Consider the following 113450-nt stretch of genomic DNA (forward strand, 5'->3'; position numbering starts at 1 on the left):
GGCCGTCGAGGGCAACCGAGGCGGCGCCGACCTTGACCAGCTTGTCGGCCTCGCGCCCGTCCGGGTCGAGGCCCTTGGTGGCCTCCTGCACCGCCCCGGCCAGGGCGGTGACCCTGGGCTTCTCGAAGGTGGTGCGGATCTGGTAGCCGCCGAGGTCGAACTGGGCCGGGGAGATGTCGCTGTGGCTCTCCACGTAGCTCCGGGCGAGGTCCACCAGGTAGCCGACCTGTCCGCTCATCCCGGCCGCCTTGGGGGGCGTCCTCGGCTCCGGGAAGACGGTGTACTTGGCGCGCTCGGCGGCGGAGAGCTTTCCGGTGTCCACCATCCGGTCCAGGATCCAGGACCACCGGTCCTCGGCCCGCTGGTGGTTCTCGGGGCTCAGGGCCGGGTCGTACTGCCCGGCGCCCTTCAACAGGGCGGCCAGGAAGGCCCCTTCGCTGGGGTTCAGCTCCGAGACGTCCTTGCCGTAGTAGGCCGCCGCGGCGCGCTCGATGCCGTAACTGCCGCGCCCGAACCAGCTGGTGTTCAGGTAGCCGGCCAGGATGTCCTGCTTGCTCATCCGCTGGTCCAGCTTGATCGCGATGACCATCTCGCTGAGCTTGCGGGAGACGTCCTGGCGCTGGTTCAGGTAGATGTTCTTGACGTACTGCTGGGTGATGGTGGAGCCGCCCTGGGTGTCGCCCCCGGTGGCCATCGTGTAGACCGCGCGGCCGATGCCGGTGACGGAGATCCCCGGGTCGGAGTAGAAGGTCTCGTTCTCGGCCGACAGCACCGCCCAGCGCACCGACTCCGGCACCCGGTCCAGCGGCACCTCCTGCCGGTTGGTCTCGCCGCTCCGGGCCATCTCGGTGCCGTCCGCCCAGAAGTAGACGTTGTTCTGCTGAGTGGCGAAGGCGTTGAGGTCCTCCGGAACCTTGGTGGTGACGAAGAACCAGGCCGACAGCCCGCTCAGCGTCACCGTCAGCAACCCGGTCGTCAGCAGCAGCTGCCGCCAGGACGGCAGCCAGCGCCGGACCCCGCGCCGGCTGCCGCGCGGAGAGTCGATCCGCCGCAACGGACGCCATCGCCGTCGTCCGGCCTTCTGCTCCCCGGCGTCCGGGCCCCGCTGTTCCTCACCCTGCTCTTCCTCGCCCCGCTGTTCCCCGCCCTGCTGCTCCTCGGCGTCCCCACCCCGCTGTGCGCGCATCCGGTCTCCGATCTCCTGGGGCGACCCCCTCCACCCACCTAGACGCCGGACCGGGCGTCCTGTGGCCGCGCGAAACCGGTGTGATCATGCTCATAACGGGAAGGGGAACCGGATCGCGGGCCGCTCCAGGCCCGGGCACGGCGGCGTCCGACCTGCGGTCCGGCCCCGCACCCCCTGCGGCCTACCGCCACAATGGCGCCATGAGGTTGATCCACACCGTGCTCGGCGTGCTGCTGCTCCTGCTCGTCATCGGCAGCATCCTGCGCACCCTGGTCGTCCCGCGCGGCCTCTACTCGGCCCTGGTGTTCCGGCTCTGGTCGGGGCTGCGCACCGCCCTGCGGCTGTGGGCCGCGCCGTTCGGCACCTACCGCGCGCAGGACCGCGCGCTGACCTGGCTGGCGCCGCTGGTGCTGCTCGGCATGCTCGGGGTGTGGCTCAGCGGGATGCTGGTCGCCTACACCCTGCTGCTGCACGGCACCTCTGACCTCAGCTGGTCGGTGGCCATCCGGGAGGCCGGGTCCAGCCTGTTCACCCTCGGGTACGCGAGCGGCGAGCGGCTCCAGCTGTCCGCGATCGACTTCCTGGCCGCCGCCAGCGGCCCACTGGTGATCGCCCTGCAGATCGCCTACCTGCCCACCCTGTACGCCGCCTACCAGCGGCGCGAGACCGAGGTGACGCTGCTGCAGTCCCGGGCCGGCGAGCCCGCCTGGGGCCCCGAGCTGCTCGCCCGGCAGTCCCTGGTGGACACCGAGACCGCCCTCCCCCAGCTCTACCGGGACTGGGAGCGACTGGCCGCCGACATCGGCGAGAGCCACTCCAACTACCCGGTGCTGCTGGCCTTCCGCTCCCCGCAGCCCAACCGCAGCTGGGTGGTCGGCCTGATCGCGGTGATGGACGCCGCCGCCCTCCACCTCGCCCTCTGCCCGCGCTCGGCCCCGCCCGAGGCCCGGCTGGTGGTCCGGGCCGGCTTCACCGCGATGCGCGACATCGGCCGCGCGCTACGCATCGACTTCGACGCCGACCCGGACCCGGAGACCCCGATCCGCCTCACCTACGCCGAGTACCTGGGCGCCGTCGCGATGATCACCGCGGCCGGCTTCCCGCGCGAGCGCCCGGTCGAGGAGGCCTGGCGGCACTTCCGCGGCTGGCGGGTCAACTACGAGGCCCTGGCGTACGAATTGGCCCGCCGCAGCGACTCCGTCCCGGCCCTGTGGACCGGCCCGCGCGACTTCCGCGCCCCGGTCATCCCCCCGGCCCGCCCCACCGACCGCCGCCCGGAGGCCACCCGGCCCGGCCTACCGCCGGGCTGACCGCCACCCGCCGCCGTCGGGCATCTGGCGGACGGGCACGGGGCGGGCACCTCGGTGCCCGCCCCGCGACCTCCCTCGTGCTCAGACCTCGCGCTCGGGCCCCGGCGCTCACACGTCGCGCTCAGGCCTCGATCTCAGACCGGGAGCTCACACCGCCACCGGCCCGCCGCGCGCCAGCGAGTGCTCGGCCGCGGCCAGGATCTCCACCACCCGCAGCCCGAAGTCCGCCCCGCAGGGGTGCGGCTCGCCCGAGGCGGCGGAGGCCAGCAGGGCGTCCACCGCCCGGTGCAGGGCGACGGTCGGGCCCTCGCCGCGCTCGGGAAGCTGGACCACCCCGTGCTCGCCGCGCAGCTCCATCGCGACCCCGCCGCCGGCCCGCGGGGCGGTCAGGCTGAGGGCGAGGGTGCTGGAGGCACCGCCGGCGTGCCGCAGCACCAGGTGCACCGTGTCCTGCGGCCCGGCGACCGCCGTGACCTGGACGGCGTCGCCCAGCACCGGCAGCAGCACGGACAGCGCGTGCGGACCGACGTCCCACAGCGCGCCCTTGTCCCGGCGCCAGGGCGAGGCCGCGTACGGACTGGTGCTGCCCGGCGCGAACACCGAGCCGAGCCAGTCGGAGCGGCCGGTGAACCAGCCGCCGAGCCCGGCCTGCCGCTCGATCCACGGGATCTGCTCGCCGCCGAAGCGGACGGTGAAGAACACCACCGAGGCGACGCCGTGCTCACGGACGGCCCCGGCCACCGCCCGGGCCTCCGGCACGGTGAACGCGACCGGCTTGTCCAGCAGCAAGTGGCAGCCGGCCTCGGCGGCCCGCACCGCCAGCCCGGCCTGGACGGACGGCGGCAGCGCGACGGAGACTGCGTCGACCTCGGCCAGCAGCCGGTCGAGGTCGCCGTACCCGGGCACGCCGTGCGCGGCGCCGAGCGCCTCGGCCGCCTCCGCCCGGCGGCCCCAGACGCCGGTGAACTCCAGCCCGGGGTGCTCGGCCAGGACGGGTGCGTGCACCCGCTCCGCCCAGGTGCCGGTGCCCAGCAGTCCGATCCGCACGTCGTTTCTCCGTTCTTCCGGGGCGCGCCCGGCGGGATCCACCGGACGGGCCGGGGTGGGTCAGTCCTGGACGCGGGCCAGGGTGAAGCCGTCGTAGCCCTTGCTGCCGACGGTCTGCACGGACGTCGCGCTGACCCTCGGCTCGGCGGCGATCAGCTCGTGCAGGGCGCGGGTGCCCAGCACCGCCGGGTCGGTGGAGGTCGCGTCGGCAACCGCGCCGCCGCGCACCACGTTGTCGACGATGATCAGCGAACCCGGCCGGGTCAGCTGGAGCGCCCGGCGGAAGTACTCGGGGTTGCTCGGCTTGTCGGCGTCGATGAACACCAGGTCGAAGGGGAGCTCGCCCTGCTCGACCAGCGCCGCCAGCGAGTCGGCGGCCCGGCCGGTCCGCACCTCGGCGACCTTCTCCAGCCCGGCGCGGGCCAGGTTGCCGCGCGCCACGTCAGCGTGCGCGGGATCGATCTCCAGCGAGATCAGGGTGCCGTCCGCGGGGAGGGCCCGGGCCAGCCAGATGGTGCTGTAGCCGCCGAGGGTGCCGACCTCCAGGATCCGGCGCGCCCCCTGGGTCAGCGCCAGCAGGTGCAGCAGCTTGCCCTGGTTGGGGGCGACCGCGATGTTCGGCAGCCCGGCGGCGTCGGCGTCGGCCGTGGCGGCCTCCAGCACCGGGTCGTGCCCGACCAACTGGTCGGAGAAGTAGGCGTCCACCGCGTTCCAGGTCGCCTGCTGGTTCGGCTGGGTCATCGGGCCCTCCAGTGGTGCAAGATCGGCAGCTTTCGGCCGAATGCTACTCCGGGGGCCCGACGACGCCGGGGCGACTACCGGTTACGCTCCGTCACTCCGCGACGGTGGCGTTGGCGGCCGCGGCGGCCTTGGCCGCCTCCTCCGCCTCGATCTTCGCGTGGGTCTTGGCGGCCCGGCGCTTCATCACCCAGGCCGAGGTCGCGCCGATCACCACGGCCGCGGCCAGACCCGCCCAGGAGAACCGGGACAGCCACGGCTCGATGGCCTTGCCCACCTTGTAGACCAGCAGCGTGGTGCCGCCGGCCCAGACCACGCCGCCCAGCACGTTGGCGATCAGGAACTTCCAGTACGGCATCTTCAGCGCACCCGCCAGCGGACCGGCGAAGATGCGCAGCAGCGCGATGAAGCGGCCGAAGAAGACCGCCCACATGCCCCACTTCTGGAACGAGCGCTCGGCGGTGGCCAGGTGGGAGGGCCCGAAGTGCTTGGGGAACTTCCGCCCCAGCTTCTCGAAGAGCGGCTTGCCCCCCTTGCGGCCGATCGAGTAGCCGATCGAGTCGCCGATGATCGCGCCCGCGATCGCGCAGAGCGCGATCCCCCACGGGCTCACCGCCCCCTTGACGGCCATCAGGGACGCCGTGACCAGTGCGATCTCACCGGGCAGCGGGATGCCCAGGGACTCGATCCCGATGATCAGGCCGATCAGGGCGTACACCGCGGTCGGTGGGACGCTCTCGATCCAGGCGTCGATGTGCAAGGCCAGTACCTCCGTGGCAGGTCGGGGCGGGGCCGGCTCCCCGTGGAGCCGCACTCCCGTCCCGGCGGTCGTCCGATGGCGGCACCCGGGCCGCGCCCCGGGGCGCAGCCTAACGTGCCGGGCGGCCTGTCCCCCTGGCCGATCACCCGTCGTTACGACGTACGCTCCCGCGCCAATAGTTCCAGGCCGACCGGCCTTTCTTCAAGATTGGGTAAAGCGCAGGGCGACGACGGACGGCCGCTGCTTGATCCGCCGTCCGAGCGGCAGCAGCGCCCGCAGCAGGCCGCGCCCGCCCTCGGGGTAGACCTCGCGCACGTCGGTGACCGCCGGGTGCGCCTGCGCCAGTTTGCCGAACTCGTTCGCGTCCATGCCGAAGGGCATCGGGGGCGCCTGGTAGTGGCGGTCCCGCAGCGTGCCCCGGACGGCCCGGCGGGCGGCCCAGCGCGGGACGGCGTCGAGCACCATCTCACCGCCGGGGAAGCGTTCGGCGCAGGCGGCGATCAGCTCCCGGACCTCGGTCGGCCGCAGGTACATCAGCAGCCCCTCGGTGGTGATCAGCACCCCGCGGTCCGGGTCCGGGTCGACCTCGTCCGCCCAGCGCAGGTCGGTGGCGGAGCAGGCCAGGATGCGGCGCCGGTCGTCCGGGGGCAGCAGCCGCTCGCGCAGCCGGGCCGTCTCGGGCAGGTCCACCGACAGCCAGTCGGCCCGGCCGTTGTCCACCCGCCAGGCCTGGGTCTCCAGGCCGTCCCCGAGCCCGACCACCGTGGCGCGCGGGTGCCGGTCCAGGAAGTCCGCCACCTCGCGGTCGAAGCAACCCGCCCGCAGCGCCTGCAACTGGCTCACCAGCGGTGCCCGCCCGAACCGCTCGGCGAACGGGAAGTCGATCCGCTCCACCAGCTCGACCGCCACCGGGTCGTGCAGCACCGCGTCCGGCCGCCTCGCCTCCAGCGCCCGGTGCCACAGGGTCCACAGCGCCGTCTCCGGCACCTGCCCCAACTCCGGCCGTTCCCCGCCGCCGCTCATTCGCTCACTCCTTCGGACGTGCACCACGCTCGGGCATGAACCCGCCGATTCTGGCACCCGCGCCGCATCCCCTTCTCCGGCGACGCGCCGCCCGCCGCCAGTGCCGGCGTCAGTGCCGGCGTCAGTGCCGGCGTCAGTGCCGGCGTCAGTGGCGGCGTCAGTGGCGGCGTCAGTGGCGGAACACTCCAAGATCGACTCGTGATCGTTGTGCCCGGTGGTGGCCACAGCCCCGCCCGGCGCTGTCCCAGACTGGCAGCACGCGACGGCCCGGCCGGTCGCCGCGTCCGCACTCTTCAGCCGACCCAAGGACTGCCACCGTGAGCGAGCGCGTTCTCATCCCCCGCAACCGGGGGTTCCTCTTCCTCGATTCCCACCCGGCGGGCTGCGAGCGGCTGGTGGCCGACATGTGGCGGGACTGCCCGGACCCGGCCGAACTGCCGGACGGCGAAGGGCCGGTGGCCCTGATCATCGGCTCCTCGGCCGGGTACGGCCTGGCCGCGGCCGTCGCCGGGCTCAAGCGGGCCGGCATCCGCGGCGTGCTGGTCTGCTTCGAGAAGGCCCCCACCGGGCGCCGCACCGGCACGGCCGGCTGGTACCGCACCGCCGCCACCGCCGAACTCGCCCGCGCCGCCGGGCGGGACCTGGTCTTCCTCAACGGCGACGCGTTCTCCGACGCGATGAAGGACCAGGTCGCCGACCTGGTCGAGCGGCGGTTCGGCGGCCGGCTGGACCACCTGGTCTACTCGGTGGCCGCCCCCCGGCGCACCGACCCCGACACCGGCGCCACGTACGCGTCCGTCCTCAAGCCGATCGGCCGGACCAACCGCACCAGGACGCTGGTCTTCGACGACCAGGGCCGTCCCGAGGTGCGCGCGGTCGAGATCTCGCCGGCCGAGGGCGACGACATCGAGCAGACCGTGGCCGTGATGGGCGGGACGGACTGGGAGCGCTGGATCGACCACCTGGCGGGGCGAGGACTGCTCGGCGAGGGCTTCACCACCGCCGCGCTCTCGTACATCGGCTCCCCGCTGACGGCGGCGATCTACCGCCAGGGCACCATCGGCGCGGCCAAGGCCCACCTGGAGGCCACCGCCCGCACCCTGGACGAGCGGCTCGGCGAGACGCTGGGCGGGCGGGCCGTCACCTCCGTCAACGGCGCCGCCGTCACCCAGTCCTCGACCGCCGTCCCCGGCATCGCCCTGTACACCGGGCTGCTGCGCGGCGTCCTCGGCGCGGGCATGGTCCCGCCGGTGCACCAGCTCGCCGCCCTGTGGGACCAGCTCACCGGCGCCGCCCCGCTCGTCCTGGACGACGAGGGCCGGGTCCGCCTGGACGGCTGGGAACTCGCCGACGGCGTCCAGGCCGCCGTCGCCGAACGCTGGGCGGCCGCCACCACCGACACCGTGGCCGACCTCGCCGACCTCGGCTGGTTCCACGCGGAGGTCCAGCGCCTGTACGGCTTCGCCGTCCCGGGCGTCGACTACACCGCCCCGGTGGCCACCGACGTCCCCTGGCCCGGCCCCGCCTCCTGAGCCGCCCGGGCGTCAGCCGATGCTGAAGGCGCCGTCCGGCGGCGGCGGGGAGTCGGTGGCGTCCGCGTCGGTGACCGGGGCCGCCCGGCCGACCAGCGCGGCCAGTTCCTCGCCGTCGGTGAGCCGGGCCGGGAAGATGTCGCCCGCCAGCAGCCGGCTCAGCTCCGCCGCCGGCAGCGGCGCGGTGGAGCCGGCCAGCAGGATGTTGCCGTACCGGCGCCCGCGCAGCACCGGGGCCTCCGCCACCAGGCAGACGTACGGGAACACCGCCGCCACCGTGGCCGCCTGGGCCCGGGCGAAGGCCAGCGGCGGGCCGTCCGCCAGGTTGGCCGCGTAGCAGCCGCCCGGGCGCAGCGCGGCGGCGGCCAGCCGCAGGAACTCCACCGAGGTGAGGTGCGCGGGGGTGCGGGAGCCGTGGAACACGTCCGCGATCACCAGGTCCTGGGAGTCGGCCGGGGTGACGGCCAGCGCCGCCCTGGCGTCGCCCACGGTCGCGGTGATGTCCGCGCCGGGGCCCTGCCAGGGCAGTTGCCCGGCGACCAGGTCGAGCAGCGGCCCGTCCACCTCCACGACCCGCTGCCGCGAACCGGGCCGGGTCGCGGCCAGGTAGCGGGGCAGGGTGAGCGCGCCGCCGCCCAGGTGCAGCGCGTCCAGCGGACGGCCGGACGGGGCGAGGACGTCGGCCAGGTGGCCGAGTCGGCGGGTGTACTCGAACTCCAGGTGCGTCGGGTCGGCGAGGTCGACGTAGGACTGCGGGGTGCCGTCCAGGGTGAGCAGCCAGCCGCCGTCTCGGTCGATGTCCGGCATCAGCTTGGCGAAGCCGAGGTCGGTGCGCCGGCCGACCGGTACCGGCTCGTCCGGCCCCGGAAGCGGCTCGTCCGTCACGCGGGCTCCCCCACCGGGCGGACGTCCAGGTGGGCCGCGAGCCAGCGGTCCAGCTCGGCGAACACCTCGGTGCGGGCCTTCTCGCCGGACAGCACCAGGTCGTGCATCCCGCCCTCGATCCGGACCACCGTCACGTGCCGGCCCAGCCGGGGCCCCTGCGCGGCGATGTCGTCGGCGCGCAGCACCCCGTCCGCGTGGTGCAGGGCGTTGTGCCACTTGGTGGTGGAGACGGACCTGGTCGAGGCCATCAGCAGCACCGGCACGTCGATCCCCAGGCCGTGCCGCAGCCGCCGGTGCCCCTGGTGGATCGCGGCCAGCCAGCCCGCGTACAGCGGGAAGCCCTCGGCCGGCTTGAGCCTGAGGTCGAAGTCCCACTCGCCCTTGTGGTCCTTGTGCAGGCTGTGGGTGTAGTGCGGGTTGAGCGAGGAGGGCAGGATCCGGGTCGGCTTCGCCCGCCCGAGCGCCGTCACCACCGGCCCGCCGGCGGTGCGCACGGCCGCCCCGGCCGGCATCGACAGGAACGGACTGTTCAGGAACAGGCCGTCCACCAGCCCGCGCCCGGCCCGGCGCCCCGCCCACAGCGCGCCGACCAGCCCGCCGGTGGAGTGCCCGTTCAGCAGCAGCTGACGGTGGCCGTCCACCTCCCGGATGATCCGCACCGCCTCGTCGATCTCCTCGTCGTACTCGGCGAGGTCGCGGACGAAGTTCGGCGACTGGTGCGGGCGCAGCGAGCGGCCGTACTTGCGCAGGTCCAGGGCGTAGAAGGAGAACCCGAGCGCGGTGAAGTGGTCGGCCAGGTTGGTCTGGAAGAAGTAGTCGTTGTACCCGTGGACGTACAGCACCGCCCGCTCCGAGCCCGGCACCAGCCGCCGCACGAGCGTGGCGCAGACCGCCCCCTCGTCGTCGGGCCGCAGCGTCAGCTCGGCCGCCTCGTAGGGGGCACCCAGGATGTCTTCCCGAAACTCCATCTGCCGCTGCACCCGTTCCCTCTGCTCCGCCTGCCCCTGCTCGGCAGGTGTCCACCCGTTTCCGCCCCGACCATACCGGCCGGTAGGCCCGCCCCGCGCGGCGGCGGGGTTGCGCCGCCCTCCGAGGCCCGGCGACGGCCTCCGGCAGCGCCCCGCCCTCCTCGTCCGCGCGGTCGGCGGGCCCTCCTCGTCGCGGCGCCTCGCGTACCCCGCCGGGGTAGCCGTCCACGCCTCCCGACCGCCTCTCGTGCGCCTCCTGTGCGCCGGTGGTCGTGTGGAACGCTTCCCGGACAGAGACGGCGAGTTGGGGAGTTTGCATGCAGCACGGGCATATCGATCCATCCCTGTACCGTTCGGCCGCCGAGGCGATCGCGGCGCCGCCGGAGAAGCTGGCCTACGTGGCCGGGTTCGACCGGTCGGCCCGGCGGCCGGACGCCCTGCTCACCGTGGACACCGATCCGGCCTCGGCGAGCTACGGGAAGGTGCTGAACTTCGCCGAACTGCCGACACTTGGCGACGAGTTGCACCACTTCGGATGGAACGCCTGCTCCAGCGCCCTGGCACACGCCTGCCACGAGAACCCGGAGCGGCGGTTCCTGCTGCTGCCGGGGCTGCGGTCCTCCCGGCTGCACGTGATGGACACCCGGCCGGATCCGGTCCGCCCCCGGCTGGTGAAGACGGTCGAGGCCAAGGAGCTGGCGGCGAAGTCGGGCTACTCGCGGCCGCACACCCTGCACTGCGGGCCGGAGGGGGTCTTCCTGTCCTGCCTCGGCTCCGGCGACGGCGACGACGGGCCCGGCGGGGTGGCGCTGCTGGACCACACCACCTTCGAGGTGCTGCGCCCCTGGGAGACGGAGCGCGGGCCGCAGCACTTCGCGTACGACGTCTGGTGGCACCTCGGGACGGACGTCGGGGTGACCAGCGAGTGGGGCACCCCGTGGATGGTCGAGGACGGAGTGCTGCCGGAGCAGCTGCTCGCCCGCAAGTACGGACACGCGCTGCACTTCTGGGAGCTGGGCACCGGCCGGCACCTCCAGCGGGTCGACCTCGGGGACCAGTACCAGATGGTGCTGGAGCTGCGCCCCGCGCACGACCCGCAGGCGGAGTGGGGCTTCGCCGGGGCGGTGGTGAACGTGGAGAACCTCTCCTCCTCGGTCTGGCTCTGGTACCGGCAGGGGCCGGCGTTCACCGCCCGCAAGGTGATCGAGCTCCCTGCCGAACCGGCCGCCGTCGAGCGACTACCGCCCGCACTGCGGCCGTTCGGGGCCGTCCCGCCGCTGGTCACCGACATCAACCTGTCGGTGGACGACCGCTGGCTGTACGTCTCGGCCTGGGGCACCGGCGAGTTGTTCCAGTACGACGTCTCGGACCCGTTCCACCCCCGGCTGGCCTCCTCCGTCCGCCTGGGCGGGGTCGCCGCCCGGACACCGCACCCGGCCGAGCCGGGGCGGCCGCTGAGCGGGGCGCCGCAGATGGTGGAGATCAGCCGGGACGGACGGCGGCTCTACGTCACCAACTCCCTCTACGGCGCCTGGGACGACCAGTTCTACCCGGACGGCATCGAGCCCTGGCTGGTGAAGCTGGACGCCGACCCGGTGGCCGGCGGCCTGAGCATCGACGAGAGGTTCTTCCCGCACGGCGCGGATTTCCAGGGCCTGCGCGTCCACCAGACCCATCTGGCGGGCGGGGACGCCTCCTCGGACTCCTACTGCTACCGCTAGGGCCGGCCCGCGATGGCTAGCGGTGGACCACCCGGTCGAACCGCACCTGGTCCACCGGCAGCCCCAACGCCAGCAGTTGGGCACACACCGAGGCGACCATCCCGGCCGGCCCGCTGACGCAGGCCACGTGCCCGCGCCAGCCCCCGGCGCCCGCGACGACGTCGGCGAGCCGGCCGGCCGTGACCGGGGTCAGCGACAACCAGGTCTTGTGCAGGGAGAGTTCGGCGAGCGCCAGGTGCTGGTCCGCGGCGCCGTCGTAGCCTTCGCCACCGGGGCCGGGGACGGCTCCGGTGACCGGATCGGAGCCCGACGGCGTTGCGGGGGCGAGGAGTTGGCGCCGCAGTCTCATCGCATGGTGGCGGGCGATCAGACGGTCGTACTCGGCGGTGGCGGTGGCCTGGCTGCTGTTGTCCATGACCTGCCCAGTCAACCGCCGGGCCGATGGACGGGAGAAGGGTCGATGGCCCCGGGCGGCCCCGGGACCATCGACCCCCGGCGCCTGCGGCGGGGCGGCAACCAGGCAGCCCGGCAACCACGCAGCCCGGCTACCGGCTCTGCCCGGAAGCCGCCTGCCCGGCCTCCTCGGCGCCCTCCACCCGGCGCTCGGTGGCGTCCCAACTCGCCAGCAGCCGCAGGGACTCGGCGGAGGCGGAGCCCGGTTCGGCATGGTAGGCGACCAGCACCTGGTCGCTGTCCCCGGCCGGGCGGAGCGTCTCGTACTGGAGGCTGAGCGGACCGACCACCGGGTGCTGCAGCCGCTTGGTGCCGTGGCCCTTGTCCTGGATCCGGTAGGTGGCCCAGAGGCGCCGGAATTCCTCGCTCTTGACGGAGAGTTCGCCGACCAGCGAGGCGAGCCCCGGATCGTCCGGGTAGCGTCCGGCGTCCAGGCGCAGCAGGCCGACGACATCGCTGGCCTTGGTCTCCCACTCCTCGAAGAGCGCCCGGGCGGCGGGGTCGAGGAAGACGTGCCAGGCCATGTTGCGCTGCTCGGGCGGCATCACCGCGAAGTCACCGAGCAGGGCGGTGCCGAGCCGGTTCCAGCCGATGACGTCCAGCCGTCGGCCGAGCACGTACGCGGGCACGCCCTCCATGGAGTCCAGCAGCTGCTGCAGCGCGGGCCGCACCCGCTGCGGGCGGGCGCTCGCGGCGCGGCCGGGGCGGCGGCGGGCGGGTTCGGTGAGCCGGCCGAGGTGGTCGCGCTCGGCGGGGCCAAGACGCAGCACCCGGGCGATGGCGTCCAGGACGGCCGCGGAGACGTTCTCGCCGTGGCCCTGTTCGAGCCGGGTGTAGTAGGCGGTGCTGACTCCGGCGAGCTGGGCCAGCTCCTCGCGGCGCAGTCCGGGCACCCGCCGGCGGGTGGTGCCCTCCGGCAAGCCCACGTCCTCGGGCCGCAGCCGGGCACGGCGGGATCGGAGGAACTCGATGAGTTCGGTGCGCTGGTCCATTACTGCAGTATGCGGGCGGGGTGGGCGGCCCGGGGGCGGGCGAGGGTGATACTGCCGTGCGTAGGTTGGGCGGTCGTACGTCCCGTTTCCCTACGCCCGGGGCTCGTACGCTCCGCCTTCGTACGACGAGCCCGGATCTGGTTGGGCCAGCCGCCCCGCAGCAGCCTGGTGGGCATGACGAACGAGACGACGCAGAGCACCACGCAGACCACCGCCACCCGCACCGTCGCCGCCTACGCCGCCCAACGGCCCAAGGCCCCGCTGGCGAAGACCACCGTCACCACCCGGGCCGTCGGCGAGCACGACATCGTGATCGACGTCCACTACTCCGGCATCTGCCACTCCGACATCCACCAGGTCGGCGAGGACTGGGGCGACGGCATCTTCCCGATGGTCCCGGGCCACGAGATCGCGGGCGTGGTGAGCGAGGTCGGCCCGGCCGTCACCCGGTGGCGGGTCGGCGACCGGGTCGGGGTCGGCTGCTTCGTCGACTCCTGCCGCGAGTGCGACAACTGCCGGGCCGGGCTCCAGCAGTACTGCACCGGCGAGGGCGGCATGGTCTTCACCTACAACGCCACCGGCAAGGACGGCCGGCCGACCTACGGCGGCTACGCCGCGGAGCTGGTGGTCGACGAGGCGTACGCGCTGCGCATCCCGGACGCGCTGCCGCTGGACGCCGCCGCACCGCTGCTCTGCGCGGGCATCACGCTGTACTCGCCGCTGACGCACTGGGGCGCCGGCCCGGGCAAGAAGGTCGCGATCGTGGGCCTGGGCGGGCTCGGCCACATGGGCGTGCAGCTGGCCCACGCGATGGGCGCGGAGGTCACCGTGCTCAGCCAGTCGCCGCGCAAGCGCGAGGACGGCCTGCGGCTCGGCGCGGACCACTACCGGGCGACCTCCGACCCGGCGACCTTCGAGGAGCTGGCGGGCAGCTTCGACCTGATCGTCAACACGGTCTCCGCCGACCTCGATCTGACCGCCTACATCGGTCTGCTGCGCGTCGACGGCACCATGGTGCAGGTGGGCGTGCCGGAGAAGCCGGTGTCGCTGCACCCGTTCCCGCTGGCCATCGGGCGCCGCTCACTGGCCGGTTCGGCGATCGGCGGGCTGCCGGAGACCCAGGAGATGCTGGACTTCTGCGGCGAGCACGGCATCACCGCCGAGATCGAGCTGATCCGGGCCGACCAGATCAACGAGGCGTACCGGCGGGTGCTGGACGGCGACGTCCGGTTCCGGTTCGTGATCGACGCCTCGACCATCTGACGCCGACCCGCGGAACCTCCGACGGCAGGCAGGCGGAACGCCCCGCGCACCCGGTGCTCTCCCACCACCGGTTGCACGGGGCGTCGCCGGTGACTCCCGCGGACCCGCTGTCCTCGGCCCCTGCCCTCAGACTCCGGCCGTCTTGGCCCCGGCCCCGGCCCGGCGCTCGGCGCGCCGGTCCTCCCGCCGCTGCCGCCCACGGCGCAGCGGCTGGTCGGGCAGCCACCCGAAGGTCAGACAGGCGCCCACGATCCCGAGCAGCATCCCGATCAGGAAGCCGCCCAGGTTGGAGGTCACCCAGCTGCCCAGCGAGGCGAGCACGGCGAGGATGGAGTAGAACAGCCGCTGGGTCGGGTTGAACAGGATCAGCAGGCCGCACAGCACCATCACCGACGGCACCAGGTAGCCTGCCAGGCCGACCAGCGAGATGTGCAGCAGGAGGGGCAGCGGGGCCCACAGGGTGAACAGGATCTCGGCACCGCCGAGCGTCACCAGCAGCCCGCCCCAGAACGGCCGTTTGCCCCGCCAGTCGCGTTTGGCCGGTCCCGCGGGGCTCGCGGGCGCGGCGGTCGCGGCGGCTCCGTCGGGAGCGGCGGCGGGGCCGGCGACGGAGGCGGCCGCCGCGGCGGGGGCGGCGGCCGTCCCCTCGGCCGTCACCTCCTCGGTCCGCGCGGTGGCGCCCTCGCCGGTCCCGGCCTGCTCCGGTACGGACTCCGTCATGTTCAGCAGCCCTTGGAGCTGAAGCTCAGCCGCAGGTTGGGCAGTTTGAACCCGACGGCGGTGCTCGCGTAGTTGTGCTGGTTGAGGTGGGTCAGCGTGACGTGGTCGGCCTGCTGGCCGAAGACGCCCCGGCCACCCACCCCGACCGGGCCGGCCTTGGTGTAGGTGCTGGCGTCGCCGCCGATCTCGATGTTCTTGAACTCCGCGTCGCCGGACAGCAGATCGGAGTCCGTGGTGAGGTCGGAGGCGGCGACCGGGGTGCCCTGGTCGCCCGCGTGGATGACCAGGTTGACGCCGCCGAGGTCGACGCTCTGGCACAGGTTGGTGATCTCGGCGGTCTTGATCGCCGACACCGCCACCAGCACCTGACCGCCGGTGTGGCCCTGGTTGGGGCTGCCGGGGATCATGTGGTCGAGCGAGCCGAACTGGGCGAAGCCGTCGCCGTCGAGCTTGTCGGCGGTGATGGTGAACGGCATGCCGGAGATGGAGAACTGCGCGGCGAGCACGCCCTGGGCGGTGAGGGTCATCAGGATGCCCCCGACCGCGATGGCCGGTACGGCCATCAGGGCGGAACGCTTCATCCGGACCCGTCCTCTTCTGGTCCCGGTCGGCGTCTGCGGGGTTTCCGCCGCGGCGGCGGCTTCCTCGGACATGGCCATGTGTGCTCCCTGTGGATGGATTGGGTGTGCAGGCACTGGCACGTTGCCCTGGCGCGGACAGCGTTCCGCGCTCCGACCGGCCGTCCGCCCCTCGGCAGCGGGGCGGATCCGGGTCGGAGCGCGTGGAGTAACTGGGAAGCTACTGCCCGGTATTCGCCGGGTCAATACAGGTGCACGAAGGATCTTCACCAATCCTCGACCCGAGCCGCCGGGCCGCCTCGGCCGGCCCCAGGAACGGCGCGAGGCAGAACATGCTCAACACCGGTAGCAGTTCAGTCAGTTGATCACTGCACCCGGAGGAGATCCGGCGGTACACCGCACTGTAGACGCCGCCCACCACCGCGTCGGTCATGTCCTGCACCCCTACCCCGCACGGCAGTTGGGGCACCTCGGCGAAGAACGCGCGGAACCGGGTGAGGAGTTGGTCCCGCTCACGACGCCCGGCCGGGCCGACCGCCTCGATCTCGATCACCGCCATGGTCGCGAAGGACGGTGTCCCTGCGAGGAGTTGGAGCATCGCCCCGAGCGCCTTCCGGATCCCGGTGCACCAATCGGATTCGGCCGCGAAGACCGCCGCCATCCGCCGGAGCACCACGCCCGTCCCGTACCGGTACGCGGCCAGGAAGGCGTCCTCCTTGCCGCTGAACAGCTCGTAGAAGACCGGCCTGGTCACGCCCGCCGCGCGGCAGATGTCGCTCACCGTCGCGTGCCGGTAGCCGCGTTCGGCCACCGTCCGGACCAACGCGTCCAGCAGCCGCTCGCGCTGGGTCGCGGCGACCACTCCGGCGGGCAGCCGGCGCGGACCCGGCTTGATCGACCTGGCCGGATCCCGGCCGGTCCGGGCGCCTGGCAGCAGGACCACGTCGACACTCCGAAGGTGTTTGGTATCCATCACCAACTCCTGTGTCCTGTATTGACATTGACGGAACGCCGGGTTTACAACACTGCCAGGTTTCCAACCGGTCGTGCGCAGGCCAGCACCGGTGGATACCAGGGGCTCCGACGGCCCCGGGCGAGCCGCCCGGGCCACCGGACCAGGGCGGATCCGGGTCCGCGGCGGTGGCAGCCGCCCGTGCACCCGCACCACCGCACGTCCGCACGGCTCGCACCGTGCCACCGGGCACCGAACCGCACCCTCCGGCCCCGCCGGGTACCCAACTGCCGTACCGGCACCGCCGTACGGGCCCCTCGCACGATGTACCACGCACGACGTACCACGCACCACCACCATGCACCACACCGCTGCACTGTTACGCCGCAGCACCGTTACACCGCAGCACCGCAGCACGAACACCGCCGTACCGCACGAGCGGGCCCGTGGCGCCGGGCCCGCCCGCACCCACGGTCCGGCGGGGCTCCCGGTACGCCATGCACCGCCCCCGTCGTGCACGCCACCACACCGGCACACGGGGATTCCCCCACCCGTCCCTCCGGACGGAGAGAGGCGCCCTCATGCGCATCCGTCGCACCTTCGCAGCCGCATCCCTCGCCGCCGTCGCCCTCACCGGCGCCGCGGTCGCACCGGCCCAGGCCAGTGCCGCCGCCGTTCTGACCCAGGGCAGCGCGTCCGGCCCGGCCATCGCCGTCGGCGACACCCTGGTCGCCGACCTGGCCTCCGGCACCGCCGCCACCTTCACCGACGGCCCCGGCAGCACCAACGGGGTCAGCTGTGCCACCTCCTCGTTCTCCGCGACCGTGACGTCCAACCCGGCCGCCCCCGGCAGCGCGACCGAGCAGCTCAACAGCCAGTCCTTCGACTCCTGCACCTCCAGCGTCTTCGGCGTCATGAGCGTGCAGAGCGTCACCGCCACCAGCCTGCCGTACACCAACACCGTCACCTCGGGCTCCGGCACCAACGTCTCGCTCAACGGCACCAGTGCCGGCCCGGTGGGCATCACGGTGGTCCTCAACACCCTCCTGGGCACCGTGAACTGCGTCTACCAGAGCCCCAGCGGCATCACCGGTTCCACCTCGAACAGCAACAACAGCATCACCTTCTCCAACCAGGCCGCCAACCTGGTCTCCGGTCCGGGCCTGTGCTTCTCCACCGGCTACTTCAGCGCCAGCTACGGCCCGGTCACCGACACCTCGGCCGCCGGCAGCCCGGTCCTGTACGTCAACTGACGCCCCGGTCCGGCCGATCCACGCGAGCGGCGTACGGAGGGCGGCTGCCCTCCGTACGCCGCTCCACCGCGCCGGCCGATCCCCCGGGACAAGCAAGTGACCGGCCGGTAGGGTGGCGCCGCGCGGGCCCGGCGGAACGGGCCCGCGGGAGCGATCCCCGGGCCTCGGGCACGGGCACGGGCACGGGCACGGCGAACCGGAACGGGGCGGGGCAGATGGCCAGCGGCAGCAGCGGGAACGGCGACGGCACGGGATTCTTCACCTCGGTGGCGGACACCGCCGAACGGCTCGCCGCCACCGGCTACCTCGCCTCCACCGCCGTCGCCACCACCGTCTTCCTCGCCGACCGGCTCGGCAAGCCGCTGCTGGTCGAGGGCCCCGCCGGGGTCGGCAAGACCGAACTCGCCAAGGCCGTCGCCGAACTGGGCGCGGCCCGACTGGTGCGGTTGCAGTGCTACGAGGGCATCGACGAGGCCCGGGCGCTGTACGAGTGGAACCACGCCAAGCAGTTGCTGCGGATCACCGCCGGCCGCGACGAGGGCTGGGACCAGGCCCGCGGCGACATCTTCGGCGAGGAGTTCCTGCTCACCCGCCCGCTGCTCACCGCCATCCGCGGCGAGGAGCCCACCGTGCTGCTGATCGACGAGATGGACAAGGCCGACGTCGAGGTGGAGGCGCTGCTGCTGGAGGTGCTCAGCGACTTCCAGGTGACCGTCCCCGAGCTCGGCACCATCATCGCCAGCCGCCGCCCCTTCGTCCTGCTCACCTCCAACGCCACGCGGGAACTCTCCGAGGCGCTGCGCCGCCGCTGCCTCTTCCTGCACCTCGACTACCCGGACGCCGAGTTGGAGCGCCGCATCGTCCGGCTCAAGGTGCCCGGCCTGGACGACACCCTGGCCGCCTCACTGGTCCGGGTGGTCGGCGCGCTGCGCGCGATGGAACTGCGCAAGGCACCGTCCGTCGCCGAGACCATCGACTGGGCCCGTACCCTGCTGGCGCTCGGCTCGGACACCCTGACCGACGCGGTCGTCCAGGACACCCTCGGGGTGATCCTCAAGCACCAGGACGACATCCGGAAGGCCGCCCAGAAGCTCACCCTCGCGTGACCCCGGCCCCGGCGGCCACCGACACCGCCGCCCGACTCACCGGCCTGGTCCGCGCCCTGCGCGGGCACGGCCTGCGGATCGGCCCGTCCGAGACGGTGGACGCCGCCGCCGTGCTCGACGTCCTCGGCTTCACCGACCGCGAGCAGATGCGGGCCGGCCTGGCCGCCGCCCTACTGCGCTCGGACGGCCAGCGGGTCGTCTTCGATGCCGCCTTCGACCTGTTCTTCCCGCTCGGCGTCGGCACCCCCGAGGCCCTGCGAAGCTCCGCGCCGCCGCTGCCCGACGACCCCGAACCGCCGCGCTTCGGCCGCCCCGACCCACTGCGCGAACAGCTGCGCGAGCGCCTCGCCGCCGCCCTGGCCGCCGACGACCGGGCCGCCCAGGCCCGGCTGGCCGGCGAGGTGGTCGAGGCCTTCGGCCGGTACGGCACCGGCAGCACCCCCGGCTCGGACGGCTGGTCCGCCCACCAGGCGCTCGGCCGGCTCGCCCCCGAGACCCTGCTCGCCCGGATCCTCGCCGCCCTGCGGGACCAGGGCACGGACGGCCCCTCCGACCGCGACCTCGCCGACCGCGTCCTCACCGACGAGATCCGCCGCCGCATCCGGGACTTCCGCGCCCTGGTCACCGGCGAGGCCCGCCGCCGGGTCGCCGAACTGCGCGGCGCCGGACGGATCGCCGAGCGCGCCGTCGCCCCCACCGCCGACCGGGTCGACTTCCTGTACGCCGGCCGCGAGCAGCTCGCCGAACTGCGCCGCACCGTCCACCCGCTGGCCCGCAAACTCGCCACCCGGCTGGCCGCCCGCCGCCGCCGCGCCGCCCGCGGGCAGATCGACCTGCGCCGCACCCTGCGCCGTTCGCTCACCACCGGCGGGGTGCCGCTGCGCCCGGCGTACCGGCTGCGCCGCCCGGCCCGGCCCGAACTGGTGCTGCTGTGCGACGTGTCCGGCTCGGTGGCGGGCTTCGCCGACTTCACCATGCTGCTGGTCCAGGCGATGGGCGAACAGTTCAGCAAGGTGCGGGTGTTCGCCTTCGTCAACCGCACCGCCGAGGTCACCGACCTGCTGCGGCGCGGCCAGGACGACCCGGCCCGCCTCGCCGCCCGCATCCTCACCGAGGCCAAGGTGACGGGCTACCACGGCAACAGCGACTACGGCTCCGCCCTCGGCGAGTTCGCCGACCACCACCTGGACGCCGTCGGCCCCCGCACCTGCGTGCTCGTCCTCGGCGACGCCCGCAACAACCACCGCGACCCCAACACCGGAGCCCTGCGCCGGATCGCCGCCCGGGCTCGCCGGGTCTTCTGGCTCAACCCCGAACCCCCCGACCTCTGGACCACCGGCGACTCCGCCGCCCAGGCCTACGCCGACGTCGTCGACATGCACTCCTGCCGCAACGCCCGCCGCCTCGCCGAGCTGATCACCCGCCTGCTGCCGGTCTAGGGTCCGGCGGATCCTGCCGGGCGCCGGGCAGCCCGGAACCCGGGGGCGCCACAGCCGCCCCCGGGTACGACCTCCGGGGCGTCAGCGGACGCCGAGGTGGTCCGGCGCCGGGCGGGGCGCCGCGACCGGCGGGCGGTCGGTGGCCGACGGCGCCGCGACCGGGGTGGGCCGCAGGGGCCACCAGAGGGTGCGGCCGAGGAGGGCGGCCAGGGCCGGGACGGTGACCAGGGAGAGGACCAGCGCGGAGAGCAGGATGCCCAGGGTCAGCGAGAAGGCGACCTGCTCGCTGCCCGGGGTGGTGGCCAGCGTCGCGAAGGAGCCGGCCAGCACCAGGCCCGCGGTGGCGATGGCCGGAGTGGTGTGCCGGACGGCGCGGGCCACGGCGGTCCGGGCCGAGCCGGGGCGGTGCATCTCCTCCCGGATCCGGTCGGTGATCAGGATGTTGTAGTCGGTGCCGAGGGCGACCACGAACAGGAACAGCACCAGCGGGAGGGTGAAGGAGACGCCGGGCCGGTCCAGCCCGTGCTGGAACAGCAGGGTGGCGGCGCCGAGGGTGGCGGCGAACCCGAGGCCGACGGAGAGCAGCAGGGCGATCGGGGCGAGCAGGCTGCGCAGGAGCAGCAACAGGATCAGGGCGATCAGGGCGGCCGCGACCGGGAAGACCACGGTGAGGTCGCGGTCGACGGCGGTGGAGATGTCGGCGAAGACCGCCGCCGTGCCGCCGACGTGGCCGGTGGTCCCGGCCGGGGTGTGGGCGGCCACCGCGGCGCGGACCGGGCCGGAGGCCAGGTCGCGGGCGCGCTGGCTCTGCGGGTCGGCGTCGAGGTAGAGGTCGATCCGGGCGGCGCGGTGGTTGTCGGCGAGGACGGTCCGGCCGACCTGGCCGACGCCCTCGACCCCGGTCAGGACGCGGGCGAGGCCGTCGAAGCGGCCGGTGTCGAGGGTGCCGCCGTCCTGGGCGACGAGGTAGACGGTTGTCGGGTCGGAGACGCCGGCCGGCAGGGCTCGGGAGATCTCCGCGGCGGTGGCCGCGGCCGCCGTGGTGGTGTCGTCGGCCTGGCTGTAGTCCATCCGGAGCCCGACGCTGCCGGCGGCCAGCGCGCCGAGCAGGCCGACGGAGGCGAGCAGCAGTGCCAGCGGCCGGCGGGCGACGAGTTCACCGAAGCGGGCGGCGACGCCCGGGCGCGGCACCTGCCGCAGGCTGCGGGAGGGCCAGAAGATCCCGCGGCCGCAGGCGGCGAGCAGCGCGGGCATCAGGGTGAGGCTGCCCAGCAGCATGACCAGCACGGCGACGGCGATGGCCGGGCCGAGCGAGCGGAACTGGCCGAAGCTCGCGACGCCCAGGGTGGCGAAGGCGGCGACGATGGTCAGCGCGGCGGAGGTGATCGCGGTGCCGACCCGGCCGGCCACCTCGGCGGCGGCGGCCCGGGCGGGCTGCTCGGGCCGGGCGCGCAGTTGCTCGCGGAACCGGAAGAGCAGGAACAGCAGGTAGTCGACGCCGATCCCGAGCAGGACGACGGAGATCAGGCCGGGGGTGGAGGCGTCCAGCTTGAGGCCGGTGAGGGCGGCGGCCCCGGCCACCGCGCCGGCGGCGGCGCCGCCGATCACGGCGACCGCGAGCAGCGGCAGCAGGGCGGCCAGCACGCTGCGGAACACCAGCACGTTGAGCAGCACGATCAGCGCGGTGAGCAGGGCGCTGCCGAGCGTGGCGGCGCCGCGGTTGGCCTCGGTGGTGTCGGAGAGCTGGGCCAGGCCGCCGGTGAAGCCGGTGCGCATGCCGATCCCGGTGAACCGGGCGCGGGCCTCGTCCCGGAAGGCCCGGTAGACGCCCTGCACTCCCTCGTCCGAGGCGTTGCCGGTCAGTTCGACGGTGAGCAGTTCGAAGGTCCGGTCGGGTGCCACCGTGGCGGGGGCGATCCGGGGCGTCTGGGAGTGGTCGGTGACCAGGAAGGCCGGCTCGTCCTCCCGCCGGGGCATGGTGACCCGGTGTTCGGCGAGCCCGGCGGCGCCGGCCTCGATCTGCTGCTGGTCACCGGCGGTGAGCGCCTTGCCGTCGGTCCGGGCGACCAGCACGGTGACGGTGGTGGCGTCCGGCTTGACGCCGAACTCCTCCTCGGCGATCCGCAGCGCGGCGGCCGAGTCGTAGCTGCGGGGCAGGAACTCCCCGCTCTGGGACTGGGTCACCCGGGACATCAGCATCGGACTCAGGACGCTCAGCCCCATGCCCAGCACCGCCCACAGGGCGATGACCTTCCATGCGTGTCGGGTGGAGAATCCGGTCAGTGCGCGGATCACTGTTCCTCCGGTCGGTGGACGCGAACGTCGGCCTCTGCGCCGGCGGTTCCCGGCCCGGTCCAAGACCATCAGCCACGGGGGTGCCGGGGCGTCCGGGCAGCGGAGGATCCGCGCGGGGGCCCGCGCTCCCCCGCCAGGGCCGGGACCGGGACCGTGGTCCTGGTCCCTGGCCGCCCTCCTCGGCCTCGGGGACCACGTCCGGGCCGGCGGGCCGATGCCAGAATGGGGGCGTCAGCGCTGATCGGCCGGGAGGAACCAGATGAACGGGCGTCAGCGCCCCGGGGTGGACGAGGGTACCCGCAGGCCGTGGAGGGACCGGACGGCCGGTATGCCGTGGACCCGCGCGGACGCCCTGGTGGCCGTCGTTGCCTGCATCCTGGACCTGCTCGGCTACCTGCTCCTCGACCCGGTGAGCGACAGCCGCGTCCTGACCGTGCCGGGCTTCGCCCTCGTCGTGCTCTCCGCCCTGCCGCTGCTGGCCCGGCGCAGCCGCCCGGTGCCGGCGCTGGCCGTCGTCCTGGTGTTCCAGGCCGCGGCCGACCTGGCCGCCCCGGTCGGCCCGCACTTCGGCGCCGTGCTGATCGTCGCCCTGTACTCGGTCGCGGTGAGCCGCGGCGTCCCGGTCACGGTGGCCGCCATGGTGGTGACCGGGGTGACCACCACGCTGAGCCAGAGCCGCTTCGAGGTCCCGCTCTGGCAGGAGCTCCTCGCCGACCCCTTCTCCGCCGCCCTGGTGGGTTCGGCCGGCCTGGCGGTGGCCCGCTGGCGGCGCGAGGTGGCCGCCAACCGCCGGCTGCTGGCGGACCGCGCGGTGGCCGAGGAACGCCGCCGAATCGCCCGGGAGTTGCACGACATCGTGGCCCACCACATCACCACGATGCAGCTGATGGCGGGCGGCGCCCGCGCCAATCTCGGCAGTCCCGAGGTGGTCCGGGACGCCCTGGTCACCCTGGAGTCCTCGGGGCGGCTTGCGCTGCGCGAGATGCGGCAGCTGCTGAACGTGCTGCGGGCCGGGGACGAACCGGACGCCGCCCTGCCGCTGCCCCAGCCGGGGGCGGAGGAGCTGGACCGGCTGGTGGGCGAGTCCTGCCTGGCCGGGCTGCCGACCGAGTTGACCGTCGACGGGCCCCTGCGCCCGCTGCCGCCGACCCTCGGCCTGACGGTGTTCCGGATCGTCCAGGAGGGCCTCACCAACGCCCGCAAGTACGCCGGCCCCGCCCGGGCGTCCGTCCGGCTGGCGTACCACCCGGACAAGGTCACCGTCGAGGTGCGGGACGACGGCGGCGGCGCGCCTCCGCCGGAGGGCGGGCCGGGCGCGGGCCGGGCCGGGTACGGCCTGCTCGGCATGCGCGAGCGGGTCGCCCTGCACGGCGGCACCCTGGAGGCCGGCCCGCGGCCCGGCGGCGGCTTCGCCGTGACGGCCGAACTGCCGCTGACCACCGCCGAGGCGGCTGAGGCTGCCGTCCAGCACGGGCAGGCGGTCCGATGACCGGCCCGACCGACGCCACCCCCGCCACCGACACCCCCGGCGCCCACGCGATCAGGGTGCTCATCGTGGACGACCAGCCGCTGGTCCGCCGCGGCCTGTCCCTGATCCTCTCCCCCGACCCGTCCCTCGCGGTGGTCGGCGAGGCCGGGGACGGCGAGCAGGCCGTCGCCGCCGCCCTGCGGCTGCGCCCGGACGTCGTGGTGATGGACATCCGGATGCCCGTCCTGGACGGCGTCGGCGCGACGGCGGAGCTGGCCCGTCTCCTGCCCGGCTGCCGGGTGCTGGCGCTCAGCACCTTCGACATGGACGAGTACGTGGTGGCCGCGCTGCGCGCCGGTGCCCACGGGTTCCTTCCCAAGGACGTCTCCCCGGAGGAGCTGGGCTCGGCGATCCGTACCGTGCACGCCGGGGAGGCGGTGGTCGCCCCACGGCTGCTGACCCGGCTGATCTCGGCCTACGTCCGGGCGCCCGTCGCCGCCGACCCGCGGTCACCCTCCGCGGGCACCGGCACCGGCACCGGCACCGGCGAACTCACGCCCCGGGAGGTCGAGGTGTGGCGGCTGATCGCCACCGGTCTCGACAACGCGGCGATCTCACTGGCCCTGGAGATCAGCCAGTCCACCGTGAAGAACTACATCACCAGCATCTTCGGCAAGCTCGACGTCCGGGACCGCGCCCAGGCGGTGATCGCCGCCTACGAGTCCGGCCTGGTCACCGCCCGTACGAGCGGGTGACCGGGCCGGTTCCCGAGGCGGGTCAGCTCTCCAGGCTCTTGAGGAAGTCCAGCAGCGCCCCGGTCACCTCGGCCGGTCGCTCCTGCTGGGTCCAGTGCCCGGTGTCCGGCAGCCGGAGGTGCCGGTGGAGCTTGGGCAGCCGGTCGAGCAGGTGGGCCAGGGCCTCCGGCGGCACCATCGCGTTGACCAGGTCCTGCTCGCCGGCGATGTACAGGGCCGGCACCTCGACCGTCACCCCGGTGAAGGCGGCCAGCAGTTCGGCGTTGCGGTCCATGTTGCGGTACCAGTTGAGCCCACCGGTGAAGGCCCGCCCGCCGTGCGGGGTGTAGTCGGCCGCGAAGGCGTCGAGGTCCGCCTCGGTGAGCCAGTCCGGCAGCCGCTCGGGCTCCGGGACGGTCTCCAGCAGCGTCTTGCCCTCGGGGACGATCCACGGGCGCGGCTTGCCGTCGGGCTGGGTGCCGCACAGGATGCGGCGCAGGCTGGACTTGACGTCGGCGGCCAGTTCGGCGTCTGCGCGGCCGGGCTCCTGGAAGTAGTTGACGTAGAAGCCCTCGCCGAAGTTCTCCCGGAAGCCCTGCAGCGGCGGCGGCCCGCCCAACGGCAGCGGCGGCACGCTCAGCCCGGCGACCCCGCGGACCAGGTCCGGCCGCAGCGTGGCGGTGGCCCAGGCGACCGGCGCGCCCCAGTCGTGGCCGACCACCACGGCGCGTTCCTCGCCGAGCGCGCCGATCAGCGCGGTGACGTCGCCGACCAGGTGCAGCAGGGTGTAGGCGTCCACCGCGTCCGGCTGCGCGCTGCGGGCGTACCCGCGCTGGTCGACGGCGACCGCCCGGTACCCGGCCTCGGCGAGCGGCGCGAACTGGTGCCGCCAGGAGTACCAGCTCTCCGGGAAGCCGTGCAGCAGCAGGACCAGCGGCCCCTCGCCCTGTTCCGCGAGGTGCAGCCGGACGCCGTTCACCTCGACGTGACTGTGCTTGATGGCCTCGTTCAACTCCTGCTCCCGATCCGGTCCGTGGGGCCCCGACGGCCCCTGCGACCCTCCTGCCCGATCAACGGTCTTGCAACCCCGGCGAGTTCCACCGGCGAGTTCGACCGGCGAGCCACCGCGGCGCGACGCGGCCGAGGCCGCCCCGGAACTCCGGGACGGCCTCGGCCTCAGGCGTACGCGCTGAACTGGTTGAGCGTCAGTTCACCGTGTAGCTGTAGGGGATCGCCGCGAGCACCGAACCGGTGGTGCCGAGGCTGTTGTTGGCGGTCGGCACGAAGGTCGGGCCGGACACCAGGTAGAGCACACCCTTGACCGTGCTGCCCTTCGGGCCGGTCGGGGTGACGGTCACCTGCAGCGAGCCGGTGGCGCCGGGGGCGACGGTCACCGGGGCGGCGGCCGCGGCCTTGGCGTCGACCGCGGAGGCGTACGGGTCACCGGTGCTGGAGGTCAGCGCCGGGTCGAACGCCAGGGTGTGCGCGCTGGCGGTGATGGTGGAGGTGCCCTTCGGCGCACCACCGGTGCCGAACGGACCGATCTGCTGGACGAAGGAGCTCCAGCCGCCCGGGACGATCGGCTGCTCGGCGGTGCCCTTGGAGGTGACGACCGAGATGGTCGAGCCGTCCTGGGCCTTCTTCAGGTCACCGAAGAGGTCCGGCGAGGCGGTGGTGGCGCTCAGCTCGATCTGCGCCGGCGTCGAGGACGCCGCCACGGCCTTGAGCTGGTCGGTGCCCGGGGGCACCAGGAAGCTCGGCACCGAGGAGGTGAGGCTCAGCGGCAGGTTGACGCTGGCCGAGGCACCCTGCGGCACCAGCGGCAGGTCGACACGCTTGTCGAGGCGGCCGTCGGCCGCGATCGACTGGGTGGCGGCCGTGTTGTTGGTGTAGTTCACGTTGACGGTGACCGGCTTGCCGGCCGCCAGCTTGGTCTTCGCGTCGTTCGGCAGACCGGCCGCGGTGGCCTGGTCCTGGTTGAACGCGATGGTGCCGGCGAAGTCCTGCGCGAGCTCCTGGCCGCTGACCGGGCCGAGCACGTTCAGGACGAAGCGCCAGTGGCCCTCGGCCGGGTTGACCGTGGTGGCCGAGACGCCGTTGGCGGAGCCCGTCACGTTGCCCTGGGCGTCGAACAGCGCGTTGCCCTCGATGTCGATCGGGGTGCCGTTCGGGCTGATCAGGGCGCCCTGCATGAACAGGTTCGCGTCCTTGGCGACGGTGACGCCGACCCGCAGGTCCTTCTGGCCCTTCGGGACGTCGAAGCCGTAGGCGAACATCTGCGTCGGCGAGGAGCCGCGGCCGTTGCCACCGGTGATGGTGCCGGTGAAGGTGCCCTTGCCGTCCTTGACCGGGACGAGGCTGCGCAGCACGACCGGAACGCTGGTGGTGTTGCCGTTCGAGCTGGAGACCACGACGGCCTCGCTGCTGTCACCGCTGGTCGCCGGGGTGGTGAGCTGGACCTTGAGGGTCTTGGTCTCACCCGGCTGCAGGTCGGTGGTGTTCGGGCTCACCGCGCCGGCCGGAACCGCGCGCTGGGTGGAGGTGCCGAGCTGGACGTCACCGGTGTAACCGGCCTTGCCCGCCGGGGTGTAGAGGACCGCGGTCCACTCGCCGGCCGTCGGGTGCGGGACGTCGACCAGGCCGTAGTTGGCCGGGGTGGCGCCGCCCTGCGGACGGGTGTTGGTCTCGAAGCGGCCCGACGGGTCGAGCAGCGTCATGCGGACCACGGGGCCGTTGGTCACCGGGTTCGGGCCGCCGTGCCAGGCGATCGACGCCGCGAGGCGGTCGGCACCGGCCGGAACGGTGAACTTGACCTGCTTCTGAACCCAGGTGGCACCGTTGGTGGCGTACTTGAAGGTGTCGGTCGCGGACGAGTCCAGCTTGACGGTCTGCTGGTTGTTCGCCTGCGGCACGAAGCTGCGGGTGGTGGCGCTGACCGACTGGGGCTCGTCACTGGTGTTGGTGACGGAGACGTCGGTGGTGTGGGTCGAGCCGGGGGCACCCTGGATGCTCACCTGGCCGGTGTTCACCACGACGGTGCGGGCACCGTCGGTGCCGTCGCCGTCGTCGTAGCCGCGGGCGGCCTCGACGGCGGCCCGGACGTTCAGCAGACCGGCGCCCTGCTCCTCGGCGGGGACGCCGAGGTCGGTGGCGGTGCCGGTGATGAACTTCTTCACCAGCGCCGGGGACGGCGAGTCGCCGCCGTGGGTGTCGCGGTAGGCCTGGATGACCAGGGCCGCGGCGCCGGTGACGAACGGGGCGGCCTGGCTGGTGCCACCGAACGACTGGATGTTCGTGGGCTTGCCGTTGAAGTTGGTGCAGTCCGCGAACTTGGAGGTGTCGGCGGTGCACAGCGCCCAGTCCGACTCGCCCGGCGCGACCAGGTCGAGGGTCCGGCCGGCCTGGGTGAAGCCACCCGAGGAGAGCGCGGAGATCCGGCTGTCGTTCCAGGTCCCGTTGGAGAACTTGGAGGCCGCGTAACCGGTCTGCTGGTAGTTCTGGTTGTCCGTCGACGCGCCGACCGAGATCACGTACGGGTCGGTGGCCGGGGTGCCGATGGTGCCGCTGAGGCCCGCGTCACCGGTGGAGACGGAGACGGTGACACCGGCCTTGACGGCCTGCTCGTTGAAGAGCGCGATGGTGTCGTGGGCGCCGCTGTCCGGGGTGACGTTGCCGCCGAAGGACTCGTTCAGCACGTCCACGTGGGCGACCCGCACCGCGTAGTCGATGGACTGCAGGATCGACGAGTTGGACATCATCTCGCCGCCGGCCTTCAGGGCGACCAGGTCGGCGTCCGGGGCGAGGCCGCGGATCTGGATGTTGCAGCCGGCCGGCAGCGGGTGCGAGGCGTTGACCCACTGCGAGACGTCGTAGGTCTGACGGCCCTGGGCGATGACCGCCGAGGCGTCGCCGAAGGCCTCGGCGCCACCGCTCGGCGTGTTCCAGCCCTCACCCGAGAAGTCCTGGTAGTCGACCACGGCGTGCGAACCGTCGGCCCGGATGAAGTCCGGGTTGTTCGGGTCGAGCGCGTCCGCGATGTAGGCGACCTTGACACCCTTGCCGGTGGCCAGGTTCTCGACGCCGGGCTTGCCGTTGCCGCTGTAGGCGTGGACCGAGTAGAGGCCCTCGGGCTCCAGCAGCGGCTTGGACGGGTCGGAGGGGCAGACCGTGTTGGTCGCGTTCTCCTGAGCCTGACCGTTGCTGCCCGTAACGGCCTTCGAGGCGTCGGCGGACTTGCCGGACGTCGAAGCCGCGGCGTCCGCCTTCTTCGCGGTGGTGCCGGCGACCGGGGCTACCTGCACCTGGGTGTCCGCGACCACGGCGGCGACCGCCGGGTCGGCCTGCAGCGCCGCGCGCTCGGCCGGGCTGACCGTGGCGGAGAAGGCGTTGCCGACCACGAAGCTCTTGACGTCGGTGCCGCCGCTGGCCTTGACCTTGTCCAGCAGCGGCTTCTGCGCGCTGGCGGTCTTCTGCTGACGGGCGCCCAGGTGACCGTGGTCGGCCGGGGCGTCCGCTATCTGGTCCTTCAGGATCACGATCACCGGTGCCGGCGACCCGTCCGAGGACGCCGCCTGGGCGTTCTGCGGATCCTGGGTCGGGGCTGCGCTCGCGATGGTCCCGAGGCTCAGGACCATGGACGCGGCGGTGACGGTGACGGCGGCTGCTAGCTGGGTCTTGCGCCAGCCGATCAATGGACATCCTTTCGTCTGATGCGACGTCAGGTTGCACGGCCGAGCGTACCGGGATCCTGATGGGACGCTTGGTTGCTCCGGACCGCGCGTCCCGACAGCGGACGCATTCCAGCGCATCCGCCACGACCACGACAAGGGGCCAAAACCCCATCAGAAAGTAAAAATGACCATCGGAAAGTAAAATACACAGTATGAATCCGGCCGAGTCCGCCCCTTTTTCACCGATCAGAGCCGGTCAGAGAACGGTTAGAACTGACCGATCCACCTGCAAAAATTTCCGGTGGCGAACACTGGCCACAGGCGGAACACCGCCACCTGCTGCCAACTTGTCGACATCGCGACCCTTCCTTCCCCGTCGATCGCGATCGAAACAGCAACCGGCCCGCTACACCGACCGGGCGGCCGGGGAGTTCATCCGCTCCCCGGCCGCTTTCCGGAACGCCGGCTCGGGAAAGCCGGTTCAGGGGCACCGGTTCACGGCCGCCGGTTCACGGCCGCCGGTCCAGGAGGCGCCGGTTCAGGAGGAGGCCGCCAGCCGCTCCCGGGCGTCCGCCAGGTCCTCCGCCGTCGGGGCGTCGTCCTGGGTCAGCCGGTGGCGCCAGTAGCCGGTGAAGTCGATGGACTCCTTCGGCACCCCCCGCTCCTCGACCAGGCACCGGCGCATCGCCCGTACCGCCCCCGCCTCCCCGGCCAGCCAGGCGAAGGGCCGCCCGCCCGGCAGCGCGGCGTCCCGGAACGCCCTGGTCAGCGGGGCGCCCGGGGCAGCGCCGTCGCGGTACAGCCACTCCACCGCCAGGTCGGCCCGGGTCGGAAGCTCCTGACGCTCCGCCCGGTCCGCCACCTCGATCCAGGCGTACGCCCGCACCCCGGCGGGCAGCGCCTCCAGCAGGGTCGCGATGGCCGGCAGCGCGGTCTCGTCGCCGGCCAGCAGCACCCAGTCGGCCGCCGTCGCGGCCTCGGTGAGCGGCACCGGCGGGGCGTACAGCGCGGAGGGGCCGACCAGGCCGAGCCGGTCCCCCGGCGCGGCGCGCAGCGCCCAGGCGGCGGCCGGGCCGGTGTCGCCGTGCAGCACGAAGTCGACCTCGATCCGCCGGGTTCCGGGGTGCCGACGGCGCAGGGTGAAGCTGCGCAGCACCGGGCGCTCGGCCTCGGGGATCGCCAGGTAGGCCTGGTACCAGCCCATCGGGTCGTCCTGCCCGGCGGGCAGCAGCGGCTCGCGCTGTCCGGGGCGCGGGAAGCAGAGCTTGAGCTGCTGGTCAGGCGTGTCGCCCACGGCGTCGGCCAGGGCCTCCGCCTCGAAGACGACCCGGGCGGTGCGCGGCGTGATCCGCTCCACCGCTACGACCTCGACGAAGGTGACGGGCAGTGTCATCGCGAAACCCCTTCGATGCGTGAACCTGATAACTTACGGCATAAAGAGTTGCTGGCACGACGATACTTTACGCCATAAGGAGATGCCTGGATGACCGTCTACGCCGGGCAGGGAGACGCCCACCGCTCGCTCGCCCTGCTGTGGGGCCGACCCGATGAACCGCGCACCGGGCGCAGTGGCCCGAAACCGGGCCTGAGTGTGGACGCGATCGTGTCCGCCGGAATCGCGGTGGCCGACGCCGAGGGGATGGCCGCCCTGTCCATGCGCGCCGTGGGCGAACGACTCGGCCGCACCGCGATGGCGCTCTACACCTATGTGCCGGGCAAGGCCGAACTGCTCGACCTGATGCACGACCGGGTGCTCGCCGAACTCCCCTCCGGGCCACCGCCGACGGACGGCTGGCGGGCCGCCGTCACCGCCTGGGCCGAGGAGTTGTACGACTGCTACCTGCGCCACCCCTGGGTGCTCCAGGTCTCGCAGGCCCGGCCCGTCCTCGGACCGGCCGAACTCGCCGCGATGGAGCACCTGCTGGCCGCCCTGCAGCCGGCCGCACTGGCCCCGGGACGGCTCCGCGGCGCGGTCGCCGCGCTCTGGCAGTTCGTCCGCGGCACGGCCGCCACCACCGCCGACGCCCGCGGCGCGGCCGCCGCCACCGGCGTCGCGGACGAGGAGTGGTGGACCACCCGCTCCGCCCGACTCGCCGAGCTGGCCCCCGACTTCCCCCGGCGCTACCCGCTGCTCACCGCCCTGCAGAGCACCGCCGGCGGCCCGCCCGAGGAGAGCGGGCGGGAGGCCTTCCGCAGCGGGCTGGCGGTGCTGCTCGACGGAGTCGCGGCCCGGGCCGGCGCCTGATCCCCGGCGCCGTCCTTCCGGGTCAGCCCCGGCGGGCGGCCGGGATCGCCAGCAGGACGCCGAGCACCAGCAGAACGGCGTACCCGGCGGTCTCATGGCCGTCCGGCACCAGGAAGCGGACGAAGCCGAACAGCCGGAAACCCCCGAGCCGGTCGGCCAGCAGGCCGGAGCCGCCACCCAGGATCAGCACGAAACCGAGGTAGCCGAGCATGGTCTTCATACCCCCGAGCCTAGGAACCCCCGGCCGCCCGCCCAACCGACTTTCGGCGCGACCCCGGACCACCAAAGTCGCACCCGGACGCCGGCCGCCCCGCCCGCCGGGTGGATCCGGACGGAGCAGCAGGCACGGCGGCCCGGCGGCACCGCCGGTACGTTCGCCGTGTGCAGCCAAAGCATGTGCAGAAACCGCCGTCCGCCGCCCGGGTCGCGGCCGCCTCCGCCGCCTCCGCCCTGGTGCTCGCCGCCGGGGCCCCGGCGGCCCTCGCCCAGGACTCCGCCCCCGCCGTCGGCGGGGAGCGGCTGGGCCGCCCGGCCGTCCAGGTCGCGCCGCTGGCCGGGGCGCCCGCCCTGCCCGCCGAACTGACCGGCCGCTCCTGGCTGGTCGCCGACGCCGGCACCGGCGAGGTGCTCGCCGCCCACAACGCCCACCAGCCGCTGCCGCCGGCCAGCACCCTGAAGATGCTGTTCGCGGACACCGTGCTGCCCAAGTTCGACCGCAGCGCGGAACACCAGGTCACCCCCGCCGAACTCGCCAACCTCGGCGTCGGCAGCAGCCTGGTCGGCGTCAAGGAGAACCTCCCCTACCGGGTCGAGGACCTCTGGCGGGGCGTCTTCCTCAGCTCCGGCAACGACGCCGTGCACGTCCTGGCGCACATGAACGGCGGCGTCCAGCAGACCGTCGGCGAGATGCAGGCCCGCGCCCAGTCGCTCCAGGCCAAGGACACCAAGGTGATCTCCCCCGACGGCTACGACATGGACGGCCAGGTCTCCTCCGCCTACGACCTCACCCTGTTCGCCCGCGCCGGGCTGCGCAACGCCGACTTCCGCTCCTACTGCGGCACCCGCACCGCGCGCTTCCCCGGCGGCCTGGACAAGACCACCGGGCAACGCACCGCCTTCGACATCGCCAACACCGACCGGCTGCTCGGCAGGTACCCGGGCCTGATCGGCGTCAAGAACGGCTACACCACCAACGCCGGCGCCACCTTCACCGGCGCCGCCGAACGCGGCGGCCGCACCCTGCTGGTGACGGTGATGCACCCCGAGGCCCAGGGCAAGGTCTACGACGAGGCCGCCAGCCTGCTCGACTGGGGCTTCGCGGCCGCCGGCAAGGTCCAGCCGGTCGGGCAGCTGGTCGATGACCTCGGCGCTCCGAAGGACACCACGGGCGGCGCCGGCAGCCCGGGCGGCTCCGGCACCTCGCCGAGCGGCGGGGCCCCGCAGGCCGACGCCGAGCTGCCGCCGTGGTCCCGCCCGCCCATCCTCGACGGCGACGGCTCCGGCCTGGCCCCCGCCCTGTGGACCGGCGCCGTGCTCGCCACAGCCCTGGCCGTCTGGGGCACCGCCCGCACCGCCGCCCGCCGCCGCTCCGCACCGTCCACCGCCCGCCCGGCCGCCGCCGCGCCCGCCACACCCACCGACGGCCCGACCGACGCCCGCGCCACCCGCGTCGGCGCCACCGGCGTCGGCGGCCGCACCCCCCGCCGGCTCACCCGCCGGGCCCGCGCCCTGCTGCGCGGCACCCGCCCCGGCCACCGGCAGTGACCTGCGGGGTCGCCTGGGTCGGGGCCCGGTAGGTCCTGACCGGACAGGGCCTAGACTTCCGACCATGACCACGCCCGACCCCGCCGCCTCGGACCGGCTCGCCCGGATCGTCGGCCTCTCCTCCGGCAGCTACCTGCTCGTCACCACCTACAAGAAGGACGGCACCCCGGTGCCGACCCCGGTGTGGGTGGTCCGCGACGGCGAGGCCCTCGGCATCTGGACCGTCGCGGACTCCTGGAAGGTCAAGCGGATCCGCAACCGCGCCGACGTCCTGGTCGGCCCCTGCGACGTCAAGGGCCGGCCGACCGGCGAGCAGTACCCGGCCACCGCCGAGCTCCTCTCCCCCGAGCGCACCGGCGCCTACCGCACCCTGCTCCGTCAGAAGTACGGCCTGCTCGGCGTACTCACCCTGCTCGGCAGCCGGCTGCGGCGCGGCGAGCACGGCACCGTCGGCATCCGGATCACCCTGGCGGACTGACGGCGCTCGGGGTCCGTCAGGTGGTGCTGCCGAACCGTCGCCGGTACTCGGTGGGGGCGGTGGGGGTGGTGCCCAGATGACGGGCGATGGCGCGGCGCGGGGTCTCGTCGCTGCCCAGGCCGCTGTGCCGGGCGGCGGCGGTGCTGCCGTACCCGTCCAGCGGCAGCTGCCGGGCACGGTCCGGGCGCACCCGCTCCACCCAGCGGGCGGGGGTGGTGTGCAGTTCGGCCTGGAAGAGCCGGGTCAGGTGGCGGGTGCTGAGGGCGGCGGTGGCGGACTCGGCTTCGCTGCTCTCTTCGACCACTCCCGCCGGGTGTTCCTGTTCGGGGCGCTGCGCGGCGCCGAACAGGGCCTGGCGCACGACCCGGAGCTGCTGTACGTCGGGGCGGCGTTCCACGACCTCGGCCTCAACCGCATCCTGGCCGCGTTCACCGAGGGCGTCCGGCACCGCCCGGACACCACCTTCGGCAACGTCAAGGCCGATGTGCTGGCGCACTTCGTGCCGGGCTTCGAGCGGGGCGACTTCGTGGAGGTCATCCGGGGCTCCGACTGGCCGGAGTGAGTGCCTTCGGCATGGCAGGCTTGGCGGCCATGGAGTCCTTGGAGCAGAGCGGACCGCCCCTGCTGGTGGTGGACGGCGCGAACGTGGTCGGCTCGGTGCCGGACGGCTGGTGGCGCGATCGGCGGGGAGCCGCCGAGCGGCTGCGGGACGCGCTGGTCTCCGTCGCCGCCCACGGCGTGCCGGAGCGGCCCGGGCCGCTGGAGGTGGTGCTGGTGGTCGAGGGCGCGGCCCGGGGCGTGAGCGGGCTGCCCGAGGTGCGGGTGGTGTCGGCGAGCGGCAGCGGGGACGACCGGATCGTGGAGCTTGTGCGCGAGGCCCGCGCCGAGGATCCGGCGCGGGCCTGCCTGGTCGTCACCGCGGACCGCGAACTGCGCGACCGGGTCGGCGCGTTGGGCGCCGCCGTGACCGGCCCACGGAGCGTCCGGCCCTGATCCGGCCCCGGATCGGGCTCTGGTTCAGTGCCTGATCTGAAGGGCGTTGATGCCCCAGTGGATCGACGGGTCCGAGGTGTGCACGGTGAACTGGAAGTCCCGGCCCGGGCGGGCGGGGATCTCCACGGAGCCGACGCCGACGGCCTCCAGCGGGCACTGCACGGTGAAGTCGGCCGGGGCCAGGCCGCCGACGTGCACCTGCACCGAACCGCCGCCCTGGCAGCCGACGGTGACGGAGATCGGCAGCGACTCGATCGCCGAGGCCGTCACCGCGCCGCCGTTCCCGATCCAGTCCGGGATCGAGAACATGGTGTCCTCGTCCGGCGTCGGCGGCAGGATCCGGCCCGTCCCCGGCCCGCCGATCGGCGTGTCCGGGCCGGGCCCGTCGGTCGGCTGCGCCGACGCCGTGCCGAGCAGTGCCACCGATGCCCCCAGCACCCCGGCCGTCACGGCCAGTGCACGCGTCCTCGTCCGCTTCATGGTCATCCCCCCACGATGGTGTTCATTCCTCCGTGCCGGTCTTCGGCACACGAATCGATCGTACGGGCCGCACCGAAACGTCAACCGCCGTGATCCAGCCCGCCCCGGCGCACCGGCTCCGGGAATCCGGGGGGTGCGGGAACCGATCGCTCCGGCCGTCCGACTGGTGGGGCGTGAGTGCGAAGTCGCCGGGTGTCCGGCCGTTGAGTGTGCTGGCGGGGTTCGTCCTGCTGCTGGTGGTGGTGTTCGTGGTGGCCTACGGGGCGGGGAGGCAGGTGGGGCCGGTGGCGCCGGGGCTGACGCCGGGCCGGGGTGGCGGGGCTTCGCCCGGGACGGGTGGGCACGACATGGGCGGGATGCGATGAGCCCGGCCGTGGGCGCGGAGGCCGGGGAGCTGGTGTCCACCGATCTGGCGGTCGGCGGGATGACCTGTGCCGCGTGCGTGGGCCGGGTGGAGAAGCGGCTGGGCCGGATCGACGGGGTGACGGCCGGAGTGAACCTGGCCACCGGCCGGGCCCGGGTGCTGCACCCGGCCGGGGTGTCCGTCGCGGAGCTGGTCGCGGCCGTGGAGCGGGCCGGTTACACCGCCGAGCCGGCGCCCGCCGGGGTGCCGGCCGGGATCGCCGCGGAGGAGCCGGACGAGCGGTGGCGGCTGCTGGTGGCCGCCCTACCGGCCGTCCCTGTGCTGGTCCTGTCGATGGTGCCGGCGCTTCAGTTCACCGCCTGGCAGTGGGTCTGCTTCGGGCTGGCCGTGCCGGTGGTGACCTGGGGTTCGGCGGGCTTCCACCGGCGGGCGCTGCAGGGGCTGCGGCATGCCGCAGCGACCATGGACACCCTGGTCAGCCTGGGTGTCGTCGCCTCCTTCGGCTGGTCGGCGTACGCGCTGTTCCTGGGCGGGGCCGGGCAGTTGGGCATGCGGATGCCGTTCTCGCTGACCGCCGACGGCAGCGGCGCGGCGCACGTGTACCTGGAGGCGGCGGTCGGCGTGCCGCTGTTCGTACTGGCCGGGCGGCTGCTGGAGGGCCGGGTGCGCCGGCGCAGCGGGTCCGCGCTGCGGGCGCTGGCCGAGCTGGGCGCCAAGCAGGTGTGCGTCCGGGCGGACGACGGCGAGGAGCGCCTGATGCCGATCGAACTCCTGCTGCCGGGGCAGGAGTTCGTGGTGCGCCCGGGTGAGCGGGTGGCCACCGACGGGGTGGTGGTCGACGGCGGTTCGGCGCTGGACCTGAGCCTGCTGACCGGGGAGAGCGTGCCGGTGGAGGTCGGCCCCGGGGACCAGGTGGCGGGCGCGACGGTGAACGTCGGCGGCGCGCTGGTGGTACGGGCCACGGCCGTCGGCGCGGACACCCAACTGGCCCGGATCACCGCGCTGGTGGCCGACGCCCAGGCCGGCAAGGCCCGGGCGCAGCGGCTGGCGGACGCGGTGGCCGGGGTGTTCGTGCCCTGTGTGCTGACGGTCGCGGTGTGCGTGCTGGGCTTCTGGCTGGGCGCGGGCGCCGCCCCGCAGGCGGCAGTGACGGCGGCGGTGGCCGTCCTGGTGGTGGCCTGCCCGTGCGCGCTGGGCCTGGCCACCCCCACGGCGCTGCTGGCGGCGACCGGCCGGGGCGCCGAACTGGGTGTGCTGGTACGCGGCCCGGAGGTGCTGGAGAGCCTGCGCCGGGTGGACACCGTGGTGGTGGACAAGACCGGCACGCTGACGACCGGCCGGATGGAGCTGGCGGCGGTGACGGTCACCGGGGAGTGTCCGGAGCAGGAGGTGCTGCGGCTGGTGGGCGCGGTCGAGCACCGTTCGGAGCACCCGGTCGGACGGGCCGTGGCGGCGGCCGCCCGGGAGCGCTGCGGGCCCCTGCCGCCGGTGGCGGGCTTCGCGGCCGCGACCGGCCTCGGGGTGTCCGGCACGGTCGAGGGCCGGGCGGTCCGGGCCGTCCGCCCGGACCGCGCCGAGCTGCCCCCGGAGCTCGCGGCGGCGGTGGCGGCACCCGGGGCGGCGGGCCGTACCGCCGTACTGGTGGAGCTGGACGGGCGGGCCGCGGCCGTGCTCGCGGTCGGCGACACGCTGCGCTCCGGCAGCTGGCGGGCACTGCACCGGCTGCGCGGGATGGGTCTGGAGACCGTGCTGCTGACCGGCGACGGTCCGGGCGCGGCCGAGGCGGTGGCCGGCGAGCTGGGCATCCGGCGGGTGCACGCCTCGGCCTCGCCGGAGCGCAAGGCCGAGGTGGTAGCCGAACTGCGCGCCGCCGGACGGACGGTGGCGGTGGTCGGCGACGGCGTCAACGACGCGGTCGCGCTGGCCACGGCCGACCTCGGGGTGGCGCTGGCCTCCGGCAGTGACGCTGCGATCGGCGCGGCCGGGCTGACCCTGGTGCGCGGCGAGATCGAGGCGGTGGTGGACGCGGTGCGGCTGGCCCGGCGGACCCTGGCCACCATCCGGACCAACCTGTTGTGGGCCTTCGGCTACAACCTGGTGCTGATCCCGCTGGCGGCCGTCGGGCTGCTGAACCCGATGCTGGCGGCGGTGGCGATGTCGCTCAGTTCGCTGCTGGTGGTGGGCAACAGCCTGCGGCTGCGCACCTGGGAGCCGGGGCGCGGGCAGCGGAACGGGGGCCGGCGATGAGGATGACCGACCGGTTCACGGTGGTCGGCCCGCCGGTCGGCGCGGCGGCGCTCGCACTGGCCCTGCTGACCGGCTGGACGGCGCTCGGCGGCGCCGGCCGCCCCCGCCCGGTGGAGGCCGACGCCGGCTGGGTGCTGTTGCCCACGGCGGGCGCCGGCTCGGCCACCGCGGCCTTCTTCACGATCCGCAACCCGGGCGACGCACCCGACGAACTGACCGGAGCCAGATGGGAGTTCGGCGGTCCGATCACCCTCAAGCGGCATCTGCACCAGGGCTCGGCCGGCCGCTGGGAGCCGGTCTCCGGCCTGCCCGTCCCCGCCCGCGGCGAACTGGCGATGTCCCCGGAGGACTCCGATCTGATGATCGCCGCCCCGCCCCCGCTGACCAGCGGCCAGTGGGTGGGCTTCACCCTCACCTTCCGGCACAGCCCGCCACTGCGCCTGGCCGCCAGGGTCCTGCCGCCGGGCGAGCGCCCGCGCTGAGCGTGACGGCCCGGCGGCGCGGAACCAGTGACGTTCCGCGCCGCCGGGCCGTCACGTCCGACGGCAGGCCGTACGTCAGCCGTGCGGAACGACCGCCACCGGTGCCTCGGCGTGGTGCAGCGCCGCGTGGGCGACCCGGCCGAGCCGGGGGCCTAGCTCGTTCGGGCGGCGCCGCCGGCCGACCACCACCATTGCGGCGCCGGCGGAGGTCTCCACCAGGCCGCGGGCGGCGCCCAGCCGGACGTCCTCGACCACCTCGACGGCCGGGTGCTGCTCGCGCTGCCCGGCCAGGGCGAGCGACAGCAGTTTCGCCTCCAGGGCCTTCAACTGCTCGACCTCGCCCGCCGGGACGGCCCCGCCCGCATAGCCGAACAGGGGCGGCAGGTCCCAGCCGTGCACGGCCCGGAGCGGGGCACCGCGCAGGGCCGCCTCCTGGAAGGCGAAGGCGAGCACCTCCTCCTCGGGGGCGTGCGCGTCGACGCCGACCACCACCTCGCCGGAACCCGCGGAGCCGGTCTCCCGCACCACGACCACCGGCGCGCCGCTGCGCCCGGCGACCGCCATGCTGACCGAGCCGAGCAGCAGCCCGGTGAAGCCGCCGCGCCCGCGCGAGCCGAGCACCAGCAGGTCGGCGTCCGCGGCGGCGGCCACCAGTCCGTCAACCGGGGCGTCCAGCACCGCGTCGGTGGCCACGGCCAGTTCGGGGTGGCGCGCGCGGATGCCGTCGGCGGCCTCGACCAGGGTGCGCTGGGCGGCGGCGGGCAGGTCGTCGGGCTCGGCGAAGGAGGACACCCCGTCGGTCAGCCACGGCCAGGCGTGCACCAGCCTCAGCGAGGCCCCGCGACGCTGCGCCTCCTCGGCGGCCCACTGGGCGGCGGCGGTGCTCTCCGGTGAGCCGTCGACCCCGGCCACCACGGTTGACGTCATGTGCGTTCCTCCACTGGTTCCGCGTCGGGACCGGTGCGCCCTGACGCCCCGTCCGCTCTGCTCCGCTCCCACCCTGCTCCCGTCGGCGACTCGCCGCCAGAGGCCACAAGCCCTCCGCCCACGGGACGAAAGACCCCCCGCCGGAACAGTACGGGCGACCCCGGCCGTCACCCCGCCGACACCCGGGCGCCACCGCATGGACACGGATTCCCGGCGGTCGGGCCGAACCGCGCGCCCGCCGCCGTACGGGGGAACTCCGCCACCACCGCCGCGCCGCGCTCCCGGCCACGCTTCTGGCCTGTCCCCGAGCCGATCGTCGCGGTGGTCTTCGCCTGGCGGCTGCGCGGCGACGACGGCCCGGGCGCAGTGCTCTCCAGCAAGGTCAACCAGTGGACCCCGCCGATCGGCTGCCTCCCGCTCGCCCGCGTACGGGCCCTGGCGGGCCTGATCGCGAGCGATCCGCACCGCTCGGCGGGTGGCGGCGAGGCCGGGAGGCCGAGCCGGCCGGGCACCGCCGCTCCGCGTTCCGACCGGTAGTCAAGCGAACGGGCGCGCGGTCGGCAAGGGGTGCGCGCGGATCCATCGGAACCCGGGACTCCACTGTGAGTTGAGGACATGTCAGACCAGCTCGCCGGCACGGTCCTTGCTCGAACGGACGGGCCGGTCGGGGGCAGTTCACAGTTCCACCACGGAGCCTTGGAAGAACACCCTCAACATCCATTGTCGCCACGCATGTTCGAAGGTAGAGTCGCCGTTCGCCGAGCACGGATGAGCAGTTCTCAGCGCATTTGGGGCGGGCATGTCAAATAATCACGGTACTCTCCAGGTCGCCCCCGACCTACTTGACGCGTTCAGTGATATCGCACGTCGAAATCCCCGCCGTCCGGCGATCGTCCACCACGGACACGCCCTGACCTACGGCCGCCTCCAGGAGGCGGCGAACGCCCTGGCCACCCGCCTGGGCCCGGACCCCGGCACGGTCGCCGTGCCGGCCGTCCACGCACCGGAAACGGTGGTCGCACTTCTCGGCGTGCTGACCGCCGGAGGCACCTATTGTCCCGTCGATCCGGCATTCCCTGCGGCCCGCCGACTCGCCATGGCGGCGGCCGCTCGGTGCCGTACCGCGGTGTCCGCCGACTCGACCGACCACCTCGAACTCGCAATGCGATTAGTGGAGTTACCCGAACCATCGAAAAACTCCGGGAACCCCCCGGGAAGCCCCCCGGCGCACCCGCCCGGAGCCGACCCGGAGCAACCGGCCTACATTCTCTTCACTTCGGGTTCGACCGGGCAGCCGAAACCCGTCCTGACACCCCGCCGGGCCGTCGCCGCCACCGCCCACGCCCTGGGCGCGCTGTTCCGGCTCACCCCCGAGGACCGGGTGCTCCAGTTCGCCTCGCTCAACTGGGACACCTGCTTCGAGGAGATCCTGCCGACCCTCACCACCGGCGCGGCCCTGGTCATCGACCGGGACGCGCACAGCGGCTCCTTCCCCAGGTTCCTGCGGCTGATCGAACACGAGCGGATCACCGTGCTGGACCTGCCCACCGCCTTCTGGCACGAACTGGTCCACCACCTGGTCGACTCCGGCGACCGGCTGCCCACCTGCCTGCGCCTGCTGGTGATCGGCGGGGAGGCCGCCGCACCCGCCAGACTGGCCGACTGGGCCCGGCTGCCGACCGGCGGGATCCGGCTGCTGAACACCTACGGCTGCACCGAGACCACCCAGATCACCCACGCCGTGGACCTCGCCGGTCCGCTGGCGCCCGGGCGCGGCTGGGACGGCACCGCCCGCGCACCGATCGGCCGCGCTCTGCCGCACATCGTCGAACGCCTCGACGAGCAGGGCGAGTTGCTGATCGGCGGGCCGTCGCTCGCGCTCGGCTACCTAGGCCTGCCCGAGGCCACCGCGGCGCGGTTCACCACCCTGGACGGCGAACGCTTCTTCCGCACCGGCGACCGGATGAGCCGCGACCCGGACGGGCTGCTCAGCCACCGGGGCCGGCTGGACGGCGAGTTGAAGGTCCGCGGCATCCGGGTGGACCCGGCCGAAGTGGAGGCGCACCTCACCGGCCACCCGGACGTCTCCGCCGCCGCCGTCACCGGCGTCACCACGGCCGGCCGCACCACCCTGGTCGCGTACGTGGTGCCCCGCCCGTACGCCGCCACCCCCGAGCTGGACCGCGAACTGCTGCGCCACCTGCGCGCGAGCGTCCCCGGCCACCTCGTGCCGGGCCGGATCACCCTGGTGCCCGCCCTGGTGCACACCCCGAGCGGCAAGGTCGACCGGACCGGCTGCCACCTGCGCTACGCGGGCTCCCCCGACAGGTCGAAGGAGACCTCCCCATGAGCACCGACCTCACCACCCCCGCCGACACCCAGGCCCTGGTGACCGTCTTCCGGCGCGTGCTGGAACGGGAGGACGTCACCGCCGAGTCCGATTTCTTCGACCTGGGCGGCGACTCCCTGGTCGCCACCCGGGTGCTGAGCGCCGTGGCCCGCGCCCACGGCGTCGAGCTCACCTTCGACGACTTCCTGCTCGCGCCCACCCCGGCCGGCCTCGCCCAGCGCATCGCGGCCGCCGCATGACCGAGGACCACAGACCCAGCGCCGTCGTGGTCGGCGCCGGCCTGGCCGGGCTCACCGCGGCGACCGGACTGGCCGCCCACGGGTACGCCGTCACCGTGCTGGAGGCCCGGGACCGGGTCGGCGGACGCACCCACGGCATCGAGGCCGCCCCCGGCGTCCTGGTCGACGCCGGCGCCGCCTACCTCGGCGACCGGCATACCGAACTGCTGGCCCTTGCCGCCGACTTGGGACTCAAGACCACCCCCACCACGATGCTCGGCGCCAGCCGCTTCGCCCTCACCGAGGACACTCCGGGCGCCCAGGACACCCCCAACACCAACGAGACCCCGAACACCGACCCCACCCCGAACGCCGGGTGCGGCCCCGAAGCCGCCACCCTGGACGGCCGGTTCCCCCCGCTGAACGCCGTCGCCCTCGGCGACCTCTTCGAGCGGCTGGCCGAACTCACCGACGCGGTACGGCCGGAAGCCCCCTGGCTCACCCCCGACGCCGAGCGGCTGGACGCCCTGACCGCCGCCGAGTGGGCCGAACAGCACCTCACCCACCCGGACGCCCGGCTCTTCTTCCCGCTCTTCCTCGGCGAGATGTGCGCCGCCGACCCGGCCGACGTGTCCGTCCTGCACCTGGCCTTCTACCTGCGCTCCGGCGGCGGCCTGCGCTACCTCAACGCCTTCGCCGGCGGCGCCCAGCAGGACCGGATCGACGGCGGCGCCCACCAGCTGTGCGAGCGGCTGGCCGAACGGCTCGGCGCCCGGGTGCGCCTGGGCGAGCCGGTCCGGGCCGTCCACCAGGACGACCGGGCGGTGACGGTGCACACCGACCGGGGCACCCACCGGGCTGACGTCGCGGTGCTGGCCCTGCCACCGCTGCTCGCCGACGCGATCTCCTTCGAACCCGCGCTGCCGGCGCCGCGCGCCGGGGAGCGCACCGCGCGCGGCTGCGCGATCAAGGTCCACCTGGTGCACCCGTCCCCGCTCTGGCGCGAACACGGCCTCTCCGGCTGGTCGGTCAACGCCCGGGGGCCGCTGCTGTCCACCGTGGACGACTCGCCCGCGGCCGGGATCGGCGTGCTGACCGGCTTCGTCACCGGCGCCGAGGCCCACCGCTTCGGCGCGCTCACCCCGGAGCGGCAGCGCGCCGAGGTCGTCGAGCAGGCCGGGCGGCTGTTCCCGATGCTCCCCGAGCCGGTCGCCGTCCACATCACCGACTGGCTCGACGACCCGTACAGCAAGGGCTGTTACGCCGCCCTGCTGGGGCCCGGCGACTGGATCCGCACCGGCCCGACGCTGACCGCGCCGCACCGGCGGGTGCACTGGGCCGGCACCGAGACCAGCACCGCCTTCTTCGGCCTGATGGAGGGCGCGGTCCGCTCCGGCCACCGCGTGGTCGCCGAGGTCCTCGCCCGCGACTGAGCCCCCGGCCCCGGCCACTCACCACACCCTCACCACACCCCCCAGGCGCCGTCCCACGAGGACGCGCGCCCGGCACCCCACGTCCGGAGACCGCCATGAGCGATCAGACCCCCATCGCGCCCCTCGCCGCCCGCGAGCGGCTGATGACCGAACCCGCCCTCGGGGCCGGCAACTTCCTCGACCACGCGGTCGCGGCGAACCCCCACCGGTCCGTCCCGTTCGTCTTCACCCACCGCACCGACCACCGCGGCGAGGTCGTGCTGCGCGGCCACAGCCTGCTCGACCTGGTCGCCCTGCGCGACCGCTACGCCACCTGGTACCACGCCAACGGGGTGCGTCCCGGCGAACCGGTCGCCGTGGTGGTCGGCGAGGGGCTGGAGCCGCTGCTGCACTTCCTCGCGCTCACCTCGCTCGGCGCCGTCCCCGCACTGGTCAACGACGCGCTGCGGCACGACGCGCTGGTGCGCTACCTGGACCACGTCGGCGTGGTCGGTGTCGTCGCCGACGACACCACCCGGCTGGCCGCCGCCTACCGCCAGGACCCCCAGCGGCGCCCTCGCTTCCTGGCCCCGGCCGCCGAGGTGCGGGCCTTCGACGCCTCCGGCGCCGACCTGCCCGCCGACCACCCGTACCGGCACGCCGCCGAGGACGTGGTGGCGCTGATCCACTCCTCCGGCACCACCGGCACCCCCAAGTCGACCATGCTGGCGCACCGCGGCTTCTGGGACGGCAAGCAGCCGCGCATGACGCGCTTCCCCGCCGAGCCCTACGACCGGCTGATGTCGCTGATGCCGCACACCCACGCCGGCGGCCTCAGCTACTTCCTCACCGCCGTCCTGCTCGGGCTGCCGACCGTGGTGATGTCCGACTGGCGGCGCAGCGTGGTGGAGCCGGTGATGGAGGCCTTCCAGCCGACCATGGTCGCCTCCTTCCCGCGGACCTTCGTCGAACTGGCCACCGGCGAGCTGCCGGTGCGCGGCGCGGCCCGGGTGCACTCCTGGTTCAACACCGGCGACAGCGCCCACCACGGGCACATCCGCCGGCTGGTCACCCTCGGCGAGCGGCCCGCCGGACTCATCCGCCCCTGGCTGCTGCCGCGGCAGCAGGCCGAGCAACCCGCCCTGCCCGGCTCGCAGTTCGTCGACGGGCTGGGCTCCTCCGAAATGGGCATGGCGTTGTTCGGCCAGGTCACCACCCCGGAGAGCGGGCGCGACGACCGCTGCGTCGGCCGACCGCTGGAGGTGGTCCGCCGGGCCGCCGTCCTGGACCACGACGGCACCGAACTCCCGGACGGCACCCCCGGATTGCTGGCCGTCGACTCGCCCTCGCTGACCCCGGGCTACTGGAACGACGAGCGGCTGACCGCGAGCTTCGAGCTGGCCGGCTACTGGCTCACCGGCGACGTCGCCCGCCGCGACGCCGAGGGCCGCTTCCACCACCTGGACCGCACCGTGGACGTCATCGACACCGTCGACGGCCCGGTCTACAGCCTGCCGCTGGAGGAGGTGCTGCTGGCCGACTGCGCCGAGCTGGTCCGGGACTGTGCGGTGGTCGGCGTCCCGGCCGGCCCCGGCGCCGGACAACTCCCCGTCGCCGTCGTGCAGTTGCAGGACGGAGTGGCGGAGGACGGCGCCGAGGAGGCGGTCCGGGCCGCCGCCAACCGGGCGCTGGCCGCCACCGGACTGGCCGCCCTCGCCGCCGTCCGACTCGCCCGCACCCCGGAGGACTTCCCGCTCGGCCCGACCGGCAAGGTGCTCAAACGCGAACTGCGCACCCGCCACGCCGCCCTCCTCACCGGCCAGTAGGGCGCCGTGGACCACCCAGTGCACCGTCCGGCGGACCACCCCGCGAACGACCCTGCGGGCAAGCCGGCGAAGAACCCTGCGGGCAACCCGCCGGACCACGCTGCGGGCGACCCGCCGGAGCGCCCCGCGATCCGCCAGCCGTACCAGTACGTCCGCACGCCGCTGGTCGAACCGGACTGGCGCCGGCTGCCCGGCTGGCGGCGGGTCACCGAGGCCCAGTGGCGCGACGCCCAGTGGCAGCGCGCCCACTCCGTCCAGAACGCCCGCCAACTGCGGGCCGTCGTCGGCGAGCTGCTCACCGACCGGTTCTACGACGAACTCGCGGCCGACCAGGCCCAGTTCGCCACCATGCCGATCCTGCTACCGCCCCAGGTGCTGAACACCATGGCGGCCGTCGCCCCGGTCGAGCCGCGGGCCTTCACCGAGGCCTTCCTGGCCGACCCGGTGCGCCGCTACATGCTGCCGGCCCGGACCGACCGCCACCCGCGCTGGCCCAGCCACCCGCGGGCCGAACGGGACTCCCTGCACGAGGCGGACATGTGGGCCGTCGAGGGCCTGACCCACCGCTACCCCACCAAGGTGCTCGCCGAACTGACCGCCACCTGCCCCCAGTACTGCGGCCAGTGCACCCGGATGGACCTGGTCGGCACCTCCACCCCGCAGGTCGCCAAGACCCGGCTGCTGCTGCGCCCCGCCGACCGGCAGGAGCAGATGCTCGACTACCTCAAGCGCACCCCCTCGGTGCGCGACGTGGTGGTCTCCGGCGGCGACCTCGCCAACGTCCCCTGGCCGCGCCTGGAGTCCTTCCTGCTGCGGCTGCTGGACCTCGGCTCGGTCCGCGACATCCGGCTGGCCAGCAAGGCCGTGGTGGGCCTGCCCCAGCACTGGCTGCAGCCCCGGGTGCTGGAGGGGGTGGCCAGGGTCGCCGGCATCGCCGCCCGCCGGGCCGTCAACCTCGCCGTGCACACCCACGCCAACCACGTCCGATCCGTCACCCCGCTGGTCGCCGAGGCCGCCCGGGCGCTGCTGGACGCGGGCGTCCGGGACGTCCGCAACCAGGGCGTGCTGATGCGCGGCGTCAACGACACCCCGGAGGACCTGCTGGACCTCTGCTTCGCCCTCCAGGGCGAAGCCAACGTCCTGCCGTACTACTTCTACCTCTGCGACGTCGTCCCGGGCGCCGAGCACTGGCGCACCCCGCTGCACCGGGCCCAGCACCTCCAGGAGGCGATCATGGGCTACCTCCCCGGCTACGCCACCCCCCGGTTGGTCTGCGACGTCCCGAACGTCGGCAAGCGCTGGGTGCACCAGGCCGTGGCCTACGACCGCGAGCGCGGCATCTCGTACTGGACCAAGAACTACCGCACCAGCCTGGAGCACGACCCGGCCGACGAGCCCGCGCTCGACCGGCGCCACCCCTACTACGACCCGGTGGACACCCTCCCCGAGGCCGGCCGCCGCTGGTGGGCCGAGTCGTCCCCCGCACCCCGAGGAGCCCGATGAGCACCCGCACCGCTGAGCGCCCCCGCCCCGGCGACCCGGCCGGCCCGCTGCGCCGGATGTGCTGGATCTTCCCCGACCGGGAGTCCTCCCGGATGGCCGAGATGTGGCACGGCTTCTTCTGGGACCTCTACGCCGAGAGCGCCGCCGACCTCGGCCTGCGCTGGAGCCGGCACGCCCCGGACGCCGTCAGCGTGGACGCCACCGGCCCCGGCCGCCCCCGGGTGTACGTGGACGACGAACCGGTGACCCCCGAGGACACCCTGTTCATCACCGCGCTCTACTCGCTGCCGTACCAGGCGATGGACGTCTTCAACCAGTACGCCCTCTACGCGGTGCTCGAACAGGCCGGCTTCTACCTGCCGTTCCCGCCCCAGGTGTCGCTGATCGGCAACGACAAGCTGGCCACCCTGCTGTTCCTGGCCGACTCCCCGGTGCCGACCATCCCGACCGTGCGGATCGGCACCGGCCGGGACACCGCCAAGTACGGCTACGAGGTCGCGCTCGGCACCATGACCTACCCGGCCATCGTCAAGCCCGCCGGCTGGTGCGGCGGCGGCGGGATCAACCTGGCCCGGAGCCCCGAGGACGTCCGGGGCCTGGCCAGCCTCGCCCAGGGCGGCGACACCAGCCTGGTGATCCAGCCCTACCTGGGCGACGGCACCATCGACTACCGGGTGTACGTGGTCGACGGCCGCCCCTACGCGGTGATGAAGCGCACCCCCGAACCCGGTTCCCCGGTCGCCAACGCCAGCCGCGGCGGGGGCATGGAGTTCCCCCCGGTGCCACCCGAACTCGCCGCCGCCACCGCCTGGTTCGCCGAACGGCTGCCGATCCCGTTCTTCTGCGTCGACTTCCTGTACGACGGCGAGCGCTACTGGTTCTCCGAGCTGGAGCCGGACGGCGTGATCGCCCCCGACCACACCGACCCGGACCGCACCCTCCAACGGGACGTCACCCGGGCCCGGTTCGCCGCCTACCGGGACGGCCACGCCCAGTGGCTCGCCGACGGCGCCCGCCCGCTCTCCCTCCCCCTCGGCCCCCAGCACCGGACGGACCCCCGATGACCGCCTTCTCGCTCGCCCCCGAGGCCGCCGGGCCCCGGCTGCACGTGGCCCGGCGCACCCTGGAGCGGCTGCGGAGCGTCCCCGCCCTGGCCGCGCGCTACCCGGCGCACCTGGACGCCGACACCCTGGAGCGGCTCGCCGACCTCCCGCCGCTGGCCAAGGACGACCTCAACACGGCCCTCGCCCACCTGGAGCCGGCCGCCGAGCAGTCCGCCACCTGGCTGTTCCAGAGCGGCGGCTCCACCGGCGCCCCGAAGCTCGGCTACGCCCCCACCGGTTTCTACATGGCCGGGGTGCACGCCCACTGGCAGCCGCTCGACCGCACCGACCTCTTCGTCAACGCCTGGGGCGCCGGCCGGATGTGGGGCGCGCACTTCCTCGCCGCCGCGCTCGCCGACCTCTCCGGCTGCCGGATCATCGCCCTCGGCTCCGTCCCCGGGGACGAGTACGGCGCCTGGCTGGAGTTCCTGGCCGCCCGCCGGGTGACGGCCATCGGCGGCACCCCCAGCGTGCTGCGGCTCTGGTTCGCCCACGCTCGCGCCGCCGGGATCGAACTCCCCGCGCTGCGCAAGGTGTTGTGGCTCGGCGAGGCCTGGCAGCCGCAACTGGCCGCCGACCTCGCCGCAGTCGCCCCGCAGGCCCGGCGCTGGGGCATGTTCGGCAGCACCGAGACCTGGGTGGTCGGCACCAACACCCCCGACTGCCCGGCGGACCTCTTCCACCCGCTGCCGCACCAACTGGTGCACGCCGACGCCGACGGCCTGCTGGACTTCACCGCCCTGGACCCGGCGATGCTCAACCCGGTGCTGCGCTACCGCACCGGCGACGCGGGCGAGTTGACCGCCTGCCCGTGCGGGCGCCCGGAGCCCGCCATGCGGGTGCTGGGACGGCGCGACAGCGTCGTCCAGGTGCGCGGCCTCGGCCTGGACGTGGACGAGCTGATCGCCCGGGCGGAGCGCACCCCGGGCGTGGCCCGGGCCCAGGTGGTGCTCACCGAGCGGGCCGGCCGGGCGACCGGCGTGGAACTGCTGGTGGTTCCCGCCGGGCCGGCGCCCGCCCCCGACGTCGAGCGGCTGCGCACCGAACTGTTCACCGCCACCTTCACCCTCGGCACCGCCTTCCAGCACGACCCGGGCTCCTTCCGGGTACGCCCGGTGGCGGAACTGGTCAGCAACGGCCGCACCGGCAAGACCGCCGGGCTGGTCGTCCGGGAGGAGTCATGACGGCGGACCCGGCGCCGTCCCGCCCGGACGAGCCGGCCCGCCCGGACGGCTCGTCCCGCCCGATGCCGCTCGGGCGCGGCTTCTCGCTGTTCTGGGCCGGACAGACCGTCAGCCTGGTCGGCGACAAGGTCACCGTCTTCGTCGTCCCGACCCTGATGATCTTCGCGCTGCACGCCTCCGCCCTCCAGGTCGGCGTGGTGGCGATGGCCCAGTACCTCGGCATCCCGCTGCTCGGCCCGATCGCCGGGGTGCTGGTGGACCGTTGGGACAAGCGCCGCACCATGCTGGCCTGCGACCTGGTCCGGCTGGCCGCCGTCGCCGCGATCCCGCTCGCCTACGCGCTGGGCGTGCTCTCCACCCCGCTGCTGTTCGGCTGCGTGGCCGTGATCAGCGGCGCGACCATCTTCTTCAACGTCGGCTACCTGGTCGCCGTCCCCGCCGTGGTGCCCGAGGGCGCCATGGTCCGCGCCTACTCCCGGCTGGAGGGAAGCGGCTCGGTCTCCGAGGTCGCCGGGCCGTCCATCGCCGCCGCCCTCTACAGCGCGCTCGGCGTGGCCGCCCTGCTGGTCGACGCGGCCAGCTACCTGGTCTCGGCGGCCTGCTTCCGGTCCATGCGCCCCTGGGGCGAGCGGACGGTCACGGAGGGCTCCGTCCGGGAGCGGCTGACCCTCGGCTTCCGGCTCAACTGGTCCGACCCGGTGCTGCGCCGGGTGGTGCTGGCGGCGGTGATCCTCAACTCCGGCGGCCCGGTGTTCGTCACCGTGCTGCCCGTGCTGGCCTACCGCGGCCTGGGCGTCCAGGTCGGCGTCTTCGGCGCGGCCATGTCGGTCGCGGCGCTCGGCGCGCTGCTCGGGGCCGTGGTCGCCCCCCGGCTCTCCCGGCGGTACGGCCTCGGCCGGACGATGGCCTGGTCGCTGCTGCTGCACTGCCTGGTCGGCCTCGGCGTGCTCGCCGCCCCCGCGCTGCCGGCCGGCCCGGTGATCGCCGTGACCATGGGCTGCTACGGCTTCTTCATGTCCTGCATCAACGTGTGCAGCGCCCCGGCCCGGCAGTCCCGGATGTCCGCGCGCAACCAGGGCGTGATGCACGCCGCCTTCCGCACCGTCACTTGGGGAGTGATCCCGCTCGCCGCGCTGATCGGCGGCCTGGCCGTCTCGCTGCTCACCGGACCGCTCGGCGTCCTGGACGCCGCCCGGTTCACCATGGCCGGCGGCACCCTGCTGGCGGCCTGCTCCTTCGTCCCCGCCCTCGGCCTCCAACCGCTGCTGGACGCGGCCGGGCGCGCCGGGGCGACCGCGGCGGCGGACACCGCGGACGACGCCGTGGAGGACACCGCGTGACCGGGCCCGACCCCGTGGACCCCGCCGGGCGGGTCCTGCTGATCACCGGCACCTCCTCCGGCATCGGCCTGGCCACCGCCGTCGCCGCGGCCCGGGCCGGCTACACCACCGTCGCGACCCTGCGCGAACCCGCCCGGGCCGGGGCCCTGCGCTCCGCCGCCGAGACGGCCGGGGTCACCGTCGACGTCCGCCGGCTGGACGTCACCGACCCCGGATCCGTCGCCGACTGCCTGAGCGCCGTGCACCGCAGGTACGGGCGGCTGGACGCCCTGGTCAACAACGCGGGCGTCTCCAACTCCGACCCCACCCTGGAGATGTCCACCGACGCGGCGCTGCGCGCCAACCTGGACGTCAACTTCTTCGGCGTCGCCACCGTCAGCCGGGCCGCCCTGCCGCTGCTGCGCGCCGCCGGTGGCCGGCTCGTCACCGTCGGCAGTGTGCACGGCGTGGTCGGCCAGCCCTTCAACGAGGCCTACTGCGCCGCCAAGTTCGCCGTCGAGGGCTTCATGGAGGCACTCGCCCCGGTGGCCGCGGCACACGGCGTCCGGGTGTCGGTGGTGGTGCCCGGCTTCGTCCCCGACACCGGGTTCGGCGTCTTCCCCGACATCGACCGCAGCACCATCCAGGCCGCCTCCGGCCCGTACGCGCCCACCTTCGCCGGTTACCTGGAATGGGTCGGCAGCCAGGGCTGGGAGTCGGCCGGCCAGCCGGCCAGGGAGGTCGCCGAGGTGGTGGTGCGCACCCTGCGCGCCCGCCGGCCGCCGTTCCGGGTGCCCGCCAACGCCTGGGCCGCCGACTACCTGGCCGCCAAACTCGCCGACCCCGACGGCTCCGCCGTCCAGACCCTCGCCCGCGGCTGGCTCGGCCGGGCCCCCTCCTGACCCGCCCACCGACCCGACCGACACCGCTGACACCACCGACCTCGCTGCCACCACCGACCCCCGGAGCCACGCCATGCCCGCCAAGCCCCTGGCCGAGCTGATCCGCTTCGCCCGCGCCAACTCACCCTTCTACGCCGAGCTCTACCGCGACCTGCCCGAGGGCGCCGACCGGCTCGACCAGCTCCCGGTGATCGACCAGACCGCGTTCTGGACGGCCAACGCCTGGCCCGACAACCGGGTGCTGACCGGCCCGCTCACCGACGCCGGCGTCTACAAGACCGGCGGCACCACCGGCGTCCCCAAGTTCTCGCCGTGGACCCGCGCCGAACACGCCGACTCCGTCACCGCCTTCGGTGCCGGACTCGTCCGGGCCGGGCTGCGCCCCGGGCACCGGGTCGCCAACCTCTTCGTCGCCGGCGAACTCTACGGCGGCTTCCTCTACATCGAGAACGCCCTGCACCACGCCCCGGTGGACAACGTGCGCCTCGGCGTCGGCGGCGCCGCCCCGGACGGCTACATCGCCGACCTGATCGCCGGGTTCGGCGTTCACGTGCTGGCCGGCGAGCCGATGAAGCTCAGCGCCGTCGCCGAGTGCCTGCTCGCCCGTGGCGAGACCGCCGACGGCGTCGAACTACTGCTGTTCGGCGGCGACCTGCTCTTCGCCGACCTGCGCCCGCTGCTCTCCCGGGCCTTCCCGAAGGCCGCCGTCGCCTCCGTCGGCTACGCCTCCAACGACGCCGGGCTGGTCGGCGCGCCCGTCCCCGGCGAGGACGTCCGGGTCCACGAGGCCTTCGCCGACCGCACGGTGGTGGAACTGCTCGACGAGGTCACCGGCGAGCCCGTCACCACCCCCGGCACCCCCGGCCGGGTCGTGGTCACCAACCTGTTCCGCACCCTGATGCCGATCCTGCGCTACCCCACCGGCGACCGCGCCGAGTGGGTCGACGGCGAGTGCCGCCGCTTCCGGCTGCTCGGCCGCTCCGCCGAGGGCGCCCGGGTCGGCACCGTCACCCTGCCCACCGAGGAGATCCGCGCGGTCCTGCTCGCCGCCGACCCGGACCGGCACATCGCCGGGATGCAACTGGTGCAACGGCGCTGGGACGGCCGCGACGGCGTCATCCTGCGGCTCGGCCACCTCGGCCCGACCCCGCCCGCCGAACTGACCGGCCGGCTCGTCGCCGCCGTCCACGAGGCCTTGCCGCTCTACCCGGCGGAGGTCGCCGTGGGCAACATCCACGGCCTCTCGGTGGAGTGGGTGCCGCGCTCTGAGCTGGTCACCAACCCGCGGACCGGCAAGCTCCAACAGGTCCTGGACGAGCGCCCCCGGAACTGACCGGCACGGGACCGACCCGCACGGGGCCGGCCGCTCAACCGCCCTGCGGCCGGCCCCCGATGGCCACGCTCTGCCCGCGGAACTCGGCGATCACCGCGGCGTCCGCCGCCCTGCGCACCGTCACGTCGTAGATCCCGGTGCGGCCGACCCGCGAACGCTCCACCGCCTCGGCCACCAGCTCGTCCCCCACCGCCGCCGGAGCCAGGAAGGCCACCTGCGCCGCCTGGGCGACGGTCACCGGGCCGTGGCTGTTGCAGGCGTACGAGAACGCGGCGTCGGCCAGCAGGAAGAGGAACCCGCCGTGCGCCGTGCCGTGCCCGTTCACCATCGTCGCGGCCACCGTCATCCGCATCACCGCGCGCCCGGTGGACGCCTCCTCCAGGGCGATGCCCAGCGAGCGGCTGGTCTCGTCCCGCTCGTACAGCGCGGCGATCACGGGGTCGAACACGGCGTCGCTGGTCCCTCCGTCGGCGGTGTCCGGCCCAGCGTAGGGGACGGACCGCCTCCGGTCACCGCCTGATGCGCGGTCAGCAGGCCTCGCGACCCGTCGCTGCCCCGGGAGAGCAGCACCCCGCCGGGCACCAGTCGGAAGGGCGCCGGCAGCACGGCCGGGAGGGCGCCGACGGTGTGGACCACCCGCGCGTCAGGCCCGGCGCCCGGTGCCCGTCAGCCCGGCGCCGTCAGCCCCGGCCGAAGAGCAGCGGCGAGGACCGCGCCGCCGCCTGCCGCAGCTCGGTCGCGATCAGCCCCGCCTGCACCCGCCGCTCCACGCCGAGCTTGGCGAGCAGCCGGGACACATGTCCCCCCGCTGTCCCGTCGCCATCCCGGGACGGCAACGCCCTGGAGGGACGTCCGGCGCACTGCTTGGCTGATCACCGCCTGCCCGGACGCCGTGCCGGGCCCACCGGAGGAGAACCTCATGAAGCGGACGAAGCTCGCCCTCAAGACGACGCTCGCCCTCGCCACCGCGGCCGCCACCCTCGCCCTGGCCGCCCCCGCCCAGGCAGCACAGGGCGTCTCGGACATCGGCGACGGCTATCCGAACAGCTACAACTCCGTCCACTGCGTGCAGACCGTCCTCAACAACTGGGTCGCCAACGTCGTGGGCAACCCGGGCGCCCAGGTGCAGGAGGACGGCATCTGGGGCCCGAAGACGAAGGGTCTGGTGACCTACTTCCAGCAGGTCCAGCACAACGCCGACCCGTCCGTCGGCGTGGACGGCATCGTCGGCCCGCAGACCGGCAACTACATGCTCTACAGCCACTCCCAGCCCTGCTACGCCTACATCCCGACCTACTTCTGATCCCTCCGCACCCCCGTCCCCGGCCCGCGCCGCCCCCATCCGGCGCGGGCCGGACGCCGTTCCCCGCGGCACGGGCACCCGGCCACGCGGGCACCGGCCACGCGGGCACCCGGCCGCGCCACCCGGCGAGCCGCCGCTCAACGGTCCTGCCGCCGGACGTCGCCCAGCCCCACCAGCAGGAAGGCCAGCGCCACACCCGCCCCGCCGACCGCCGCCAGCGCCACCTTCGAACCCGGCCCGCCCCCGTCGGACAGCAGGATCGCCGCCGCCCCCAGCGAGGCCACCGCCGCGCCCACCACCAGCCAGCCGGCCAGCGCGACGGCCGCCGGGCGGCCGCTCCGCGGCACCGGCCCGGCATCAAGGGCCGGGTCGAGGGCGGCCCAGCCGGCCGCGCTCTCCCGCTGCTCCTCGCGCCGGTCCCACAGCGCCCGCACCCGCAGGGCCGTACCTCCGATCAGCCCGGTGAGGGCCACCTGGGCGGCCGGATGCCAGTCGTGCAGGGCGAGCAGCAGTCCGCCCGCCAGGGCGAGCGCCGCCCACCAGAGCACGCAGGCCGCCGCCGCGGTGCGGGTGGAGCGGGGCCGGTCGGCACCGGCCTGGAGGTCGGCGATGGCGGGCAGGTACCAGACGCAGCCGCTCGCGGTGAGCGCGGCGGTGCCGATGGCGAGGACGGTGTGGGTCACGGGCCGGCCTTCCTTTGTCGCGGGGAGCACGGGAGACGGGGAGCACGGAAGTCGGGGGCACGGAAGTCGGGTGCCGTCCCCGCCGCCCGGGGGTAGCGACGCGGGCGGGGACGGCGTTCGGGAGGCGTCCTCAGCTGTCGGCGGCCGAGGACGACGAAGCGGACGAAGAGGACGCCGACGACGACGAGACCGCCGAGGCCGACCGCGCCCGCTCCGCCCGGCTCAGCGGCCGGTCGTACTTCACCGGCTCCACGTCGCCCAGGTACTGGGCCGGCTTCCCGGTGTGCTGCAGCACGTCCCGGGCCGCGATGTCCGGGTGGTGGAGGTCGAAGGCCGGGGATTCGGAGCGGATCCGCGGCAGCTTGACGAAGTTGTGCCGCGGCGGCGGGCAGGAGGTCGCCCACTCCAGCGAGCGGCCCCAGCCCCACGGGTCGTCCCCGGTGACGCGTTCGCCGTACTTGGCGGTCTTCCAGACGTTGTAGAGGAACGGCAGGATCGACAGCCCGAGCAGGAACGACCCGATGGTGGAGACGGTGTTCAGGGTGGTGAAGCCGTCCGAGGCCAGGTAGTCGGCGTACCGGCGGGGCATGCCCTCGGCGCCGAGCCAGTGCTGCACCAGGAAGGTCGTGTGGAAGCCGACGGTGAGCGTCCAGAAGGTGATCCGGCCGAGCCGCTCGTCGAGCTTCTTGCCCGTCATCTTGGGCCACCAGAAGTGGAAGCCAGCGAACATCGCGTACACCACGGTGCCGAACAGCGTGTAGTGGAAGTGCGCGACGACGAAGTACGAGTCGGAGACGTGGAAGTCGATCGGCGGCGCGGCCAGCAGCACGCCCGTCAGTCCGCCGAACAGGAAGGTCACCAGGAAGCCGACCGTCCACAGCATCGGCGTCTCGAAGCTCAGCGAGCCCTTCCACATGGTGCCGACCCAGTTGAAGAACTTCACGCCCGTCGGCACCGCGATCAGGAAGGTCATGAAGGAGAAGAACGGCAGCAGCACCTGCCCGGTGACGTACATGTGGTGCGCCCACACCGTCACCGACAGCCCGGCGATGGCCACCGTGGCGGCGATCAGCCCCGCGTAGCCGAACATCGGCTTGCGGCTGAACACCGGGATGACCTCCGAGACGATCCCGAAGAACGGCAGCGCCAGGATGTACACCTCCGGATGCCCGAAGAACCAGAACAGGTGCTGCCAGAGCATCGCCCCGCCGTTGGCCGGGTCGAAGACGTGCGAGCCGAACTTGCGGTCGCACTCCAGCGCCAGCAGCGCGGCGGCCAGCACCGGGAAGACCAGCAACACCAGCACCGAGGTGAGCAGCACGTTCCAGCAGAAGATGGACATCCGGAACATGGTCATCCCGGGGGCGCGCATGCAGAGGATGGTGGTGATGAAGTTGACCGCGCCGAAGATGCTGCCGAAGCCTGACAGCGTGACGCCCATGATCCACATGTCCGAGCCGACGCCCGGCGAGTGGACGGCGTCGGACAGGGGCGCGTAGAGGAACCAGCCGAAGTCTGCGGCGCCCTGCGGGGTGGCGAAGCCGGCCGCGGCGATCAGCGAGCCGAACATGAACAGCCAGTAGGACAGCATGTTCAGGCGCGGGAACGCCACGTCGGGCGCGCCGAGTTGCAGCGGCATGATCCAGTTGGCGAAGCCGGTGAACAGCGGCATCGCGAACAGCAGCAGCATCACCGAGCCGTGCATGGTGAACGCCTGATTGAACTGCTCGTTGGAGAGGATCTGCGTTCCGGGCCGGGCGAGTTCGGCGCGCATGACCAGCGCGAGGACGCCGCCGATCAGGAAGAACGCGAACGAGGACACCAGGTACATGGTGCCGATCGTCTTGTGGTCGGTGGTGGTCAGCAGCCTGACCACGGCCGAGCCGGGTCGACGGGCCCGAACCGGCCCGGCCGGCAGGGGCGTTGGCGGTGCGGTGGGGTCGCCCTGTGCCTGAGTGGCGCTCAAGGACGCACTCCTTCGGAACATCGTGCGAATGGATGGCGATCCATGATCCGAACGCACGCCCCGCGCGCCCCAGGGCCGTTGGGCCCGCCCGGCCGGGGCCGCTGGGCCCGAGTTCCCGACCCGCCACCGGGACCTCCCGACCGGGACCGGTACGGCGAACGGGCCGCACGCCGCCCCCGTCGACCGCTCGCACCCGGCTCGGCCCGTCGCCCAGCCCCGACCCCACCGGGCGCGGCCAACCCCTCGCAACGCCGACCCCGGCCCCGCGGTCCCGGGGCGGCCGGTCCTAGCCGGACCGGCCGGCGATGTTCGCCCGGGCAGCCGGCGGCCTCCACCCGCTCGCGGCGGCTCAGACCACCAGCCGGGCGAGCTGTCCGCGCTCCAGCGCGGCGTACACCGCACCGTCCGGCCCGACGGCGATCCCGTGCGGCTCGGCGCCCGGGCCGGGGATCGGGTACCCGTCCAGCCGGCCATCCGCGTCCAGCACGCCGATCCGGCCGGCGCCCCACTCGGTGAACCAGAGCCGCCCGTCCGGCCCGGCGGCGATCGCGTGCGGTTTGGCGGCGCGGTCGGCCAGCGGGTACTCGGTCACCGCCCCGTCCACGGTGATCCGCCCGACCAGCCCGCCGCCGATCCCGACGTACCAGAGCGCCCCGTCCGCCCCGGCGGTGATCCCGACCGGCGCGGTGCCTGCGGTAGGCAGCCGGTGGACGGCCACCTCGCCCTCGACGGTGATCCGGGCGACGGCGTCCGCCTGGTTGAGCGTGCACCACAGCGCGCCGTCCGCCCCGGCGGTGATCATCGACGGGAACGCCCCGGCGATCCGCAGCGGATGGTCCGTCACCTCCCCGGCAGCGGTGATCCGGCCCACCGCATCGGTGCCCATGGCGGTGAACCAGAGCGCCCCGTCCGGCCCCGCGGTGATCCCGTACGGCCCGGTGCCGCTCGGCAGCCCGAACGACGAGACCTCCCCGCCGGTCGTGATCCGCCCGATCCGGTGGTCCCGCATCCGGCTGAACCACAGCGCCCCGTCCGCCCCGGCGGTGATGACGGCCGGCCCGCAGCCGGGCACCCCCAGCCCGTACCGCTCCACCGAGCCGTCGGCCGACAGCCGCCCCACCTCGCCGGCGTGCACCAGGGTGAACCACACACCCCCGTCCGGCCCCACGGCCACCCCGTACGGGCCGGCCCCCGCCTCTGCCACCTCGAACAGTTCCATCAGCGCCCCTCCGAACTATCGCAACTCATGTCGCGTTAGTGATGCTGCCACGACCACCGAACCGACGGCAACCGGCTTCACTCAGGAGCGGACGCGACGTCCCGCAGCACTGAGATCACACCCATCCCCGCCGCGCAGACCGGCACCGCCAGCAGCGCCCCGATGATGCCCGCGACGCCGGAGCCGGCCACCACCGCGACCATGATGGTCGCCGGGTGCAGCTCGACCGTCCGGCTCTGGATGACCGGCTGCAGGATGTTGCCCTCGATCATCTGCACCGTCAGCACCACCCCGAGCGCCCACAACGCCGTGCCCAGCCCGCCGTCCGCGAGCGCCACCAGCACCGCCGCCGTGCCGGACAGGAACGCGCCGACGAACGGGATGTACGCGCCCATGAAGACCAGCGCGCCCAGCCCCGGGGCGCCGGGGACGCCCAGGGCGAGCAGCCCGACGGTGATGAAGCCCGCGTCGATCAGGGCGATCAGGGTGGTGCCGCGCATGAAACCGGCCATCGCCTCGAAGGCCCGCTCGGCGCAGGCGATCACGGTGTCGGCGCCGCGCCCGGGCAGGTGGGCGCGGATGGTGTCACTGGTGCGGTGGCCGTCCCGCAGGAAGAAGAAGACCAGGGCGAGCGCCAGCACGGCGCCGGTGATCACCTGGGTGAGCAGGCCGAGCCCGGACAGCACGCCGTTGGTCAGGGTCGAGACCAGCGAGTTGGTCTCGCCCTTGGCGTTGTTCAGCGCGTGCTCGATCTTCGCCCCGAACGGCCCGAGCCAGTCGGCCAGCCGCCGCCCGGCCGCCGGGAGCGAACCGGCGATCTGCGGGGCGCTGTGCACCAGGGAGTTGACCAGCAGGGCGATCACCCCGACCACCGCGACCACCAGCACCAGGCAGGTCAGCCCGGCCGCCAGGCCGCGGCCCACCCCCCGCCGGACCATCCAGGGCACCACCGGGTGGAGCAGCGAGACCCCCAGCAGCGCCAGGACGAACGGCACGGTGGCGGCCCGCAGCTCGACGAGCGCGAACACCACCAGCGAGCCCACGGTGATCAGCAGGATCACCGCCGCCGACCAGGCCGCCGCCCACCGCACCGCGGGCGGCAGCATCAGATAGGGCCTGCGGCGGTCGGGCCGCCCACCGGGCGGGCGCTCCACGGACACGGCCACCTCCGCCGAGGATCGTCGTTGAGTCCGAACCGACCCATCTCAACAGAGAATCTGACGATCTGCCCAATTTAGAGCCCGTTACGCCTGCTACGGGCCGTCACGGCCGCTCCGCCGCCTCGAACCGTACGGACCCGCCCCCGGCCGCACCCTGGCGGGCGCCCTCACCGGCGCCCGCGAAGGCCAGTACCCGCTCGGCCTCGGCCTCCGCCTCCGCACGGTCCGCCCGCGCCAGCCGGACGAACGGCTCGACGACCACGTCCTGCTCCGCCGTCAGCCGCCACGTCCCGGCGACCAGCCCGTCCACCAGCAGGGTTCCGGGCACCAGACCGTTCCGGGTCATCACCCGGTCCTTGTACTGCTCCGGCAGCACCCGGCTGCGGTCGGCGTGCGAGAGCAGCAGGTTGTCGAACGGCGCGACCAGCCGCACCGGCGCAGGGACGTCCGGCTCCGGGCGGGGCGCCTGCGGCAGGTCGTACAGCACCCGGCCCTGCTCGTCCCGGAAGGCCACCAGCCCCGGCGCGAGCCGCTTGAGCACGGGCCCCAGGCGACGGAGCCCGCACCACTTCTGCAGGTCGGCGGCGGTGGCCGGGCCGAAGGCGGCCAGGTAGCGCAGCACCAGCCGGTCCGGCGCGGGGGCGGGGTCGAGCGGCCGGCCGAGCCAGGCCTCCGCGGTGGTGTGGGCGGCCGGGCCGCTGCGACCCCACAGCCCGCGCGGCGGAACCTGGACCAGCGGCAGCAGGCAGCGCGCGGCCTGGGCCAGCGCCGCCGGGTCGCGGTCCGGCCGGGTGGCGGCCAGCAGCGCGCCGAGCTGCTGGAAGGTGCGCGGCTCCTCCTCGACCAGGGCGCGGGCCTCGGCGGCCAGCGCGGCCGGGTCGAGCCCGGCGAGCCGCTTGCCGTAGGTGGTGCGCAGCGCCTGGTCGAGGACGGGCTGGAGCAGCGGGCGCAGGGCCAGGCAGTCCTTGGCGGTGACCAGGTGGATGGTGCCGCGCTGGAGCGCGATCCGGACCGCGGCCCGCTGTTCGAGCAGGGTGCTGAGCCCGTCCGGGGTGAACCCGTCGAGGCGGGAGAGCAGTCCGAGGTAGGGCGGCTGCGGTACGGCCTGGGCCTGGAGCCCGCCGAGGTGGTGGACGACGTCGAGGGGCGCCAGGTCGGTGCGGGCGAGCAGGTGCTGACGGGCCAGCAGGGCGCGGCCCAGGGCCCGGGGGCCGAGCACCGTCACCGGCGGCCGTCCAGCACCGAGCGCAGGACGGAGATCCGGTTGCTGGTGATGGAGGCGGCCCCGGTGTCGCGCAGCCGGCGCATGGTGCGGCGCAGGTCGGCGGTCCAGGTGGAGACGGCGAGCCCCTCGTCCGCGGCGGCCGCCACGAAGGCGGGGGTGACCAGGCCGAACGGCGGGTTGAGGAAGCGCGGGCGCAGGTCGCGCAGCAGGGCGGGCGCGGGCATCCGGGGCTGCTTCCAGGTGAGCGCGATCTCGGCGTCCCGGCTGAGTCCGCGCACGGCGAGCATGGCGGTGGCGGGGCCGCAGAAGGCGACGAGGTCCTCGGCGCCGAGTCCGGTGACGACGTCCCAGGTGGCGGCGGCCGGGCCGGGCTCGTCCAGGTCGATCAGCAGTCGGCGGCCGTTCGCGGCGGCGACGGTCTTGATCGTCTCGGCGAGGGTGGGGACGGCCAGTTCGCCCTGGCGCAGTTCGGCCAGCTGCTCGGTGGTGACCCGGGCGATCGACCGCGGGTCGCCCCAGAGCCGCTCCAGGGTCCGGTCGTGCAACAGCACCGGGACCTTGTCGCGGGTCAGCTGGACGTCCACCTCGACGGCGTCGGCCCCGGCGGCGAGCGCGGACTCGACGGAGGCCAGGGTGTTCTCGCGGTGGCGGTAGGGGTCACCGCGGTGGGCGATGGCGAGCACCGGTCGGCGGTCGGCGGGGGTGGTCATCGGATCCTTCCGGAGAGCCAGGGGGTGAGGCCGTACAGACCGACCGGTTCGCGGTAGCCGGGCTCACCCGGGACGGTGACGATCAGGGTGGTGGCGGGCGGGAAGGTCCGGGCCTTGACGTGCACCAGGCCGGACCAGACGGAGTTCAGGAAGGCCGGGACGCCGTCGCGCGGAACGTCGAAGGCGATGCCCTCGACGGTCACCACGGCCTCGTCGTGGGTGAACAGCCGGACGGTGGTCACCGGGCTCCCGCCGAACTCCAGCAGCGCCTCGTGCGGGATGGCGCCCGCCCCGTCGTCCTGGCCGGCCAGTCCGGCGAAGGTCTGGTCGCTGCCGATGTCGTGCTGGGCGCGGACGGCCAGTCCGTGCCGGGCGGCGACGGCCTCGATCGCCAGGACGGCGGCCTGGGTGGTCGGCAGGTGCGGCTGGTGCGGTGGGTTCGGGGACGGCATCCGGGTCTCTCGTTTCGAAGAACGCGCAGGGAAGGCTAGCGGCGTTCGATCATCACATTGGTCGACTTGATGACCGCCGTGGCGGGAGCGCCCGGCACCAGGTTCAGCTCCTCCACCGAGTCCCGGCTGATCAGCGACACCACCCGGAACGGCCCGGCCTGGACCTCCACCTGCGCGGCCACGTCGCCGAGCCGCACCTCGGTGACGATCCCGGGGAAACGGTTGCGCGCCGAGGACGGCCGGCCCTCGGCCTCAGCGATCTCCGGCCGGGCCAGCTCGCGGGCGAAGGCGGCGAGTTCGACCCCGGGAATGATCCGGTGCCCGTGCTCGTCCCGCACCGCGGCGAGCTTCCCGGCGTCCACCCAGCGCCGCATGGTGTCCGCGCTGACGCCGAGCAGCGCGGCCGCCTCACCGATGCGGTACGGGTTGACCGGCACGTCGGGCTGGCCCATCTGCGTCTCCTGACGGTGGTTCGAGGTACGGGGTACGCGCCCCCCGGCCGCCATCCTGCCGTACCGGGGACGTCGGCGGGAAACGGCCTACGGCTCCCCGAAGAGGTCCCGCCGCACGGCGTCCCCCGCGGTGAGCACCGCCCCGGCGAGCACCGCGCCGCCGCCGGCCGTGCCGGCCCGCACCTCGGTGTGCAGCGGGGAGAGCCCGGCCAGCCACCGTTCCACCCGGCCGGCCAGTTCGGCGCCGCCGGCCCGGCCGATCTCGCCGCCGAGCACCAGGCAGCCGGGGTCGAGCACCACGCAGACGCTGGCCGCGCCGAGCGCGATCCGCTCGGCCAGCTCGTCCAGGAACGGCGCCCCCGCCGCCCCGGCGGCCAGCGCGGCGCGGACGGCGGCCTCGGCGGCGGCCGCGTCGTCGGCCGGGCCGGTGGGCAGTCCGTGGCGGCGGGCGAGGGCGCACAGGGCCGCGCTGCCGACCAGGCCGTGGAAGCCGCCCTCGCAGCTGTCGGCGCTGGGCAGTCCGGTGGCGCCGGGGACGGGCAGGAAGCAGATCTCGCCGGTGCCGCCGGAGAAGCCGCGGCGCAGCCGCCCGTCGAGGATGACGGCGGCGCCGACGCTGTGGCCGAGCCAGATCAGGACGAAGGTGTCGCGGTCGCGGGCGGCGCCGACCCGGTACTCGGCCCGGCCGGCCAGGTTGACCTCGTTCTCCAGGATCACCTCGGTGTCGGGCAACTCGCCCAGTGCGGTGAGGAGTTCGGCGTGCCAGCCGGGTAGCTGGCCGGTGCTGTGCAGCCGGCCGGTGGCGGGGTCGACCAGGCCGGGGGCGCCGACGGCGACGGTGTGCAGCCGGTCGACGCCGGCGGCGCGGGCGGTCTCCCGCAGGGTGCGCACGATCGCGGCGGCGGTGTCGGGGGTGCCGTCGCCCTCGACCGGGACCTCGGCGGTGCCGAGGGTGCGCCCGGCGAGGTCGGCGACGACCAGGCTGACCCCGCCTTCGCGCACGTCGAAGGCGGCGATGTGGGCGCGGGAGGCGACCAGCGCATAGAGCCGGGCGTTGGGGCCGCGCCGCTGTTCGCCGCGTTCGCCGACGACGGCGACCAGGCCGGTCCGCTGGAGGCGGTCGAGCAGGTCGGCGACGGTCGGCCGGGAAAGGCCGGTGAGGTCGCGCAGCTCGGTCGCGGTCAGGGGGCCCTGTTCGAGCAGGAGGTTGAGCGCCAGCCGGTCGTTGATCGCCCGGGCGGTGCTCGGCGTGGCCGTACGCGCGGTGGTCATGAGCGATCATCCTTCCAGAGTGTTTCTATCAGGGTCCCTTCCTGATAGTTTATCGAACCGTTCGGACCATCCGCCGGGAGGGAACCGCCGTACATGAACGAGCGAAGCGAGCGAAGCATCAGGAGCAGTGCCACCACCCTCGAACCACTCGTCGAACCACGCCGCTCGCGGCTGAGCATCGCGCTGGTCTTCGGCGTGCACGGCGCCGTCGGCGGCACCTTCGTCACCCGCATCCCGTGGATCCAGGACCGCCTGGACCTCTCCCCCGGGCAGCTCGGCCTCGCCCTGGTGATGCCCGCCATCGGCTCCTCCCTGGCGATGCCGCTGGCCGGGCGCTTCGTCCACCGCTACGGCGGCCGGGCCGCGGTGCGCGGGTTGATCTCGCTCTGGTGCCTGGCCCTGACCCTGCCCGCGCTCGCCCCCTCGCTGCCCGCACTCTGCGCGGTGCTGCTGGTGTACGGCGCCACGGCGGGCACGGCGGACGTCGCGATGAACGCCCAGGGCGTGGAGATCGAGCAGCGCCTCGGCCGCTCGATCATGTCCGGACTGCACGGGATGTGGAGCGCGGGCGGCCTGCTGGCCTCCGGCTTCGGCATCCTGGCCGCCCACCTCGACCTCGACGCCCGGCTCCAGCTGGCCGTCACCGCGCTCGTCCTGCTCGCCCTCGCCCAGCCGGTCTGCCGCGGCCTGCCCGACCTGCGCGCCCACGCGGAGGCCGAGGCACCCCCGCACTTCGCCCTGCCGCCGCGCAGCTCTCTGGTGATCGGCCTGGTCGGCTTCTGCGCGGTGTTCGGCGAGGGCGCCTCGATGGACTGGAGCGGCGTCTACCTGAAGGACATCACCGGCGCCTCGGCCACCGGCGCCGCCGCCTCGTACACCGCCTTCTCGCTCACCATGGCCGTCAGCCGGCTCGCCGGGGACGCCGTGGTCCGCCGCATCGGCGCCGTCCGCGCCACCCGGCTGGGTGGAGCGGTCGCCACCCTCGGCGGCCTGCTCGTGGTCGCCGCCGACACGCCGGCGCTGGCCATCCCGGGCTTCGCCCTGATCGGCGTCGGGGTCGCGGTGATCGTCCCGCTCGCCTTCGCCGCCGCCGGCCGGATCGGCCGCAACCCCAGCCAGGCCATCGCGGGCGTCGCCACCGTCACCTACACCTCCGGCCTGATCGCGCCCGCCGTGATCGGCGCCCTCGCCCAGGCCACCTCGCTGACCGTCTCCTTCGGCCTGGTCACCCTGCTCGCCTTCGCCCTGATGCTCAGCGCCGGGGCCCTGCGCCGGGCCGAGCCGGACTTCCCGGCGGCGGACGCGGGCGGCGACGTGCCCGCCATGTCACCGAACAACCCTTCCGGAAAGGACCTCTCCACGATATGAGCGGGAAGTCCACGGACCGTTCCCGCTCATACCGCCGAGCGCCGACCGCCGAGCGCCGAGCGCACTCCAACGCCCGGCGGTCCGCGCGATCCACAAGGGGATTCCCGATCCATCCGCCACGCCCCGGACGACGCACCGCCCGCCCCCGGCCGACGCCACCGGGTTCGCCGCCTCCCCGCCCGAGGCGACCACCGGCGTCGGCGTGCCCGTCCGGCCCCGCGCGAAATCCCTTTGCCCGTACGGCCGGTGTGGTCCGACACTGCCGTCATGCTCGGATTCGTCAGGACTGACAACGAAGCCCTGGTCTCCTGCCTGGGTGACCCCCAGCGCACCGTGGCCGCCTACCGGGAACTGCTCCGGCGCGCGGACGCCGCGCTCGGCGCCATCCGCGCGGGACTGTCGCACGACGACGCGGCCGTCCGGGAGGGCTGCTGCCGGCTGCTGGACCACCTGGTCGACACCGAGTCCATGGGCCTGCTCATCGGCATGGCCGACGACCCGGACGCCGAGGTGCGGATCGCCGCGTTCCACGCCCTCGCCTGCGACCGGTGCAAGGACGACGCCTGCGCACCGGGCGCGGACCGGGTGCTGGAACCGGCCCTGCGGCACCTGGCCGCCGACCCCGACCCCCGGGTCCGCACTCGGGCCGCCGAGCTCGTCGGCAAGTTCGCCCACACCGACGCCCGGGCCGCCGCCGCCCTCCAGGCGTCCCAGGCGCAGGACCCGAGCCCCGCGGTCCGCAAGAAGGCCGGCTGGTACGCCCCCGGCGGACCGATCCACCGACGGACCGCCCCGCGCCCCGGATAGCCGGGCCCCTCGGCTCCGGCCCGCTCCCCACCCGGCCGGCCCGCCACCGGGACCGGTTAGGCTCGGGCGGTGCCCGCAGCCCTGACCACGCCCCCCGCGCCGAGCGCCGCCGGACCCGCCGAGCCGGCGGAGGAGCCGCGCCCGGCCCGCTCGCCCTGGTGGCGGTTCGGCCTGCTGGTCCTGCTGCTGGGCGCGTGCGCGGGCTCGCTGCTGCTGTGGAGCCCGACGGGCCTGCTCGCCGGCGGACTGGCGGACCGGATGCCCGGCTACTGGTTCGCGCCGCTGTTCGCCCTGGTCTACGCCGTCGGCACGCTGGCCTTCGTGCCGCGCCCCGCGCTGAACGCCGTCGCCGGGCTGCTGCTGGGCGTCCAGCAGGGCGTGCTGCTCGCCGTGCTCGGCACCACCCTGGGTGCGGCGCTGGCCTTCGCCCTCGGCCGGAGCCTCGGCCGCGAGGCCCTGAAGCCCCATCTGCGCGGCAAGGTGCTCGGCGCCCTCGACCAGCGCTTCACCGAGCAGGGCTTCCGCAGCGTGCTGGTGCTGCGACTGCTCCCCGGCCTGCCGTTCCAGGCCGGCAACTACGGCGCCGCCTTCTCCGGGGTGCGCTTCCTCCCCTTCCTGTGCGCCACCGCGATCGGGGTGGTCCCGACCACCGCCGTGTACGTGGTCGCCGCCGCCAGCGCGGACCGGCCCGGCTCGGCGGCCTTCCTGGTCTCGGCCGGGGTGATCGCCCTGCTGGTGCTCGGCAGCCTGGTCGGCCTCTGGCGGGCCGCCGCCGCCCGCCGCCGGGCCCGGGCCCGGGCCCACCGACCGTAGGCGCACCCGCGCTGCGCGCCGCCCCCACAAACCGGTCGCGCCCGCGCCCGTCGGTGGCCAGGATGTCCGGCATGACCGAACTCACCCCGCGGGTCGACCCGCCGATGGCCGCCGACGAGGCCGCCATGCTGACCGCCTGGCTCGACTTCCACCGCAGCACCCTCGCCCTCAAGTGCGCGGGCCTGACCGACGACCAACTGCGGCTGCGCTCCGTCCCGCCGTCCTCGCTCTCGCTGCTCGGCCTGGTCCGGCACTTGACCGAGGTGGAGCGGTACTGGTTCCAGGGTGTCCTGCTCGGCGCGGAGGTGGGCACCGGCCCCTACTGCACCGACGCGGACCCGGACGGCGACTTCGACAACGTCGACACCGCCGACGTGGCCGCCGACCTCGCCACCTGGCGCGCCGAGATCGAGGGCGCCCGCCGCGCGTCGGCCGGCGTGCCGCTGGACACCGTCGGCAAGCGGCTGCGCCAGGACCGGGAAGTGACGCTCCGCTGGATCCTCGTCCACATGATCGAGGAGTACGCGCGACACAACGGTCACGCGGATTTGCTGCGCGAACTGGTGGACGGTTCGACCGGCGAGTGAAATCGTTTCCGCATTGTTGACGGAAGGTCAATTACGCGGTGACCGCGACCGATATGGTCTACGCGCGCAACCGTACGGCCCTGCGCCGCGTCGCTCTCTTTTGCCCGGGTCCGCCCGGGTTTCCGGCGCGGCACGACTCGTACGGGGGCCGCGAGCGGGCACGGGACCGGTGAACAGTGCGATACTCGGACAGTTCCGACGAGTGGATGACGTGTCAAGAAGGACACCGTCCACCCCCGGGGGACCAGACGGGACGAGGCAGGGAGGCGCGGCATGGGAGCACTTCGCGACGAGCACCACAACGGGTGGCTGATGCCCTCCGGGAACTACCCGGCCGCGGTGTACGACGACGAGTGGGTGGATCAGGAGACGGTTCCCGCCGTTCCCGCGCCCACGAAGATCGTCTCCCTGCGGCCGACGGGCTTCGAGGCGGCCCGCACGGTCGGTGAGCACATCCGGGCGAGCACCCCGGTGGTGATGGACCTCACCGAGATGAACGAGGCCGAGGCCAAGCGCATGGTCGACTTCGCCTCCGGCCTGATCTTCGGGACCAGGGGGGGCATCGAGCGGATCGCCCGCCGGGTCTTCCTGCTCACCCCGGCGGACGTCGAGGTGATGGTGATCGACCGCCCGATGGACGACACCGGGTTCTACAACCAGAGCTGAGCGCGGCGGCACCGGCCGCACGGCGCGCACCACCCCGACCGGGGACGGCACACCAGCCGTCCCCGGTTTTCGCTGTCCGGAGGCCTTCCGCCGATGATGCAGATGAGAGCCCCAGAATAATTTTGAGACATACATGTCTCATCTGGACTACACTCGAATCATGGCCACTGACCGCGACACCGTTCTGGAAGCCGCCGTCGGCGTGCTCTCCCGCCGCCCCACCGCCCACCTGGACGAGATCGCCCGCGCCGCGCACATCAGCCGGGCCACCCTGCACCGGCTCTTCCCCGGGCGCGAGGCACTGATCCGCGAGGTCGGCCTGCTCGGCCTCCAGCGCTTCGCCGCCGCCCTCGACACCGCCGCCATCGAGGACGGCGACGCCGAGGCCGCGCTGCGCCGACTGGTGGACGCCGCCGTCCCGGACGCCATGCTCTGCGCCTTCCTGGCCGGCGAGAACCAGCTCTACGACAACGACGAGATCAACGACCTCTGGGAGGTCCAGATCGACCGGCTGCACGCGCTCTTCCTGCGCGGGCAGCGCGAGGGCGCCTTCCGGATCGAGCTGAGCGCCGCCTGGCTGAGCGAGGCCTTCTTCGACCTGGTGGCCGGCATCGGCTGGGCCATCCAGGACGGCCGGCTCGCCCCGCGCGACGCCGCCTTCTCGCTCGCCGAGCTGTTCCTCGGCGGTGCGCTGCGCCGGCCGGAGGCCTCCGTCCACACTCCCCCCACCCACAGCACCTCGGACCGGAAACCGGAAACCGATACACCATGAACGAGCGAAGCGAGCGAATCATCAGGGACGGCGCATATGGCGAAGCGCCTGCCGAGCGTAGCGAGGTGGGCGCATGAGCAGGACCCCTCCGCTGACCGTCCGCCAGCGCTGGACCGGCCTCGCCGTCCTGGTGCTGGCCGTCACCGTGGTCGCCCTCGACGCGACCGTGCTCTCCCTCGCCATCCCCTCCATCAGCGAGACGCTGCGCCCCAGCGGCACCCAGCTGCTCTGGATCGGCGACTCCTACTCCTTCGTACTGGCCGGCCTGCTGGTCAGCATGGGCGCCCTGAGCGACCGGATCGGCCGCAAGAAGCTGCTGCTGACCGGGGCCGCCGCCTTCGGCGCCGCCTCGCTGCTGGCCGCGTACGCGCCGGGGCCGGGCTGGCTGATCCTGGCCCGGGCGCTGCTCGGCGTCGCCGGGGCGACGATCATGCCCTCCACCCTCTCGCTGATCCGCAGCCTGTTCCCGGACGACCGGGAGCGGGCCACCGCGATCGGCATCTGGGGCGCGGCCGCCACCGCCGGCGCCGCGCTCGGGCCGGTGGTGGGCGGGCTGCTGCTGGAGCACTTCTGGTGGGGCTCGGTGTTCCTGCTGAACATCCCGGTGCTGCTCCTGCTACTGGTGTCCGGTGCCTGGCTGCTGCCGGAGTCCAAGGACCCGAAGCCGGGCCGCTGGGACGTGCTGAGCGTGGTGCTGTCGATGGCCGGGGTGATCGGCGCGGTCTACGCGATCAAGGAGGCCGCCGCCCACGGCGTGGCCCGTCGGGACGTCCCGGTCGCCTTCCTGCTGGGTGCGGCCGCGCTCACCCTGTTCGTCCGCCGCCAGCTGCGGCTGGAGACCCCGCTGCTGGACGTCCGGCTGTTCCGCGACCGGCGGTTCACCGCCGCCGTCACGGCTTCGCTGATCTCCCTGGTCGGCCTGTCCGGCGTGATCTTCGTGGTCTCCCAGTACCTCCAGCTGGTGCGCGGCTACGAGCCGCTCCAGGCGGGCCTGGCGGAGCTGCCGGCTTTCGCCGGCTCGGTGGCCGGCGGGCTGCTCACCGCCCGGATCGCCCGGCGCTTCGGAGCCCGCAAGGCGCTGACCGTCAGCCTGCTGGCGATGGGTCTGGCCGCGGGTGCGCTGGGCTGGCTGCAGCAGGACACCACCTATCTGCTGCTGGCCGTCTCCTTCCTCATCACTGGCACCGCCGAGGGCGTGGTCTACACGCTCGGCGCCGACCTGGTGCTGACCGCCGCGCCCGCCGACAAGGCCGGGGCCGCCTCGGCGGTCTCCGAGACGGCGTACGAGCTGGGCACCGCGCTCGGCATCGCGCTGGTCGGCTCGGTGGTCGGCTCGATCTACGCCAACGGGCTGGCCGTCCCGGCCGGAGCCTCCCCGGAGGTCGCCGCCCGGGCCGGGGAGTCGCTGGGCTCGGCCGTGGAGACGGCGCACGGGCTGTCGCCGGAGGTGGCGCAGCCGCTGCTGGCGAGCGCCAAGGACGCCTTCGTGCAGGGCATGAACAGCGCCGGGCTGCTGGCCGGGGTGCTGCTGGTCGGTGCGGGCGTGCTGGCCTGGCTGCTGCTGCGCGGACTGCCCGGGCCGACGACGGCGGCCGAGCAGGTCGCGGCGGTCGAGCCGGAGCGGCCGCAGGTACACGTATGAGGACCAGGTGCACGCCGAAGGACGCAGGAAGGTGAGAACGGTCGTTCCCCGATCCGGGAACGGCCGTTCCCACACGGACGGAACGCGCTACGAGACCCCGAAGGGCAGTTCCAGCTCGGCCCAGACCACCTTGCCGTCCCTGGTCAGCCGGCTGCCCCAGCGCTGGGCCAGCTCACTGACCAGGAACATCCCGCGCCCGCCCTCGTCCTGTTCGGCGAAGGGGCGCAGCTGCGGCGTCTGGCCGCCGGCATCGGAGACCTCGAGGGTGAGCACCCGGTCGCGGAACAGTCGCAGCCGGCGCGGTGCCTCGGCGTGCAGCAGGGCGTTCGTGACCAGCTCGCTGACCAGCAGTTCGGCGTAGTCGGAGAGCGCGTTCAGGCCCCAGGCCTCCAGGGTGGCGCGGGTGAAGCGGCGGGCCCGGCCGGGGAGCTTGCCACCGCCGGTGAGCGGCAGGGTGGCGATCCGGTCGGCGGGCACCGGTAGCGCCCGGGCCATGATCATCGCGATGTCGTCCTCGGTGCCGTCGGTGACCAGCGCGCCGATCACCGCGTCGCAGCTCTCCTCCAGCGTCCGGCCGGGCCCGGCCAGGGTGCGGGCGAGCAGGTCGATGCCGTGGTCGAGGTCCTGGCCGCGCCGCTCGACCAGGCCGTCGGTGTAGAGGGCGAGCATGGCGCCCTCCGGGAGGGTGAAGCCGATGGACTCGAAGGCGACCCCGCCGACGCCCAGCGGAACGCCGGGCGGCACCTCGATCCTGCGGGCGGCGCCGTCGGTGCCGACCCAGACCGGCGGCAGGTGCCCGGCCGAGGCGACCTGGAGGGTGCGCTCCAGCGGGTCGTAGACGGCGCAGATGCAGGTGGCGAACTGGCCCTCGCCGATCCCCGAGGCGGTCTCGTCCAGTCGGGTGAGCACCTGCTCGGGCGGCATGTCGAGGGTGGCGAGGGTGCGGGCGACGGTGCGCAGCTGGCCCATGGTGGCGGCGGCCCGGATGCCGTGACCCATCACGTCGCCGACCACCAGGGCGACCCGCCCGCAGGACAGCGGCACCACGTCGAACCAGTCGCCGCCGACCTCGCTGACCACGCTGCTGGGCAGGTAGCGGTAGGCGATCTCCAGGCCGAGGGTGCGATGGATCTCCTGCGGCAGCAGGCTGCGCTGGAGGGTGAGGGCGGTCTCCCGCTCCCGGCGGTAGAGCCGGGCGTTGTCGAGGGCGAGGGCGGTGCGGGCGACGAGCTCCTCGGCCAGCGCGACGTCGGCGTCGTTGAACGGCTCGGGGTTGCGCATCCGGATGAACTCGGAGCCGCCGAGCACCATGCCCCGGGCGGTGATCGGCACCATCAGGTACGAGTGGATGCCGGCCGCGATCCCGGGGGCGACCCGGTCCTCGCTGGAGACCAGGCCGCGCAGCACCTCCTCGTCCACGTGGGCGCGCAGCAGCGGGCGGCCGCTGCGCAGGCACTGGGTGTAGCTGCGGTCGGGGGCGTATTCGGAGGTCTCGCCGACCACGTCGACGGCGTGGGCCAGGCCGCTCTCGTAGTTCTCCCCGACGGCGACGGCGCGCAGGGTGACCGTCCGGTCGGAGGGGATCGGAGTGGGCTCGGCGCCGCGCAGCACCGGCTCCAGCAGGTCGACGGTGGCGAAGTCTGCGAACCGGGGGACGACCGCCTCGATCAGTTCCTCTGCGGTGCGCTGGAGGTCGAGGGTGGTGCCGATCCGGGCGGTGGCCTCGGCGATGGTGGCCAGGCGCTCCTGGGCGCGGGCGGCCCGGGCCTCGGCCTGGAAGCGTTCGGTGACGTCGATGATCGAGGAGCAGACGCCGAAGACCCGACCGGTGGAGTCCTCCAGCCGGAAGTAGGAGGCGGACCAGGCGCGGTCCCGCTTGGGGTCGCCCGGGACGCGGCCGTGCGAGCGGGCGTCCACCACGGGCTTGCCGGTCTTGAGGACCTGCCTCATGGTCTGTTCGATCTCGGCGCCGTTGAGGCCGGGCAGGACGGCGGATATCCGTCTGCCGAGATGGGCGGCGACCGGGACGCCGTTCATCCGGGCGAGGGCCTCGTTGAGCCGGACGTAGCGCAGCTCGGTGTCGTACACGGCCATGCCGATCGGGGAGCGGCCGAAGATGCCGTCCAGCACGGCGAGGTCGGCCTCGATGGCGTGGACGGCCCGGGTGTCCGAGGCGGTGGCGAGCAGCAGCAGGGTCCCGGCCGGGCCGGCGATCGGGTAGGTGCGGAACTCCAGCTCGACCTTGTGGCCGTCGCGGTGGCGGACCGGGAAGACGAAGGAGGTGTCGGCACCGGACAGGATCCGCTGGAAGATCGCGAGCACGGCGGCGCGGTCGCTCTCGTCGGTGAGCAGCTGGGCGGCGTAGCTGCCGAGGGCCTCCGCCGCGGTGTAGCCGAGCAGCACCTCGGCGTCCTCGCTCCAGTGCAGGATCAGACCGTCGGCCTGCACCAGGACCGTGGCGAGCGGGACGAGTCGGTGGCCCTCGGGGCGTGCGGGGTCACCGTCCGGCGCGTGGCCGGCGTCGGTCGCGTCCCACTCGTGTCCGTGCATTCAGGCAGCACCCCGGTTCGGCTCGTGCCCGGCCGGACGGCCTCGCGGTCGGTGCCGGCCGGGTTTCTTCTCCAGACTGCACGGACATCGGCCGCCCGGCGACCCCTTGGTCAGGAGGCGTCCGGCCGCTCGGTTGTACGGGCGTCATGGGCGTACCGGCCGCAGCGTACTCTCCAGAACGCCCGCCCACTGCCGGATCACTCCGGAACGTCGAGGGCTGTCGTCGGTGAGCAGGTTGGCCAGGCCGAGGCCGCGGGCGAGGTCGAGGGTGGCCTGCACCGATTCGCGCACGCCCGGGCGGGTCTCGTCGGCGTCCAGGAACTCCACGGCGGCCCGGTGGGCCTCCCGGCCGACGTGGCCCTCCAGGGCGACGATCCGCTCGCGCAGCCCGTCCTCGGTGGCGGCCGCGGTCCACAGGTGGAGGGCGGCACGGAACAGCGGGCCGGTGTAGAGGCGGACGATCATGTCGACCACGGCGCGGGTGCGGTCGGGGCCGGCGGCCGGCAGGTCGTCCGCGTGGGCGCGGACGGCTGCCAGCCGCTCGGCGGTGACGTGCTCGACGGCCGCGGTGAAGAGGTCCTCGCGGGTCGGGAAGTGGTGCTGGGCGGCGCCCCGGGAGACGCCGGCCCGTTCGGCGACCACGGTGACGGTGGAGCCCTGCCAGCCGAGCTCGGCCAGGCAGTCCACGGCGGCCGCGAGCAACCGGGCCCGGGTCGCGCGGCTGCGGTCCTGCTGGGGGGTGCGGACGGCGGGCTGGCTGGTCATGGCGGGTGGCGGTTCCTGTGTCGATGGGGTCCGTCCCGGTCGGGGCGCGGCGGGTCGATCCTCACAGACCGGCCCCGGTCTTCGGCCGCCGGGTCCCGGGCCGCCGCTCAGGTGGCCGCCCCGGTGCGGGCGGCCTCGCGGGCGCGCAGTTCGCGGCGGAGGATCTTGCCGGCCGCGGACTTGGGGACGGCATCCACGAACTCGACCGCGCGCACCTTCTTGTAGGCGGCGACGAGCCCGGCCACGTAGCCGGTGACCTCCTCCGCGGTCAGGCCGCTGCCCGGGGCGCGGACCACGAAGGCCTTGGGGCACTCCGTCCCGTCGGCGTCCCGGACACCGATCACGGCGGCGTCGGCGATCTGCGGGTGGCCGAGCAGCACCGCCTCCAGTTCGGCGGGGGCGACCTGGTAGCCCTTGTACTTGATCAGCTCCTTGACCCGGTCCACCACGAAGAGGTAGCCGCGCCCGTCGACGTAGCCGACGTCGCCGGTGTGCAGCCAGCCGTCGGCGTCGACCATGGCGGCGGTCTCGGAGGGGCGGCCGAAGTAGCCCTTCATCACCTGCGGGCCGCGGATCAGCAGCTCGCCCTGCTCGCCGGGCCCGAGGTCGTCGCCGGAGCCGTCCAGGGCGGCGACCCTCAGTTCGGTGGAGGGGACCAGCCGGCCGACCGAGCCGGGCACCGGGTCCTGCTCGGTCGGCGAGACCACGTGGGTGACCGGGGACAGCTCGGTCATCCCGTAGCCCTGGAGCAGGTGGGGCAGGCCGAGCCGGCGGGCGCAGGACTCGGCGAGGTCCTGGTCCAGCGGGGCGGCGGCGCACAGCAGGTAGTCGACCGAGGAGAGGTCGAAGCGGTCCACGACCGGGTGCTTGGCCAGGGCGAGGACGATCGGCGGGGCGACCACCAGGCCCTGCACCCTGTGCCGCTCGATCGCGCCGCAGAACTGCTCCAGGTCGAAGCGGGGTAGCACGACCACGGTGGCGCCGCACCGCAGCGGCTGGTTGAGCAGCGCCGTCAGGCCGTAGATGTGGAAGAAGGGCAGCACGGCGAGCACCCGTTCGCCCACCGAGGGGCGGTAGAGGGCGTCGGTCTGGGCGAGGTTGGTGGCGATCGAGCGGTGGGTGAGCATCACCCCCTTGGGCAGGCCGGTGGTGCCGCTGGAGTACGGCAGCACGGCGACGTCCTCACCCGGGGCGATGGCGGGCTCGGGGGCGGGGCCGGTGGCGGCCAGCAGGTCGGCGAGCGAGCGGTGGCCCTCGGCGCCGTCCAGCACGATGATCTCGGCCAGCGGGCGGCCGGCGGCGGCGAGCAGTTCGGCGGCGGCCAGCGCGGTCGGCAGGAACGGGGAGACGGTGATCAGCCAGCGGGCGGCGCTGTCGCCGAGCTGGCCGGCCAGTTCGCCGGGAGTGCTGAGCGAGGACACCGTGGTCACGGTGGCGCCGGTCCGGCTGGTGCCGTAGTAGGCCATCGGGTAGACCACCGAGTTGGGGCTGAACAGGGCCACCACCTCGCCCTTGCGCACCCCCGCCTCGGCCAGTCCGGCCGCGACCCGCTCGACGGAGGTGGCGAGCCGTGCGTAGCTGACCTCCTCGCCGGTGATGCCGTCGATCAGGGCCGGCCGGTCGCCGTACCGGGCGGCGGCCTCCAGCACCGCGTCATGGATCGGCAGGTCGATGACCGGGACGTCCGGGAACTCGCTACGGAACACCAAGGTATGCCTCCAGTAGGGAAGTTGACGCAGCAACTAAACCCGCGAGCACGGGTGGAACGGGGCGCGTTGAGGAGCATACGGACTGTCAGGGCGGTGGCTGGGCCATTGTGGGGAACCCGGGGTGGAGCAGGCGTGGCACAGTTGTTCCCGGGGGCGGCCGCCAACACGGTGGTGTTCGCCCACCTGACCGGCGTGCGGTGAAGCCTCCACCCGCCCCGCCCGCTCCACCCGCTCCACCCGCCCCGCCCGGGGGGTCAGTAGGACTTGGGCAGGCCCAGGGTGTGCTGGGCGACGAAGTTCAGCACCATCTCCCGGCTCACCGGGGCGACCCGGCCGACCCTGGTGGCGGCCAGCAGCGCGCCCAGGCCGTACTCCTGGGTGAGGCCGTTGCCCCCGAGGGTCTGCACCGCCTGGTCGACGGTCCGGGCGGCGGCCTCCCCGGCGGCGTACTTGGCCATGTTGGCGGCCTCCCCGGCTGCCATGTCCTCGCCCGCGTCATAGAGCAGCCCGGCCTTCTGGGTCATCAGCCGGGCCAGCTCGATCTCCACCGCGCACTGGGCCAGCGGGTGCGCCAGGCCCTGGTGGGCGCCGATCGGGGTGGACCAGACGGTACGGGTCTTGGCGTACTCCACCGCCTTGCCGAGCGCCTGGCGGGCCAGGCCGAGGGAGAAGGCGGCGGTCAGGATGCGCTCCGGGTTGAGGCCGGCGAACAGCTGGAGCAGGCCGGCGTTCTCGTCCCCGACCAGGGCGTCGGCGGGCAGCCGGACGTCGTCCAGGAAGACCTGGAACTGCTTCTCGGGGGCGACGAGTTCCATCGGGATCGCCCGGTATTCGAAACCGGGGGTCTCGCGCGGGACGACGAACAGGCAGGGCTTGAGCTTGCCGGTCCGTGCGTCCTCGGTGCGGGCGACGAACAGCACCGCGTCCGAGTGGTCGATGCCGGAGACGAACACCTTGCGGCCGGTCAGCAGCCAGTCCTCGCCGTCCCGGCGGGCGACGGTGGAGATCCGGTGCGAGTTGCTGCCGGCGTCCGACTCGGTGATGCCGAAGGCCATCTTGCGGCTGCCGTCGGCCAGTCCGGGCAGCCAGCGCCGCTTCTGCTCCCCGGTGCCGTACCGGGCTATCACCGTGCCGCAGATCGCCGGGGAGACGATCAGCATCAGCAACGGGCACCCGGCGGTGCCCAGTTCCTCCAGGACGATGGCGAGGTCGCTGATGCCGCCGCCCCCGCCGCCGTACTCGGCGGGCAGGTTGACGCCCAGGTAGCCGGCCTTGCCGGCGTCCGCCCACAGCTCCTCGGCGGGTTCGCCGGCCCGGGCCTTGGCGAGGTAGTAGGCGGAGCCGTAGCGGCGGCCGAGGTCACCGACGGCCTTGCGCAGGGCGGTGCGTTCGGGCGTTTCGAGGAGCTGACTGCCGATGGCCGACATGCGGGTCCTTCCTCTGTTCGGATTTCGGGGGCGTGCTCGGGCGGCTCAGGGTGTCGTCGAGCGTTCCGGGGGTGCTCAGGCTTCTTCGGGGGTGCTCAGGCCTCTTCGGGGGACTTGACGACGGCGAGCAGGGCGCCGAGCCGCACCTGCTGACCGGGGGCGACGCGCAGTTCGACCAGGGTGCCGTCGGCGGGGGCGGTGACGCGGTGCTCCATCTTCATCGCCTCCAGCACCAGCAGCGGTTGGCCCGCCGTGACGGTGTCGCCGACGGCCGCGGTGGTGCGCAGGACGGTCCCGGGCATCGGGGCGAGCAGCGCGCCGGGGTCGGTCCGGGCGGTGGGGTCGGGGAAGCGCGGCAGGGCGATGAGCGCGGTGCTGCCGGTCGGGGCGTCCACGTACACCTGCTCGCCGTAGCGGGCGACGTCGTAGCGGCGCCGGACCTCGCCCTCGCGCAGCACCACGTGGCCGGGCCGGGCCTCGACCAGTTCGACGTCCGGGTGGTCCGCGGCCTCCAGGCCGGCCCTGGTACGGCGGTAGCGGACCTCGAACTCGGCTCCGTCCGCGGCCCGGTAGCGCTTGGACTGGGGCTGGGAGGGAAGGTTGCGCCAGCCGGAGGGCAGCGCGCCGTCGCGGCCGGCCGCGTCGGCGAGGGCGGCGGCCAGGGCGGCCCGGCTCGGGCCGGCGGAGTCGGGGGCGGTCAGCTCGGCCGCGTGCTCGGTGAGGAAGCCGGTGTGCACCCGCCCGGCCAGGAAGGCCGGGTGCCGCAGTGCCCGGACCAGCAGCTCCCGGTTGGTGGCGGGTCCGTGGATCCGGGCCCGGGCCAGCGCGTCGGCCAGCCGGCGGGCCGCCGCGGCGCGGGTCGGCGCCCGGACGATCACCTTGGCGAGCATCGCGTCGTAGTGCGGGGTGATCTCGCTGCCGGACTCCACGCCGGAGTCCAGCCGCAGCCCGGTACCGGTGAACTCCTGGTGCTCCGAGGTCAGTTCGAGACGGTGCAGGGTGCCGGTGGCGGGCTGCCAGTCCTTGGCCGGGTTCTCCGCGTACAGCCGGGCCTCGATCGCGTGGCCGGTGGCCGGCGGCGGGACGGCTGAGGGCAGCTTCTCCCCCTCGGCGACGGCCAGTTGGAACGCGACCAGGTCCAGGCCGGTGACCGCCTCGGTGACCGGGTGCTCCACCTGCAGCCGGGTGTTCATCTCCAGGAAGTAGAACCGGCCGTCCTCGGCGAGCAGGAACTCCGCGGTGCCGGCGCCGCGGTAGCCGATCGCCCGGGCCGCCTCCACCGCCGCCGCGTGCAGCTCGGCCCGCAGCCGCGGCGGCAGCCCGGGCGCCGGGGCCTCCTCGATCACCTTCTGGTGCCGCCGCTGCACCGAGCAGTCGCGGTCGCCCACCGCCCACACCGTGCCGTGGGCGTCGGCCAGCAGCTGCACCTCCACGTGCCGGCCGGTGGGCAGGTAGCGCTCGCAGAACACCTCGTCGGAGCCGAAGGCCTTGGCGGCCTCGGCCCGGGCGGCCGCCAGCTCGGCCGGGAGGTCAGCCAGCCGCCGGACCACCCGCATGCCCCGGCCGCCACCGCCCGCCGCCGCCTTCACCAGCACCGGCAGGTCCGCCTCGGTCGGCTCGGCAAGCGCCGCCAGCACGGGCACCCCGGCCTCGGCCATCAGCCGCTTGGCGGCGGTCTTGGAGCCCATCGCGGCGATCGCGGCCGGCGGCGGGCCCACCCACACCAGGCCCGCGTCCTGCACGGCGCGCGCGAACTCGGCGCTCTCGGAGAGGAATCCGTACCCCGGGTGGACGGCGTCCGCTCCGGCCCGGAGAGCCGCCCGGACGATCAGCTCGCCGCGCAGATAGGTATCGGCGGGCGCGGCGCCGGGCAGCCGGACGGCCGCGTCGGCCTCCCGCACGTGCGGGGCGCCGGCGTCCGGGTCGGAGTGGACGGCGGTGGTCGCGATGCCCAGCTCCCGGCAGGTGCGGAACACCCGGCGGGCGATCTCGCCGCGGTTGGCGACCAGCAGATTGGTGATCATCATCTGGGGTTCCCCTACATCCGGAAGACGCCGTAGCCACGCGCGCCCTCGACCGGCGCGTTGTGGATCGCGGACAGGCACAGGCCCAGCACCGTACGGGTGTCGCGCGGGTCGATCACGCCGTCGTCGTACAGCCGGCCGGACAGGAAGACCGGCAGCGACTCCGCCTCGATCTGCTGCTCGACCATCGCCCGGATCGCCGCGTCGGCGTCCTCGTCGTACGGCTGCCCCTTCGCGGCGGCCGACTGGCGGGCCACGATCGACAGCACCCCGGCGAGCTGCTGCGGGCCCATCACCGCGGACTTGGCGCTCGGCCAGGAGAACAGGAAGCGCGGCTCGTAGGCCCGGCCGCACATGCCGTAGTGGCCGGCCCCGTAGGAGGCGCCCAGCAGCACCGACAGGTGCGGCACCCTGGAGTTGGCCACGGCGTTGATCATCATCGCGCCGTGCTTGATGATGCCGCCCTGCTCGTAGTCCCGGCCGACCATGTAGCCGGTGGTGTTGTGCAGGAACAGCAGCGGGGTGTTCCGCTGGTTGGCCAACTGGATGAACTGGGCGGCCTTCTGGGACTCCGCGCTGAACAGCACGCCCTGGGCGTTGGCCAGGACGCCCACCGGGTACCCGTGCAGCCGGGCCCAGCCGGTGGCCAGACTGGTGCCGTAGAGCGGCTTGAACTCGTCGAAGTCGGAGCCGTCGACGATCCGGGCGATCACCTCGCGCGGGTCGAAGGGCACCTTGAGGTCGCCGGGGACGATGCCCAGCAGCTCCTCCTCGTCGTACCGGGGCGGCTCGGCGAGCCGGTCCGGGCCCGGGCCCGCCTTGCGGTGGTCCAGCCTGGCGACGATCCGGCGGGCGATCCGCAGCGCGTCCGCCTCGTCCACCGCGAAGTGGTCGGCCAGGCCGGAGGTACGGGCGTGCATCTCGGCGCCGCCCAGCGACTCGTCGTCGGCCTCCTCGCCGGTGGCCATCCTCACCAGCGGCGGGCCGCCGAGGAACACCTTGGCGCGCTCCCTGACCAGCACGGTGTGGTCCGACATGCCCGGCACGTAGGCGCCGCCGGCCGTCGAGTTGCCGAACACCACGGCCACCGTGGGGATCCCGGCCGCGGACAGCCGGGTAAGGTCGCGGAACAGGGCACCGCCGGGGATGAAGATCTCCTTCTGGCTGGGCAGGTCCGCCCCGCCGGACTCCACTAGATTGACCAGCGGGAGCCGGTTGTGCAGCGCGATCTCGTTGGCCCGCAGGGCCTTTCGCAGCGTCCACGGATTACTGGCGCCGCCGCGCACCGTCGGGTCGTTGGCGGTGATGACGCACTCCACGCCCTCGATCACCCCGATCCCGGTCACCAGCGCGGCGCCCACCGGGTGGTCGCTGCCCCAGGCGGCCAGCGGGGACAGCTCCAGGAACGGCGAGTCCTGGTCCACCAGCAGCTCGATCCGCTCCCTGGCCAGCAGCTTGCCCCGCTTCCGGTGTCGCTCAACGTACTTGGGCCCGCCGCCGGCCAGCGCCTTGGCGTGCTCGGCGTCCAGCTCCGCCAACTTGGCGATCATCGCGGCACGGTGCTCCGCGTACTCGGCCCCGGCCGGGTCGACGCGGGTGGGCAGGGCGGTCACAACAGAACCTCCGGAATGTCGAGGTGGCGCGAACGCAGCCACTCCCCCAGGGCCTTCGCCTGGGGGTCGAAGCGGTGCTGGGCGGCGACGCCCTCGCCGAGCAGGCCGGTGAGGGTGAAGTTGACCGCCCTGAGGTTCGGCAACAGGTGCCGGATGACGGGCAACTCGGCCGCCTCCGGCAGAAGTTCGCGCAGCCGGTGGACGGTGAGGGCGTGCGCCAGCCAGCGCCAGCCGTCCTCGGTGCGGGCCCAGAGGCCCAGGTTGGCGTCACCGCCCTTGTCTCCGCTGCGGGCGCCGAGCACCAGGCCGAGCGGGGCGCGGCGGGTCGGTCCGGGGGGCAGGGGCTCGGGCAACTCCTCCGACACGGCGGCCGATTGGGAGGTCACTGGGGCCGGTGGGACGGCGATCCGGCGGCCGTCCGGCAGCACCGCGGTGTGCTCGACCAGCTTGGCGTCCACCTGCGCCGCGGTGAACACCCCGTACGGTGCCCCCGGGCCGGGCGGGGCGGTGAGATGGAAGCCCGGATACCCGGCAAGGCCCAACTCCACGGCTGCCTTGCCGAGTTCGCGGCCGACCTTGGCCGGATCCCGGTCCCGGGCGGTCAGCCGGAGCAGGGCCGAGGCGGCCTCCTCGGTATCGGCGCCCGGGTGGTCGGTGCGAGCGAGCGTCCAGCGCAGCTCGGCCGGGCCGGCCCCGGGCGGCAGGGCGGCCGCGAACTGGCGTTGCACCAGGGCGGCCTTGGCCTCGATGTCCAGGCCGGTGAGGACGAAGACCACCTCGTTGCGGTGGCCGCCGAGGCGGTTGAGGCCGACCTTGAGGGTGGGCGGCGGGGCCTCGCCGCGCACCCCGTCGATCCGCACCCGGTCCGGTCCCTCCTCGGCGAGCCGGACGGTGTCCAGCCGGGCGGTCACATCGGGGCCGAGGTAGTGCGGTCCGCCGGTCTCGTACAGGAGTTGGGCGGTGACGGTGCCGACGGTGACGGCCCCGCCGGTGCCCGGGTGCTTGGTGATCACGCTGGAGCCGTCGGGGTGCAGCTCGGCCAGCGGGAAACCCGGGTGGTCCACGTCGTGCTCGCGGAAGAAGGCGTAGTTGCCCCCGGTGGCCTGCGCCCCGCACTCCAGGACGTGCCCGGCCACCACCGCCCCGGCCAGGGCGTCCAGATCGGCGGCGGTCCAGCCGAAGTGGGCGATCGCCGGGCCGGCCACCAGCGCGGCGTCCGTCACCCGGCCGGTGACCACCACGTCCGCGCCCTCGGCCAGGCAGGCGGCGATGCCGAAGCCGCCGAGGTAGGCGTTGGCCGCCAACAGGTGCTCGGGCAGACCGAGTTCGGCGCGGCGCGGCAGCAGGTCGTCCCCCTCGACGTGGGCGACGGCCGTCGGGACGCCCAGCCGCTGCGCCAACTCCCGCAACCGCTCGGCGAGTCGGGCCGGGTTGAGACCGCCCGCGTTCACCACGATCCGTACGCCCCGCTCCCGGGCCAGCCCGAGGCACTCCTCCATCTGCCGCAGGAACGTCCGGGCGTACCCGAGCGACGGGTCCTTCAGTCGGTCCCGGGCCAGGATCAGCATGGTCAGCTCAGCGAGGTAGTCCCCGGTGAGCACGTCCAGCGGCCCGCCCGTGAGCATCTCCCGCACCGCCGCGAAGCGGTCCCCGTAGAACCCCGAGGCATTGCCGATCCGCAGTACCGAGCTCGCGCGCGCCAATGCGCCTCCCCTGCCGGTGGGTTGGCGGCACCCCGCACGCGGGCCGCCGGGCAGCAGCGTGGCACCGGCCGAAGAAAAAAGCAATCATGCCTGCTTGTTTCTTCACGCCTTTCTTGACGCCTTTCTTCACGCGGCTGTGACTGGAAGTGCTAGGTGGCGGTTGGAACCGATAGGTGGCGGCTCCCCAACCTGTATACGGTGAGCGACTGAGCCTCGGCCCTGGTCACGGGCGTGGAGCTGGGCACCATCCACATGGATGCCGATCTCCCCGATGGGTCCGCTGGCATGAGCCGCCGACTCAGCCGAGCCCGGTGTGCTGAGCGCTCCCCGACAGGGGCACCTGACATAGGGTCCTGCCGATAATCCTTGAGGAGGACCACGTGCACCCGAGCGTTGCCAAGCTGATCGAGTTGATGCCTCCCCGGCCAGGGGCAGGAGATGCCATCGACTGGGACCACGTTGCCGAGCACACAGGCAAGCGGTTCCCTTCTGACTACCGAGACTTCGTCGCCCACTACGGCGCCGGCTCCCTCAACAACTCCTTCTGGGTCGGAATCCCGATCGACGATGAGCCAGGCCCCTGGGCGCCCTCAACCCTCACCTCACTGACGGAGCATGGATTCGGGCTCCTCCGCCTGAAGCCCGGAGACGACCCAGACCTCACAGAACGCATCTCCTGGGCGACGGACTCCTCAGCCAACCATGCCTTCTGGGACACGGCCGACCCCGACCCGGACAGCTGGCCGGTGCTCGTCCTCGCGCGCTATGGCGACTGGTTCCCCTACAACGGCGGCATGGCCGACTTCCTCGTCGACCTGATCACCAACCCCGACGAGATGCGGATGGGCGTCATGGCAGCGGAGGAGCCGGTCTTCAGCTTCATCCACTGGCGCGAGGAGCAACGTCTCCGCGAGGCGGGTGAAGACCCTTGGACCCACCTCGACTGACCGCGATCAGTAACCGCCGGTACTCCCGCACCCACCAACCATCGATCAAGACATTGACGCTGGAAAGTGGACCGCCAGCTCAGGCGCTGGTCGGGCAGACGCATGCGGACGAGATGATCGAGCCGGCCACCCCGCATCTGGTGGAGGACCTCTTCCACCGGGACCGGTCGAGCCGGGGCCCGTCAAAAGGCGGATGTCCCGGTGCTGAAGCTCTGGGGGCATCCGCCCACATCTGGACCGCCAACTATCGCTTCCAGAAATCGCCAACTACCACTTCCAGCTCACGCAACCACCTGCACGAACCGCAAGCCCGCCCGCCGACTACGACTCCCAGTCACAGCGGCGGCCGGAGATGCGGACATCGATGCCCTCCGGCAGGGCCGGGTCGGTAGGGTTTCCGGCACGCAGTTCATCGAGAGACGGGAGATCATCGTGACCGAGTCGTTGCCCGCAGGTGCGCACTTCCGGATATCGCGTGCCACCTTCGACCCGGGCCGGTTCGAAGAGGTCGACGCGATGAACACCAGGACCTCGGAGTACCTGATCCCGGCCGTCCGGCGGCTGCCGGGGCTCATCCACTTCTACGCGGGCGTCTCGCCGGAGGGCTCGGCCGTCCACGTCAGCGTCTGGGACTCGGAGGAGCACGCGGCGCAGCTGGACCACCTGAAGGAGATGGTCGTCGACGCGCGAGCGGAGGCGGAGGCGGTCGGCGTGACGTTCACCCCGATCGTCAACTACCCGGTCGGCTGGACCATCTGACGCTCCCGGCGGGGCACGGCGGAGACGGGGCGGGGCGAAGTCGCGGCGGAGCGGCCACCGGGCCGCGCGCCGGATATCCGGTGCGGTCACGGCGGGTGCACGGATAGCCTCGGCGGCATGGCCTGGCTTCCTGCTGACTTCGTCCACCCCGTCCATGTGCCGCTGCTCGGCGGGGCGTACCACCTGCGGCCGATCCGGGAGGCGGACGCGCCGATGGACTATCCAGCCGTGATGGGGTCGCGGGAGCGACTGTTCGGGATCTTCGGGCCGGCCTGGGGGTGGCCGGCGGAGACCATGACGGCCGAGGCCAACCGGGTGGACCTGGCGCGGCACGAGCGGGAGATCGCCGCGCACCAGTCGTTCAACTACGTGCTGCTGGACGGCGCGGAGACGGCGGTGCGCGGGTGCGTGTACCTCGACCCGCCGGAGCGGGCCGGGGCGGACGGGGAGATCGCCTGGTGGGTGGTGGACGAGCTGGTCGGCAGCGAGGTGGAGGAGGCGCTGGACGCGCTGGTGCCGCGGTGGATCGCCGCCGACTGGCCGTTCCGGCAACCGCGGTTCCTGGGCCGCGACCTCAGCTGGGAGGAGTGGCTGGCCCTGCCGGAGGCCCGGAATGACTGATCGCGCGCTGAGCTTCGGGCCGGTCGCGGAGGCCTACGAGCGGTACCGGCCCGGGTACCCCGCGGAACTCTTCGACCTGGTCGCGGGGTACGCGGGTGGGCCGCCGCGGACCGCCCTGGAGATCGGCGCCGGCACCGGCAAGGCCACCCGGCTTTTCGCCGGGCGTGGCGTGGCCGTCACCGCGACCGAACCGGACGGCGCGATGCTCGCCGAACTGCGCCGGCACGCCCCGGGGAACGTCCGGACGCTGCGGGCGGCCTTCGAGGAGCTGCCCCCGGACGGGCCGTACGACCTGGTGTACGCAGCCGCCGCGCTGCACTGGACCCAGCCGGCGGGCCGGTGCCGACGGATGGCCGAACTACTGCGCCCCGGAGGCGTGTTCGCCAACATCGGCGGCCCCGTGGAGGTCGCCGATCCGGCGGTGGCGAAGGCCGTCCGGGCGGCCCGGGCGCCGTTCCTGGAGAGCGACGACGTGCCCTCCCCGGACGGGACGCCGCCGGAGCGGGAGTTGCAGTGGCCGGGCACCGAGCTGGCGCGCTCCGAGCACTTCGACGACGTCAGACAGACCGTACTGGTACGGCAGTTGACGGTGACCGCGGCGGAGTACGTCGGCCATCTGTCGACCGTCTCGGCCTATCTCGTCCTGCCGGAGTCCGCCCGGGCGGAGGTGCTGCGCCGGATCCTGGCCGCACTGCCGGAGCGCGTCCGACTGGACGCGGACATCACCGTTCACCTCGCGCGGCGCCGCTGATTCGTGGCTTCTGCCAGTACAGGCGGCCCTCGGCGCTGCGGAAGACTTCCCGTCAGATCGTCAGACACGGGAGGAGCGCACGATGGGCGTGCAGCAGTACGACGGGATCGGCGAGGCGTTCGAGGGCTTCAAGGCCCTGCCACTAACGCGTTTCGGGGAGGTGCCGAGCTTCCTCGCCATGGTCGGGGACGTGCGCGGCAAGGCGGTCCTCGACCTGGCCTGCGGGACGGGCTTCTACAGCCGCGAGGTCCGGCGGCGCGGTGCGACGGAGGTGCTCGGGGTCGACATCTCCACCGAGATGATCGCCGCCGCGGAGTCGTTCGAGCAGCGCGAGCCGCTGGGGGTGCGCTACGAGGTCGGCGACGTGGCCGAACTGCGTCCGCTGGAGCGGAAGTTCGATGTGGCATTGGCAGTGCAGTGCCTCAACTACGCGGAGGACCGCGCGTCGCTGGACCGGATGTGTCGCAACATCCACCGCAGCCTGGTGCCGGGCGGGGAGCTCTACGTCTTCGCCCAGAAGCCGGACTACGCCTTCGACTGCGCGTCCCTGGAGCAGTACGGGTTCCGCTGCGAGCCGACTGGTGACCACGTCGAGACCGGCCCGCGAGTGAAGGTCACCGCGCTGCTCGACCCACAGCCGATCAGCATCCTCGGCACGGTCCCGCGCCGCGAGGTCTACCAGGAGTCGCTGAGCGAGGCCGGGTTCTCCGAGCTGGAGTGGGTGCCGCTCGGGATCTCCGAGGAGGGCCTGCGCGAGTACGGCGAGGACTTCTGGGCGGACGTGCTCGCCCACCCACCGCTGGAGATGCTCCGCTGCCGCGCCTGAGCGGCGCACGGGGGGCGCGCCTGAGCGGCCACGCCCGAGCACCGCAGCGCGGCCACGCGTGACCATCGACCCCGGGGAGCGGAGACCACCTCCGCCGCTCCCCGGGGTCGATCAGTTTTCGAGAAGCGCCCGCCCGGGGGCCGCGCCTAGCGTTGCCGTCATGAACGACATCAGCATTCACTGGACCTTCCTCCCGCACACCGACCCGGAGGCCTCGCTCGCCTTCTACCGCGACCTGCTGGGCTTCGAGGTCCGCCAGGACGTCGGCGGCGGCCCGATGCGGTGGATCACCGTCGGGCCCGCCGGCCAGCCGAGCGTGTCCCTGGTGCTGGAGCCGCCGTTCGCGGACCCGGGCATCACCGAGGACGAGCGGCGTACCATCACCGAGATGATGGCCAAGGGAACGTACGCCAGGGTGGTGCTCGCCACCGCCGACCTGGACGGGGTGTTCGACCGGCTGAAGTCCGGCGGCGCCGAGCTCGTCCAGGAGCCGACCCTCCAGCCGTACGGCGTCCGCGACTGCGCCTTCCGCGACCCGGCGGGCAACATGGTCCGCTTCAACGAAGTGCGCTGACCCCGCCCCGGCCCGCCCCGGCCGGGGCGGGCCCACCGAACAGCCCCCACCCACCCGAGACACCACCCACCGGTACGCCACCCACCGAACCGCCAGAGAGACACGGAGCGAAGACCACGATGGCCGAGCCGCACGCCGCCGACAGCCACGACCTGATCCGCGTGCACGGGGCACGCGAGAACAACCTCAAGGACGTCAGCGTCGACCTCCCCAAGCGCCGGCTGACGGTGTTCACCGGGGTGTCCGGCTCCGGCAAGAGCTCGCTGGTCTTCGACACCGTCGCCGCCGAGTCCCAGCGGCTGATCAACGAGACCTACAGCGCCTTCGTCCAGGGCTTCATGCCCACCCTGGCGCGCCCCGAGGTGGACGTCCTGGAGGGGCTGACCACCGCGATCATCGTCGACCAGCAGCGGATGGCCGCCGACCCGCGCTCCACCGTCGGCACCGCGACCGACGCCAACGCGATGCTGCGCATCCTGTTCAGCCGGCTCGGCACCCCGCACATCGGCTCCCCCAAGGCCTTCTCCTTCAACGTCCCCTCGATCAGCGGCGCCGGCGCGGTGACCGTGGAGCGCGGCGGCAAGACGGTCAAGGAGCGGCGCAGCTTCAGCATCACCGGCGGCATGTGCCCGCGCTGCGAGGGCCGCGGCAGCGTCTCCGACATCGACCTCACCCAGCTGTACGACGAGGGCAAGTCGATCGCCGAGGGCGCCATCACCATCCCCGGTTGGAAGGTGGACAGCTGGTGGACCGTCGGCGTGTACGCCAACTCGGGCTTCCTCGACCCGGACAAGCCGATCCGCGAGTACACCGAGAAGGAGCTCCAGGACTTCCTGTACCGGGAGCCCACCAAGGTCAAGGTCAACGGGGTCAACCTCACCTACGAGGGCCTGATCCCCAAGATCCAGAAGTCCATGCTGTCCAAGGACAAGGAGGCGATGCAGCCGCACATCCGCGCCTTCGTGGAGCGCGCCGTCACCTTCACCGCCTGCCCGGACTGCGAGGGCACCCGGCTGAGCGGGGCCGCCCGCTCGTCCAGGATCGCCGGCATCAGCATCGCCGACGCCTGCGCGATGCAGATCAGCGACCTGGCGGACTGGGTCCGCGCACTGGACGAGCCCTCGGTGGCGCCGCTGCTCTCCGCGCTCCGGCAGGCGCTGGACGCCTTCGTGGAGATCGGCCTCGGCTACCTCTCCCTCGACCGGCCGTCCGGCACCCTGTCCGGCGGCGAGGCGCAGCGGGTCAAGATGATCCGCCACCTGGGCTCCTCGCTCACCGACACCACGTACGTCTTCGACGAGCCCACCACCGGGCTGCACCCGCACGACATCAGCCGGATGAACGACCTGCTGCTGCGGCTGCGGGACAAGGGCAACACGGTGCTGGTGGTGGAGCACAAGCCGCAGACCATCGCGATCGCCGACCACGTGGTGGACCTCGGCCCCGGGGCGGGCGCGGCCGGCGGCTCGGTGTGCTTCGAGGGCAGCGTGGCCGGGCTGCGCGAGAGCGGTACGGTCACCGGCCGCCACCTGGCGGACCGGACGGCGCTGCGCGAGTCCGTGCGCAAGCCCACCGGGACGCTGGCGATCCGCGGCGCGAACAGCCACAACCTGCGGGACGTGGACGTGGACGTCCCGCTCGGGGTGCTGACTGTGGTGACCGGCGTGGCCGGCTCCGGGAAGAGCTCGCTGATCCACGGCTCGCTGTGTCGACGGTCGGGGGCGGCCGCCGAGGGCGTGGTCTCGGTCGACCAGGGCGCCATCAAGGGCTCCCGGCGCAGCAACCCGGCCACCTACACCGGGCTGCTCGACCCGATCCGCAAGGCCTTCGCCAAGGCGAACGACGTCAAGCCGGCCCTGTTCAGCGCCAACTCGGAGGGTGCCTGCCCGACCTGCAACGGCGCGGGCGTGGTCTACACCGACCTGGCGATGATGGCCGGAGTGGCCAGCACCTGCGAGGACTGCGAGGGCAAGCGCTTCCAGGCCTCGGTGCTGGAGTACCGGCTGGGCGGCCGGGACATCAGCGAGGTGCTGGCGATGCCGGTGACCGAGGCGAAGGAGTTCTTCGGGGACGGGGAGGCGAAGCTGCCGGCCGCGCACCGGATCCTGGAGCGGCTCGCCGACGTCGGCCTCGGGTACCTCAGCCTCGGCCAGCCGCTGACCACGCTGTCCGGCGGTGAGCGGCAGCGGCTGAAGCTGGCCACCCACATGGCGGACAAGGGCGGGGTCTACGTCCTGGACGAGCCGACCACCGGGCTGCACCTGGCGGACGTCGAGCAGCTGCTCGGCCTGCTGGACCGGCTGGTGGACTCCGGCAAGTCGGTGATCGTGATCGAGCACCACCTGGCGGTCATGGCGCACGCGGACTGGATCATCGACCTCGGTCCGGGCGCCGGGCACGACGGCGGTCGGGTGGTCTTCGAGGGCACCCCGGCCGAGCTGGTCGCGGCCCGCTCGACGCTGACCGGCGAGCACCTGGCGGAGTACGTGACCGGCTGAGCCACCCGCTACACCAGCGGGAGGACCATCTCCAGGATCCGGGCGCTCTCGTCCAGCACGTACGGCGTTTCGCCGCCGGTGTACGTGAAGCCGCGCCGCCGGTAGAAGGCGGCGGCGCGGTCGTTCGCCTCGTGGACGCCGAGCAGCATCCACTCGGCGCCGCCCTCCCGGGCCCAGGCGAGCACCGCGTCCAGCAGGGCGTCGGCGACGCCGCGCTCGCGGCCGCGGTGCGCCGGGTCGACCCAGACGCCGATCAGGTCGACGGTGGCGGTCTTGCGGCTGGGGATCGAGAGCATGGTCGCGACCCACTCACCGTCCTCGTCCACCGCGACCAGGCCGATCCGGCCGGGCTCGTTCAGCCAGTCCGTCCGGGCCCGCCAGTTGCCCTCGCCCTGGAGCAGCGCGTACGCGTGGGTCTCGCCGAACGCCAGCGGGGTGTCGAGGAGTTGGGCCAGCCGGATGGTGCGCAGCCGCTCCCAGTCCTCGCGCCCGATCCGCTCGATCCGGTACTCCATGCCCGCCCCCGTGGTGCGATCCCGCCTCCGCCGCCGGTGGTCACCGGCGACGGAGGCAGGATAACCGCAGCTCAGGTCAGGGCTTGATCCGGACCACCTGCGGGTCGTGGTCGCTGGCCTGCTGGGCGAACTCGGCGTTGATGTGCACCACGTCGTACTTGGCGTAGCCGACCTCGGGGCTGACCAGGACGTGGTCGAGCACCTGCGAGTTGCCCTGGTAGACGTAGGAGTACTGCTCGGTCTCCGGCAACTCGTTCACCAGGTCGCGCAGCACACCGCCCTTGGTGAGCGCGCTCAGCGCGGGCGAGAACTGGTAGTCGTTGAAGTCGCCGAGCGAGACCACCTCGGCCTGCTGGTCGGCGGCCAGCAGCTTGGCGACGAAGGCCTGCTCGACGGTGGCCTGCTGGAGCCGCTGCACCTCGGAGCCGCGGGTCGGGGCCTGGAAGCGGCTGTCGATGCCCTGGTCGCCGCCCTTGCTGTTGAAGTGGTTGGCGATCACGAAGACCTTCTGGCCGCGGAAGGAGAACTGCCCGGCCAGGGGCTTGCGGCTGTTGGTCCACGCCTCGTCGGCCGGCTCGATCCGGCCGGGCGAGGCGGTGAGCGCGGCGGTGGCGCCGGTGCCGGTGACGCCGACGGCGGTGGTGGCGCTGCCGCCGGGGATGTCGGTGAAGGAGACCCGCTGGGGGTTGAACAGGAAGACCTGGCGGATGTTGCCGCCGGGCTCGCCGCCGTCCTTGCCGTCCTGGGGGTCGACCGAGCGCCAGTCGTAGGCGGGGCCGCCGGCCGCCTTGATCGCGGCGAGGAACTTCGCGACGGTCTGGCTCGCGTCGACGGTGCCGTCGTTCTTGGCGCCGTTGTCGTCCTGTATCTCCTCCAGGGCGATGATGTCGGGCGAGCGCAGGTTGGTGACGATGCCCTGGGCCAGCTGGGCGAACTTGGCGTCCGGGTTGGTGGCGGCCAGGTTCTCCACGTTGTAGGTGGCGATGGTGAGTTCGCGCTCGCTCGGCTGGGCGGTGACCTCGCGCTGGAGGTGGTTGTCCCTGAGCGTGCCCAGGGTGCCGGCCACCAGGGTGTAGCCGCCGAACTGGTTGTAGTCCAGCGGGCCGGTGGTGGTGCCGGTCAGCTCGTCGCCGACGTTGGCCACCGGGAAGGGCTGCTGGGAGACGGCGGCCTGCTGCTGCACCATCAGCCGGCCGACGTTGGGCTCGCGGTAGGACTCGTAGAGCACCCCGCCGCGCTTGCTGCGCTGGTCCTGCCGGTCGGCGGCGACCCACAGCTCGTTGTACTTGTCGGTCGCCTGTATCACCCGGACGTCCTTGACCTGGACGAGCATGCCCTCCAGCGACTCGTAGAAGTCCAGGGCGTACTTCTCGGGGTTCAGCCGGGTCGCGTCGATGCTGCCGTCGGGCCCGGCCGGCGGGGCGTAGCGGCCGGGGATGTCGCGGGTGTCCACGACCACGGGGGCGGGCAGCGGGTGGCCGGCCGAGAGCACCGTGACGGCGGGGCCGCTGAGTTCGGTGACGGACTGCGAGCCGCCCGAGTAGTTCGGGTAGTACTCGGTGACCTTGCCGCTGACCAGCACCGAGTCACCGACCTTCACGGTCGGGTTTCCGCCGGTGTAGACGAAGATGCCCTCGCTGGTCGCCGGGTCGGCGTCCGGGTTCGGGTCCTGGAGCCAGAATCCCTTGGAACTGCCGTACGCGCGCACGCCGGTGACGATTCCGGGCACGCCGGTGACCGGCTTGCCGGCCTGCGGGGAGAGCCGGGTGGTGCCCTGGATGTCGTGGATCCGCAGCGGGCCGGCCTCGGTCGGCGCGGGCGGGGCGGCGGGCGCGCCGGCGGCGTCGGCGGCCGGCAGCGGGACGAGCACTAGCGAGACGGCCAGCGCGGCGGGGGCGATGGCGGCGCGCAGCAGCGGGGCCCTGCGGGGGCGGAGGGCGGGGGCGGTGGTCACCGGGGCACGGCTCCTAGCTCGGGCAGCGGACGCTACTCGCGTAGAAGGAAGGTGGGGAGAGCGCGGGAGACGGCACCCGCCCCCCGCGGCGACCTCAAGATACGCGCGTAGAAAATGCCCCGACAAGACCTCGTCGATGAACTGTCGGTTCCGGCCGGATGACCTGCGGAAGCGTCAATTCAGTCACGCCCCAGGCCCCTTCCAGCTTTCACTCAGCTTTCGCCCAGCTTGACCCCGGCTTTGCCCGGCTTCACCCGATCCGCTCCACGATCAGCTCGCACAGCTCGTGGGTGCGCAGCGCGTCGTGGGCGTCCAGGGTCTTCCCGGCCCGGACGGCGTCCAGGAAGGCCAGCACGCACTGCTCGATGCCGCGCTGGCGGGCCACCGAGACCCAGTCACCGCGACGCCGGACGGTGGGCTGGCCGCGGTGGTCGATCACCTCGGCCAGATTGCGCACCTCGCGCTTGGAGTCGCCGCCGGAGACTTCCAGCACCTCCTCGGTGGAGCCGGAGACCCGGTTCATGATGCCCAGCGCCGTGAACCCCTCCCCGCCGAGGGTGAGCACCACGTGCTCCACCAGGCCCTCGCGGTCCTTGCGGGCCCGGACGTCCACGTGCTCGATCTCGCCGGGCACCAGGAACCGCAGGGTGTCCACCACGTGCACGAAGTCGTCGAAGACCAGCGAACGCGCCCCCTCGGCGAGGCCCTCGCGGTTCTTCTGCAGCACGATCAGGTCGCGCGGGCGCTCCAGGGCCTGGGCGTAGCCGGGCGCGTGGCGCCGGTTGAAGCCGACCATCAGCGAACGTCCGGTCCGGTCGGCGAGGTCGACCAGCTTCCGGGCGCCGTCCACGGTGTAGTCCAGCGGCTTGTCCACGTACACGTCCACCCCGGCGCCGAGCAGCCGCTCGACGATCGGCACGTGCTGGTCGGTGGCCGCGTGCACGAAGGCGGCCCGGATGCCGCTGTCGATCAGCGCGCCCAGGTCGGTGAACCGCCGCCCGGTGTCGATCCGGTGGGCCTCCCCCAGCCGGTCCAGCTTCGCCCGGTCCCGGGTCATCAACCGCAGGTCCAGTCCGGGCAGGGCGGTCAGCACCGGCAGGTAAGCCTTCTGCGCGATGTCGCCGAGTCCGATCACCCCGACCGGCAGCGGGCCGGCGGGGACAGCGGTCGAGGTCATGAGTGCTCCTGGAGTGCGGCCGGTCTTCGTTCCCGGCCACCCTACGCGGCCGCGGCCCGGCCGCTCCGGGCCCGAGCCCGGCCACCCCGGCCGGCACCGGCAGGCCGATCCCGGCCATCGACAGCCCGGCCCCGATCAGCGGCAGCGCGACCGTCAGCGGTCGAGGGCGCCGCGGCGCCGCGCCGGGAGGCCCAGCAGCCGCGACCCTGGAGTTCGTCGCCCCGCGGGTCAGGCGCCCTCGGCGGCCGCCTCGGCGAGCGAGTCCAGCACCGGGCGGATCAGCGGGTGGCCGTCGGCGCCGGCCCGGACGGCGGCGAAGACCCGGCGGGTGGCCAGCTCGCTGTCGACCGGACGGACCGCCACCCGGGACAGGTCCACCCCGCGCAGCGCCGAGCGCGGCACCAGCGCGACGCCCGCCCCGGCCGAGGCCAGCGCCACCACGGCCCGGAAGTCGTCCGAGGAGTGCAGCAGGCGCGGCTGGAAGCCCGCGTGCTCGCAGGCCAGCAGGACCACGTCGTGGCAGGGGTTGCCCGGGTAGGGACCGATCCACGGCTCGGCGGCCAGCGCGGCCACCGCGAGCGGCCCGGACTCGGCGGCCAGCGGGTGGGCCAGCGGCAGCACCGCCTCGAAGGGCTCGGCGTACAGCGGGACCCTGGTCAGCCGGGCGTCGTCGGCACGCGGGGCGCCCCGGTACTCGACGGCCACCGCGAGGTCGGCCCGCCCGTCCAGCACCATCGGCAGGCTGGCGTCGCCCTCGGCGTCCAGCACCTTCAGCCGCACCCCAGGCGCGTGGCCGGCGAGCAGGCCGATCGCCGGGGCGAGCACGTGCGAGATGCCGGTGGCGAAGGAGGCCACGGTGACCTCGCCCGCGACGCCCGCGCTGTAGGCGGCGAGGTCGGCCTCGGCGCGCTCCAGTTGGGCGAGCACCGCGTCCGCGTGGCCGAGCAGGATCTCCCCGGCGGCGGTCAGCCGCACGCCCCGGCCCTCCCGGGCCAACAGGTGGTGCCCGGTCTCCTGCTCCAGGGCGGCCAGCTGCTGGGAGACGGCGGAGGGGGTCAGGTAGAGGGCGGCCGCCGCGGCGGTCACGGTGCGGTGGTCCGCCACGGCCCGGAGGGTCCGCAGCCGTCGTGCGTCGATCACAGGCCAATTCTGCCAGCGTCGCGGAGTGGACCGTCGGGGCCGGCTCGGGGCCGATTCGGGAGCGGTCCAGGGCTTGGCTCGGGGCCGGCTCGCGGGGCAGTACCACCGGTGGCGTATTTCGGGGCGAGATCGCCGGGCGTCGTTGACCGTCCCGCTCGATCGGCGCTTGGCTCGTCGCCGAGCCGGACCGCGGGCAGCCCTGGGCGGCCACGGGCCCGGCACCGTCATCAGGGGAGGATGATCCATGACCACCACCGCTCGTTCCCGCCGCAGCCTGGCCCGTGCCGCCTGCGTGCTGCTGGCCGCCGTCGCGGCCGGCGCCGTGATGCCGGCCGCCGAGGCCCGGCCGCCCAAGGGCGACACCGCCCGGGTCAGCGAGGGCGGCAAGGGCGAGCAGCTCGACGGCCCCTCGTACGCGCTCGGGCTGAGCGCCGACGGCCGGTCCGCGCTGTTCTCCTCGACCGCGACCGACCTGCTGCCCGACGGCGCCCCGAACGGCGGCGACGTCTACGTCCGGGACCTGCGCAACGGGCACCTGGAGCGGGCCGGTGTGGCCGCCGACGGCTCCCGGCTGAACGCCGCCACCACGGACGCCTCGATCAGCGGCGACGGCCGCTACGTCGCCTTCAGCACCGCCGCCACCAACGTGCTGCCCGGCCAGGCCAGGCACCGGAGCGACATCTACGTCCGCGACCGCTGGACCGGCCGCACCGAGCCGATCTCCACCGGCACCCTCACCACCACCGACGACGAGACCATCCGCAGCGCCGTCAACCCGTCGCTGAGCCAGGACGGCCGCTACGTCGCCTTCGCCTCCGACCGCACCGACCTGGCCCCCGGCGTATACCGCGGCAAGCAGAACGTGTTCGTCACCGACCGCTGGACCCACACCACCCGGCTGATCACCACCGGGATCGACGGCGAGCCGGCCGACAACAACTCCTTCCGTCCGACCATCAGCGCGGACGGCGCCACCGTCGGCTTCACCTCCCGGGCGGGCAACCTCGTCCCGGCCGCGCCGGCCACCGCCCCGGCCGCGGCCGAGTTGGCCGGCCCCCGGTTCTACCCGTACTTCGTCTGGAAGGCCGACACCGGAGGGATCACCGGCGCCAGCCTGGACGCCACCGGCGCGCTGACCGGCAGCGGCGACGACGCCCGGATCAGCCCCGACGGCCGCTTCGCCCTCTACGGCCTGCCGGCCTACGGCGTCGGGCGGCCCGGCACTCACGGCATCCGGATGGACCTCTACGTCCGGGAGCTGACCACCGGCCGGACCACCCTGGTCAACGCCCCCCTGCCCGGTACCACGACCACCGAGGGCGCCTACGACCCGGCCATGACCGCCGACGGCCGCTGGGTCTACTTCGACTCCGGCGCGGACGACCTGGTGCCCGGCGACACCAACGGGCGGAGCGACGTGTTCCGCCGGGACCTCCGGACCGGCCGGATCGAGCGCGTCACCGCCACCCGGGACGGCGGGCAGAGCACCGGCGGCTCCGACAGCCCGTACGTCGACGCCACCGGCGACACCGTCGTCTTCACGGCCGAGGACGCCAACCTCGTCCCGGGCGACACCAGCGGCCACCTGGACGTGTTCCTGCGCCGGCTGTGACCGTCCCGTCGTCCGGCCCAGTCGCCCCGCCGATTACAACAGTTGGCGTAGTTTCCAATCGGATCCATCTCAGCTGTTGACCTCGGGCCCGACCCTTCCTCCCCGCGCCGAGGCCCCGTCCGGCCGGGGAGGAGGACCGGGACCTCAGCGCACCGGCAGGGTGACCTCCGCCGGACCGAAGGTCACCGTGCTGCCCTTCGGCGTCTCGCCGCCGTACAGGTCGTCGTGGGTGCCGAGCACCAGGGCCAGCCGGTGCCCGGCCGGGAGGTCGTAGGCGGTGGGGAACAGCGTGACGTCCAGCGGGAAGGGCTGCCCCACCGGCCGGCCGGACCAGCTCTGCGGGGCGTGGGCGATCAGCCGGCCGACACCGAGGGCGTCCACGTCGTAGAGGTACGCGACGCCCGTGCCCTGCGGTGCGGAGCTGGTCACGGTGGTGTGCACCCGGGCGGCCCCGCGCACCGGGAGGCCCCGCCGGTACGGCTCCGACTGCCGGACCGCGGCGGCGTCCCGGTCCAGCAGCGGCACCAGGACGGTCGGCGGCTGGTGCAGCCACTGGTCGACCAGGCCGGAGAGCAGCACGACGCCGCCGCTCGCACCGGACGGCTGGTCGCCGCGGACGGTGGAGCTGTCGCCGAAGCTCAGCCGCTCGGTGCGGGAGGCGACGGAGCGCCAGTCCGGGTACGCCTCGTGGGCGCCGCCCGGGCGGACCTCCAGGTCCACGCCCTGCGCCTGGTCGTTCGCGCCGGGCGAGCCCTTGAGGTAGCGGTCCAGCCAGCCGCGGGCGTTGTCCCAGGTGGCGTCGGAGAAGCCGAGCAGGCCGGTGAACTCCTGGCTGGCGTGGTCGCCGGGCCGCAGCTCCAGGCGCTTGGGCACGGTCAGCCGCTGGTAGAAGTCGGTCATCTGGCCGGGGTTGAAGAAGCTGTCGCTCCAGCCGTTGGCGAGGTAGACCGCGGCGCCGTTGGCGTTGATCCGGTCCAGGTAGGTGGCGGGCGAGCGGACGTCCGCCCACTTGACCACCGCGGGCAGGTCGTGGTCGGCGAACAGGTCGTCCAGGGCAGTGGCGAACTCCGGGCTCTTGCGGCCGGTCAGGCCCTCGATGGTGGCCAGCCGGTCGGCGGCGGAGGTGTGCCGGGTCTGCCCGCTGTACAGCGCGTCGGTGAGGTCGGCCCAGCCGCTCAGCGAGGCGACGGCCTTGATCCGCTGGTCGAACGCGGCGCCGAGGAGGGTGAGGCCGCCGCCGAGCGACAGGCCGATCATGCCGACCCGGTCCGGATCGGCCTGGGTGTGGGCGAGCGCCCAGTCGATCACCGTGGAGATGTCGGCGACGTCCTTGGACCCGGCGACGTCCACCTCGCCGCCCGACCCCCAGAAGCCGCGGACGGTGTACGTCACCACGACGTACCCGGCGGCGGCGAACTTGTGCCCCTGGGCGACGTACTCCAGGTCGTTCTGCCCCCAGCTGGCCGGCTGCACCACCACCGGGTAGCGCCCCCGGGCGTCCGCCCCCGGCGTCCCGGTGGGCGGGGTGAACACGTCGGCCCTGAGGACGACGCCGTCCCGGGCGGTGATGTCCGCCAGCCGGAAACCGCCGAACGCCGAGGCGCCGGCGGGCACGGCGGGCTCGAACGCGGGCGCCGCAACGGCGGGTTGAGCCACCACCCCCACCCCGAGCCCGAGCGCCAGGGCCAGGGCGGCGCTCGCCGCCCGCTGTCCGCCGGTCCGGTGTCCGCTGGTCCGGTGGCGTCGTGCCATCACGCTCTGCTCCCTCAGTTCACCCGATGTGATCATGGTGAGCCTAAGGATCCGACGGCTTCCCGGAGGAGGTGATGATCAGCCAAATTACTGGCCGGTAACGTACCGTCGACTCTGCCGACGCCCCTCCCCGCCGACCCCGGAAACCGCGAACGGAGGTGGGACACCGGTGCGGCCGGCGTCCCACCTCCGTACCGGGAGGGTGGGGCAGGTGGTCTGGTGGCCGTGCGGCGGGGGCGAATCGATTCGCCACTGCCGCACGGCGGTTGTGAGCCCGCAGGCCGGCCCGGTTCCGAGCGGTCCGGCCCGCGGGCAGCCTGTGCGGGCCCTGCCCGGGCCCGGCAGCCCGGGGCGGTCAGCCCTCCATCGCGGCGCGGGCGTCCACGAAGGCCGCGACCGCGCGCTCGACGTCCTCGGTGGAGTGCGCCGCGGACAGCTGGACCCGGATCCGGGCCTGGCCGTGCGGGACCACCGGATAGGAGAAGCCGATCACGTACACGCCGCGCTCCAGCAGGAGTTCGGCGAGCCGGCCCGCCTTCGCCGCGTCGCCGATCATCACCGGGGCGATCGGGTGGTCGCCCGGCAGGATCTCGAACCCGGCCTCGGTCATCTTCGAGCGGAACAGCGCGGTGTTGGCCGCCAGCCGCTCGCGCAGCTCGTTGGACTGCTCGACCAGGTCGAGCACCTTCAGCGAGGCGGCCGCGATCACCGGGGCCAGCGAGTTGGAGAACAGGTACGGGCGGGAGCGCTGGCGCAGCAGGGCGACGATCTCCCGGCGGGCGGCGACGTAGCCGCCCGAGGCGCCGCCGAGCGCCTTGCCCAGGGTGCCGGTGATGATGTCCACCCGGTCCATCACGCCGTGCAGTTCGGGGGTGCCCCGGCCGCCGGCGCCGACGAAGCCGACGGCGTGCGAGTCGTCGACCATGACCATGGCGTCGTACCGGTCGGCCAGGTCGCAGATCTCGCGCAGCGGGGCGACGTAGCCGTCCATCGAGAAGACGCCGTCGGTGACGATCAGGCGGCGGCGGGCGTCCTGGGTCTCCTTGAGCTGCTGCTCCAGGTCGGCCAGGTCGCGGTTGGCGTAGCGGTGGCGGCGGGCCTTGCTGAGCCGGATGCCGTCGATGATGCTGGCGTGGTTGAGCGCGTCGGAGATGACGGCGTCCTCCGCACCGAGGATGGTCTCGAAGACGCCGCCGTTGGCGTCGAAGCAGGAGGAGTAGAGGATGGTGTCCTCCTGGCCGAGGAAGGCCGAGAGGCGGTCCTCCAGCTCCTTGTGCACGTCCTGGGTGCCGCAGATGAAGCGCACCGAGGCCATGCCGTAGCCCCAGCGGTCCAGGGCGTCCTTGGCCGCGGCGAGCACCTCGGGGTGGTCGGCCAGGCCGAGGTAGTTGTTGGCGCAGAAGTTCAGCACCTCGCCGGGGCGGCCGCCGGAGGTGACGGTGACCTCGGCGCTCTGCGGGCTGCCGATCACCCGCTCCGGCTTGAACAGGCCGGCCTCGCGGATCTCGTCGAGGGTGGTGGCGATGTCGGCGCGCACGTTGTCGAACACGGGCAGACTCCTAGTCGTGACGGCGGAGCGTCGGATCGGCGGCGCCCAGGCAGGGCTCGGGCGGAACTCAGGCAGGGCTCAGGCGGGACCGGCAGGACTCAGGCGGTCCAGTCGAGGATGATCTTGCCGCAGTTGCCGCTCGCGGCGTCGTCGAAGGCGGCTTCGAACTCGGTGGCGGCGTAGCGGCCGGTGATCACCGGGCTGAGGTCCAGGCCGCCCTCCAGCAGTACGGACATCGCGTACCAGGTCTCGAACATCTCGCGGCCGTAGATGCCCTTGATGGTGATCATCGAGGTGACGATCGAGGCCCAGTCCACCGGGAAGTCCTCGGCCGGCAGGCCCAGCATGGCGATCTTGCCGCCGTGGGTCATGTTGGCGATCATCGACTGCATCGCCTCGGGGCGACCGGACATCTCCAGACCGACGTCGAAGCCCTCGCGCAGGCCCAGCTTCTGCTGGCCCTCTTCGATGGTGTGCTCGGCGACGTCGAGCGCCAGCGTCACGCCGACCCGGCGGGCCAGGTCGAGGCGGTACGGGGAGACGTCGGTGATCATCACGTTGCGGGCGCCGGCGTGCTTGGCGACGGCGGCGGCCATGATGCCGATCGGGCCGGCGCCGGTGACCAGCACGTCCTCGCCGACCAGCGGGAAGGACAGCGCGGTGTGCACGGCGTTGCCGAAGGGGTCGAAGATCGCGGCCACGTCGAGGTCGACCGGCACCCGGTGCACCCAGACGTTGGAGGCCGGCAGGGCCACGTACTCGGCGAAGGCGCCGTCCCGGTTGACGCCCAGGCCGATGGTGTTGCGGCACAGGTGGCGGCGCCCGGCCAGGCAGTTGCGGCACTTGCCGCAGACCAGGTGGCCCTCGCCGCTGACCAGGTCGCCGATCGCGATGTCCGCGACACCGGCGCCGAGCTCGGCGACCTCGCCGACGAACTCGTGGCCGAGCACCAGCGGGGTCTTGATGGTCTGCTGCGCCCAGCCGTCCCACTTGCGGATGTGCAGGTCGGTGCCGCAGATGCCGGTGCGCAGCACCTTGATCAGCACCTCGCCGGGGCCGATCTCGGGCTTCGGGACGTCGATCATCCAGAGGCCGGGCTCGGCGTTCTGCTTGACGAGTGCCTTCACGGGCGACGGCTCCTGACGTGCTGATCGGGGCGGCCTCCGGAGGTGGGGCAGGCCGAGGGGCGCGGTTCGGCCGCTCCTGGCGGGCACGCTCCGGCAGGCAGAAATCTGCCTGGTGGGAGGGGGTGCGGTCCATCGAGGAATTCTTAAGGGCGACCACAGCTGGGCTAAACGATCGTGCCCGAGCTGGGCCCGGAGGCGACCGCGGCATGCCGGTGCTCACCCGTCCGGCCGAGCGCGGGGCACCGGTCGCGACACCAACCGGCCGTGCCACCGGGGTACTTGACAAAGGTCCGCCAGCGGGGCGGGAGCGGCGGGGGCCACTCAGGTGGGCATTGGGTCCGTTCGGGCCAGCCCGGCCGCCACCGGCGCGCGGGCGTTCGAGGCCGGTGCTTACGGTGACGACGATCCCCCACGGCCCCGTGGAGCAGCGCTCCGGGGCCCTTCGCCAAGGGCCGTCCGCCCCAGAGAGGCGCTCTCGACACATGACCAAGATCCGACGGCCGCGAGCGGCCGCACCCCGTTCCGTCGGCCGTGGTTCCGTCGCCCGCGCGACCGCCGCCGCCCTGGCCCTGACCGGGCTGCTCGCCGTCTCCGCCTGTTCCGGCGACTCGAAGTCGGGCGGGCAGGCCGCCGAACCGGCGGTCACCGCCGAGCCGGCGGCGCTCAGCCCGTCCGCGACCGCTTCGGGCAGCGCCTCCTCGAACGCGGTGGTGCCGCTGACCCCCGCCGTCACCGCCCGGTTGGACGTCGCGATCCAGCGGGTGCTGAAGCAGAACGCCGTCCCCGGCATCTCGGTCGGGATCCTCACGCCGAACGGCACCTACCAGAAGTCCTTCGGCGTCTCCGACAAGACCGCCGACACCCCGATGGACGCCGGCCTGTTCACCCGCATCGGCAGCGAGAGCAAGACCTACACCGCGACGGCCGTGCTGCGGCTGGTGGACCAGGGCAAGGTCGGCCTGGACGACCCGATCTCCAAGTACGTGGACGGCGTCCCCGGCGGCGACGGCATCACCGTGCGCCAGCTCGGCGAGATGCGCAGCGGACTCTTCCCGTACAGCTCCGACCCGGACTTCGTGAACACCCTGATCAACGACCCGAACCACGTGTTCACCCCGGACCAGCTGCTCGCCTACGGCTACAAGCACCCCGCCATGTTCCCGCCCGGCACCAAGTTCCAGTACAGCAACAGCAACTACATCCTGCTGGGCAAGCTGATCGAGAAGGTCAGCGGGCAGAGCGCCGGTGACTTCCTCCAGGCCCAGGTGTTCACGCCGGCCTCGCTGAGCAAGACCAGCTTCCCCAGCGACGGGACCCTCCCCGACCCGCACGCCCACGGCTACACCAACCAGACGCCGGACGGGTCGATCCAGGACTCCACCAACTGGAACCCGTCCTGGGCGTGGACCGCCGGGGCCGTCATCACCCAGCTCGGCGACCTGGAGAGCTGGGCGAAGACCATGGCCACCGGCGCCATCATCAGCCCGGCCAGCCAGACCGAGCGCCTGAAGACCCTGCCGACCGGCGACCCCGGCGTCACCTACGGCTTCGGGCTGTTCAACAACGGCGGGTGGATCGGGCACAACGGCTCGATGCCGGGCTTCGAGAGCGTCGCGGTGTACATGCCGGACGCCCAGGCCACCCTGGTGCTGCTGCTCAACACGGATGTGATCTCCCAGGGCCAGGAGCCGTCCACGCTGTTCGCCAATGAGATCACCAAGATCATCTCGCCGAACCACGTCTACGCGCTCCCGGCGGAGACCGCCTCGCCGTCAGCCCCCGGCTCGGGCCCGGCGTCCGGCTCCGCGTCGGCCGCCGCCTCCGGGAGCGGCGCGCCCTCGCCGACGGGCAGCGCCCCGACCACGGTGCGGGCCTGACCTCTTCACGTCGACTGCGGTGAGTTGCCGTGGGTCCGTCCCGGCGTCGACCGGGGCGGGCCTACGACGTTCCGTCGGATCCCCAGCGCCTCGGATCCCCAGCACCTCAGATCCCCAGCACCTCAGATCCCCAGCACCTTGCCGAGGTCGTACGAGACCGGCTCCTCCAACTGCCCGTAGCCGCAGCTCTCCGGCGTGCGGTCCGGCCGCCAGCGGCGGAACTGCGCGGTGTGCCGGAAGCGGGTGCCCTCCATGTGGTCGTACGCCACCTCGACCACCCGCTCGGGGCGCAGTGCGATCCACGACAGGTCCTTGCCGCCGGTCCAGCGGCTGACCGCCCCCGGCAGTCGGCCCTCGGCGTGCGCGGACTCCTCCGCCCAGGCGCCCCAAGGGTGTTGGGAGACGTCGTCCATCCTGAGCGGGGCGAGTTCCTCCACCAGTTCGCGGCGGCGGGCCATCGGGAAGGCGGCGCAGACGCCGACGTGCTGGAGCCTGCGCTCGTCGTCGTAGATGCCCAGCAGCAGCGAGCCGACCACCGGGCCGCTCTTGTGCTCGCGGTAGCCGGCCACCACGCAGTCGGCGGTGCGCTCGTGCTTGATCTTGAACATGCTCCGCTCGCCCGGGCGGTACGGCTGGTCCAGCGGCTTGGCCACCACCCCGTCCAGCCCGGCGCCCTCGTACTCGGCGAACCAGGTCTGCGCCAGCTCCCGGTCGGTCGAGGCGGGAGCGGTGAACACCGGGTCGGCGGCGTCGGCGAGCGCCGCCTCCAGGGCCGGGCGGCGCACCGAGAGCGGCTCGTCCAGGAGCGAGTCGTCACCGAGGGCGAGCAGGTCGAAGGCCACGAAGGAGGCGGGCGTGCGCTCGGCGAGCATTCTCACCCGGCTCGCCGCCGGGTGGATCCGCTCCAGCAGCTCCTCGAAGCGCAGCCGCCCGTCCCGGGCGATCACCACCTCGCCGTCCAGCACGCAGCGCGGCGGCAGCTCCCGCCGGAAGGCCTCCACCAGTTCGGGGAAGTACCTGGTCAGCGGCTTGCCGGTACGGCTGCCCAACTCGACCTCGTCGCCGTCGCGGAACACGGTGCTGCGGAAGCCGTCCCACTTGGCCTCGTACTGCATCCCCGGCGGGATCCTGGCCACCGACTTGGCGAGCATCGGCGTCACCGGCGGCATCACGGGCAGGTCCATGAGTCCCAGCCTCACCCCAACGGGCTCGGGGCGCGCGCCGGGCGCGGCGCCCTTAGCGTGGGAGCCATGGGCTCAGCCGTCGAACTGGAAGTCGCCGGTCGCACCGTCCGGCTGTCCAACCCGGACAAGGTGTACTACCCCGAGCGCGGCTTCACCAAGCTGGACGTCGCGCAGTACTACCTGGCCGTGGCCGACGGGGTGCTGCACGGACTGCGGGACCGGCCCACCACCCTCCAGCGCTTCCCCGACGGCGTCGACGGCGAGTTCTTCTACCAGAAACGCGCGCCCAAGGGCCTGCCCGACTGGCTGCCCACCGCCCGCATCGAGTTCCCCAGCGGCCGCTCCGCCGACGAGATCTGCCCCACCGAGCCCGCCGCCGTCCTGTGGGCCGCCAACCTGGGCTGCCTCACCTTCCACCCCTGGCCGGTACGGCGCGGCGACACCGACCACGTCGACGAACTGCGCATCGACCTCGACCCGCAGCCCGGCACCGACTTCCACGACGCCGTCCGCGCCGCCCACGAACTGCGCGCCCTGCTGGAGGAACACGGGCTGCGCGGCTGGCCCAAGTCCTCCGGCGGGCGCGGCCTGCACATCTACGTGCCGCTCGTCCCCGAGTGGACCTTCACCGACGGCCGGCACGCGGTGATCGCCCTCGGCCGGGTCCTGGAACAGCGGATGCCTGGCCGGGTGACCACCGCCTGGTGGAAGGAGGAACGCGGCGAACGCATCTTCGTCGACTACAACCAGATGGCCCGCGACCGCACCATCGCCTCCGCCTACTCCCTGCGCGCCCGTCCCCGCGCCACCGCCTCCACCCCACTGCGCTGGGACGAACTCGACGACGCCTCCCCCGAGGACTTCGACCTGCGCACCGTCCCCGCCCGTTTTGCCGAACTCGGCGACCTCAACGCCGAGATGGCGGACCACGCCTACCGACTGGACGCCCTCCTGGAGCTGTACGACAAGCAGCTCCACGACGAGGGCCTCGGCGAACTCCCCTACCCGCCCGACCACCCCAAGGCCGCCGGCGAACCGCCCCGGGTACAGCCCAGCCGGGCCCGCAAGAAGGCGACCTAGGCCCTCCCGCCACGCTCGCCGAGGTGCGGGCATACGCCCTGGGCAGTGGCTTCCGGGGTTCACGCTCCGGCGACTGCTGTTCTGGCGTTGCCGGTCGGTCTTAGGCTGGTGATCACCGGCCGGGACGGAAAGGGAATCGCGATGGGCACACGGGGGCTGGCGGAGATCCTGGCGGACGCGGCGGGCGGGGTGTTCCCGCCGCCGGACGGGACGGTGACGGTGCTGCCCCAGCCCTCGCCGCGCGCGGCCGGGGTGATCGCCTTCGCCGCCCACGCCGTGGTGTTCACCGACCAGGACCCCGACTGGGTGCGGGCCGCCCTCGCCGCCGACCCCGGCGACCCGCTGTCCGCGCCGCTCTGCCCGCCGTTCCTGACCGCCCTCGCCCAGCGGACCGGACGGACCGTCAACAACATCGACCTGCTCTCCGTCGCCGGCCGCCTCCCCGGCCCGCCGCCGCTGCCGCTCACCCCCGTCCATGACCGCCGACACCCCCGGGTGGTACGGGCGTTGCGCTACCGCGAGGACGTCCGGGTGTACGAGGCCGACGGCGGCGTACTCATCCTCGGCCGCGGCGTGGCCGGCCGCTGGGAGACGGCCGTCGAGGTCGACCCCACCGCCCAGGGCCGCGGCCTCGGCCGTACCCTGGCCACCGCCGCCCGCCACCTGCTGCCCGAGGGCGACGCCGTCTGGGCCCAGCAGGCCCCCGGCAACGCCCCCAGCGTCCGCGCCTTCCAGGCCGCGGGCTACCGGCCGGTGGGCGCCGAGGCACTGCTGGTGCTCGGCCAGCCGTAGGGCCCGTCCACCCGGACCTCGTCGGCCGCCAGGTCGTACCGGAGGAACGGCCCGTCGCCGTCGGCGTCCGTCGACACCGACCTGCCCAGCCGCCGCCCGACCGCGGCCAGGAAGCCGCACACGTCGTCCAGCCCTTCCTGGTCGCGGACTCGCTCGACATCGACGTCGAAGTCGATCCGCTCCGCACGGCCGAACCGGAACACCACCCCGACCTCCGGCCCCGGCCGTACGCTCAACACCGGGCACGCGGCACCGCTCGGCCGGGACAGCACCTCCTCGGCCCGCGGCCACGGCAGCTCGAAGCAGCCTGCGACGAACGTGTGCTCCCAGCCCCGCTCCACCACCAGGTCGAGCAGTGCCTGCCGGTCCGCCACCGCGGTGTCCACTATGCCCCCGCCCGGCAGCCAGCCATCGCGCTCCGGATCGAGCAGCCAGCCCCGGTGGTCCTCCCAGCGCAGATCGGTCATCGCACTCCTCCGGAGGGGTCCACAGCACCCGGCCCCGGTCCGCCTCCGGAGTCCGTCGCGACCGCCGAACCCGGCCAGGGGGCCGGCCGGCGCGTGCGGGTCATCGACCTCACGCCCTGATCGAGCCCGGGCCCGGCCGCCGTCAGCCCCGCGCGCCGGCCGGGGCCAGGCGGGCGATGGTCCGGACGGCCTCGGTGATCTGGGTGTCGGTGAGGTCGGCGCGGGCGGTGAGGCGCAGCCGGGAGATGCCGTCCGGGACGGACGGGGGGCGGAAGCAGCCGACGGCGAGGCCGGCGCGGAGGCAGTCGGCGGCCCAGGTGACGGCGGCTTCCGGGCCGGGGGCGCGGACCGAGACGACGGCCGCGTCGGGCTCGCAGGCGTGCAGGCCGGCTGCGGTGAGCCGGGCGGCGAGGGCGCGGGCGACCTCGCGGGAGCGGTCGGCGCGCCGGGGTTCGGCGCGCAGCAGCCGCAGGGCGGCGAGGGCGGCGCCGGCGGCGGCCGGGGCGAGGCCGGTGTCGAAGATGAAGGTGCGGGCGGTCTCGGTGAGGTGCCGGATGACCCGGCGCGGGCCGAGGACGGCGCCGCCCTGGGAGCCGAGGGACTTGGAGAGGGTCACGGTGGCGACGGTGTCCGGCTCCCCTGCGAGGCCGGCGGCGGCCAGGGCGCCGCGCCCGCCGGGGCCGAGCACGCCCAGGCCGTGCGCGTCGTCCACCAGCAGCGCGGCGCCGTACGCCCGGACGGCTTCGGACAGACCGCGCAGCGGCGCCGCGTCGCCGTCCACCGAGAACACCGAGTCGGTGACCACCAGCGCCCGCCGCTGTTCCCGCCCGGCGAGCACCTCGGCGACGGCCGCCGGGTCGCTGTGCGGGGCGCGGTGGACGTCGGCGCGGGCGAGCCGGCAGCCGTCGATCAGCGACGCGTGGTTGTAGGCGTCGGAGACGATCAGGGTGTCCGGGTCGGTCAGCGCGGTGAGCGCGGCGAGGTTCGCGGTGTACCCGGAGGAGAACACCAGCGCGGCCTCCACCCCGCAGAACTCGGCCAGTTCCGCTTCGAGTTCGGTGTGCAGCGCGGTCGTCCCGGTGACCAGCCGCGAGCCCGTCGACCCCCCGCCCCAGCGCAGCGCCGCCTCCCCGGCCGCCGCGGTCACCGCCGGGTGCCTGGTCAGCCCGAGGTAGTCGTTCCCGGCGAGGTCCAGCACCTGGTCCTGGGCGCCCCGGCTGCGCAGCCTGCGGGTCAGCCCGGCGTCGGCCCGCAGCCCGGCGGCCTCGTCGAGCCAGTCGAAGACGTGGCCGGGGGCGGGCGGGGCCGCGGGGCGGTTCTGGGAGGCAAGGGGTTGGGACATGCCCGGCACTCTGGCACGCCCCGCGAGACGGCGGCAATGTGCGACTCGGCACACCTCGGCGGGGGTGTTCCTGTCGCCGCCCGCACGGGTTTTCGGCAGCGGCGCGCAGGGCTGGCTCTTCAACGACGGCACGGTGCGGCTGATGGTCCGCTGCGATGCCCCGCCTCGTCTGTCTCCCCCGCCTCGTCTGCCGCGCCCTTCCGACGCCTCCGCCCCGCCGCCACCCCCACCACCGGGCTTTGCCCGGGGTGGCGGCGAGCAGGCAAGATAGCCCGGTGACCCTCCTTGATCTGATGCCGAAGCCCGCCACCCCCGACGCGCTGTACGAGACGTTCGCAGCCTGGGCGGAGGAACGCGGGATCACGCTGTACCCGGCGCAGGAGGAGGCGCTGATCGAGCTGGTCTCGGGGAACAACGTCATCCTGGCGACGCCGACCGGCTCGGGAAAGAGCCTGGTGGCGGCGGGTGCGCACTTCGCGGCGCTGGCGGAGGGGCAGCGGACCTTCTACACGGCGCCGATCAAGGCGCTGGTGTCGGAGAAGTTCTTCGACCTGGTGAAGATGTTCGGCACCGAGCAGGTCGGCATGATGACGGGCGACGCGAGCGTCAACCCGACCGCGCCGATCATCTGCTGCACCGCCGAGGTGCTGGCCCAGATCGCGCTGCGGGACGGCGCGCGGGCGGACATCGGCCAGGTGGTGATGGACGAGTTCCACTTCTACGCGGAGCCGGACCGCGGCTGGGCCTGGCAGATCCCGCTGTTGGAGCTGCCGCAGGCGCAGTTCCTGCTGATGTCGGCGACGCTCGGCGACGTGCGCCGCTTCGAGGAGGACCTGACCCGCCGCACCGGCCGTCCGACCACGGTGGTGCGCAACGCGACCCGTCCGGTGCCGCTGTTCTACGAGTACCGCCGCACCACCATGCACGACACCCTGGAGGAGCTGCTGCAGACCGGCCAGGCGCCGGTCTACGTCGTGCACTTCACCCAGAAGGAGGCGGTGGAGCGGGCGCAGTCGCTGATGAGCATCAACATGTGCTCGAAGGCGGAGAAGGAGGCCATCGCCGACCTGATCGGCGGCTTCCGGTTCACCACCAAGTTCGGCCGCAACCTGTCCCGTTTCGTCCGCCACGGCATCGGCGTGCACCACGCGGGCATGCTGCCGAAGTACCGCAGGCTGGTCGAACGCCTCGCCCAGGCGGGCCTGTTGAAGGTGATCTGCGGGACGGACACGCTCGGCGTGGGCGTCAATGTGCCGATCCGCACGGTGCTGTTCACCGCCCTCTCGAAGTACGACGGGCAGCGGGTGCGCATCCTGCGCGCCCGGGAGTTCCACCAGATCGCCGGGCGGGCCGGCCGGGCGGGCTTCGACACCGTCGGCCAGGTGGTCGCCCAGGCGCCGGAGCACGTGATCGAGAACGACAAGGCGATCGCCAAGGCCGGGGACGACCCGAAGAAGAAGCGCAAGGTGGTGCGGAAGAAGGCGCCGGAGGGCTTCGTCGGCTGGACGGAGGAGACCTTCGAGAGGCTGATCTCCGCCGACCCGGAGCCGCTGGTCTCCCGGTTCAAGGTGAGCCACGCGATGCTGCTGTCGGTGATCGGCCGCCCGGGCAACGCCTTCGAGGCGATGCGCAAGCTGCTGACCGACAACCACGAGGACAAGGCCGCCCAGCGCCGGCACATCCGCACCGCGATCGCCATCTACCGCTCGCTGCTGGAGGGCGGTGTGGTGGAGCGACTGCCGGAGCCGGACGCCGAGGGCCGGATCGTCCGCCTGACCCTGGACCTCCAGGAGAACTTCGCGCTCAACCAGCCGCTGTCCACCTTCGCGCTGGCCTCCTTCGAGCTGCTCGACCCGACCTCGCCCTCGTACGCGATGGACGTCATCTCGGTCGTCGAGGCGACCCTCGACGACCCGCGCCAGATCCTCGCCGCCCAGCAGAACAAGGCGCGCGGCGAGGCGATCGGCGAGATGAAGCGCGACGGCATCGAGTACGAGGAGCGGATGGAGCGGCTCCAGGAGATCACCTACCCGAAGCCGCTGGAGGAACTGCTCACCCACGCGTACGAGGTGTACCGCCGGGCGCACCCGTGGATCGGCGACCACCAGCTGCAGCCCAAGTCCGTGGTGCGCGACCTGTACGAGCGGGCGATGACCTTCTCGGACTACGTCGGCTTCTACGAACTCGCCCGCACCGAGGGCATCGTGCTGCGCTACCTGGCCGGCGCGTACAAGGCGCTGGAGCAGACCGTCCCCGAGGACGTGAAGACGGACGACCTCAAGGACGTCATCGCCTGGCTCGGCGAGCTGGTCCGCCAGGTCGACTCCAGCCTGCTGGACGAGTGGGAGCAACTGGCCAACCCGACCGAGGCGGCCACCGCCGAGGTCACCCTGGACGACAAGCCTGCGCCGGTCACCGCGAACGCGCGGGCGTTCCGGGTGCTGGTGCGCAACGAGATGTTCCGCCGGGTCGAGCTGTGCGCGCTGGAGCACTGGAACGAGCTCGGCGAGCTGGACGGCGAGTACGGCTGGGACGCGGACCGCTGGGCGGACGCCATGGACGGGTACTGGGACGAGTACGACGACCTCGGTACCGGACCGAACGCGCGCGGCCCGAAGATGCTGATCATCGAGGAGGATGACTCCGCCTGGAAGGTCCGGCAGATCTTCGACGACCCGGAGGGCGACCACGACTGGGGCATCAGCGCCGAGGTCGACCTGTACGGCTCGGACGAGGAGGGCCGGGCGGTGGTGCGGGTGACGGCGGTGGACCGGCTCGGAGGCTGACCCTTCGTCAGGATCGACGGTTGAGTGAACGTCAAAAGGGGCCCGGCGCGCGCCGGGCCCCTTGGCGTTTGTCACATCCACACAAACGGCTGACCCGCCGCGTAGGACAGCGCCCGGGTGGCCTCGTCCAGGTTCGGCTCACCGCCTGAACCGGATGCGGTCGGTGCCGGGGTGGACGGCGCCGGGTTCGAGGAGGCGGTGTCGGCCGGGCGGGCGTCGCCGGGGCGGGAGCTGGTGACGGTCACGTAGTGGCCGACCGCCTCGACCCGGGCCTCGCTGCCCGGCTTGGCGCTGCCGGCGGACGGGGCGGGCGCGATGTTGGTGTCGGCGAGCATGAAGGCGACCACGCCGGGCTTGCCGCGCAGAGTGTCGGCGGCCCTGGCGGCGGCGGCCTGGTCGGCGAAGCGCAGCAGGGTGACGCTGCTGCGCACCGGGTGGTCGACGCCGGTGAAGCTGACGATCAGGTAGGCCTGGCAGCCGCTGTCCTTGAGCAGCTCCTGGGTACGGTCCTGGAGCACCTCGTCGCACTTCTCGCCCTGCCGGATGCCGCCGCGCCGGGCCTTGTAGCCGATGGCGTCGACCTGTCGCTGGGCCGGGAAGAGGCTGTCGGCGTTGAGGCCCTCGGGGTCGGTGGTCGGCGGCGGGGCGCCCACCACCGGGGGCGTGCGGTCGGCGTCCTTGGCGGACGGGCCCAGCCCGGGTATGTAGTCGCCGGGCGTCGGCTGGGTGATGATCCATCCGCCGGCCGCGACCACGCCCACCATGACGACCCAACCGACCGCCCGGCGGCCGGTCAGCCGCCGGCCGCGCTTGGGTTCCGCCTCGACCGGCCCCCCGCCGGTCCGCTGTCCTGCCCGGCCGTCGCGGCCCTCTCCCGGAGTCGGGGTGCGCTCCCCCTGCGTGGTCATGGCGCAGATTCTAAGCACCCGCCGGGTGGCGTGGGTCACGGGGTCGGGCCTTGTCGATCACCGGTTCGGGCACCCTCGCACTACTCGCCGGTAACCGGGTTCCGGTGCCGTCGTCAAGCGCGTGACCAGCGCCGACGCCGTGAGCTTCGACACTGTGGCAATCGGCACATCCTTCCGGGGATCTTCTGGTGGGTTTGCTCTGGCGCCATTCGAGCGCCAGCAGGCAGGATCGGCCCCATGGATCTGCTCGATACCCTCACCGCCAAGGGCCTCCGCGGCGAAGTCCCGACCCGCGAGGAGGCCCTGGCCGTCCTCGCCACCACCGACGACGAGCTGCTCGACGTGGTCGCCGCGGCCGGCAAGGTGCGCCGCCGCTGGTTCGGCCGCCGGGTCAAGCTCAACTACCTGGTGAACCTGAAGAGCGGGCTCTGCCCCGAGGACTGCTCCTACTGCTCCCAGCGGCTCGGGTCCAAGGCCGAGATCCTCAAGTACACCTGGCTGAAGCCGGACCAGGCCGCCGACGCCGCCCGCGCCGGGGTGGCCGGCGGCGCCAAGCGGGTCTGCCTGGTCGCCAGCGGCCGCGGCCCGACGGACCGTGACATCGACCGGGTCACCGACACCATGGCCGCCATCAAGGACGCCGACCCCGAGGTCGAGATCTGCGTCTGCCTCGGCCTGCTCTCCGACAACCAGGCCGAGCGGCTCAAGGCGGCCGGCGCCGACGCCTACAACCACAACCTCAACACCTCCGAGAACACCTACGGCACCATCACCAAGACCCACACCTACGCGGACCGGGTCGACACCGTCCAGAAGGCCCACGGAGCCGGCCTGTCCGCCTGCTCGGGCCTGATCGCCGGCATGGGCGAGACCGACGAGGACCTGGTCGACGTGGTGTTCGCGCTGCGCGAGCTGGGCTCGGACTCCGTCCCGGTCAACTTCCTGATCCCCTTCGAGGGCACCCCGCTCGCCAAGGAGTGGAACCTCACCCCGCAGCGCTGCCTGCGCATCCTGGCGATGGTCCGCTTCGTCAACCCCGACACCGAGGTGCGGATCGCCGGCGGGCGCGAGGTGCACCTGCGCACCATGCAGCCGCTCGGCCTGCACATCGCCAACTCGATCTTCCTGGGCGACTACCTGACCAGCGAGGGCCAGGCCGGACAGGCCGACCTCGACATGATCAAGGACGCCGGCTTCGAGGTCGAGGGCGCCGGCGAGGCCACCCTGCCCCGCCACCGCGCCGACGTCGCCGAGGCGGCGCACGCGGGCGGAGGCTGCGGCACCGCCGCCTCGGCGTGCGGCAGCGGCGGCGGCTGCGGGCCGTGCGGCGGGCACGAGCACGCGCCCGCGAGCACCCCGGCTGCGGCCCCGGTAGCGGAGAGCGCCAACGACGAGCTGCGCGACGACCTGGTCAAGGTCCGCCGCCGCGGCGCCGGCACCGAACTCGCGCCCAACGCCTGACCCTCCCGCACACTCCGGAGCGATCTCACCATGTCCCAGCTGTCCACGGACACGCTGCTCGCCCTCGACCGGGCGCACGTCTGGCACCCGTACGGGCCGATGCCCGGCACCGTCACCCCGTACGCGGTCGAATCCGCCTCGGGCGTCCGACTGCGGCTGGCCGAGCCCGTCGCGGGCGGGCAGGCCGAGCTGGTCGACGGGATGTCGTCCTGGTGGGCGGCCATCCACGGCTACCGGCACCCGGTGCTGGACGAGGCGGTGCGCGAGCAGCTGGGGCGGATGAGCCACGTGATGTTCGGCGGGCTCACCCACGAGCCCGCCGTCCGGCTCGCCGCCCGCCTGGTGGAGATCACCCCGGAGCCGCTGCAGCACGTCTTCCTCGCCGACTCCGGCTCGGTCGCGGTCGAGGTCGCGATGAAGATGTGCCTGCAGTACTGGCAGTCCACCGGGCAGCCGCAGAAGCGCCGGCTGCTGACCTGGCGCGGCGGCTACCACGGCGACACCTTCCACCCGATGTCGGTCTGCGACCCGGACGGCGGGATGCACCACCTGTGGGGCGGGGTGCTGCCCGGGCAGCTCTTCGCCCCACAGCCGCCGGCCGGCTTCGACGCCCCGATCGACCCCGAATACGCGGCGAGGTTCGAGGAATTGATGGCTCGTCATGCCGACGAGCTGGCCGCCGTCATCGTCGAGCCGGTGGTCCAGGGCGCGGGCGGCATGCAGTTCCACTCCCCCGCCTACCTGCGGATGCTGCGCGAACTCTGCGACCGCCACGGCGTGTTGCTGGTCTTCGACGAGATCGCCACCGGCTTCGGCCGCAGCGGCGCCCTGTTCGCCGCCGACCACGCGGGCGTCTCCCCGGACGTGATGTGCCTGGGCAAGGCCCTCACCGGCGGCTACCTCACGCTCGCCGCCGCCCTGTGCACCGGCAAGATCGCCGACGGCATCAGCCGCGGCGAGATGCCCGTCCTCGCCCACGGCCCGACCTTCATGGGCAACCCGCTGGCCTGCGCCGCCGCCAACGCCTCGCTGGACCTGCTGCTCGGACAGGACTGGGCGGTGGAGGTCAAGCGCATCGAGGGCGGACTGCGGGACGGCCTCGCCCCGGCCGCCTCGCTTCCCGGCGTGCACGACGTGCGGGTCCAAGGCGCCATCGGCGTCGTGCAGTTGGACCACCCGGTGAACGTCGCGGCGGCGACCGAGGCGGCCGCCCGCGAGGGCGTCTGGCTGCGGCCCTTCCGGGACCTGATCTACACCATGCCCCCCTACGTGACGGAGGACCAGGACGTGGCACGGATCGCCACCGCCGTGACCGCCGCGGCGGTGGCCGGATGAACGCGCGCATCCTGTTCGTGACGGGCACCAACACGGACGTCGGCAAGACCATCGCCACGGCCGCTCTCGCCTCGGCGGCCCTGCGGGACGGCCGGAAGGTCGCCGTGCTCAAGCCCGGACAGACCGGCGTGGCACCGGGCGAACCGGGCGACGCCGCCGAAGTCCGGCGCCTGGCAGGCGAACTGACGATCAGTGAACTCGTCCGCTACCCCGAGCCACTGGCCCCCGACACCGCCGCCCGACGGGCCGGGATGCCGTACCTCTCCCCCGCCGAGGTGGTGGCCGAGGTCGCCGGACTCGCCGCGACGCACGACCTGGTGCTGGTCGAGGGCGCGGGCGGTCTGCTGGTCCGCTACGACGACCAGGGCCGTACGCTGGCCGACCAGGCCCGGGCCGTACGGGACGCCGGCCTCGACGCCGAGGTGCTGCTGATCGCCTCCGCCGGCCTGGGCACCCTCAACATCGTCTCGCTCACGGCCGAGGCCCTGGCCGCCCGCGAACTCCCGCTCGCCGGCGTCGTGGTCGGCTGCTGGCCCGCCGAACCGGGCCTCGCCGAACGCTGCAACCTCGCTGACCTGCCCCGCTCGGCCGGCGCCCCGCTGCTCGGCGCCCTGCCGGAACGGGCGGGCGCGGCCGACGACTTCCCTGCCCTGGCCGTCGCCTCGCTGGCCCCCGAGCTGGGCGGCAGCTGGAACGCGGAGCACTTCGCACACCTCCATCGGCCGGAATAGCGCCCGCTTCGCTCGATGGGGTGATTCCGGGGCCCGAATTGCAGCGCCGGGCACTTCGGGCTCAATAGCGTTGCCCCCATGACAGACGGGCTGAGCATGGACGAGGCCCTCCGGGCCTTGGCCGCCCTGGAGGCGGCGTGGAAGGACGACCACGAGGCGCTGTCCGCCCTGGCGGCGGGCAGCGCCGACGAGCGGTCGCTGCCGGAGCTGGTCGCCGCGTACGGCGAGCACGCGATGGACACGTTGATGGCGCTGGCTTTCGGGCTGCGGTCCAGCATGAGCGACGAGGAGATCGCCGAACTCTCGGACGCCGTCAGCGCCAACATCGGCGCCCGGATGAGCGCCCTGCTCACCCAGACCCTCAAGGCCTGGGGGACGGTCGCCGCCGCCGACGACCTCACCGTCACCAAGGTCATCGCCCACACGGTGATCGACGCCATGCGCGCCGTGACGGAGGACCCCAGCAAGACCGAGGTACTGCCCCTGCTGGCCACCTTCCGCAGCTACGCCCTCAACGGCGTCTGAGGAGCGGACGCTCGCTCCTCGAAGGTGACCGCGATGCCCGACGGGTCCG

The 113450-nt window shown here is 73.7% G+C and carries 98 protein-coding genes and 2 pseudogenes (1 of these 100 cut by a window edge); 52 read left to right on the forward strand and 48 right to left on the reverse strand.

Annotated features, from left to right (window positions below; translation table 11 throughout):
* On the reverse strand, positions 1–1186 hold the 5' portion of the coding sequence (locus ACZ7BZ_RS10890; protein ID WP_470358080.1) for a transglycosylase domain-containing protein. The gene continues 887 nt to the left of window position 1, outside the view; only the first 1186 of its 2073 coding nucleotides appear in the window; it begins with the start codon at positions 1184–1186; the stop codon falls past the left edge of the window.
* 200 nt (positions 1187–1386) lie between these two features.
* Here ACZ7BZ_RS10890 and ACZ7BZ_RS10895 point away from each other — a divergent pair, with 200 nt between their 5' ends.
* Entirely contained in the window at positions 1387–2496 is a 1110-nt protein-coding gene (locus ACZ7BZ_RS10895) for a hypothetical protein (RefSeq protein ID WP_470358081.1), read from the forward strand.
* Positions 2497–2643: 147 nt separating this feature from the next.
* Here the strand turns inward: ACZ7BZ_RS10895 and ACZ7BZ_RS10900 are convergent, their stop codons facing one another.
* The 4 genes from ACZ7BZ_RS10900 to ACZ7BZ_RS10915 form a co-directional block, all read right to left on the reverse strand.
* Positions 2644–3543: a Gfo/Idh/MocA family protein gene (locus ACZ7BZ_RS10900; RefSeq protein ID WP_470358082.1), complete on the reverse strand. Its 900-nt coding sequence runs from the start codon at positions 3541–3543 to the stop codon at positions 2644–2646.
* A 60-nt stretch (positions 3544–3603) separates the two neighbouring features.
* A complete protein-coding gene (locus tag ACZ7BZ_RS10905) occupies positions 3604–4284 on the reverse strand; it encodes an O-methyltransferase (protein ID WP_470358083.1) in 681 nt (226 codons plus the stop codon).
* Between the two features lie 91 nt (positions 4285–4375).
* The gene (locus ACZ7BZ_RS10910; protein ID WP_465740087.1) at positions 4376–5041 is read right to left on the reverse strand and encodes a DedA family protein; all 666 of its coding nucleotides are present in this window, start codon (positions 5039–5041) and stop codon (positions 4376–4378) included.
* A 201-nt stretch (positions 5042–5242) separates the two neighbouring features.
* A complete protein-coding gene (locus ACZ7BZ_RS10915) occupies positions 5243–6064 on the reverse strand; it encodes a class I SAM-dependent methyltransferase (RefSeq protein WP_470358084.1) in 822 nt (273 codons plus the stop codon).
* 317 nt (positions 6065–6381) lie between these two features.
* Here ACZ7BZ_RS10915 and fabV point away from each other — a divergent pair, with 317 nt between their 5' ends.
* Positions 6382–7596 carry an enoyl-[acyl-carrier-protein] reductase FabV gene (fabV, locus tag ACZ7BZ_RS10920; protein WP_470358085.1) on the forward strand — a complete coding sequence of 405 codons (1215 nt, stop codon included), beginning with the start codon at positions 6382–6384 and terminating at the stop codon, positions 7594–7596.
* A gap of 12 nt (positions 7597–7608) precedes the next feature.
* On the opposite strand, the gene ACZ7BZ_RS10925 is transcribed toward fabV, so the two are convergent.
* Positions 7609–8403, reverse strand: coding sequence for a spermidine synthase (locus ACZ7BZ_RS10925; protein ID WP_470358269.1), 795 nt, complete (start codon positions 8401–8403; stop codon positions 7609–7611).
* A 74-nt stretch (positions 8404–8477) separates the two neighbouring features.
* The gene (locus ACZ7BZ_RS10930) at positions 8478–9449 is read right to left on the reverse strand and encodes an alpha/beta hydrolase (protein ID WP_470358086.1); all 972 of its coding nucleotides are present in this window, start codon (positions 9447–9449) and stop codon (positions 8478–8480) included.
* 317 nt (positions 9450–9766) lie between these two features.
* On the opposite strand from ACZ7BZ_RS10930, the gene ACZ7BZ_RS10935 reads away from it, so the two are divergent.
* Entirely contained in the window at positions 9767–11170 is a 1404-nt protein-coding gene (locus tag ACZ7BZ_RS10935; RefSeq protein ID WP_470358087.1) for a selenium-binding protein SBP56-related protein, read from the forward strand.
* Between the two features lie 16 nt (positions 11171–11186).
* On the opposite strand, the gene ACZ7BZ_RS10940 is transcribed toward ACZ7BZ_RS10935, so the two are convergent.
* Together ACZ7BZ_RS10940 and ACZ7BZ_RS10945 are read right to left on the reverse strand one after the other, a co-directional pair.
* The gene (locus ACZ7BZ_RS10940) at positions 11187–11585 is read right to left on the reverse strand and encodes a hypothetical protein (protein ID WP_470358088.1); all 399 of its coding nucleotides are present in this window, start codon (positions 11583–11585) and stop codon (positions 11187–11189) included.
* A gap of 130 nt (positions 11586–11715) precedes the next feature.
* Positions 11716–12615 (reverse strand): helix-turn-helix domain-containing protein, encoded by a 900-nt coding sequence (locus tag ACZ7BZ_RS10945; protein ID WP_470358089.1) that lies wholly within the window; start codon positions 12613–12615, stop codon positions 11716–11718.
* Positions 12616–12789: 174 nt separating this feature from the next.
* Between ACZ7BZ_RS10945 and ACZ7BZ_RS10950 the strand changes: the two genes are divergently transcribed.
* Complete coding sequence (locus ACZ7BZ_RS10950; RefSeq protein WP_470358090.1) at positions 12790–13878, forward strand: NAD(P)-dependent alcohol dehydrogenase; 1089 nt, start codon at positions 12790–12792, stop codon at positions 13876–13878.
* Between the two features lie 126 nt (positions 13879–14004).
* Here ACZ7BZ_RS10950 and ACZ7BZ_RS10955 read toward each other — a convergent pair whose 3' ends face one another.
* The 3 genes from ACZ7BZ_RS10955 to ACZ7BZ_RS10965 form a co-directional block, all read right to left on the reverse strand.
* Positions 14005–14535, reverse strand: a complete 531-nt coding sequence (locus tag ACZ7BZ_RS10955) for a DUF6114 domain-containing protein (protein WP_470358270.1) — start codon at positions 14533–14535, stop codon at positions 14005–14007.
* A 65-nt stretch (positions 14536–14600) separates the two neighbouring features.
* Entirely contained in the window at positions 14601–15257 is a 657-nt protein-coding gene (locus ACZ7BZ_RS10960; protein ID WP_380455105.1) for a DUF6230 family protein, read from the reverse strand.
* Positions 15258–15396: 139 nt separating this feature from the next.
* Positions 15397–16149 (reverse strand): TetR/AcrR family transcriptional regulator, encoded by a 753-nt coding sequence (locus tag ACZ7BZ_RS10965; protein ID WP_470358091.1) that lies wholly within the window; start codon positions 16147–16149, stop codon positions 15397–15399.
* 560 nt (positions 16150–16709) lie between these two features.
* Between ACZ7BZ_RS10965 and ACZ7BZ_RS10970 the strand changes: the two genes are divergently transcribed.
* The 3 genes from ACZ7BZ_RS10970 (at position 16710) to ACZ7BZ_RS10980 (ending at position 19926) form a co-directional block, all read left to right on the forward strand.
* Positions 16710–17381, forward strand: a complete 672-nt coding sequence (locus ACZ7BZ_RS10970; protein WP_470358092.1) for a Tat pathway signal sequence domain protein — start codon at positions 16710–16712, stop codon at positions 17379–17381.
* Positions 17382–17596: 215 nt separating this feature from the next.
* Entirely contained in the window at positions 17597–18487 is an 891-nt protein-coding gene (locus ACZ7BZ_RS10975) for an AAA family ATPase (RefSeq protein ID WP_470358093.1), read from the forward strand.
* On the forward strand, positions 18484–19926 hold the full coding sequence (locus ACZ7BZ_RS10980; RefSeq protein WP_470358094.1) for a VWA domain-containing protein: 1443 nt from the start codon (positions 18484–18486) through the stop codon (positions 19924–19926). Before ACZ7BZ_RS10975 ends, ACZ7BZ_RS10980 begins: the two co-directional genes overlap by 4 nt.
* A gap of 81 nt (positions 19927–20007) precedes the next feature.
* On the opposite strand, the gene ACZ7BZ_RS10985 is transcribed toward ACZ7BZ_RS10980, so the two are convergent.
* Positions 20008–22221 (reverse strand): MMPL family transporter, encoded by a 2214-nt coding sequence (locus ACZ7BZ_RS10985; RefSeq protein WP_470358095.1) that lies wholly within the window; start codon positions 22219–22221, stop codon positions 20008–20010.
* 328 nt (positions 22222–22549) lie between these two features.
* Between ACZ7BZ_RS10985 and ACZ7BZ_RS10990 the strand changes: the two genes are divergently transcribed.
* Positions 22550–23710, forward strand: a complete 1161-nt coding sequence (locus ACZ7BZ_RS10990) for a sensor histidine kinase (protein ID WP_470358096.1) — start codon at positions 22550–22552, stop codon at positions 23708–23710.
* Positions 23707–24444, forward strand: a complete 738-nt coding sequence (locus ACZ7BZ_RS10995) for a response regulator (RefSeq protein ID WP_470358097.1) — start codon at positions 23707–23709, stop codon at positions 24442–24444. The genes ACZ7BZ_RS10990 and ACZ7BZ_RS10995 overlap by 4 nt, the downstream gene beginning before the upstream one ends.
* A 22-nt stretch (positions 24445–24466) precedes the next feature.
* Here ACZ7BZ_RS10995 and ACZ7BZ_RS11000 read toward each other — a convergent pair whose 3' ends face one another.
* The 3 genes from ACZ7BZ_RS11000 to ACZ7BZ_RS11010 form a co-directional block, all read right to left on the reverse strand.
* Complete coding sequence (locus ACZ7BZ_RS11000) at positions 24467–25435, reverse strand: alpha/beta fold hydrolase (RefSeq protein WP_470358098.1); 969 nt, start codon at positions 25433–25435, stop codon at positions 24467–24469.
* A 193-nt stretch (positions 25436–25628) separates the two neighbouring features.
* A complete protein-coding gene (locus ACZ7BZ_RS11005) occupies positions 25629–29114 on the reverse strand; it encodes a S8 family serine peptidase (RefSeq protein ID WP_380455089.1) in 3486 nt (1161 codons plus the stop codon).
* Between the two features lie 517 nt (positions 29115–29631).
* Positions 29632–30486, reverse strand: a complete 855-nt coding sequence (locus ACZ7BZ_RS11010; RefSeq protein ID WP_470358099.1) for a siderophore-interacting protein — start codon at positions 30484–30486, stop codon at positions 29632–29634.
* Between the two features lie 90 nt (positions 30487–30576).
* Here ACZ7BZ_RS11010 and ACZ7BZ_RS11015 point away from each other — a divergent pair, with 90 nt between their 5' ends.
* A complete protein-coding gene (locus ACZ7BZ_RS11015; RefSeq protein ID WP_380455086.1) occupies positions 30577–31338 on the forward strand; it encodes a TetR/AcrR family transcriptional regulator in 762 nt (253 codons plus the stop codon).
* Between the two features lie 22 nt (positions 31339–31360).
* On the opposite strand, the gene ACZ7BZ_RS11020 is transcribed toward ACZ7BZ_RS11015, so the two are convergent.
* The gene (locus ACZ7BZ_RS11020; protein WP_188304969.1) at positions 31361–31558 is read right to left on the reverse strand and encodes a hypothetical protein; all 198 of its coding nucleotides are present in this window, start codon (positions 31556–31558) and stop codon (positions 31361–31363) included.
* Positions 31559–31719: 161 nt separating this feature from the next.
* Here ACZ7BZ_RS11020 and ACZ7BZ_RS11025 point away from each other — a divergent pair, with 161 nt between their 5' ends.
* Positions 31720–33102, forward strand: a complete 1383-nt coding sequence (locus tag ACZ7BZ_RS11025; protein ID WP_470358100.1) for a D-alanyl-D-alanine carboxypeptidase family protein — start codon at positions 31720–31722, stop codon at positions 33100–33102.
* A gap of 64 nt (positions 33103–33166) precedes the next feature.
* The gene (locus ACZ7BZ_RS11030) at positions 33167–33580 is read left to right on the forward strand and encodes a PPOX class F420-dependent oxidoreductase (protein ID WP_470358101.1); all 414 of its coding nucleotides are present in this window, start codon (positions 33167–33169) and stop codon (positions 33578–33580) included.
* Positions 33581–33596: 16 nt separating this feature from the next.
* On the opposite strand, the gene ACZ7BZ_RS11035 is transcribed toward ACZ7BZ_RS11030, so the two are convergent.
* A complete protein-coding gene (locus ACZ7BZ_RS11035) occupies positions 33597–33977 on the reverse strand; it encodes a helix-turn-helix domain-containing protein (RefSeq protein WP_470358102.1) in 381 nt (126 codons plus the stop codon).
* Here ACZ7BZ_RS11035 and ACZ7BZ_RS11040 point away from each other — a divergent pair.
* Positions 33873–34142 (forward strand): annotated as a pseudogene (locus tag ACZ7BZ_RS11040) (HD domain-containing protein); the annotation flags it as partial. The gene ACZ7BZ_RS11035 and the pseudogene ACZ7BZ_RS11040 overlap by 105 nt on opposite strands.
* A gap of 11 nt (positions 34143–34153) precedes the next feature.
* On the forward strand, positions 34154–34573 hold the full coding sequence (locus ACZ7BZ_RS11045) for a PIN domain-containing protein (protein WP_470358103.1): 420 nt from the start codon (positions 34154–34156) through the stop codon (positions 34571–34573).
* A gap of 24 nt (positions 34574–34597) precedes the next feature.
* Here ACZ7BZ_RS11045 and ACZ7BZ_RS11050 read toward each other — a convergent pair whose 3' ends face one another.
* Entirely contained in the window at positions 34598–35059 is a 462-nt protein-coding gene (locus tag ACZ7BZ_RS11050) for a hypothetical protein (protein ID WP_470358104.1), read from the reverse strand.
* Between the two features lie 167 nt (positions 35060–35226).
* Between ACZ7BZ_RS11050 and ACZ7BZ_RS11055 the strand changes: the two genes are divergently transcribed.
* The 3 genes from ACZ7BZ_RS11055 to ACZ7BZ_RS11065 are packed head-to-tail and all read left to right on the forward strand — an operon-like array spanning position 35227 to position 38146.
* On the forward strand, positions 35227–35418 hold the full coding sequence (locus tag ACZ7BZ_RS11055; RefSeq protein ID WP_470358105.1) for a hypothetical protein: 192 nt from the start codon (positions 35227–35229) through the stop codon (positions 35416–35418).
* Positions 35415–37664, forward strand: a complete 2250-nt coding sequence (locus ACZ7BZ_RS11060; RefSeq protein ID WP_470358106.1) for a heavy metal translocating P-type ATPase — start codon at positions 35415–35417, stop codon at positions 37662–37664. Before ACZ7BZ_RS11055 ends, ACZ7BZ_RS11060 begins: the two co-directional genes overlap by 4 nt.
* Positions 37661–38146, forward strand: coding sequence for a copper chaperone PCu(A)C (locus tag ACZ7BZ_RS11065; protein WP_470358107.1), 486 nt, complete (start codon positions 37661–37663; stop codon positions 38144–38146). The genes ACZ7BZ_RS11060 and ACZ7BZ_RS11065 overlap by 4 nt, the downstream gene beginning before the upstream one ends.
* A gap of 75 nt (positions 38147–38221) precedes the next feature.
* On the opposite strand, the gene ACZ7BZ_RS11070 is transcribed toward ACZ7BZ_RS11065, so the two are convergent.
* Positions 38222–39073, reverse strand: a complete 852-nt coding sequence (locus ACZ7BZ_RS11070; protein ID WP_470358108.1) for a universal stress protein — start codon at positions 39071–39073, stop codon at positions 38222–38224.
* Positions 39074–39394: 321 nt separating this feature from the next.
* Here ACZ7BZ_RS11070 and ACZ7BZ_RS11075 point away from each other — a divergent pair, with 321 nt between their 5' ends.
* The 11 genes from ACZ7BZ_RS11075 (at position 39395) to ACZ7BZ_RS11125 (ending at position 52223) form a co-directional block, all read left to right on the forward strand.
* Entirely contained in the window at positions 39395–39610 is a 216-nt protein-coding gene (locus ACZ7BZ_RS11075; RefSeq protein ID WP_470358109.1) for a hypothetical protein, read from the forward strand.
* A 262-nt stretch (positions 39611–39872) separates the two neighbouring features.
* Positions 39873–41423 (forward strand): amino acid adenylation domain-containing protein, encoded by a 1551-nt coding sequence (locus tag ACZ7BZ_RS11080; protein WP_470358110.1) that lies wholly within the window; start codon positions 39873–39875, stop codon positions 41421–41423.
* On the forward strand, positions 41420–41662 hold the full coding sequence (locus ACZ7BZ_RS11085) for a phosphopantetheine-binding protein (protein WP_470358111.1): 243 nt from the start codon (positions 41420–41422) through the stop codon (positions 41660–41662). The genes ACZ7BZ_RS11080 and ACZ7BZ_RS11085 overlap by 4 nt, the downstream gene beginning before the upstream one ends.
* On the forward strand, positions 41659–43074 hold the full coding sequence (locus ACZ7BZ_RS11090) for a flavin monoamine oxidase family protein (RefSeq protein WP_470358112.1): 1416 nt from the start codon (positions 41659–41661) through the stop codon (positions 43072–43074). Before ACZ7BZ_RS11085 ends, ACZ7BZ_RS11090 begins: the two co-directional genes overlap by 4 nt.
* Before the next feature lie 95 nt (positions 43075–43169).
* Complete coding sequence (locus tag ACZ7BZ_RS11095) at positions 43170–44879, forward strand: class I adenylate-forming enzyme family protein (RefSeq protein WP_470358113.1); 1710 nt, start codon at positions 43170–43172, stop codon at positions 44877–44879.
* A 6-nt stretch (positions 44880–44885) separates the two neighbouring features.
* Positions 44886–46382, forward strand: a complete 1497-nt coding sequence (locus tag ACZ7BZ_RS11100; RefSeq protein WP_470358114.1) for a KamA family radical SAM protein — start codon at positions 44886–44888, stop codon at positions 46380–46382.
* A complete protein-coding gene (locus ACZ7BZ_RS11105) occupies positions 46379–47446 on the forward strand; it encodes an ATP-grasp domain-containing protein (protein WP_470358115.1) in 1068 nt (355 codons plus the stop codon). Before ACZ7BZ_RS11100 ends, ACZ7BZ_RS11105 begins: the two co-directional genes overlap by 4 nt.
* A complete protein-coding gene (locus ACZ7BZ_RS11110; RefSeq protein ID WP_470358116.1) occupies positions 47443–48669 on the forward strand; it encodes an AMP-binding protein in 1227 nt (408 codons plus the stop codon). Before ACZ7BZ_RS11105 ends, ACZ7BZ_RS11110 begins: the two co-directional genes overlap by 4 nt.
* Positions 48666–50009 carry an MFS transporter gene (locus tag ACZ7BZ_RS11115; RefSeq protein ID WP_470358117.1) on the forward strand — a complete coding sequence of 448 codons (1344 nt, stop codon included), beginning with the start codon at positions 48666–48668 and terminating at the stop codon, positions 50007–50009. The genes ACZ7BZ_RS11110 and ACZ7BZ_RS11115 overlap by 4 nt, the downstream gene beginning before the upstream one ends.
* The gene (locus tag ACZ7BZ_RS11120; RefSeq protein ID WP_470358118.1) at positions 50006–50890 is read left to right on the forward strand and encodes an SDR family NAD(P)-dependent oxidoreductase; all 885 of its coding nucleotides are present in this window, start codon (positions 50006–50008) and stop codon (positions 50888–50890) included. Before ACZ7BZ_RS11115 ends, ACZ7BZ_RS11120 begins: the two co-directional genes overlap by 4 nt.
* A gap of 73 nt (positions 50891–50963) precedes the next feature.
* The gene (locus tag ACZ7BZ_RS11125) at positions 50964–52223 is read left to right on the forward strand and encodes a phenylacetate--CoA ligase family protein (protein WP_470358119.1); all 1260 of its coding nucleotides are present in this window, start codon (positions 50964–50966) and stop codon (positions 52221–52223) included.
* A 34-nt stretch (positions 52224–52257) separates the two neighbouring features.
* Here ACZ7BZ_RS11125 and paaI read toward each other — a convergent pair whose 3' ends face one another.
* Entirely contained in the window at positions 52258–52671 is a 414-nt protein-coding gene (gene paaI / locus ACZ7BZ_RS11130) for a hydroxyphenylacetyl-CoA thioesterase PaaI (RefSeq protein ID WP_465740131.1), read from the reverse strand.
* Between the two features lie 471 nt (positions 52672–53142).
* Between paaI and ACZ7BZ_RS11135 the strand changes: the two genes are divergently transcribed.
* A complete protein-coding gene (locus ACZ7BZ_RS11135; RefSeq protein ID WP_470358120.1) occupies positions 53143–53526 on the forward strand; it encodes a peptidoglycan-binding domain-containing protein in 384 nt (127 codons plus the stop codon).
* Positions 53527–53663: 137 nt separating this feature from the next.
* Here ACZ7BZ_RS11135 and ACZ7BZ_RS11140 read toward each other — a convergent pair whose 3' ends face one another.
* From ACZ7BZ_RS11140 to ACZ7BZ_RS11180, 9 genes and pseudogenes are all read right to left on the reverse strand, one after another.
* Entirely contained in the window at positions 53664–54209 is a 546-nt protein-coding gene (locus ACZ7BZ_RS11140; RefSeq protein WP_470358121.1) for a hypothetical protein, read from the reverse strand.
* 295 nt (positions 54210–54504) lie between these two features.
* Positions 54505–56175: pseudogene (gene ctaD, locus ACZ7BZ_RS11145) on the reverse strand (aa3-type cytochrome oxidase subunit I); the annotation flags it as partial.
* A gap of 349 nt (positions 56176–56524) precedes the next feature.
* Positions 56525–57394 carry a Vgb family protein gene (locus tag ACZ7BZ_RS11150; RefSeq protein ID WP_470358122.1) on the reverse strand — a complete coding sequence of 290 codons (870 nt, stop codon included), beginning with the start codon at positions 57392–57394 and terminating at the stop codon, positions 56525–56527.
* Positions 57395–57471: 77 nt separating this feature from the next.
* Entirely contained in the window at positions 57472–58554 is a 1083-nt protein-coding gene (locus tag ACZ7BZ_RS11155) for an AI-2E family transporter (protein ID WP_470358123.1), read from the reverse strand.
* A 103-nt stretch (positions 58555–58657) separates the two neighbouring features.
* Positions 58658–59779 (reverse strand): winged helix DNA-binding domain-containing protein, encoded by a 1122-nt coding sequence (locus ACZ7BZ_RS11160; protein WP_470358124.1) that lies wholly within the window; start codon positions 59777–59779, stop codon positions 58658–58660.
* The gene (locus ACZ7BZ_RS11165; RefSeq protein WP_470358125.1) at positions 59776–60489 is read right to left on the reverse strand and encodes a glycerophosphodiester phosphodiesterase; all 714 of its coding nucleotides are present in this window, start codon (positions 60487–60489) and stop codon (positions 59776–59778) included. The genes ACZ7BZ_RS11160 and ACZ7BZ_RS11165 overlap by 4 nt, the downstream gene beginning before the upstream one ends.
* Complete coding sequence (locus ACZ7BZ_RS11170) at positions 60486–60941, reverse strand: hypothetical protein (RefSeq protein ID WP_470358126.1); 456 nt, start codon at positions 60939–60941, stop codon at positions 60486–60488. The genes ACZ7BZ_RS11165 and ACZ7BZ_RS11170 overlap by 4 nt, the downstream gene beginning before the upstream one ends.
* 35 nt (positions 60942–60976) lie before the next feature.
* Positions 60977–61393, reverse strand: a complete 417-nt coding sequence (locus tag ACZ7BZ_RS11175) for a TOBE domain-containing protein (RefSeq protein ID WP_470358127.1) — start codon at positions 61391–61393, stop codon at positions 60977–60979.
* An 87-nt stretch (positions 61394–61480) separates the two neighbouring features.
* Positions 61481–62665, reverse strand: coding sequence for an ROK family transcriptional regulator (locus ACZ7BZ_RS11180; RefSeq protein WP_470358128.1), 1185 nt, complete (start codon positions 62663–62665; stop codon positions 61481–61483).
* A gap of 93 nt (positions 62666–62758) precedes the next feature.
* On the opposite strand from ACZ7BZ_RS11180, the gene ACZ7BZ_RS11185 reads away from it, so the two are divergent.
* The 7 genes from ACZ7BZ_RS11185 to ACZ7BZ_RS11215 all read left to right on the forward strand — a co-directional run bounded on the left by ACZ7BZ_RS11185 (position 62759) and on the right by ACZ7BZ_RS11215 (position 69320).
* Complete coding sequence (locus ACZ7BZ_RS11185) at positions 62759–64033, forward strand: MFS transporter (RefSeq protein ID WP_470358129.1); 1275 nt, start codon at positions 62759–62761, stop codon at positions 64031–64033.
* A gap of 267 nt (positions 64034–64300) precedes the next feature.
* Positions 64301–64840: a HEAT repeat domain-containing protein gene (locus ACZ7BZ_RS11190; protein WP_470358130.1), complete on the forward strand. Its 540-nt coding sequence runs from the start codon at positions 64301–64303 to the stop codon at positions 64838–64840.
* Between the two features lie 69 nt (positions 64841–64909).
* Positions 64910–65653, forward strand: a complete 744-nt coding sequence (locus ACZ7BZ_RS11195; protein WP_470358131.1) for a TVP38/TMEM64 family protein — start codon at positions 64910–64912, stop codon at positions 65651–65653.
* Between the two features lie 62 nt (positions 65654–65715).
* A complete protein-coding gene (locus ACZ7BZ_RS11200) occupies positions 65716–66240 on the forward strand; it encodes a DinB family protein (protein WP_470358132.1) in 525 nt (174 codons plus the stop codon).
* Between the two features lie 273 nt (positions 66241–66513).
* Positions 66514–66906 carry a cell division protein SepF gene (locus ACZ7BZ_RS11205; protein ID WP_380455024.1) on the forward strand — a complete coding sequence of 131 codons (393 nt, stop codon included), beginning with the start codon at positions 66514–66516 and terminating at the stop codon, positions 66904–66906.
* A gap of 160 nt (positions 66907–67066) precedes the next feature.
* Positions 67067–67678 (forward strand): TetR/AcrR family transcriptional regulator, encoded by a 612-nt coding sequence (locus ACZ7BZ_RS11210; RefSeq protein ID WP_380455022.1) that lies wholly within the window; start codon positions 67067–67069, stop codon positions 67676–67678.
* Positions 67679–67751: 73 nt separating this feature from the next.
* A complete protein-coding gene (locus tag ACZ7BZ_RS11215; RefSeq protein WP_470358133.1) occupies positions 67752–69320 on the forward strand; it encodes an MFS transporter in 1569 nt (522 codons plus the stop codon).
* Positions 69321–69407: 87 nt separating this feature from the next.
* On the opposite strand, the gene ACZ7BZ_RS11220 is transcribed toward ACZ7BZ_RS11215, so the two are convergent.
* From ACZ7BZ_RS11220 to ACZ7BZ_RS11250, 7 genes are all read right to left on the reverse strand, one after another.
* A complete protein-coding gene (locus ACZ7BZ_RS11220) occupies positions 69408–71870 on the reverse strand; it encodes a SpoIIE family protein phosphatase (protein WP_470358134.1) in 2463 nt (820 codons plus the stop codon).
* Positions 71871–72014: 144 nt separating this feature from the next.
* Positions 72015–72635, reverse strand: coding sequence for a TetR/AcrR family transcriptional regulator (locus ACZ7BZ_RS11225; RefSeq protein ID WP_470358135.1), 621 nt, complete (start codon positions 72633–72635; stop codon positions 72015–72017).
* A gap of 107 nt (positions 72636–72742) precedes the next feature.
* Positions 72743–74344 (reverse strand): 4-coumarate--CoA ligase family protein, encoded by a 1602-nt coding sequence (locus ACZ7BZ_RS11230; RefSeq protein ID WP_470358136.1) that lies wholly within the window; start codon positions 74342–74344, stop codon positions 72743–72745.
* Positions 74345–74598: 254 nt separating this feature from the next.
* A complete protein-coding gene (locus ACZ7BZ_RS11235; RefSeq protein WP_470358137.1) occupies positions 74599–75771 on the reverse strand; it encodes an acyl-CoA dehydrogenase family protein in 1173 nt (390 codons plus the stop codon).
* 95 nt (positions 75772–75866) lie between these two features.
* Positions 75867–77795: an acetyl/propionyl/methylcrotonyl-CoA carboxylase subunit alpha gene (locus ACZ7BZ_RS11240; protein ID WP_470358271.1), complete on the reverse strand. Its 1929-nt coding sequence runs from the start codon at positions 77793–77795 to the stop codon at positions 75867–75869.
* Between the two features lie 14 nt (positions 77796–77809).
* Entirely contained in the window at positions 77810–79408 is a 1599-nt protein-coding gene (locus ACZ7BZ_RS11245) for an acyl-CoA carboxylase subunit beta (RefSeq protein WP_380455010.1), read from the reverse strand.
* Positions 79405–81111, reverse strand: coding sequence for an acyclic terpene utilization AtuA family protein (locus ACZ7BZ_RS11250; RefSeq protein WP_470358138.1), 1707 nt, complete (start codon positions 81109–81111; stop codon positions 79405–79407). The genes ACZ7BZ_RS11245 and ACZ7BZ_RS11250 overlap by 4 nt, the downstream gene beginning before the upstream one ends.
* Positions 81112–81491: 380 nt before the next feature.
* Here ACZ7BZ_RS11250 and ACZ7BZ_RS11255 point away from each other — a divergent pair, with 380 nt between their 5' ends.
* From ACZ7BZ_RS11255 to ACZ7BZ_RS11285, 7 genes are all read left to right on the forward strand, one after another.
* On the forward strand, positions 81492–82058 hold the full coding sequence (locus ACZ7BZ_RS11255) for an SMI1/KNR4 family protein (protein WP_470358139.1): 567 nt from the start codon (positions 81492–81494) through the stop codon (positions 82056–82058).
* Between the two features lie 432 nt (positions 82059–82490).
* Entirely contained in the window at positions 82491–82817 is a 327-nt protein-coding gene (locus ACZ7BZ_RS11260; protein ID WP_380459754.1) for a hypothetical protein, read from the forward strand.
* A 117-nt stretch (positions 82818–82934) separates the two neighbouring features.
* Entirely contained in the window at positions 82935–83438 is a 504-nt protein-coding gene (locus ACZ7BZ_RS11265; RefSeq protein WP_470358140.1) for an N-acetyltransferase, read from the forward strand.
* Positions 83431–84189, forward strand: a complete 759-nt coding sequence (locus tag ACZ7BZ_RS11270; protein WP_470358141.1) for a class I SAM-dependent methyltransferase — start codon at positions 83431–83433, stop codon at positions 84187–84189. Before ACZ7BZ_RS11265 ends, ACZ7BZ_RS11270 begins: the two co-directional genes overlap by 8 nt.
* 82 nt (positions 84190–84271) lie before the next feature.
* Complete coding sequence (locus ACZ7BZ_RS11275; protein WP_470358142.1) at positions 84272–85015, forward strand: class I SAM-dependent methyltransferase; 744 nt, start codon at positions 84272–84274, stop codon at positions 85013–85015.
* A gap of 160 nt (positions 85016–85175) precedes the next feature.
* A complete protein-coding gene (locus ACZ7BZ_RS11280; RefSeq protein ID WP_188309428.1) occupies positions 85176–85589 on the forward strand; it encodes a VOC family protein in 414 nt (137 codons plus the stop codon).
* 119 nt (positions 85590–85708) lie between these two features.
* Positions 85709–88087, forward strand: coding sequence for an ATP-binding cassette domain-containing protein (locus ACZ7BZ_RS11285; protein ID WP_470358143.1), 2379 nt, complete (start codon positions 85709–85711; stop codon positions 88085–88087).
* Between the two features lie 8 nt (positions 88088–88095).
* On the opposite strand, the gene ACZ7BZ_RS11290 is transcribed toward ACZ7BZ_RS11285, so the two are convergent.
* The 4 genes from ACZ7BZ_RS11290 to ACZ7BZ_RS11305 all read right to left on the reverse strand — a co-directional run bounded on the left by ACZ7BZ_RS11290 (position 88096) and on the right by ACZ7BZ_RS11305 (position 92873).
* Complete coding sequence (locus ACZ7BZ_RS11290; RefSeq protein WP_470358144.1) at positions 88096–88602, reverse strand: GNAT family N-acetyltransferase; 507 nt, start codon at positions 88600–88602, stop codon at positions 88096–88098.
* Between the two features lie 76 nt (positions 88603–88678).
* Positions 88679–90556 carry an endonuclease/exonuclease/phosphatase family protein gene (locus ACZ7BZ_RS11295; RefSeq protein WP_470358145.1) on the reverse strand — a complete coding sequence of 626 codons (1878 nt, stop codon included), beginning with the start codon at positions 90554–90556 and terminating at the stop codon, positions 88679–88681.
* Positions 90557–90806: 250 nt separating this feature from the next.
* Positions 90807–91703, reverse strand: a complete 897-nt coding sequence (locus tag ACZ7BZ_RS11300) for a Gfo/Idh/MocA family protein (protein WP_470358272.1) — start codon at positions 91701–91703, stop codon at positions 90807–90809.
* A 258-nt stretch (positions 91704–91961) separates the two neighbouring features.
* Positions 91962–92873, reverse strand: a complete 912-nt coding sequence (locus tag ACZ7BZ_RS11305) for a LysR family transcriptional regulator (protein ID WP_380459726.1) — start codon at positions 92871–92873, stop codon at positions 91962–91964.
* Positions 92874–93117: 244 nt separating this feature from the next.
* Here ACZ7BZ_RS11305 and ACZ7BZ_RS11310 point away from each other — a divergent pair, with 244 nt between their 5' ends.
* A complete protein-coding gene (locus ACZ7BZ_RS11310; RefSeq protein WP_470358146.1) occupies positions 93118–94485 on the forward strand; it encodes a TolB family protein in 1368 nt (455 codons plus the stop codon).
* A 144-nt stretch (positions 94486–94629) separates the two neighbouring features.
* Here ACZ7BZ_RS11310 and ACZ7BZ_RS11315 read toward each other — a convergent pair whose 3' ends face one another.
* The 3 genes from ACZ7BZ_RS11315 to tdh form a co-directional block, all read right to left on the reverse strand.
* Positions 94630–96237 (reverse strand): CocE/NonD family hydrolase, encoded by a 1608-nt coding sequence (locus ACZ7BZ_RS11315; protein ID WP_470358147.1) that lies wholly within the window; start codon positions 96235–96237, stop codon positions 94630–94632.
* 355 nt (positions 96238–96592) lie between these two features.
* A complete protein-coding gene (locus ACZ7BZ_RS11320) occupies positions 96593–97786 on the reverse strand; it encodes a glycine C-acetyltransferase (protein WP_465740176.1) in 1194 nt (397 codons plus the stop codon).
* Between the two features lie 98 nt (positions 97787–97884).
* Positions 97885–98913: an L-threonine 3-dehydrogenase gene (gene tdh, locus ACZ7BZ_RS11325; protein WP_380459718.1), complete on the reverse strand. Its 1029-nt coding sequence runs from the start codon at positions 98911–98913 to the stop codon at positions 97885–97887.
* 482 nt (positions 98914–99395) lie between these two features.
* On the opposite strand from tdh, the gene ACZ7BZ_RS11330 reads away from it, so the two are divergent.
* Positions 99396–100790 (forward strand): serine hydrolase domain-containing protein, encoded by a 1395-nt coding sequence (locus ACZ7BZ_RS11330; RefSeq protein ID WP_470358148.1) that lies wholly within the window; start codon positions 99396–99398, stop codon positions 100788–100790.
* A gap of 122 nt (positions 100791–100912) precedes the next feature.
* On the opposite strand, the gene ACZ7BZ_RS11335 is transcribed toward ACZ7BZ_RS11330, so the two are convergent.
* Positions 100913–101974 (reverse strand): ATP-dependent DNA ligase, encoded by a 1062-nt coding sequence (locus ACZ7BZ_RS11335; protein WP_470358149.1) that lies wholly within the window; start codon positions 101972–101974, stop codon positions 100913–100915.
* 66 nt (positions 101975–102040) lie between these two features.
* Here ACZ7BZ_RS11335 and ligD point away from each other — a divergent pair, with 66 nt between their 5' ends.
* Entirely contained in the window at positions 102041–103054 is a 1014-nt protein-coding gene (gene ligD, locus ACZ7BZ_RS11340; RefSeq protein WP_470358150.1) for a non-homologous end-joining DNA ligase, read from the forward strand.
* A 141-nt stretch (positions 103055–103195) separates the two neighbouring features.
* Complete coding sequence (locus ACZ7BZ_RS11345) at positions 103196–103846, forward strand: GNAT family N-acetyltransferase (RefSeq protein ID WP_470358151.1); 651 nt, start codon at positions 103196–103198, stop codon at positions 103844–103846.
* Here the strand turns inward: ACZ7BZ_RS11345 and ACZ7BZ_RS11350 are convergent.
* Positions 103798–104313, reverse strand: coding sequence for a hypothetical protein (locus tag ACZ7BZ_RS11350; protein ID WP_470358152.1), 516 nt, complete (start codon positions 104311–104313; stop codon positions 103798–103800). The two genes, ACZ7BZ_RS11345 and ACZ7BZ_RS11350, sit on opposite strands and share 49 nt — an antisense overlap.
* A 142-nt stretch (positions 104314–104455) precedes the next feature.
* Positions 104456–105655 carry an 8-amino-7-oxononanoate synthase gene (locus ACZ7BZ_RS11355; RefSeq protein WP_470358153.1) on the reverse strand — a complete coding sequence of 400 codons (1200 nt, stop codon included), beginning with the start codon at positions 105653–105655 and terminating at the stop codon, positions 104456–104458.
* 293 nt (positions 105656–105948) lie between these two features.
* On the opposite strand from ACZ7BZ_RS11355, the gene ACZ7BZ_RS11360 reads away from it, so the two are divergent.
* Positions 105949–108441 (forward strand): DEAD/DEAH box helicase, encoded by a 2493-nt coding sequence (locus ACZ7BZ_RS11360; protein WP_470358273.1) that lies wholly within the window; start codon positions 105949–105951, stop codon positions 108439–108441.
* A 71-nt stretch (positions 108442–108512) separates the two neighbouring features.
* On the opposite strand, the gene ACZ7BZ_RS11365 is transcribed toward ACZ7BZ_RS11360, so the two are convergent.
* Positions 108513–109349 carry a hypothetical protein gene (locus tag ACZ7BZ_RS11365; protein ID WP_470358154.1) on the reverse strand — a complete coding sequence of 279 codons (837 nt, stop codon included), beginning with the start codon at positions 109347–109349 and terminating at the stop codon, positions 108513–108515.
* 237 nt (positions 109350–109586) lie between these two features.
* On the opposite strand from ACZ7BZ_RS11365, the gene bioB reads away from it, so the two are divergent.
* The 4 genes from bioB (at position 109587) to ACZ7BZ_RS11385 (ending at position 113401) form a co-directional block, all read left to right on the forward strand.
* Entirely contained in the window at positions 109587–110810 is a 1224-nt protein-coding gene (bioB, locus tag ACZ7BZ_RS11370; RefSeq protein WP_470358155.1) for a biotin synthase BioB, read from the forward strand.
* A gap of 30 nt (positions 110811–110840) precedes the next feature.
* Complete coding sequence (locus ACZ7BZ_RS11375) at positions 110841–112145, forward strand: adenosylmethionine--8-amino-7-oxononanoate transaminase (protein WP_470358156.1); 1305 nt, start codon at positions 110841–110843, stop codon at positions 112143–112145.
* Positions 112142–112876 carry a dethiobiotin synthase gene (gene bioD, locus ACZ7BZ_RS11380; protein WP_470358157.1) on the forward strand — a complete coding sequence of 245 codons (735 nt, stop codon included), beginning with the start codon at positions 112142–112144 and terminating at the stop codon, positions 112874–112876. Before ACZ7BZ_RS11375 ends, bioD begins: the two co-directional genes overlap by 4 nt.
* A 78-nt stretch (positions 112877–112954) precedes the next feature.
* Positions 112955–113401: a hypothetical protein gene (locus tag ACZ7BZ_RS11385; protein WP_380459696.1), complete on the forward strand. Its 447-nt coding sequence runs from the start codon at positions 112955–112957 to the stop codon at positions 113399–113401.
* Positions 113402–113450 lie beyond the last annotated feature (49 nt).

This window comes from Kitasatospora sp. NPDC036934, from assembly GCF_055608425.1.

Coding starts and splice junctions, on each gene's coding strand:
- ACZ7BZ_RS10895 (WP_470358081.1), top strand. CDS start 1,387: ATGAGGTTGATCCACACCGTGCTCGGCGTGCTGCTGCTCCTGCTCGTC.
- ACZ7BZ_RS10905 (WP_470358083.1), bottom strand. CDS start 4,284: ATGACCCAGCCGAACCAGCAGGCGACCTGGAACGCGGTGGACGCCTAC.
- ACZ7BZ_RS10915 (WP_470358084.1), bottom strand. CDS start 6,064: ATGAGCGGCGGCGGGGAACGGCCGGAGTTGGGGCAGGTGCCGGAGACG.
- ACZ7BZ_RS10925 (WP_470358269.1), bottom strand. CDS start 8,403: ATGCCGGACATCGACCGAGACGGCGGCTGGCTGCTCACCCTGGACGGC.
- ACZ7BZ_RS10930 (WP_470358086.1), bottom strand. CDS start 9,449: ATGGAGTTTCGGGAAGACATCCTGGGTGCCCCCTACGAGGCGGCCGAG.
- ACZ7BZ_RS10935 (WP_470358087.1), top strand. CDS start 9,767: ATGCAGCACGGGCATATCGATCCATCCCTGTACCGTTCGGCCGCCGAG.
- ACZ7BZ_RS10940 (WP_470358088.1), bottom strand. CDS start 11,585: ATGGACAACAGCAGCCAGGCCACCGCCACCGCCGAGTACGACCGTCTG.
- ACZ7BZ_RS10945 (WP_470358089.1), bottom strand. CDS start 12,615: ATGGACCAGCGCACCGAACTCATCGAGTTCCTCCGATCCCGCCGTGCC.
- ACZ7BZ_RS10950 (WP_470358090.1), top strand. CDS start 12,790: ATGACGAACGAGACGACGCAGAGCACCACGCAGACCACCGCCACCCGC.
- ACZ7BZ_RS10960 (WP_380455105.1), bottom strand. CDS start 15,257: ATGGCCATGTCCGAGGAAGCCGCCGCCGCGGCGGAAACCCCGCAGACG.
- ACZ7BZ_RS10965 (WP_470358091.1), bottom strand. CDS start 16,149: ATGGATACCAAACACCTTCGGAGTGTCGACGTGGTCCTGCTGCCAGGC.
- ACZ7BZ_RS10970 (WP_470358092.1), top strand. CDS start 16,710: ATGCGCATCCGTCGCACCTTCGCAGCCGCATCCCTCGCCGCCGTCGCC.
- ACZ7BZ_RS10975 (WP_470358093.1), top strand. CDS start 17,597: ATGGCCAGCGGCAGCAGCGGGAACGGCGACGGCACGGGATTCTTCACC.
- ACZ7BZ_RS10990 (WP_470358096.1), top strand. CDS start 22,550: ATGCCGTGGACCCGCGCGGACGCCCTGGTGGCCGTCGTTGCCTGCATC.
- ACZ7BZ_RS10995 (WP_470358097.1), top strand. CDS start 23,707: ATGACCGGCCCGACCGACGCCACCCCCGCCACCGACACCCCCGGCGCC.
- ACZ7BZ_RS11010 (WP_470358099.1), bottom strand. CDS start 30,486: ATGACACTGCCCGTCACCTTCGTCGAGGTCGTAGCGGTGGAGCGGATC.
- ACZ7BZ_RS11015 (WP_380455086.1), top strand. CDS start 30,577: ATGACCGTCTACGCCGGGCAGGGAGACGCCCACCGCTCGCTCGCCCTG.
- ACZ7BZ_RS11020 (WP_188304969.1), bottom strand. CDS start 31,558: ATGAAGACCATGCTCGGCTACCTCGGTTTCGTGCTGATCCTGGGTGGC.
- ACZ7BZ_RS11030 (WP_470358101.1), top strand. CDS start 33,167: ATGACCACGCCCGACCCCGCCGCCTCGGACCGGCTCGCCCGGATCGTC.
- ACZ7BZ_RS11045 (WP_470358103.1), top strand. CDS start 34,154: ATGGCAGGCTTGGCGGCCATGGAGTCCTTGGAGCAGAGCGGACCGCCC.
- ACZ7BZ_RS11050 (WP_470358104.1), bottom strand. CDS start 35,059: ATGACCATGAAGCGGACGAGGACGCGTGCACTGGCCGTGACGGCCGGG.
- ACZ7BZ_RS11060 (WP_470358106.1), top strand. CDS start 35,415: ATGAGCCCGGCCGTGGGCGCGGAGGCCGGGGAGCTGGTGTCCACCGAT.
- ACZ7BZ_RS11065 (WP_470358107.1), top strand. CDS start 37,661: ATGAGGATGACCGACCGGTTCACGGTGGTCGGCCCGCCGGTCGGCGCG.
- ACZ7BZ_RS11070 (WP_470358108.1), bottom strand. CDS start 39,073: ATGACGTCAACCGTGGTGGCCGGGGTCGACGGCTCACCGGAGAGCACC.
- ACZ7BZ_RS11080 (WP_470358110.1), top strand. CDS start 39,873: ATGTCAAATAATCACGGTACTCTCCAGGTCGCCCCCGACCTACTTGAC.
- ACZ7BZ_RS11085 (WP_470358111.1), top strand. CDS start 41,420: ATGAGCACCGACCTCACCACCCCCGCCGACACCCAGGCCCTGGTGACC.
- ACZ7BZ_RS11090 (WP_470358112.1), top strand. CDS start 41,659: ATGACCGAGGACCACAGACCCAGCGCCGTCGTGGTCGGCGCCGGCCTG.
- ACZ7BZ_RS11095 (WP_470358113.1), top strand. CDS start 43,170: ATGAGCGATCAGACCCCCATCGCGCCCCTCGCCGCCCGCGAGCGGCTG.
- ACZ7BZ_RS11105 (WP_470358115.1), top strand. CDS start 46,379: ATGAGCACCCGCACCGCTGAGCGCCCCCGCCCCGGCGACCCGGCCGGC.
- ACZ7BZ_RS11110 (WP_470358116.1), top strand. CDS start 47,443: ATGACCGCCTTCTCGCTCGCCCCCGAGGCCGCCGGGCCCCGGCTGCAC.
- ACZ7BZ_RS11115 (WP_470358117.1), top strand. CDS start 48,666: ATGACGGCGGACCCGGCGCCGTCCCGCCCGGACGAGCCGGCCCGCCCG.
- ACZ7BZ_RS11125 (WP_470358119.1), top strand. CDS start 50,964: ATGCCCGCCAAGCCCCTGGCCGAGCTGATCCGCTTCGCCCGCGCCAAC.
- ACZ7BZ_RS11135 (WP_470358120.1), top strand. CDS start 53,143: ATGAAGCGGACGAAGCTCGCCCTCAAGACGACGCTCGCCCTCGCCACC.
- ACZ7BZ_RS11150 (WP_470358122.1), bottom strand. CDS start 57,394: ATGGAACTGTTCGAGGTGGCAGAGGCGGGGGCCGGCCCGTACGGGGTG.
- ACZ7BZ_RS11165 (WP_470358125.1), bottom strand. CDS start 60,489: ATGACCACCCCCGCCGACCGCCGACCGGTGCTCGCCATCGCCCACCGC.
- ACZ7BZ_RS11170 (WP_470358126.1), bottom strand. CDS start 60,941: ATGCCGTCCCCGAACCCACCGCACCAGCCGCACCTGCCGACCACCCAG.
- ACZ7BZ_RS11175 (WP_470358127.1), bottom strand. CDS start 61,393: ATGGGCCAGCCCGACGTGCCGGTCAACCCGTACCGCATCGGTGAGGCG.
- ACZ7BZ_RS11180 (WP_470358128.1), bottom strand. CDS start 62,665: ATGACCACCGCGCGTACGGCCACGCCGAGCACCGCCCGGGCGATCAAC.
- ACZ7BZ_RS11185 (WP_470358129.1), top strand. CDS start 62,759: ATGAACGAGCGAAGCGAGCGAAGCATCAGGAGCAGTGCCACCACCCTC.
- ACZ7BZ_RS11190 (WP_470358130.1), top strand. CDS start 64,301: ATGCTCGGATTCGTCAGGACTGACAACGAAGCCCTGGTCTCCTGCCTG.
- ACZ7BZ_RS11200 (WP_470358132.1), top strand. CDS start 65,716: ATGTCCGGCATGACCGAACTCACCCCGCGGGTCGACCCGCCGATGGCC.
- ACZ7BZ_RS11205 (WP_380455024.1), top strand. CDS start 66,514: ATGGGAGCACTTCGCGACGAGCACCACAACGGGTGGCTGATGCCCTCC.
- ACZ7BZ_RS11210 (WP_380455022.1), top strand. CDS start 67,067: ATGGCCACTGACCGCGACACCGTTCTGGAAGCCGCCGTCGGCGTGCTC.
- ACZ7BZ_RS11215 (WP_470358133.1), top strand. CDS start 67,752: ATGAGCAGGACCCCTCCGCTGACCGTCCGCCAGCGCTGGACCGGCCTC.
- ACZ7BZ_RS11220 (WP_470358134.1), bottom strand. CDS start 71,870: ATGCACGGACACGAGTGGGACGCGACCGACGCCGGCCACGCGCCGGAC.
- ACZ7BZ_RS11225 (WP_470358135.1), bottom strand. CDS start 72,635: ATGACCAGCCAGCCCGCCGTCCGCACCCCCCAGCAGGACCGCAGCCGC.
- ACZ7BZ_RS11235 (WP_470358137.1), bottom strand. CDS start 75,771: ATGTCGGCCATCGGCAGTCAGCTCCTCGAAACGCCCGAACGCACCGCC.
- ACZ7BZ_RS11240 (WP_470358271.1), bottom strand. CDS start 77,795: ATGATCACCAATCTGCTGGTCGCCAACCGCGGCGAGATCGCCCGCCGG.
- ACZ7BZ_RS11265 (WP_470358140.1), top strand. CDS start 82,935: ATGGCCTGGCTTCCTGCTGACTTCGTCCACCCCGTCCATGTGCCGCTG.
- ACZ7BZ_RS11270 (WP_470358141.1), top strand. CDS start 83,431: ATGACTGATCGCGCGCTGAGCTTCGGGCCGGTCGCGGAGGCCTACGAG.
- ACZ7BZ_RS11275 (WP_470358142.1), top strand. CDS start 84,272: ATGGGCGTGCAGCAGTACGACGGGATCGGCGAGGCGTTCGAGGGCTTC.
- ACZ7BZ_RS11280 (WP_188309428.1), top strand. CDS start 85,176: ATGAACGACATCAGCATTCACTGGACCTTCCTCCCGCACACCGACCCG.
- ACZ7BZ_RS11285 (WP_470358143.1), top strand. CDS start 85,709: ATGGCCGAGCCGCACGCCGCCGACAGCCACGACCTGATCCGCGTGCAC.
- ACZ7BZ_RS11290 (WP_470358144.1), bottom strand. CDS start 88,602: ATGGAGTACCGGATCGAGCGGATCGGGCGCGAGGACTGGGAGCGGCTG.
- ACZ7BZ_RS11310 (WP_470358146.1), top strand. CDS start 93,118: ATGACCACCACCGCTCGTTCCCGCCGCAGCCTGGCCCGTGCCGCCTGC.
- ACZ7BZ_RS11315 (WP_470358147.1), bottom strand. CDS start 96,237: ATGGCACGACGCCACCGGACCAGCGGACACCGGACCGGCGGACAGCGG.
- ACZ7BZ_RS11330 (WP_470358148.1), top strand. CDS start 99,396: ATGACCAAGATCCGACGGCCGCGAGCGGCCGCACCCCGTTCCGTCGGC.
- ACZ7BZ_RS11335 (WP_470358149.1), bottom strand. CDS start 101,974: ATGGACCTGCCCGTGATGCCGCCGGTGACGCCGATGCTCGCCAAGTCG.
- ligD (WP_470358150.1), top strand. CDS start 102,041: ATGGGCTCAGCCGTCGAACTGGAAGTCGCCGGTCGCACCGTCCGGCTG.
- ACZ7BZ_RS11345 (WP_470358151.1), top strand. CDS start 103,196: ATGGGCACACGGGGGCTGGCGGAGATCCTGGCGGACGCGGCGGGCGGG.
- ACZ7BZ_RS11350 (WP_470358152.1), bottom strand. CDS start 104,313: ATGACCGATCTGCGCTGGGAGGACCACCGGGGCTGGCTGCTCGATCCG.
- ACZ7BZ_RS11355 (WP_470358153.1), bottom strand. CDS start 105,655: ATGTCCCAACCCCTTGCCTCCCAGAACCGCCCCGCGGCCCCGCCCGCC.
- ACZ7BZ_RS11360 (WP_470358273.1), top strand. CDS start 105,949: ATGCCGAAGCCCGCCACCCCCGACGCGCTGTACGAGACGTTCGCAGCC.
- ACZ7BZ_RS11365 (WP_470358154.1), bottom strand. CDS start 109,349: ATGACCACGCAGGGGGAGCGCACCCCGACTCCGGGAGAGGGCCGCGAC.
- bioB (WP_470358155.1), top strand. CDS start 109,587: ATGGATCTGCTCGATACCCTCACCGCCAAGGGCCTCCGCGGCGAAGTC.
- ACZ7BZ_RS11375 (WP_470358156.1), top strand. CDS start 110,841: ATGTCCCAGCTGTCCACGGACACGCTGCTCGCCCTCGACCGGGCGCAC.
- bioD (WP_470358157.1), top strand. CDS start 112,142: ATGAACGCGCGCATCCTGTTCGTGACGGGCACCAACACGGACGTCGGC.
- ACZ7BZ_RS11385 (WP_380459696.1), top strand. CDS start 112,955: ATGACAGACGGGCTGAGCATGGACGAGGCCCTCCGGGCCTTGGCCGCC.